We start from the raw sequence: 112,496 nt of genomic DNA on the forward strand, positions 1-112,496 counted from the left end.
CGCCCCGCCGCCCGCCGCCGCGCCTGCGCCGCAACCCGCGCCTCCGCCGCCGATGCCGGCGCCGGCTCCCTATGTGCAGCAGTCGGTCGGCCCGCCCATCGATCCGGAGCAGGCCCACTGGCGCGCGCCCACGGTCGTGGTGGATTTCGGCGCGGGGGCGCCGGTCGCGGCCGACGCCACCATCCAGCTCGCCCAGGCGGCGCCGGGCGCCGTGCCGGCCGGCGCGACGCCGTCGAACGATGTCCGCCAGTCCGCCGACGAGCGCTTTGCCGCCGGCATCACGCGCGGCCTGGGCGACACCGCCCGCGCCACCCAGATGCGCGACCTGGGCCGCGTGATCCCGCAGGGCTCGGTCATCCCCGCCGTCCTGGAGACCGCGATCGATTCCGACCTCCCCGGGTCGGTCCGCGCCGTCGTGAGCCGCGACGTCCGCAGCTTCGACGGCAGCCGGGTGCTGGTGCCCCGTGGTTCGCGACTGGTCGGCCAGTACAAGAGCGCCGCCGCCGTCGGCCAGACGCGCGCCTTCGTGGTGTGGTCGCGGATCATCACGCCCACCGGGATCACGATCGACGTGGGCTCGCCCGCGACCGACCGCCTGGGCCGTGGTGGTCTGGACGGCGAGGTGGACACCCACTTCTTCCGCCGGTTCGGCTCCTCGATCCTGCTGTCGGTGGTGAGCGCGGGAGCCCAGGCGCTCGCCAACAGCGCCAACAGCGGAGACAACACGACGCTGGTGATCGGGTCGCCGACCCAGGCGAACAATGTGGCCTCCATCGCGCTGCAGAAGCAGATCGAGATGCCCGACACGATCCGGGTGGCGCAGGGCGCGCCGGTCCAGGTGTCGGTGGCCCGCGACCTCGACTTCTCCGGCGTGGTGCGATGAAGGAGAACGTCTACCTCTCGGCCTATCTGGCGCCGCTGGCGCCCTGGCTCTCGCGTCCCGACGTCACCGACGTCCTGATCAACCGGCCGGGCGAGGTGTGGATCGAGACGGCGGGCGGAGCCATGTGCCGCGAGCCGGCGGACCAGCTCAACGAGATGGCTCTCCAGCGCCTGGCCCGCCAGATCGCCGCCACGAGCCACCAGGGCGTCAACCGCGAGCAGCCGCTGCTCTCGGCCACCCTCCCCGATGGGGCGCGGGTTCAGGTGGTGGCGCCGCCCGCGACGCGCGCGGGGCTGGCCATGGCGGTGCGCAAGCACCTGATCTCGGACCTCAGCGTCACGGACATGGCGCGCGACGGCCTGTTCGACGCGGCGCACCGCAGCGACCCCGACGCGGGCCGCGAGGCCGACGCCGAGCTCGAGGCGATCCTGGACAGCGGCGACCTGGAGACCTTCCTCAAGACCGCCGTGCGCCGCCGCAAGACGATCGTGATCTCCGGCGGCACCGGCAGCGGCAAGACCACCCTGCTGAACGCCCTGGTCAAGGAGATCAACCGCGACGAACGGCTCGTGGTGATCGAGGACGCCCCGGAAGTGCGGCTGGATCACCCGAACAGCGTTGGCCTCGTCGCGGTGCGTGGCGAGCTGGGCGAGGCCAAGGTGGACGCCGACGCCCTGTTGGCTGCGTCCCTGCGCCTGCGGCCGGATCGGATACTGCTGGGCGAGCTTCGTGGCCGGGAGGCCTTCGCCTTCCTGCGGGCCGTGAACAGCGGCCACCCCGGATCCTTGACCACCATCCACGCCGACAGCCCCGCCGGCGCCCTGGACCAGATCGCCCTGCTGGCGCTGACGTCCGGCGTCGATCTCGGTTGGGAGAAGGTGCAGACCTACGTCAGCCGCGTCATCGACGTGGTGGTCCAGCTGGATCGCGTCAACGGCGTGCGCCGGGTGAGCGAGGTCTATTTCCGCGGGCGCAGCTAGGCCGCCCGGAACGTGGGGCCGCGGCCCCGGCCACGTCGATCAGACGAAGCCGAGGTTGCGCCTGTTGAACGTCCGCAGGCGCGGGAACACCGTATCCAGGTCGGAATCGCTGACGCCGAACCAGCGGCCCAGGGTGGCGCCGTATTGATCCACCGAAGTGGTCGGCACCAATGCGCCGCCAACCGCGTCCGGGTTGGAGAAGCCATTGATGTCGACGCCGAGCGTCGGATACTGGCCGTACATATCGCCGCCGCGAACCGCGCCGCCCATGACGAAATGGTGCCCGCCCCAGGCGTGATCAGACCCGTCGCTGTTCGTCGTGAAGCTGCGCGAGAAGTCCGAGGCCGTGAAGGTGGTGACCTGGCTGCGGCGATCGATGCCGCCGATGTTCGACATCACGCTGTCGAAATAGGCCATCGCGTGCGCCAGCTTCGACAGCAGCACCGGCTGGGTTTCGTTCTGCGCGCCGTGGGTGTCGAAGCCGCCGAGGCTGACCATGAACACCTGGCGACGCAGGCCCAGGCTCGAACTCGCGGCGATCATGCGCGCGACCGACTGCAATTGGGTCGCAAGCGGGTTGACCTCGCCACGCTGGGTGAACGGGTTGATGTACTCCGGCGCCGCCGGAACCCCCGCCGCGATCGGCTCTGCGAACGCACTATTGAGCGTCGTGGCGGCGGACATCGAACGGTTGATCATCGAGGCGTAGTCGGCCGCGAAGTTACTGGGAAGGCTGGTGTCGGTCACCAGGTCGCGCACGGCGCGCGGGGCGAGGCTGGCGCCGAACAGCGAGCCGCCCTGGGCGCCGCCGAACAGCACCGCTGGCTGCGCCTTCGGGCCCAGCTGATATTGCAGCACCGATTGTCCCGATAAAAATACGGCCTTGGAGGCCGTCGAGATGGCCGTGAACATGGTGTTCTGGCCGTTCATGCTCGCGAGCATATCGGCCATCCGGCCGCCCCACCCGACCTTGGCGCCTTCCTGCGCGTTCGCCTGCCACGTCGACTGCTGGTCGTTGTGGGAGAACAGGTTCGACGGGATCGTCGGAGCCTTCGCCAAGTACTGCGCCTTCGTGGTCGGCTGCAGCAGCGTTCCCACGTTCGCGACGATGGCGAGGCGGCCCTGGTCGAACAGGGTCTTCATCGGCCCAAGGTGAGGGTGCAAGGCAAAGGTGCGAGTATCGGCCTTGGTGCCGGCGGGGATCGGTTGCGCCGTGCGCGGCGTGATCGGCAGGACGCCGCCCCATGCTTCCGGCGTGCTGACGCCGGCGGTGCGCTTGGTGATGGGATCCACTTGCCCGGCGGGCGTGGCATCCGCGCCCGGAGGCAGGAGCGCGATCGGATCGTCGCCCGTCCCGCGCGCCGAGACGTAGCGACCCCAGGAATCGCTGTCGGTCGCAAGGACAGTGTTGTTGGAGTCGTTGCCGCCGTACAGGAAGACGCAGACCAGCGCCTTGTAGTCGGGGGCGCTCTGCGCCGCGGCCGAGCTCGCGGCCGCCAGCTGAAGGGCGAAGGGCGCGGCGGTCCCGAGAGCCGAGAAGGCCCCGCCCAGCTTCAGCAGGTGGCGTCTATCGACGGAACTGGTCATCGCTGAGCAATGTACTCCGGTGAAACCATGGCCATGTAGATCGCGAGCTTCACGCGGTTCAGCATGCCCTTACTGACGGTCGCGGGATCACCCGAGACGTTGATCGTTTCGATCGCATCGGACATTCGCCTACGGAGGCTGCTCGACATCCGGCCGTTCAGCAGTAGTAGATCCATGCGGTTCACCAGCGCGTTAATATCGTTCGCGATGGCGAGCTCCGTCGCATAGCTCGAGCGGACGTCCCGGAGAGGCTGGCCAGCCGGAGCCACGCCGATGCCGCCGTCGATGACGATCTGCATCGTATTCGCATAGGTCGCGACGGTGACCTCGTCGACGATCTGGAACTCGGGGGCCAGCAGGTTCTGACCGCCGATCCGGGAATTCGGCGGCGAGTATCCGGGCCGGAAGAAGTTGAACACGGACGGCGACGCCAGCGCCAGCTGGCCGATGCTGTTCAAGGTCGCGTTCGTGGCGGGGATCATCCAATCGCCGGTCTGGGACTCGGCGCCGAACGCCCTGGCCCAGTTGGCCAGCCGCACGACCGGCTCGCGCAGCTTGCCGTAGTTCACGTCGGCCAAATTCAGTTCCCGGGCTTCCGGATCGAGGAGGATCGCCTTGACGACCGCGCCGAGATTCCCGCGCACCCCACTGGCGTCGTTGAACACCGAAGCCACCCGGTCGACATAGGCCGCGCTGGGGTTGCTGGTCACCAGGCGCTGGATCAGCTGGCGCGAAATGAACGGGCCCACGTTCGGGTGATTGAATAGGGTGTCGAGCGCGATCTTCACATCCCCGGCCGGATCTGGCTTCTTGGACGCTGGGATCGTCACGCCCAGGAACGACTTGCTGCTGGTGGAGTGGAAGTCCGGATAGGCGATCATCGGCTTGGTGACATTGGCCGAAGCCGAGCTGCCGCCCCGGAAGGTGGAGTTGGTGGGCTTCTCGGAAAACCAGCTGTAGCCGGTGAAGACCTTGGCGAGCCCCTGCACGTCGTCGGTGCTGTAGGTCGGGATCGGACGCCCCGCGCCGTCGAGCTTGGGCGTCCCATCACGGTTGAGCTGCACCAGGCCGATCGACATCAGCTGCATGATCTCGCGGGCGTAGTTCTCGTCCGGATGCCGCCCCGTGGCGGGGTCTTCCTTCTGATTGGCGATCCACGTCAGGTAGACGCCCATCATCGGATGGAACGTCACGTCTTCGAGCAGATCCCGGAAGTTGCCGAAGGCGTTGGCGCCCAGCATGTCGAAATAGTTGGCCGCGCCCAGGACCTCGGTGGGGGAATCCACCAGCGAGATCACGAAAATCTCGGAAAGCGCGAGCTTGACCCTCTCCCGTAGCTGGTCGGGCGCGCTGATCGCGTGCTTCCAGTACGACCACGAGAAGTCGCTGATGTTCATCCGACCGTAGGGGTTCGCCGCACGCACCGTGATCAGCCGCTTCTCGAGATCGGCCTGGTGAGAGCCGGAAACGGGCATGGCGATCTGCTGGTCGATCCAGGCGGCGTAGCCGCTGGCGGACACGGCGGCGATGGACTCGTCCGTCGCGCCATAGGTGGCTTGCGTCAGGAAACGGGCCGCGTCGGGGGCCGACACCGGCCCACCGCCCAGGACCGTCGGCGCAGCTCCGGACAGCGTGCTCGCCCCGTACGCAGCAATAGCGATAGGGGCTACGGCGCCCACAATGGCCATATTTTTTTCCATCAGTTGGCCCCTAGTCCGTAGCCGAATTATGCATCAATTCACTTGGCCGACCAAGTACGCGACCAATGACTAAATTGGATAGGTCGAAACAAGTCGCGCGACATTCTGTCCCAAAACTAGGCTTAGCCATACTCAGGGAATAGATAGACTTTCGCGCGTTAACCTAACGTTTAATTAAAGCAACAATCTTACTATTCTGTGACCGAGATGGCCGCGCGGGCCGGCGTTTCGTTGCGAACGACTTCTAAACCTCGAAGACATATCTTTTAGACATGTCCGAACACAGGGGCGCCAACATCGAACGTCGCGCCGAGCCCCGGGTCGCCACCCAGGCGCCGGGCCGTATCATGCATGGCGACAAGCTCAGCCTCTGGGCTGACTGCGTCATCCGCGATCTCAGCGCCAGTGGCGCGAAGATCGAACTCTCGCACCTTTACAAGCTGCCGCCGCGCTTCGTCCTGCTGCATTTCAGCGAGGCCGTAGCCTACGAAGTGGTGCTGAAGTGGCGGCGCGGCGACCTGGCCGGCATGGCGTTCGAGCACCGCCATCAGCTCGAGACGACCGCCGATGCGCGGCTTGCGCCCGCGCGGGACGCGTGGCTCGCCCTGCAGACAGGCTTTTCTCGCGGCCGCTGACGCGCGGCGCGGACTACGCCTTGGTCGCGGCGGTCGCCGGCGGGCTGATGTCCCGGATGAGTTGGGCTCGATCGGTGCCGATCAACACCTTGCGCATGTCGGGCCGGATCGCCGTGATCATCTGCACCACGAACCCCTCGATGAGCGTCCAGTCCTGCTCAGGCTCCTCGCCGGGGACCGAGAACCGCGAGAGCAGGCCATCGGGAATGATGCCCTGCATGGCGATCTCGAGCCTGGCCTTGCGCTGCTCGCTGCCGTCGCGCGGGATCATTTCGCCCATGCGAGACCAGTAGATGATGCTCTCGGCCCGCCCCTCGGCGGATGCCGCCAGGCGGCGCGCGGGCACCACGGCGGTCTTGCCGATCGCGAGATCCACCGGCTCGTTGCGCGTCAGGTTATAGCCGAACGCGGGGTAGCAGACCTCGGGCCGATGGAGTTGCAGCTCGTCGCTCTGCCGGCCGCCATAAGCGAAGAGGGCCATGACCTGCGCATCCCCGGCGGCGTTCACGTACCGTCGCGTGACGAGCTCGTTGTAGAGCTTGGCCGAGAGCGTGCCCTCCCCGTTCACGGCGTAGGGATCGCCCACCTCCTCCGAGGTCCAGCCGTCGAAGGTGGCCGGGATGACGTCGGCGAGCTTGCCGTTCTTCAGCAGCGGCGCTTCGTGGCGCGGCTTCAGCACAGCGGCGGCTCCGGCGGCCGCCACGCAGGCGCCGCCGATCAGCAGGTCGCGACGGTCGATCATGCGCTTTTGCCCTTCCAGCTCGCGGGCAGGATTTTCCAGAGGAACTGATCGAGCATGAACACCAGCAACAGGTCGATGGCGAAGAGGAAGATGCCCGACACCTCGTGCAGGAAGCCTTGGGCCACCTCGTCGCCGAAGAAATAGGTCAGAAGGATCAGCGTCATGATCCGCACGATGTTGCCCAAAACGGCGATCGGGATCGACGCCATGACCAGGAGCGCCGCGTAGCGCAGGTGCGATCCTCGCAGGAGGTAGATGTAGAGCAGGCTGACCGCCACAAGGCCGACCATGGAATTCATGCCCGAGCAGGCGTCCTCAACCAGCAGCCGATAGCCCGCGACGTAGATCGTGACCCCTTCGCGGGCGACCGGCACGCCGGCGCTGGAGAGAATGCTCATCGAGGCCCAGGACACGAACTGCTTCAGCGGCGCAGTCAGTTGGTCCATCACCCAGCCGGGGGGCGGCACCAGGAAGGCGAGGTACGCCACCGGAAACCACAGATGCACGAGCGCGCGCAGGCCGATGCGCGAGTACAGCATCGACACGGCCGCGCCATAGAGACCCGCGACCTCGAGACTGATGAAATCGAAGGCCCGACCGAAGACGTAAATCGCGAGCGAGGCGACGAGGACCACCAGGGTCAGCGCCACCGAGCCGCGCCGCATCAGATCCTTGGCGCCCGTCAGCTCCTGAAACAGCAGCCAGCCGCCAACCGCCAGCACGATCGGACCGTGGGCACCCGCCTCGGTGTTCCACACCTGCTGCCCCAGCGACACGATGGTCGGCACGGCGAGAATCGCCAGCGCGATCCAAAGCAGAAGGTCGGAGGTGGGTATCGGGAACTTGCCAGCTCGAAGGCCCGGACTCGTGGCCTCAGCCATGGTCGATCATCCCCTGGTCACGGGTCCTGGCTCCACCATACAGGGGAGAGCGCATACGCTCAGACGGAAGCATTCTGGATCCCGAACTCTAAACCTGCGATCAAGGCTAGGACCAACCTGTTGACGAAATACGACAACAATCCGTTGCGGTCGTAGCCCGGTATCGAGCCTGACCAAGACCCAGCACATTCCCACACGGTCCCGACGAACGCCAGCGCCCCCTTCCGCGAATTCCGGCCGCGTGGCGAAACAGACGCGTAACGATTTCCAATTTAGATCGCGCACTTGTATAATTCACACTCTGCGCTCGTGGCGTGGGGAGAGCGCGGATGAACGCTGCACGAGAAAACCTGTTGGTCCTGGGGCTGCTGGTGGCGTTCGCCACCGCAGGCGCCGTTGTGGTGGGCGCGCTGTCCAGCGAGACACTTCGGCAGCAAGGGCTTCGGCGGCTCATGAAGCGGTGGCTGGGACGCTGATCCCACCAGGCGGAAGCGCCGACCATCGCGCGCAGGTCCAATCGCTACGACGTGAAAACACACAAGAGGGCTGTGTCTTGGGGCGTTGCTTTGTGGGCTTCTTCGGCCTGAACCGGTCCCTTCGGTGGACCGCCCCGAGCGTTCGCCGGAACATTCTGGAACCGCTGCGCGCGAACGGCTTCGATCCGGTGCTGGCCGCCCACTTCAACCAGCCCGCCGTCATCAATCATCCCAGCAGCAACGAGCAGCGCGTCCGGATCCGCCGGGATCTGAAGATGAGCCTTCCGTTCGAGCTGCAGTGGATCGAGCCGCAGCGCGACGCGAACATCGCGGAACTCACCGAGGCGGTGCTGGCCGTTCCCTTCCGGGACTACGACGATCCCACGGGCGGGACGCGTCGAAACATCCTGTACCAACTCCATAGCCTGCGGCGGCTGCGGGGGATGCTCGGCCTGCTGGAACCCGCCGGCTTCGACGTCTTCCTGATGCTGCGCCCCGACATCGAATACATCGACCCTCTGGACGTCGAGGGTGTGAAGGCGGTGGCCAATGGCGAAGCCGACGTCGTCAGCCCGTCCTGGCACCAGTGGGGCGGGATGAACGATCGCTTCGCGTTCTGCAATCTGAAGGCCGCCGAGGCGTTCATGGGACGCTGGAACCACGTAGCGGAGCATTGCCGTACGCACGGCTACATTCACCCCGAGACGCTGCTGTCCGAGGCCATGCAAGCCGCAGGCGTCCGCGTCCGCATGACCGACCAGAGGGCCCTCAGGGTCCGCGCAACCGGCGAGACCTTCGCCGAGGGCTTCCAGCTCAGCAAGGTCACGCGGGCCGCACATCGCGCCCGCCCGCTCCTGAAGGCGCTGGGCGCGGCCTGATCAGGTCGTCGCGCTGGCCTTCTTGAAGCGCGTGGTCACGAAGCTCTCCAGCAGGCGATACGAGCGCGTGATGCTCTCGCGGGTGCGTGGGAAGGCGAAGCTGAACCCGAGCGCGATCCCATAGGCCAGCACGAGCGAGAGCCCGACGAGGACAGCGGGCTGGATCTCGGCGACCCGGCGAAGGCCCAGCAGGACGCCGATGCCGACACAGGCCCAGACCACGTGAGGCAGCAGGACCGACAGGACGTCCTTCAGGGTCACGGGGCCCTTGCGGGTGACGTACCAGTGGACGATCGGGGCCTTCACGAATTCCACCAGCGAATAGGCGATCGCGACCCCGACGGCCCCGTAAGGCAGGCTGAACCAGAACGTCAGGGCGCACGTCACGCCGGTGAAGACGCCCCACAAGGCGAACTCCCGCGTCCGCGCCTGGGTGATGAACAGCCAGCCGGTGGGATTGCTGGAACACTGGACGACGGCGATCAGCCCAAGGGCGAGGAAGATCGGCACCACCCCGGCCCAGCGTTCGCCCATCAGCCACGGGATGACGATGTCGGCCGTCGCGACCAGGGCGATCACCCCGGGAGCCGTGATCAGGATCACATTGTAGAAGACGTCGATGTAGACCCGCCGGTACGCCGCAGGGTCCGCCACGAGCCGCGAGAGGGTCGGGACCATGATCCGCGACAGAGGGTTCGTGACCTGCTGCAGCGGAAACAACAGCAGTTTGTAGGCCCGGTCGTAGAGACCGAGTTCGGCCGGCCCCCACCGCCAGCCGATCAGGACGTTGTCCAGGTTACGCGAGAAGAAGTTGGCCAGGTTGAAACCGGTGATCCCGCCGCCGAAGCCGAGCATCGCGCGCAGGTCAGGATCGCGCGTCGGCAGGGATGGCCGCCAGCCTGTGACGATCCAGAGGGCCGTCGACATGAAGGCTGCGCCCACGAGCGGCCCGATCACGAGCGCCCAATACCCCGCCCCAGCGATGGCGGCGATCGACGAGGCGGCGAGCGTCAGGACGGCGTTGCCGGTGTCCAGCATGGCCATCACGCCGAAGCTCATACGGCGGTTCAGCAGCGCGCCGTGCTGGGCGGCGGCGCTCGACATGAGCAGCGTCAGCCCGAGGGCCGCCGTGATCTGGCCCACCCGGGCGTCATGATAGAAGTGGTTCACCAGCGGCTGGGCCGCGACCAGCAGGGCGACGATGCCGATGCCCACGGCGACGTTGACCCAGAACAGGCTGGACGAATTGCGCTGGCTCAGCCTTTCCCGCTGCAGCGTGGCCTGCACGAGCCCCAGGTCCGCGAACATGGTCGCGAAGGTGAGGATCGGCGCGGCCATCGCGATGAGGCCGAAATCGCCGGGCGACAGCAGCCGCGACATGACGATGACGGCAGCGAACTGCACCACCATCTTCACGATCTGGGCGGCCCAGATGTAGGCCGTTCCGGTGACAAAGCGGTGCCCCCGGCTGCCGGTCGGTGGATCGAAATCGATCAATCGGTCCACGGCGCGGCTTTGCGGAGACTCCGTCACAGAAGAACCTCAAACTGCCCAAATAGGGTCGGCCGATGTGGACGCACCCACCCCGAAGCGCATGGGGCTTAAACCATTCTCTCGGACCGGAGGAGCCAGTTGCTCCCAAAGCAGTCAATTTAGGCTTACCGTTGGGTTCCGACGGTCCGCGTCGATGACGGCGGACGTGAGCCGTCCCCATCCGCCCCACGCGTCGCACTGGGAAGCGGCCGCTCGCGGCCTACAGGTGTTCCCGCCGCCAACCTTGACTCGACCGACCACCCACGTTTCGGTTCGTCGATCTGCCGTGGAGCGAATAGGTGTCGCACTCGGTACGTGATTTGATCCGGACTTGGGCAAGGCGCTCCAGAGGTCTGGAGATCCTGAAGATTCCTAACCTCGGGACCTTCCTCGATCACCGCCGGTGCGACCTCGTCATCGATGTCGGCGCCAACGTGGGGCAGTTCGGCGAGGGCCTTCGGAAGCTGGATTACCGCGGGCGCATCCTGTCCTTCGAACCGGTCGAGGACTGCTTCCGCCACCTCTCCGTCCGCGCCGCCCGCGACGGGGCCTGGGACGTGCGCAACGTCGCCCTGGGCGCGCATCCGCACCAGACGGAGATCAACGTCTCGAGCCAACCGGTATTCAGTTCTATCCGCGAGCTGTCTGCGGTCGGAACCCAGTTCGGCGAGGCGGCGCAGGTGGTGCGCAAGCAGGTGATCCAGGTGTCGACGCTGGATATCGAAATCAAGGACGTCGCCACCGAACGGCCGTTCCTCAAGATCGACACGCAAGGCTTCGAGAAGGAGGTTCTTCGCGGCGCAGAGGAGACCTTGAAGAAGTGCGTCGGGGTGCAGCTCGAACTGCCCGTGGACAATCTCTACGTCGACGTCTGGTCCTTCTCGGAATCCATCTGCTTCATGGAGAAGCTGGGCTTCACGCCGGCGCAGATGTTGCCCGTCGGCCAGCGCTGGGCGCTGAAGGACCCGGTTTCGGCCGTGGAGTTCGACTGCGTGTTCCGGCGCATCGAGTAGGCCAGCGGCCGCCTCGGAAGTCCCAAGGCGCCGACGATGCGGGCGGTAGTCTGGCTTTCTAAGCCCTAGTAGCCGTTCAGCACGGTGCCGATCACCGTCGCGGATTCCTTGATGAGTTCATCCGCCAGGGTGTGCACGTCCGACACGAGCGTCTTGTCCTTCCGCGCCACGACGAGGCTGAAGCCCACGACGGTGCTGATGCGGCGGCTATCCGCAGACCCGTTGGCCGGCGGGGTGTCGACGATGGTCATCGCGTAGTCGCGCAGACAGCTGTTGATCACATCGGGGAACCGGTCCGACGCGAGATACTCCTGCGCCAGGTCATCCGCCCCGCCGGCCGGCAGGATGTCCAGATCGGGCATCACCTGCTGGAGGCTGAAGTCGGCGGCGTCCGCGTCCGGGCTCGAGAGACAGGCGCGCAATCCGCCCCCCGCCTCGAACCCGGGAAAGTACGACATCACCGTCGGCTCGCGCAGGTCGGCCTCCACGAGCAGGGTCTTGACCCCGATCTGGGCCAGCGCGACCGCCAGGTTCACGGCGATGAAGGTGGCGCCGACTTCCGGGGTCGGACCACACACCGCCAGGGCGCGCCTCCCCTTCTGGACGTGCTGCGACTGAATGCGGGTGCGCAGCGCCCGGATCGCCTCCGCGGCCGCCCCCTTGGGGTCGCTGACCATGACGATCGGCGTCGGCCGTTCCATCAGGGACGGGCCCGGCGCCTGGGGCGCCGGTTGCTTCTTGGTCGCCACTCGCGCCACCTACGCCATCGCGCCTACGGCGGGCCGCTGCCGGCGCGACCTGCCAAAACCGAGCCGGCGCCTGGGCGTCGCCGAGTTCACCACCGCGAGGCAGTGCAGGTTGTCGTCGCCGGAGAGGTCTTCGACACCGCGCACGCGGCGGTTCAGAAGTTCCACCAGGATCGCCAGGACCAGGCCCATCGCGATCCCCAGGCCCGCCGAACCGATGAAGATCAGGCGCTTGTTGGGGAATGCGGGCTCCGACGGCGTCACGACCACGCCGATCGACGTCATGCCGGCGTCGGCGACGCCCGCCTCGAGCGTGAGCTCCGCCGCGCGCTCGGCGGTCTTCTTGTACTGCTCGCGGCGGAGATCCACCTCGGACTGCAGCTGGCGCAGGTGCTCGATCTTGTCGCGCTGGCCGATAACGCGCGCCTTTTGTTCCTGAAGCGCCTTCGACACCGCAGCGAGAGCCGCCGTGTTGCTCGGGCCGGCGCGTGCCGCCGCCTGTTCCTGGGCGACCACGTTGGCGACCAGGGCGCGCTGGGCGCGCATCTGCTTCATCTGCGGGTGGTTCGGACCGAGCTTGTCGGCGTTCTGCGCGATGGCGGCGTCGATCTGGGCCAATTGCAGGCTCGACGTGGAGGACATGGCAAGCGGCGCGCTCATGGCCGCGGCCGGCGCGGCGGCCGCCTGGCCGACCAGCGCCGCGAGACGCGCGCTATCCACGTCCTGCTGGCTGCCGGCCTGATCGCCCTGCATCACGATCCCGTTGTCGCGCTCGTACTTGGCCTTCGCGAGCTGGGCCTGCTCGGCCAGATTGCGCGCCACGTCGGCTTGTTGCGAATACCACTGGGCGTTCTTCGCGGCGTCCTGCCGGCGGGAGGCCAGGCTGTTGTCGACGAACGACCGTCGCAGGGTCTCGGCGGCAACGCGCGCTTCCTCGGGGTTGTTCGAGGAGAACGAGATCTCGAAGATCGTGCCCGAGACCAGCTTGGCGTTGGTGCGGTCGGCCACCTGCTGGCTCAACCAGCGCCGGAAGTCGCGGGTGTCGGTGGCCGGGCGGCTTTGATACTCGGCGATCTTCCGCGGGTCGGAGAGCCACCCGAGCTCATCGACCACCGGCCCGGTGACCCGGTAGTCCTTGAGCAGCTCGCGCTGGGTGTCGATGTAGGCCCCGAGGTTCCTCAGATTCCTGTCGTCGCCCGTCACCACGTCCGGCTTGAGGATGTTGAGCATGACCCGGGAGGTCGCCTCGTAGCGCGGCGCGACCACGAGGGTGACCGCGAAGCCGCCCAGGAACGTGAAGATCGCGCAGGCGAGCGTCACGACCCGGCGGGCCCAAAGAATTCTGAGGAACTGGATGATGCTCATGGGATGCTCCGGCCGCGCCTAGAAGAGGCGCTCGCCGATGGTGATGATGTCGCCCGGCTGAACGAGGTCGTCGAGTTTGACCTTCTTGAGCTTCTCGCCTTTGCGCACGACCTTCAGCTTCTTCTCGCTGCCATTTTCGCCGACGCCGCCACCCTTGGCGATGGCCATTCGGAACGTGAGGCCAGAGGTGACCGGGAACGAACCAGGCGTGTTCACCTGGCCGGAAATGTAGAACACCTCATTCTCGATCGAAGGAATGAAGATCTTGTCTCCGCTGGCGACCACCGGATCCTGATCGGCGCCGCCCGATGCGAGGCCGGTGATCGGCAGGCGCAGCGACTCGCCGCCCGCGGCGCGCGTCAGCAGCACATAGTCGGCGCCGTTCGCAGAGCGCCCGCCCACCTTCGCCAGGACTTCGGACAGGCGATAGTTGCGATCCAGCGGCATCAGGCCGGGGCTGCCGACCGCGCCAAGCACGGTCACATAACGGCTCGCGACCCCGACCACGTCGGCGCGCACGACCGGGTCGGCGAAGAAGCCGCCCTTGATGAGGGCCTGGCGCACATCTTCGGCGAATTCGAGCACGGTGCGTCCCTCGGCTTTGATCTTGCCCACGTAGGGCAGCAGGATCATGCCGTCGGTGTTGACCCGAGCCCGCGAACCGAAGTCGCCGCGGCCGACGAGGCCGATGTCGACCACGTCGCCCGCGCCCAGGATGTAGGAGATATCGACCGGCGCCCCGCCCGGCGCGACGTTCGCGGGCGCCGACTCGGTAGGCTGCTGGGCGAGCGCGCTGCCGCCGACAGCAGCTGCCAGCATGGCTGCGAGCGCAACATCAAGCAGTTTTCGCATTTCATCCATCCTGACGTCAGAAGCGGTTCGATATACTTACGGAAGCGCGCGTGGAGTGCGTGTCGAACAGGTCCAGATCTGCGTCGCGCTCGGTATAGCCACCATCGACCCCGATCGTGATATTGCGACCTATCCTGTAGGAAAAGCCGCCGCCGGCCGTGAAGACCTTGTCCTCAGCCACCTGCAAGAGATTGGTCTGGCTGCCGCGGAAATCGTTGCGCGCCGCGCTCACGGAGGCCCGCGCGCTGAGGCGCGACGAGAGGCGGTACGATCCGGAGAGGTCCACCCGTTCGGTGAACTGGGAACTGGCGAACAGCGTGGCCGACGCCTGGTATCCGCGGAAATAGTTGAGGACGAGCCCGGTGCGCGATGAGAGGCGATAGTTGAGCGCGGCGCTCGCCGTCCAGCCTTCGCTGTCCCCGCCGGCGATGTCGGAGTCCAGCGTCGTATAGGAAACCGAGGCCGTCCCGTTCAGCCGGGAGCCGATGCGGCGCATGTAGCTGAGGCCGCCGCCCGTCTGCCGGAAGTTCCGAGCCACGGCCGGCGTCCCCAGGAGGCTGCTGTCGTCGTACGAACTGGTGGAGTAGGTGGCGAAGACGCTGATCGTGCCGAGTGTCTGGTTCGCGTAGCCGACCGACCCCGTGACGCCTTCGGTCCGGGAGTCGACGTACCCGGCCGAGTTCGCGTTGTTGTTCGTCTTGGTGATCTGGCCCGAAACCGTGCCGACGATGTTGCCAAAGCCACACATGCCTTGCAGCGAGGCGGTCTTCGTTTCCGCGACGTTCTTGGTCACGGCCACCACCGTCAGTTCGTCGGGCTGCGATTGCCGGCGCGAATAGCCGCCGGAGCCCGTGACAGCGCAGGCGGTGAACCTGCGGGTCGCCCCCGCCTGGATGGCGATGTTCTCGCCGTCGAGGCGCTTGTTCTTTTCATGCCGGTTCAGGTCGGCGGTGGCGGTCAGGAACAGGGTCTGGCGGCTGGAGGGCCGTTGCACCGCCATCGAGATGCCGGTCGTGTAGATCACATCCTCGGGCTGCAGCCCGCGAAGGTTCGCCAGCGTGTCGTCGCCGCCCGAGACGTTGCTTTCGTACGAGACGCGCCCGCGCACATCGAGGCTGAAGCGATCACCACCGGCGACCGGCGCGCCGCCGGCCCCCGCCGCCTGTGCGTGAGCGGCGCCCGCGCAGAGCGTGACGCCGCCGATGACCAGGAGACTGACCGGCCGACAAGCTTTAGTCATCGTTCAGGCAATCCTGTTCAGCCCCGCCGGCGCCCAGGCTTCGGAGCGCGCCGAGCCTGGGATCAAATCGCCGATTTGCACGCATCATGACCCGCAACAAGGGCGAATCTTAGCCTGGAGTCGCCGCGGCAGGCGCCGGAGCCGCCTTGGCGGGCGGCGCCGCCTTGCTGGCCGGAGCAGCGCCCTTCGCCGGCGGCTTCGGCGGCTCGTAGCCCTTGTTATATTGGACGTCCTTCCGCCCCGCGGCGACGACCGAACCGAACCGACGGCTGACCGCCTCGCGCACCCGCGTGGCGCGCAGGTAGTCGGTGGCGTGCTTGACGGCGATGCTGTTCTCAACCGGCGCCGTCTTGATCTCGCGAATGCGGCCCGCGAGAACCGCGTTGCCCTGAGGCACCACGAACACCTCGTTCGGCGGCATCTTCATCAGCTGATCGACGAAACGCGGATCGACGGTCAGCGCATCGATCTGTCCGGCGTCACGGCTGAACGGAATGTTCCGCTGGGTCAGCAGGGCGGCGACCTCCTCAAGCGTGTTCAGAGGCCGCAGAGCCTCCACGAGGCTGGGGTCGCGAGGCGTCGGGAAGCGCAGGCCGTCGATGCCGATCACCTTGCGCGCGGAATAGAGGTCCGGGTGCTCGCCGATGAACTTCTGCACCTCGTCGGCGCTGGGCGGCGGCACCGCCTTGACCAGATTTTCCTGCCAGCTGCGAACCAGCAGCACCTCGTTCATCCGCTCCTTCTGGCGGGCGAATTCAGGCGACTTGTCGATCTTTTCCTTCTTCGCCGCCTCGGCGAGGATCTTGCGCTGTATGATGTTGTTCAGCGCCTGTTGCTCGGCCGCCTTGCGCGCCTGAGCGTTCGGCGCCTGGAACCCGGCCATCTCGGACTGCAGGTCGAGGACGGTCACCTCGTCCTTGCCGACCTTCGCCACGACCTGGCCCTTGGGCGCTCCTTTGTCACCGCAGGATGCGAGCGCGAGGCAGGCCACCGACGCAAGGATCCAGCTAAGCCGCGAATTCATCCAACCCCTCCCGATTCACCGACCCCAGGCGGCCCCACGGGCGCCCACGAAGTCCTGAATATTCAGCACAGTTCTCGGCGACCATTTTGTCCAGATTCAGAGTGAAGGCCGCCGAAAATTTGACAAGCCGAAGGTCGCCCCTTTTTGGACGGCAAACACCCCGACACGCCTGCATATACTACGGTTTATTGCTAACTCCTTGCGTCCATTTGCCCTGTCGCTGAAGGCGCGGCGCAGGGAAACGGTTTCGCAACGAAGAGCAGAGAATGCAGAATGCGAACGCGGCCGTCCCGTCGAGTCGCACCCCGGTCGAGAGGCGCTAGATTGTCCGTACCGCCGCGCGTCAGCGTGATTGTGCCCCATTACCGCGATCTTCGCGGGCTTGATGCGTGCCTCACCGACCTCCTGGCCCAGAGCGTGCGGCCGTTCGAGATCGTCGTGGCCGACAACAATTCGCCCGAAGGTGAAGCCGCACTCCAAGCTGTCGTCCGCGACCGCGCAAAGCTGGTCATCGTCAAGGAGAAGGGCGCCGGACCGGCGCGCAACGGCGGGGTGGCCGTCGCCACGGGCGACATCCTGGCTTTCACCGATTCCGATTGCCGTCCCGCACGCGACTGGCTCGAGCAAGGCCTGGCGGCCCTCGAGCGTGACGACCTGGTCGGCGGCCGGGTGGATGTCTTCCCGGCTGACGCCCACCGCATCACGCCGGCCGAGGGGTTCGACATCGTCTTCGGTTTCGACAACCGGTCTTACGTCCTCGACAAGAAGTTCACCGTCACCGCCAACCTGTTCTGCCGGCGCGCGGTGTTCGACGCGGTCGGCGGGTTCCTCTCCACCGTCTCGGAAGACGTCGAGTGGTCGCACAGGGCCCAGGGCAAGGGGTACACGCTGGGCTACGCCGACGCCGCGATCGTCAACCATCCCGCCCGACAGACCTGGGACGACCTCGTCACGAAGTGGCGGCGGGTGAACGCCGAGACCTACAAGCTGCACGTCATGTATCGTCGCGGCGCCGCGCGGTGGCTCGCTCGGTGCGCGGCGCTCCCGCTTTCGGCGCTCGTGCATGCGCCGAAGATTCTGCTGGCCCCGCAGTTGCCGCCGGCGGCGCGCGGTCCGGCCGTGCTGATGCTGTTCCGGCTACGCTTCTGGCGCAGCCTGGACTGCCTGCGCCTGATGTCCGCGCGTGCCTAAGCAGCGCTTCGCCTTGAAGCCGTCACGGCGACCGGAGCATGGGAGGGCCGGATGACTATGCTTCGGCCCCGCCTTCCGCCCCCCAGGGACATCGCCGATGGCGCGAAGGACCTGGCTCAGCTGGTCCTCGCCAACCTGCGCTGGTCGCGGATCCGCAACTTCCTGCCGTGGGTCAACGAGCGGGCTGTCCACCGACGCCGCGCGATCGTGCTGGCGCCCTATCGCAGGGTGCACAGCCTGGGTCGCGAGCTGTTCCCGATCGTCGCGATCCCCCTGCTGAGCTTCTTCTGCCTGATCTACGGATTCTTCTTCGGCCTCACCGCGCCGTACCTGCTGATGCAGTTCATCGCGCCGGTGGCGCTCCTGGCCCTGCTGGTGATCTGGGCGCTGCCGAACCAGAAGCATGCCCCCACCTATGGGGTGGAGTTCTTCTTCGCCGCCTACTTCATCTCGCTGATCCTGTGGCCAGACTACCTGGCGCTCTATTTCCCGGGCATGCCCTGGATCACGTCGCTGCGCCTGACCGCCTTTCCCATGGTCGGACTGTTCCTCGTCTGCCTTTCGGTTTCCCGCGACTTCCGGGTCGCGGTTTCCAAGAGCGTCACGGCGATCAAGCCGCTCTGGTACTTCATACTCGGCGTGTTGTTCCTCGAGTTCGCCACGCTGGTGTTCTCGCCGACGCCGGTCTCTTCGCTACAGATCGCGATCCTGTTCGTGGTGCTCAACTTCAGCATCTTCGTGGTCAGCGCCACGATCTTCCGCCGCATCGATTTCATCGAGCGCTACTGGGCCCTGCTCTGCCTACTGGCGATCCCCATCTCCCTGGTGGTGATCCTCGAGGCGCGAGAGCAGCACCTGTTGTGGATGACCGAGATCCCGCGCTTCCTGCGCGTCCCGGACGAGACCGTCACCAAGATCCTCGAGCCGGAGTTCCGGCCCGGCATCAATCTCTATCGGGCCAAAGCCACCTTCCGAACGTCGCTGGTGCTGGCGGAATATCTCTCGCTCCTCACGCCGTTCCTGCTGCACTTCGCCTTCACGCCCCGGCCGATGTTCATCCGGGTGGGATCGCTGCTCATGATCCCACTGCTGTTCTACGCCATCCGCCTCACGGACTCGCGGCTGGGCCTGGTGGGGATGCTCATTTCGGTCCTGATGTTCGGCTGCTTCTGGAGCTTCATCCGCTGGCGGCGCGAGCCGCGCAACCTGCTGTCCGCGGCCATCCTCTTCGCCTATCCGGCCACCTTCTGCCTGGCGGTCGCGGCGGTGTTCTCGAGCACCCGCCTCAGCATGATGGTGTTTGGCGGGGGAGCCCAGGCCGGCAGTTCGGCGGCGCGCGCCACCCAGCTGGAGATGGCCATCCGTTCGGCGGCCAAGGCCCCCTGGGGTCACGGGGCGGGACAGTCGGGCGAGGCCCTAGGCTTCGCCGAGGGCCAGTTCAAGACCGTCGACAACTTCTTCATCGCGATGCTGATGGACATCGGCGTGGTGGGCCTCATCCTGTGGGCGGGGACCTTCGTCATCGCGATCCTGGCGGCCGTGCGCTACTGCCTGTCACGCGAGCTCGGAACCCGCCGCGAAGCGGCCTTGCTGGGTCCCCTGGCCATCGCGCTGTCCGCGTTCCTCGTCGTGAAGTGGGTGCACGGCCAGAGCGACCTCCACTCGATCCAGTACATGGAGGTCGGCATGGTCTCCGCGCTGGTCTATCGACTGCGCAAGCAGGAGCGCGAAGAGCGCCGGCAGCAGGCAGCCCGGATGGAACCGCCAAGGCGTTGGTGAGCCCCGCGTTCGCCCGCCGCCGGGACTGCAACCTGTTTGCCACACCCACGCGGCGACGGAATCGTAAGCTTTGTGTAGCCACAATTTTCGTGTGCTAAGGAGCGCTCTGCGCCAGCTGCGAGGTTTTGACATTGTCTTCCCGGTTCAAGTGGCCCTGGAAGCGATCCAAGCAGGATCGCAATAGGGAACCGGTTTCCGGTCCGCAGGCGGCTCTCTCCGCGCAACCGACGCTGGCGAACATCGCGGAGCGTCGCGCGGCGCAGCCTGAGCGCCGCACGGCGGCTCTGCCGCGGTTCCACACGACGGCGGCCGACCATCTGGGGCAGGACCAGCGCGATTCGTTCTCGCGCCAGCGGCTGCGTGTCCGCAACGCGTTCACCCCGGCCCAGCCCGTCGTGGATCCGCGGATGTTCGCGGGCCGCACGGCCCAGCTCGAGTCCATCATCCGACTGGTCGAGGACCAGAGGCTGCACGTCGTCATCTTCGGCGAACGGGGCGTCGGCAAGACCTCGCTGCTCCACATGATGACCATGGCCGCCCGCGAGGCGCGCTACATCGTGGTCTACGTTTCCTGCGGCGCGACCTCCGAGTTCGGCGAGACGTTCCGCACCGTCGCCGCCGAGGTGCCGCTGCTTTTCCACAGCGGCGTCTCGCCGGTCAGTTCGCTGTCCGAAGCGGGCAGCTCGCTCGCCGATCTGCTTCCCGACGGCAAGCTCTCGCCGCGCCAGTTCGGCGATGCAGCGGCCAAGCTCGTGGGCACCCGCGTGCTCATCGTGCTCGACGAGTTCGACCGGGCGGAATCGCCCGAGTTCCGGCGCGATATCGCCGAGCTGGTCAAGATCCTGTCCGACCTGTCGGCGCGCGTGCAGCTGGTCATCGCCGGCGTGGCCGGAGACCTCGCCGACCTGATCGGTTTCATCCCCTCCATCCGCCGAAGCCTGTCGGCGCTTCGCATCTCAGCCATGAGCGACGACGAGGTGCAGCAGCTCATCGCCAACGGCGAGCGGGCCAGCGGACTGACGTACGAGCGAGAAGCCGCGGCAATGGTGATTTCCGCCGTGCACGGCTCCCCATACCTCTCGGCCCTGATCTGCCACCTGGCGAGCATGCGGGCCGTCGAGGGCCGCCGCACGCATGTCACGGCCGTCGACGTTTCGGAGGCGCTCAACCAGGCGGTGGAAGATCTTCGCGGACGCCTGCCGTCGGATCTGCTGCCCCATCTCGACAAGTTCATCGCGTCGGGTGGCGCCGAGGGCGCTCCGGTGGCATCCGGTCGCGGCCAAAAGAACGCGGCCGCTGCTCCCAGTCGCGGCGCCTGGGCGCTGGAACAACTCCACAAGAACGGGCTGCTCGAGGCGACGGACCCGCGGTACGCGCTGATCGCCGACACCCTGACGCCCTACATCCAGCTGATGGAAGCGCTGCGCTACAAGGCGCCGGTCAAGCCCGAGCCCGTCCGGGCGGTCGAATAGGCGGCGTCGCGCCCCGGGCCTGGGTCTAGCGCGTGTTGGGGTCGTCCTCTTCCTCGAGGGCCGCGGTGCTCAGCGCCCGCCCGCCGCGCTTCCCGAGCCAATTGCGCGCCACGTAGATGATGGCGACGGCGATCAATAGGGCCAGCACAGGAAGTGCGAGAGCGTTCATGGCGTTCATGGGGGGAATCTAGGATGGGCGCGAACCTTGGTCAAAGCCGGGCGCGGACGGGGTTCGCAGGCCGCTCGCCGGACATCCTCGGAGCCTCGCGCGATGTCTGAAGCCGTCCCCTCGCGCCGCCTCAAGATCTGCCTGGCCGGTTCGGGCGGCGGCCACATTCGCCAGCTGCTGGACCTGGAGCCGGTCTGGTCCAAGCACGACTATTTCTTCGTCACTGAAGACCTGGCGCTCGGCCACACGGTGAGCGACCAGCACCGCAGCTATTTCCTCCCTCACTTCGCCTTCGGCCAACTGAAGCTGGGTGGGCCGTTGCGCCCGCTGTGGAACGCGGCTGTCAGCTTCTTGAAGTCCGCGGGCATCATCCTGAAGGAGCGTCCGCAGGTTCTGATCAGCGAGGGCGCCGGCGCGATGTACTTCACGGTGCTGTGGGCGCGGCTGCTCGGCGCGCGCATCATCATCCTGGAGTCGTTCGCCCGCTTCGAGGCGCCTTCGCTGTTCGGTCGGCTGGCGGCCCCGCTGGCGCACCACATCATCGCCTACGCCGAGCCTCTCCGGGCCTTCTATCCCAAGGCGAAGATCTTCGAACCGATGCGGGTCCTGGACGAGCGTCCGAAGCCGAAGCAGGACCTCGTGTTCGCGACGGTCGGGGCCACCCTGCCCTTCGATCGCCTCGTGAAGATGGTGGCGCAGGCCAAGAAGGACGGCGCCATGCCCGAGCGGCTGCTTATCCAGTGCGGCGTGGGCGGTGTGGCGCCGGAGGGGCTGGACGTCGTCGAGACGCTGCCGTTCGACGAGGTGCAGCGCGTGCTCGACGACGCGTCGATCGTCATCTGCCACGGCGGGACCGGATCTCTGGTCACCGCGCTCAGCAAGGGTTGCCATGTGATCGCGACGCCGCGGCTCGCGGCGCTCGGCGAGCACTACGACGACCACCAGGCCGAGATCACCGAGGCCTTCGAACGGCGCGGCTTCATCCAGGTGGCCAACGACGCCGACGAACTCCGCGCCGCGCTGGAAGCGGCGCGTACGCGGCCGCGGGTGGTCGCCACCAGCGACCCCAGCGAAATGATCCAGTTCATCGACGACTTGCTGGCGCAGATCCCCTCGCGGCGCAGGCCAGCGGCCTGACGCCCGCGGCTCTGCCCTATTTCGCGCCCAGCCCGGTCAGCTGGGCGAGAAGCAGCGATCCGAAGTACCTCACCGACTGAGGCCGCATCGACCAGGCCCGCGCCGCGTGGCCCACGGCCTCCTTCGGCCGGCCGTTGGAAGACAGGATGCGCGCCATGATGTGTTCGTGCTGCGCCCGCACCTCGGTGGTGAGGGCCGCATGCTGCTCCCACTTGGCCAGGATGCGCTGCCGGGCGGGAATGTCCTTCAGCGCGAAGCTGGTCAGGTTGCCCGGCGTGTCGAAGAGCACGACGGTCGGCGTATCGAGATAGGCCAGGTCCCAACGGCTGGCGATGCGCAGGACGAGGTCCCAGTCCTGGAACCGGGGCAACCCTTCATCGAATCCGCCGATCTCATCGATCACCTGGCGCCGGATGAGCAGCGACTGGGTGGTGATGAAGTTCTTCCGGATGAGCGACGAAAACAGCGTGTCACCCGAGCGCATGGCGGTCAGATGCGGGAGGTATTCCGCCGACTCCTTCGCCACGCGGATGAACGACGTGAAGTTCCCGGCGAAGGAGGTTTCACGGGCCGTCAGGTCGGCGACCTGCAGGGCCAGCTTGTCGGCCAGCCACTCGTCGTCGCTGTCCTGGAACGCGATGAACTCGCCCTTCGCAAGCTCGAGCCCACGGTTGCGCGCGGCGGCCCCACCCCCGCACGTCTCATTGCGAACGAGCCGAACGCGCTCGTCGGCCAACAGGTCTTCGATCACTCGCAGCGTGTTGTCGCTGGACGCATCGTCCACGACAATGAGTTCCAGGGTTATGCCCGCTTGAGACAGAACGCTGGTAATCGCCCGCCGGATTGTCCGCTCTCGATTGAAGGTCGGAAGGACAACGGACACAGTTGGGCTCAATACGAAGTCCTCCATGTGCCGAGCATAGTTATATTCGCCTCATCAGAATCATTCATCAATATCAGGCCGCCCAAGCCGGCTTGCCGCGCAGGTTTCGGATCCCGGCCCACCAGCCGCTAAGCCCAAAGCCCAGCTGCCGCCAAGCCCCGCGGCGACCAAACCGCAGGAATAGAAGACAGAAGGCGGCGACCACGGCCACTGGCAGGCACTCGGGAAACCGGTCGCGAGTCACCAGGATCTTGTTTCGCTCGTCCAGGTAGACCGACATCCGGCTTCGCCCGGCGACCTCCTGGATCGAGCCCGTCGAAGACCCCTTCAGGTGCAGGACGTTGGCGTCGACGGCAAGGCCCAGCCTCATACCCTTCTGCAGGCCGCGCAGGCACCACTCCACCTCCTCGACGTAGAGGAAGTACTCCTCCCGCATCGGTCCCACGGCCGTTAGGAATTCGCGGCCGACCAGCATGGACGCACCGTTCAGATAGCTGACCTGCGCCTCCAGCGCCGGGACGTCCACGGGGTCCTGCAGACGGCGGCTATGATCCAGGGAGACCGCCCGCGCCAGCCAGCGACGCCACGCGCCCCCGCGCGATTCAATCTCTCCGTCCGGATAATGCACCGTGCAGCCAACGGCCTGGCAGTCGCCCGCCTCCAGGCGTCGGCACAGATGCGCCAGGGCGGATGGGTCGGGAACCGTGTCGGGGTTCAGGACCCACCAGGCGTCGGCATCGGGCGCCATTGCGATGCAGCGGTTCACGCCCCCCGCGTAGCCGGGATTGTCGGGCGCGGAACTCACGCTGACCGTCTGCCCGCCCGGGAGCGCTTTGGGCAAGGTCTCCACCAGCGCGCGGAACGCGTCGTCGCCACCGTTCTCACAGATCACCACCTGGAAATCCCGATGCGTGGAGCGGCCGAGCGCTTCGAGACAGTCGCTTATGTCCCGCGCATTCCGAAACCCCACGATACAGACTGCGACGCGCACCATGTTCTCCCCGACGCCCATCCGTCAGTCCCGGGCAGGTCGCTTGTAAGGCAAAGCTGCTAAGCGCGCGTCACCATCGCCTCGTGCGACGGGCAGGCGCCCGCCGACTCCCGTCGGCGCGAGCACAACTATCACGGGATAGTGATCCGAGCCCAGCCGCGGCCCCCGTTCGACCGAGACCGTTCGCCACCCGGATCCGGCATAGACATGATCGATCGGCAGCAACGGCAGGTGGGTCGGCAAACGATTGTGACTGACGCGATCGGCGGGCCAGCTGAACAGCGCACGCGTGCGCCGGATCAGCCCCATGCTCTCGTCCTCACGCCGACGATCGAAGGACCAGGGCGTGGAGTTGAAGTCACCCGCCACGATGGCCGTCTCGGGGCCGAAGCTCCCGACCAGGCGCCGGAGATAGGCTTCCTGCCGGGCGACCTCGTCCACGTTCATGGGCCACGGACGGTGCACGCCGATCACGACGTATTCGCCGCGCCGGTCGGAAAAGGTGGCGAGGGTCACCGGCGACATGACGCGGGTCAGCGCCCACTCCATGGAATTACCGCCCGCGGGCGTGTCGCGGGCGAGGATCGTGACGGACAGGCTGCCTTGCAGCCGCTTGTAGTCGCCCTGCCGGGCGATCAGCCGCTCAAGCCCGCCCGCCTCTTCCAGGACGATCAGGTCGGGCTTCTGCTGGAGGATCCAGGCCGCCGCGCCTTCCTTCACCCGGTTCGAGGCCAGGGCGTTGAACTGAACGATCTTTAAATCCGACGGCCCCGCCGGCCTGGGAAGGTTTCGATCGACGGAGAGGAACTCCGGCGCCATCAGGACGCCGCTGGCCAATACGGCGACGAGCGACAGGCTACCGGCCACGAGCCTGCGCGCGCCGCCCAAGATCAGCGAAAGCAGCAGCCCGGCGACGCCTGCCGCCAGGTAGAGCGGGGCGAAATGGGTGAGGAGATCGAGGCGCGGGCTGAAGGCGCCGCCGAGCGCCGCCGTTGCGATGAGGGTCAAAAGGCCCAGCCCAAGGCAGCAGGCCCAGCCAAAGACACGCCAGAGACCAGTCATCGCCCCTCTTAGCAGGTGGCCGCGCCCGATTCGGCTAGGGCAGAATCACGAGAGAGGGTCCAGATCGGCGCCCGTCTTGCGAACAACGGTCGGAACCCTGCGCGCCGACCGAATTTGATGCTGCCCTGCCGAGCGCGTGATGATAGAGACGAAACATGCGTATATTGTACAGCTTCCCATACGCCCTGGGCGCACCCGGTGTAGGCACCACCGCTGCCCAGCAAGTACTAGGGCTAGCCAAGCGCGACCATAGTCTCACTGTTTTTTCGGGCAGTATTCATCCTAGCCTTTCAACTGTTGGAGTAACGCATCACACCACCATGATGATCGGTGGAGTGCGCGTGCCTCACCGGCTTATGGGCCTGGACCGCAGCATGGCCCTGCATGACTTCCGTGTTGCACAGCACCTCCGCAAGAACGCCAAGCAATACGATGTTGTGCACTGCTGGCCGGGCGTATCCCTCCATACGGCGCGCGCGGCCGCGGCCGTCGGACTGCCCTCACTGCGCGAGGTCCCGAATACGCACACCGCCAACGCGTACGAAGTCGTGGCAAAGCTGTGCGACGAACTGGGCGTGCACCTGCCTCGCGGGCACTCGCATCGCACGAACCCGGCCCGGCTGAAGCGCGAGGAGGCGGAATACGCCGCGTCGTCGGGCCTTCTGGTGCCCTCGGACCATGTTCGGTCCACCTTCCTCGATCGGGGTGTGCCGGCGGAGAAGCTTCTGCGCCATCGCTACGGGTTCGATCCCGCCGCCTTCCTCCCGGCCGTGACACGGGCGCCCGGCCCCTTCCATGCGGTCTTCCTGGGTACGATCGAGCCCCGCAAGGGTCTCCATGTTGCCCTGGACGCCTGGCGCCGCGCCGAGGCCTTCAAGACCGCGCGCTTCTCCGTCTATGGAAAGATCGTCGAGGGATACCGCAGCACGATCGAGAGCTATCTGCCGATGCCCGGCGTGACGGTTCACGACTTCACCGACGACGCGGCGGGCGTGCTGGCCTCCGCGGACGCCCTGATCCTCCCCTCTTTCGAGGAAGGCAGCGCGCTGGTGACCTACGAGGCCCAGGGCTGCGGAGCGATCCCGGTGGTGTCCGACGCCGCGGGCGCCCAGTGCATCCACGAGGTCACAGGCATGCTGCACGAGCCGGGCGATGTGGCGACGCTGGCCGGCCACATCTCGCGACTGATCGCCGAGCCGGAGCTCGTGGTCAGGATGCGCGGCGCGGTCCTGGGGCAGCGGGACGCCCTGACGTGGGACGCCGCCGCCAAGCAGTTGGAATCCTGCTACGAGCAAGCCAAGGCCGCGATCCGCTAGGCGCGGGGCGAGGCCCTCCGAGCGGCGCTAGCGCCGCGACGCCAGTTCGGTCAGATAGCGCCCGTACTCGCTCTTGCCCTGGGTCTGGGCCGATTTCATGAGCGCGTCGTGGTCGATCCACCCGTTCTCGAAGGCGATCTCCTCGAGGCAGCCGATGCGCAGGCCCTGGCGCTGTTCGAACACCCGGATTAGCTCGCTCGCCCCGATCAGGCTGTCGTGCGTGCCGGCGTCCTCCCAGGCGAAACCCCGGCCCAGCAGTTCGACGTGCAGCTTGCCTTCCTGAAGGTAGACATCGTTGAGCGCGGTGATCTCCAGCTCGCCTCGCGCGGAGCGCTCGAGCGTCTTGGCGATCTCGCTGGCCCGGCCGTCGTAGAAATACAGGCCCGTGACCGCGTAGTTCGACTTCGGCTTCGCGGGCTTCTCCTCGATGGAGATCGCCTTGTTGTCGGGCGACAGCTCCACCACGCCGTAGCGCTCGGGATCGTGCACCGGATAGCCGAACACGGTGGCGCCTTCGGTACGGGCGTCGGCCGACTTCAGCATCTGCACGAAGTTCTGCCCGAAGAAGATGTTGTCGCCGAGGATCAGGGTCGAAGGCTCGCCCCCGACGAATTCCTCGCCCAGCAGATAGGCCTCGGCGAGGCCGCCCGGCGTGGGCTGCACGACGTATTCGAACTTCACGCCGAACCGCGAACCATCGCCCAGCAGGCGCTTGAAGCCGGCCTGATCCTCGGCGGTGGTGATGATCAGGATCTCGCGGATGCCGGCCAGGAACAGCACGGACAGCGGATAGTAGATCATCGGTTTGTCGTAGACGGGCAGCAGCTGCTTGCTGACGGCGATGGTCAGCGGGTGCAGCCGGGTGCCGGCGCCGCCGGCCAGGACGATCCCGCGCCTCATGCCTTCACCAGGCCGAGGCGGTCGGAATGGAATCCGCGCTCACGAATGCGCTCCACCCAACCATAGTTGTCGACGTACCAGCGCACGGTGTCCTCCAGGCCCTCGTCCAGCGGCATGCGCGCCTTCCAGCCCAGCTCGCGTTCGATCTTCGAAGAGTCGATCGAGTAGCGGAAATCGTGCCCGGGCCGGTCGGTGACGAACGTGATCTTGTCGGCGTGGCTGGTGTTCGCCGGCGCCATCTTGTCGAGATGGGCGCAGATGATCTTCACCACCTCGAGGTTCCGCTTCGTGGCGTCGCCGCCGATGCAGTACGTCTCGCCCAGCTTGCCCCTCTGCAGGACGAGCAGCAGCGCGTCGGCGTGGTCGTCCACGTGCAGCCAGTCGCGCACCTGACGGCCGTCGCCGTAGATCGGGATCGACTTCCCCTCCAGGGCCCGCGTGATCACCGTCGGGATCAGCTTTTCCGGAAACTGGCAGGGGCCATAGTTGTTCGAGCAGTTCGTGATGACCACCGGGAAGCCGTAGGTGTGGCCCCAGGCGCGGACCAGGTGGTCGGACGAGGCCTTGGACGCCGAATACGGCGAGCGGGGGTCGTAAGGCGTCTCCTCGGTGAAGTCGCCATCCTCGCCCAGCGCCCCGAACACCTCGTCGGTCGAGATATGATGGAAGCGGAAGTCGGCCTTGCGGGCGCCTTCGAGCTTGTTCCAGTAGGCGCGCGCGACCTCCAGCAGGATCGCCGTACCCATGATGTTCGACTTCACGAAGTCCAGCGGGCCTTCGATCGCCCGGTCGTTGTGGCTCTCGGCGGCCAAGTGCATCACCGCGTCGGGCTGGTGGGCTTCGAACACCCGCTCCAGCGCCGCGCGGTCGCAGATGTCGACGTGCTCGAACGTGTAGTTCGCGCTCTTGGCTGCCTCCTCGACGTTCTCGAGGTTGGCCGAATAGGTCAGAGCGTCCAGGTTCACCACCTGATGGCCGTCAGCGATGGCTCGACGGACGACGGCGGACCCGATGAAGCCCGCTCCGCCAGTGATCACAATCTTCAAATACGCCCCCGGCGCTGCAAACGACGGCTTCCCTTACTATGAAAGGAGGCCTGTTCAAGGCGCTAGATTGTCGGTCGGCACACCCTAACGTCCCGTGACCAAGTCGGGATCAAGCTTTGCCGGCCCCTCCTGCAAGGGTCGGCCATGTCGTCGCTCGATGTCCTTCTGCAGGGCGCGGGCGGCGAAGGCGTGTCCCGTGAAGAGCGTGTCGATCGCCCAGCCGACCAGCGGCACGCCCGAGGCGACGCTGTCCAGCCCGAGGTAGGCGGCCATCCGGAGCAGTGTTGCGCGCGAGGCCCCCGCCTGTATGGCCTCGCTTAAAAGCAGCGCCGCGGCGCCCACCGAATATGCGGTGCCGGCCACCGGCACCCACGCCAGGACCCCGTCTACGCCCAGCCCCCAGGGGCCGAAGCCGACCACGCGGTCGGAGAGCTGCTTGATCCGCTCGGCTCTACGCCAGGCCTTGTGCGCACGGTCGCGGTGGTCATCCATTCCGTGTGAACGCCCTCCGGCGGCACTAGGGTTCCGACTAGATCATGTCGCCCGCGGCGGCGTCGAGCAGGAGGAAGACCCTCCCCCCTTCGGCGCCCAGCATGCTGGCCAGCAGCAGACCCGCCGGATCGCGCTCGATGGCGTCGTCGATCAGGGTCTTGTAACGGCGTACGTAGATCTCGGTCCGACGCTTGACGTCGTCGTCCGTGAACAGGCGCCGGGCGATGCGCCGCGTGGCCGCTGGCGCCAGCTTGCGCACGACCTCGCGCCCACCGTCCCGGTCACCGGTCTGGAACGCCGCGGCGATCTCCTCGATCCGCGCGCTCGGTAGCAGCTTGGCGGCGTCAACGCCCATGTTTGCCAACTCGGCCGCGAGCGCGTCCTCCAGGCGTTCGCCCTCCCCGTCGGCGCCGTCTAGCGAGGCGAGCAGGTCCTTCCAGGTCCAGGTTTCGCCGCCCTCGTCGCCCTCTTCACCGTCGCTGTTCGGCGAGGCGAGCGCCGGGGGGCCGCCGGCCGCCTCGAAAACCGCCGAGAATTCGCGATCGGTGGCGGTCGGCGTCAGGCGGATGCGGCTGCGCAAGCCGATGCGGTCGGCGAGCGCCGCGCCCGGGGGCTCGGCCGGCGTCGACAGCTCCAGGGTCTCGGGCTCGTCCTCGTCCTGCACGACCGGCGGCGGCGGCGGAGGAACCTTTGCTTTGCGGGTCGGCGGGGGCGGGGACGGGGCCGTCAGAGCCGCCGCAACTGGGGCCGGCGAGGCCACGGCTGCCACGCCCATCAGCTTAACCGCCTCGGACAACATCTCGAAATTTCGGCGGACCCGGTCCTGGAAGGCGGCGTCGATGGCTTGCGCCTCCTCGGCCGTGCGGCGGGCCTGGGCCATAAGCTCATCCATGCCGTCGGCGACGGCGGCGCGGACCCGGTCGGCTTGGCCCGCGGCGGCGGCCGGCAGCTTGGCGGCGCGCTGCTCGAGCTCGTCCATCATCGCCGCCAGCTCTTCCAGTGTGGCGCGGGCGGCCCTGGCGCCCTCCTCCAGCTTGCGGGCGGTGGCTGCGCCGGCCTCCTCCACCATCTTCGACGACTGGTCGACCAGCGCCCGCGCCTCTTCCAGACGGGCCTCGAAGACCTGGTTAGCCTTCTGGCCCGCCCCAAAGGCGGCCTCGGAAAGCTGGTCCACCTGTTCGCGCGCAGTGGTCGCATGGCGGGCAGCCGCGGCGCGGGTCTCCTCGGCCGCCTTGGCCAGGGCGTCGATGGCCGCGCGGGTCTGGGCCTCGAGCTGAGCGCGCTGCTCGGCGGCGGCTTCGGAGACCGCCTCCAGCGAATGCAGGGTCGACTGGCCGAACTCCTCGCGCTCGGCCTTCGCCGTCTCGGCGATGTCGCGGAACTGCAGCGTGGCGTCCGCCATCAGGCGGCGCAGCTGTTCGCCGCCGGTAACGGCCCGCTCGCTCAGCTCGGCGGACGACTTGCGCGCCTCGGCGATGAAGGTCCCCAGCGTGGCGGCGTGGGCTTCGGCGTTGGCGGCGAAGGTCTCGTGGTCGCCCTTCAGGGTCTGGCTCAGCGACACCAGCGCGACGCGCTGCTCGGTCAGCCCGGACTCCACCGCACGGACCTGGTCGGCGACCCCCTGTCCAGCGGTCTCCAAGCGGGCGATGTGGCGGGTGAGGTCTTCGCCGGCGGTGCGTGCGGCGTCGCTGGCTTCGCCCGCGGCGGCGGCGAGGTCGGCGGCCCGCGCCTGCAGCGCGCCTTCGGCTTCGCGGATCTGGGTCTCCGCCACGCCGGCGGCCTCGGTGATCATCCGAGCCTGCTGCGCGACGGCGTCGGTCACCCGGGTCGCCTGGCTGTCGAGGCTCTGCGCCAGTCCGGCCATTTCGGCGCGCTCGCGGCCGAGCGTGGTGGCCAGTTCCTGGGCGGTCCGCACGGACTGCGCCGTGGCGCCGGTCAGCTTGTCGGTCTCGAAGGCCAGGGCGTCGCGCATGGCGAGCAAGGTCTCGCGCGCCTCCTCGGCGGCGGCGGCGGCGCGGCCGATCTCCTCGCGAACGGCCTGGGTGACGTCGCCGGCGCGCGCGGCGGCGACGAGGGCCGGGGCCATCATCTCCTCGGCCATCGCCTTGGCGCGGCGGGTTTCGTAGCCCAGTCGCTGGGCCTGGCGGATCATGTAGGCGCAACCCAGCACGAAGATCGCCGGTCCGATGGCGAGCAGGGCGAAGACGATCAGGGCGAACGGATCGTCCTGCAGCGGCGCGACCTTGTTGCGATAACCGACTGCGAAGGCGATGGGCGCCAGGGCCCACAGGACCGCAACCGCGACGGCGATCAGCCAGGTCGCCCAGCCGGAGGGCGGCTGCGGGTCGGTCTCGAGCTCGGCATAGCGGTGCGGCTCGGCGCGTGGAGCGAGCGTTCGGCTGTCGTCGGCCATGTCCACGGCGTGCGCGTGGCGCACCGACGCGGCCGGCTGGAAGCCCGCCCCAGGCGCCTCGCCGTAGAGGTCCCCGGCCGCGTGAGCCTCCTCGTCCCGGCTGCCGAAATCCATCGGTCGCGACCGTTTGGAGAACCTCATCGACGCCCGTTCCTTCCCATTCCCGCGGCCAGCGCACGCTTGCCGGCCCGCGAGGGTGGCAGGCGTGCAGGATTACCCTCGGCGCGGGCGGACGCAAACAGGCGGGAAGCTGATTCGAGCCGCGGACGGCGGATTGTCGCGGAGCGTCAGGCCTTGACGATGCGCGCGCGCTGGGCGTCCGGGCAGTTGGCGCGCATCACCTTCTCCACGCGCTGCGCCTGGCGAGGCGAGCGGGCGATGGTGCGCTGGTCGGCGGCCGTGGCGGGCGCGCGAGGCTGCTCGATCTTGGGCGTGTCGATGGTGACGCCGAAATGCGAGAAGGCGGCAGCGGACGAATGCACGACCACCGCGGCGACCATTTCCGTCAATGTCGACATGGGAATGCCCCTGCGATTCCGCCTACCGTTGCTATACGGCAGAGCCGGGTCGGATACAGCGGGTATGCGAGCTTAAATTTTCGCAATGTTGCGGGCGGCCGCTGCAAGCGCCGGCCGCCCGTCCAGTCAGGCCGCGGCCTGGGGCCGGAAGCTTGCGCCCTCATGCTCCAGCAGCCACCGCTTTCGGTGAAGCCCGCCGCCGTAGCCGGTCAGGGAGCCATTCGTGCCGATCACCCGGTGACAGGGCACGACCACCGCCACGGGGTTCGAGCCGTTGGCCAGGCCCACGGCCCGCACGGCCGTGGGGCGACCGATCCGCCGGGCCAGTTCGGCGTAGCTGATCGTCTCGCCGGCCGGGATGGCGCACAGCGTCTCCCAGACCTTGCGCTGGAAGGCCGTGCCGGCGCCCTCCCACGCGATGTCGTCGAAGGCGTCGGTCTTCCCCGCGAAATAGGCGTCGAACCGGGCGCGCAACGGCCCCTGCCCTTCGACCAGCTTCGCCTTGGGATATCTGCGCCCGATCCACTTCAGCATGGCGGGCTCGTAGTCGGTCCAGTTGAAGGCGCGCAGCACCCCGGCCTCGTCGGTGACGACCAAGGCCGTGCCGATCGGCGTCGGCGTGCGGTCCAGGGTGAGGGTTTCAGGCGGCTTGGCGGTCATTGTCCTTGGTCCTTTTCGATGGGGCGCCCTTGGCGGGGGCGAAAGCCGGGTCGGCGGCCCAGAGATGCTGGGCGGCATAGGCCCGCCACGGCTTCCAGGCCTCGCTCCGGGCGAGGAGTTGATCGGCGGTAGGCCGAAGGCCCGTCTCGTCCGCCATGGCCCGCATCAGCCCGATGTCGGCCTGCGGGAAGGCGTCGGGCTCGCGCAGTTCGCGGAGCGCGATGTACTGGGCGGTCCACTCTCCCACGCCCGGCAGCGCCTTGAGCGCGGCGATGGCGCTCTCCAGATCGGCGCGGGGCGTGAAGATCGTCGGGTCGGCGGCAACGGTGCGGGCCAGAGCCTCCAGCGCCGCGCCGCGGGCCCGGGGCATCCCCAGGGCGGCTATGTCCTGGCCCACTAGCTTCTCGGGCGTGGGGAAGACGCAGGTGAGCCCCAGTTCGGCGGCGGCCGGATCGTCGATCGGCTGGCCGTACGCGGCCACCAGCTTGGCGGCCAGGCCCCGGGCGGCGCTGACGGTGATCTGCTGGCCGAGGATCGCCCGGACCGCCAGCTCGAAGCCGTCCCAGGCGCCGGGCGCCCGCAGGCCGGGCCGCGCGGCCACCAGCGGCGCGAGCGCCGGGTCCTGGCTGAGGTGGGCGCCGATCAGGGTCGGGTCGGCCGACAGGTCGAACACCCGGCGCACCCGCGCGATCACCGCCGGCAGCGACTTCAGCTTCGGGAAGCGGATCTCGGCCTGCAGCGCGCCATCCTTGCGGGGCGTGACGATCACCACGCCGGCGACGCCGTCGATAGAGAGCGTGCGTGCATAGCGCCGGGGCTCAACCCGTTCCACGCCCGGAATGGCGCGATCGGTCAGGAAGCGGATGATCGCGTCCCAGTCGTAGGGCGGCTTGTAGGGCAGCCGCACGATGATGCCGTCGGCCGCGGGCGTCTCGGCCTGCTTCGAACGGCGCAGTTCGCCCGGGGGGCGACCGAACAGCTGCTGGAAGGTCTCGTTGAACCGCCGGACACTGCCGAAGCCCGACGCCAGGGCCACCTCGCTCATGGGCAGGCGGGTTTCCTGGATAAGCTGCTTGGCCAACAGGACGCGACGGGTCTGGGCCACCGCCACGGGCGAGGCGCCCAGGTGCTGGCGGAACAGCCGGCGAAGCTGGCGCTCGCCCACGCCGAGCCGCGACGCCAAGGCATCGACGTCGCCGCCGTCCATCGCGCCGCCCTCGATCAGGGCCAGGGCTCGGGAGACGGTGTTGGAAGTTCCGCGCCAGGCCCCGAGGTCGGGCGACGCCTCGGGCCGGCAGCGCAGGCAGGGACGATAACCCGCTTCCTGGGCCGCTGCCGCCGTCGGGTAGAACGTCATGTTCTGAGGCTTGGGCGTGCGGGCGGGGCAGATCGGCCGGCAGTAGATGCCCGTCGTCTTCACGGCGCCGAAGATGCGCCCGTCGAACCGCGCATCGCGGGTCTGGAAGGCGCGCCGGCAGGCTTCGAAATCCATGTCCATGGCCGGGAACATGGGCGCTACATGGCATCAAGTCTCGCGGTTTTCGGACACAGAAGAGGGGCCGCTGGCGGTTTTCGGACAGCAATCCGGTGGCCCGCGCCGGAGAGCCGCTGCGGACGGCCCGAAGTTTGCTAAGGCTCGACGAGCATTGTGAGCCGGAGTCGCTGCGCCCATGTCCAATCAAGCTTCTCCCGCCGTCCTGGTCACGGGCGGCGCCGGCTATATCGGCGCGCATACAGCGAAGGCGCTCGGGGAGCGCGGATACCGGCCGATCATCTTCGACAACCTGAGCTCGGGGTTCAGCGAGGCCGTCAGGTGGGGCGAGCTCGTGCAGGGCGACATCCGCGATCCCGAGGCCCTGGCCCGCGCGTTCACCGCCCACGACGTTTCGGCGGTGATTCACTTCGCCGGCCTGATCGAGGTGGGCCGTTCCGTCTCGCAGCCGGACATCTTCTGGGACGTGAACGTCGCCGGCACGACCGCGCTGCTGACCTCGATGCGAGAGCATGGCGTGAAGCGCCTGGTGTTCTCGTCGAGCGCGGCCGTCTACGGCCAGGCCGGCCGGACGCCTCTCGAAGCGATCCCCGAGGACGCGGCGAAAGCGCCGTCCAGCCCCTACGGAGACACGAAGCTCGCCTGCGAATGGATGATCCGGGCGCAGTGCCAGGCCTATGGGCTGACGGGGGTGGCGCTCCGCTACTTCAACGCGGCCGGCGCCGACCCCTCCGGACTGATCGGCGAGGCGCATGAACCGGAGACACACCTGATCCCGCTCGCCATGGCGGCGGCGCTTGGCGACGGGCGGCCGCTGACCATCTTCGGCGCGGATTTCGAGACGCCCGACGGGACCTGCCTTCGCGACTACATCCATGTGAACGACTTGGCCGCGGCGCATGTGGCCGCGCTCGAGGTCGATCTCCCCGCCGGCGCGTTCGAGGCGGTGAACATCGGCACGGGCCAGGGCCATTCCGTGCGCGAGGTGGTCGACGCCGTGGCGCGCGCCTTGGGACGAGCCGTTCCGCACGCCGTCGGCGATCGCCGGGCCGGCGACCCGCCCAGCCTTGTCGCCGATCCCAGCCGGGCCAAGGCGCTCCTGGGCTGGGAGCCTGTGTGCTCGTCCCTGGACGAGATCGTTCGCGACGCCCTGCGGTGGGAGGGCCAGCCCCGCTACGGTGTCGGCGGCCGGGCCGCGCGCCAGACCTAGCCCAGCGCCGCCGCCAGCCGCTTGTCGCGGGCGATCGAGAACGAGGCGGCGATGTGAGCCGCCACCGTCAGGATCACGAACGGGATCACCGCGGCGTAGCCGTAGGCCAGCGCCTGCTCGCCGTGCGCCGGCTCCATCTTGTCGGCGACCCAGCCCACATAGACCGGACCCACGCCCAGTCCGACCAGGTTGAGCACGAAGAGCAGGATCGCGCCGGTCATGGTGCGTTGCGCCGGCGGCACGGCGTTCTGCGCGACCGTCAGGGCGGGCGCGAGGTAGGCCTGGTTCATCAGCATCGGCCCCAGCAGGAACAGCATGGCGATCTGCCAGGTCGGGGCCCAGAGGATGCCGAACCAGAAGGGGATCGACAGCGCGAACGCGATGGCCGGCACCCAGGCGAACCAGCGCCGGTCCTTGTGGCCCAGCTTGTCCACCAGCCAGCCGGCCACGATCGTGCCCACGATGCCGGTCGCGCCCAGCGCCAGGGCGTACCAGGTGGCCACGTCCGAGGCGGCCATGCCCTTCACGCCTTCGAGGAACTGCGGGTTCCAGACCAGGCCGGCGTAGCCGACGAAGGCGGACATCGCGCTGGAAATCGCGGTCATGACCAGGGTGCGGTTGCCGAAGAAGCCCCCGATCGCGGTCATGATCGGCGGCGCCGGCGGGTGCTCGGTAGCCCCGTCCACCAGGGCGTCCAGGCCGCCTCGCTTGGGCTCGCGCACCAGGACGAGCATCAGGATCGCCAGGATCACGCCCGGCGCGCCGACGACGAAGAACGCGGTGCGCCAGCCATAGGCCAGCGCCAGCTTGCCGCCCAGGAACGCGCCCAGCATCGAGCCGATCGGCACGCCCAGCGAATAGATCGCCAGCCCGACGCCGCGGCGCTCGGCGGGGAAGTAGTCGGAGATCAGCGAATAGGACGGCGGCGATCCGCCGGCTTCCCCGAAGCCCACGCCCATCCGGTAGAGGAGGATCTGCATGAAGTTCTGCGCGGTGCCGCACAGCGCGGTGAACAGGCTCCAGATGGCGCAGGCCAGGGCGATGATCCATTTGCGGCTGACCCGGTCGGCCAGATACGCCACGCCGATCCCGCAGGTCGTGTAGAGCAGGGCGAACGAGGTGCCGCCCAGCAGGCCGAACTGGGTTTTCGTCAGGTGCAGCTCGGCCGAGATGTCCTTGCCCAGGATCGAGACGATCTGCCGGTCCAGGAAGTTCAGGGTGTAGACGATCGCCAGGAACCAGACGACGAAGTAGCTGTAGCTTCCCGAAGCGGGGGCCGACTTCTGCGGCGACGCCGCCGTTTCCACGCTCATGCGAATGGCCCCCAGACCCCTGCCCGCCCGGCCGGTGTTCCGGCTCGAAAAACGGGTATGCGCTTCCGTCCCGCCGCTTGTGGCATGACGGGGCCGAAAGCGCCAAGCGGCATTGCGTTTCAGCGCTGCAAGCCGCCGGCTGGCGTCAACTCCGCTGTCGCCGCCTCAAGAATTCCTGGGGCGTCGTCGCCTTGCCTCGCTCCCACCCCACAGCTAACTCAACGGCCGGGGCCACCCCGCCCGCCTTCGCGCGCGGGTTCCGTTTCGCTATTGATGTAAGGTCCGCCCATGGACGCCGGCGTCCTGACCCGCCCAGAAAACCTCGAAGGCACGTTGACCTCCAAGACCCTGACCCACCTGCAGCGGCTGGAAGCCGAGAGCATCCACATCATGCGTGAGGTGGTGGCCGAGTGCGAGCGTCCGGTGATGCTCTACTCGATCGGCAAGGACTCGGCCGTGATGCTGCATCTGGCGGCCAAGGCCTTCTATCCGTCCAAGCCGCCCTTCCCGCTTCTGCACGTCGACACGACCTGGAAGTTCCGGGCGATGTACGAGATGCGCGAGCGCATGGCCAAGGAGCTGGGCTTCGAGTTGCTGGTCCACCAGAACCCGGACGCCATCGCCCAAAACATCAACCCGTTCGACCATGGCAGCGCCAAGCACACCGACATCTGGAAGACCGAGGGCCTGAAGCAGGCGCTGGACAAGTACGGCTTCGACGCGGCCTTCGGCGGCGCGCGCCGCGACGAGGAGAAGTCCCGCGCCAAGGAGCGCATCTTCTCGTTCCGCTCGGCCCAGCACCGCTGGGACCCCAAGAACCAGCGGCCGGAACTCTGGCGCATGTACAACGCCCGCAAGAATCCGGGCGAGAGCATCCGCGTCTTCCCCATCTCCAACTGGACCGAGCTGGACATCTGGCAATACATCCACCTGGAGCAGATCCCGATCGTGCCGCTCTACTTCTCGGACGTGCGGCCGGTGGTCGAGCGCGACGGCACGCTGATCATGGTCGACGACGACCGCATGCCGCTGCGCGATGGCGAGACCCCGATGATGAAGTCGGTGCGGTTCCGCACGCTGGGCTGCTATCCGCTGACCGGCGCCGTCGAGAGCACGGCGGCCACCCTGCCCGAGATCATCCAGGAGATGCTGCTCACGACCACCAGCGAGCGCCAGGGCCGGATGATCGACCACGACCAGGCCGCGTCCATGGAGAAGAAGAAGCAGGAGGGCTATTTCTGATGGCCCACCAGAGCGCCCTCATCGCCGAGGACATCCAGGCCTACCTGCACCAGCACGAGCACAAGTCGCTGCTGCGCTTCCTCACCTGCGGCTCCGTGGACGACGGCAAGTCCACCCTTATCGGTCGCCTACTCTATGACTCGAAGATGATCTTCGAGGATCAGCTTGCAGCCCTCGAAGCCGACAGCAAGCGGGTGGGCACCCAGGGCGGCGACATCGACTTCGCCCTGCTGGTCGACGGCCTGGCCGCCGAGCGCGAGCAAGGCATCACCATCGACGTGGCCTACCGCTTCTTCTCGACCGACAAGCGCAAATTCATCGTCGCCGACACGCCGGGCCACGAGCAATACACACGCAACATGGTCACCGGCGCCTCGACGGCGGACGCGGCCATCATCCTGATCGACGCGCGCAAGGGCGTCCTGACCCAGACGCGCCGCCACAGCTATCTGGTCAGCCTGCTGGGCATCCGCCACGTGGTGCTGGCGATCAACAAGATGGACCTGGTGGGCTGGAGCCAGGAGGTGTTCGACACCATCCTGGCCGAGTACCACGACTTCGCGGCCCAGATCGGCATCAAGGCCTTCACCGCCATCCCGATGTCGGCGCTGAAAGGCGACAACATCACCGAGCCGTCCGACAAGACGCCCTGGTATTCGGGCCCGCCCTTGATGCGCTGGCTCGAAGACGCGCCGATCGAGGACGACTTGCAGGCCAAGCCCTTCCGGATGCCCGTCCAGTGGGTCAACCGCCCCAACCTGGACTTCCGCGGCTTCTCCGGCCTCGTGGCCTCTGGCGTGATCAAGCCCGGCGACAAGGTAAAGGCCCTGCCCTCGGGCCGGGAGAGCACCGTCGACCGCATCGTCACCTTCCGCGGCGACCTGCCCGAGGCCGTGGCCGGCCAGTCGGTGACCATCACGCTCAAGGACGAGATCGACATCAGCCGCGGAGACGTGCTGTCGATCGCCGGCCAGCCGCCCGAAGTGGCCGACCAGTTCGAGAGCACCATCGTCTGGTTCGACGACGAACCCCTGCTCCCGGGCCGGCCCTACCTGCTGAAGCTGGGCACGCGCACGGTCTCGGCCCAGGTCGCCGAGCCGAAGCACAAGATCAACGTCAACGCCCTAGAGAAGCTGGCGGCCACGCGGCTGGAACTGAACGAGATCGGGGTTGCCAACCTCTCGCTCTCGGCGCCCATCGCCTTCGACGCCTATGCCGACAACAAGGACCTGGGCGGGTTCATCCTCATCGACCGCCTGTCGAACCGCACGGTCGGCGCGGGCATGCTGCACTTTGCCCTGCGCCGCAGCCAGAACATCCACTGGCAGGCCACCGACATCTCAAAGGCGGCCCGCGCCGCCGCCAAGGGGCAGAAGGCGCGCGTGGTCTGGTTCACCGGCCTGTCGGGCTCGGGCAAGTCGACCATCGCCAACCTGCTGGAAAAGCGCCTCGCCGCCGAAGGCCGTCACACCTACCTGCTGGACGGCGACAACGTCCGCCACGGACTGAACCGCGACCTGGGCTTCACAGACGAGGATCGGGTGGAGAACATCCGCCGGGTCGCCGAGGTCTCCAAGCTGATGGTCGACGCCGGCCTCATCGTCCTGGTCAGCTTCATCTCGCCCTTCCGCGCCGAGCGCCAGCTCGCCCGCGAGCTGCTGGGCGAAGGCGAGTTCGTGGAGGTGTTCGTCGACACGCCGCTGGCCGAGGCCGAGAAGCGGGACGTGAAGGGGCTCTACGCGAAGGCGCGCTCGGGCCAGCTCAAGAACTTCACGGGGATCGACAGTCCCTACGAGGCGCCGGAGAACCCGGAGATCCGCATCGACACCACGGCGATGGACGCGGAGGCGGCGGCCGAGAAGATCTTCGGCTGGCTGGAGGCGGGCTTCGACCCTGGGATCTAGCTGCCGCTCTGCTCGTCATGGCCGGGCTTGACCCGGCCATCCAGGCGGCCTCTCCGGACAGTCTCGTTGTATCCCCGGGTCAAGCCCGGGGATGACGAACGCCGAGGTCAGAACTCCAGCACGATTTTCCCGAAGTGCTCGCCCGCGCCCATGGAGGCGATGGCCGACTTCGCGTCGGTCCAGGGCACGACCTTGTCCACCACGGGCTTGATCTTCTGCAGGTCCATGGCCCGGCACATGGCCTCGAACATGTCGCGCGACCCCACGGACAGCCCCTGCAGCTTGGCGGAATTGCCGATCAGGGCCGCCGGGTTGAAGGGCTCGCCCGCCCCGGCGACGATGCCGATGATCGCGATGTGGCCGCCGACCTTGATGGCCTTCATGCTCTCCTGGATCGTGCCGCCGCCACCGACCTCCATGATGAAGTCGGCGCCCTTGCCGCCCGTCACCTCGCGCACGGCCTTCGACCATTCCGGCGTCGCCTTGTAGTTCACCACATGGTCGGCCCCGAGCGACTTGGCGCGCTCGAGCTTCGCGTCGGACGACGAGGTGATCAGGGTGCGATAGCCGGCGGCCTTGGCGAACTGCAGGCCGAAGATCGAAACCCCACCCGTCCCCTGCAGCACGACCGTGTCGCCGGGCTCCAGCCGCGCATCGACGAAGAGGCCGCGCCAAGCCGTCAGCGCGGCGCAGGGCAGTGTCGCGACTTCATGGTCGGTAAGATAGTCCGGGACCTTCGACAGGCCGTCCTGGCTGAACACCTGCAGTTCCGCCCCCGCGCCCGGGATCGGGAAGCCCAGCGCGGTCATCAGCTTTTCCAGCGTCGGCGGGCCAGACACCCAGTTCTGGAAGAACAGCGTCGACACGCGGTCGCCGGCCTTGAAGCGGGTCACGCCGGGCCCGATGGCCTCGACATAGCCGCACCCGTCCGAGAAGGGCGTGATCACGTCCGTCGCGCTGGCGGCCGCGCGCCCGTACATCCCGTGGATCATCAGGAAGTCGCGGTAGTTCAGCGAGCAGGCCTTCATCCGGACCAGCACCTGGCCGTGGCCGGGGGTGGGATCGGGTGCGTCCACGACCTTGATGGCGTCGGGGCCCCAGGGGGTGGTGACGTTCAGCGCGCGCATGGGTGTCCTCCAATTGGAGGCATCATCGACAGGCCCGGCCACTCCGCAACCGTGTCGCCACGTCAGCCGCCGCTACGTCAGGCCCTCGAGCCGGGCAGGACGGGTGTCGCGCCCCACTGCGCGGGGTCGTGGCCGTAGACCATGACCGTCTCTGGCTCGCGCAGCGCCAGCAGACCGTCGAGCGCCTGGTTCATGGCGACAGGGTCGGAATAGTCCGGGAACCGCCGGCTCTCCACCACGCCGCAGTGGTAGCAGGCGTCGCCGACCAGGATGTGGTCCCCCTGCCCGCTGCGCACCCGCAGGGACTGGTGGCCGGGCGTGTGGCCGTAGCTGGGGATGCAGACCGCCGAGCCGTCCCCGAACAGGTCGTGCTCGCCGTCGACCAGGGTGACAGCGTGGCCGAGGTCGAAGTAGCGCTTGCGCAGGCCGTACCGGTTCGAGGTCTCGCGCTCGAAGCCCGCCTCCCACTCCCGTCGCTGAACCACCACCGTGGCGTTCGGAAGCTCGCGCAGGCCGCCGGCGTGGTCGAAATGCAGGTGCGAAAGCACGGCCCACCGCACCCTGGCGGGGTCGATGTCGAGGCGCTGGAGGTGGGCGGTCAGCGTCTCCTCCGGTGTCAGGCTGACATCGAGCTCCTGGGTCTGCAGCGCCTGCAGGTAGCTCTCATCCCGGTCCAGCATCGAGGCCGGCAGGCCGCAATCGAACAGCGCCACGCCGCCGGGATGCTCCAGCACATAGAACGGGATCGGCACGCTGACCCGGTCGCCATCCATCCCCATATCCGCGCCGGGGCTGTGGAACTGGCCGCAGACGCAACCGAACAGGCGAAGGGTCATCCGGGCTTCCTCAAGCGGGATCCAGCTTGCGCACGCCGTACAGCCGGAACGCCCCGATTAGGCCCGCCACCGACATCGCCGTCATCAGGAAATAGCCCTGGGCGCCGAAGCGGTCGAACAGCGGCCCCGAGGCCATGGTGGCCAGGCCCATCAGCATCCCGGCCGACAGCGCCGAGTTCAGAGCCTGGGCCGCCGAGGCGTTCTGCGGGGTCGACAAGCGCTCGATGAGCTGCAGCGAGGCCAGGAAGGTCGCCGCATAGGTCAGCACGTGCAGCGTCTGCAGCGGGAAGATCACCCAGAGCGGGGGCGAGAAGGCCAGGACCGTCCACCGCACCAGCGCCGCCGCCCCGCCCAGCACCAGGAGGTTGCGCGGGCCGATCCGCCGCCGCCAGGGCTCCATGAACCACATGAACGCCACCTCGGCCGCCACGCCCACCGCCCAAAGGATGCCAGTCAGGCTCTCGGGCACGCCCTGCTGCTTCCAGACTAGGGTGGAGAAACCGTAGTAGAAAGCGTGCGCCGACTGGATCAGGCCGGCGGCGATGGCGGCGGTCATGAAGGCGGGGTCGCGCAGCAGTCCGCTCACGCCCGCGAACCGGTCCGCGGCCTTCGCGACGTGGTCCCCCTCGTGCACCGGGTCGGGCGGCAGGAGGAACCTGGCGGCCACGGCCGTCAGCGAGACCGCCGCCGTAATCCACACCAGCACGAGGTCCGGCGAGCCCCAGGTCAGGATAGCGCCCATCAGCACGTTCGTGATCATGAAGGCCACCGACCCGATTCCCCGCGGCCAGCCGTAGTTGAAGCCGTCGCGGCGCGCGCGGTTCAGCACGATCACGTCGGTCAGCGGCGAGATGGTCGAAAAGGCGGACGAGGCGGCGAACCAGACCACGGTCCAGCCCGCGAACCCCAAAGGCAGCGCCATCATGGCGTAGGCCAGGGCGACGCCCAGGCTCATGAAGCTGAGCGCGGTGCGGCGAAGCTTGAAACTGTCGGCCCAGACCGCCAGCAGCGGTGCGGTGAAGGCGCGCGCCAGCATGGGCAGCGACAGGATCAGCCCGATCTGCGCGCCCGACAGGCCGTGGTGCGCGAACCACACCGGCATGTAGGGCGACGCCGCGCCGGTCCCGACGAAGATCGCCGAGTAGAACAGGCCGAGGCGGACGGGCAGCGACATGGCTCCGACTTATACGGAGTCGGCGGCCTCAGTTCCGCCCTTCCAAGGAGACGATAGTTCGCCCTACTGTCCTTCTGAACAACGATAAGGGAGACGGGTCATGAGCCGGACCAACAGCCGCGATCGGGAGCTGCGGGAGCGCGCCGCGGCCGTGATCCCCGGCGGAATGTACGGCCACCAGTCGGTGGGCCTGCTGCCGGACGACTACCCGCAATTCTTCGAGCGCGGCGAAGGCGCCCATATCTGGGACGCCGACGGGAACCGCTACCTCGACTACATGTGCGCCTACGGGCCGAACCTGTTCGGCTATGCCCACCCCGAGATCGACGCAGCCTATGTGCGCCAGCTCGAAAAGGGCGACACGCTCACCGGCCCCACCGGGCTGATGGTCGAGCTGGCCGAGGCGCTGACGCGCATGGTCACCCATGCGGACTGGGCGATCTTCTGCAAGAACGGGACGGACGCCACGACCATGGCGCTGACCACCGCGCGGGCGCACGCCAAACGTCGGGTCGTGATCCGGGCCAAGGGCGCGTACCACGGCGCGATCCCGTGGTGCACCCCTCGGCCGGCGGGCGTGATCGACAGCGACCGGGCCCACCAAATCTTCTGCGATTACAACGACGTGGCCAGCCTGGAAGCCGCCGTGGCGCAGGCGGGCGACGACCTCGCGGCCATCTTCGCCGCGCCGTTCAAGCACGACGCCTTCATCGATCAGGCCGAGCCCGACCCGGCCTACGCCCGCCGCGCCCGCGAACTGGCCGACCAGACCGGCGCCCTGTTGATCGTCGACGAGGTGCGGGCGGGCTTCCGCCTGTCGCGGGACTGCTCCTGGAGCCGGATCGGCGTGCAGCCTGACCTCTCCACCTGGGGCAAGTGCGTCGCCAATGGCCACCCCCTGTCGGTGATGCTGGGGAACGACAAGGCCAAGACGGCCGCCGCTTCGATCTATGTGACCGGCTCGTTCTGGTTCCAGGCGGCGACCATGGCCGCGGCCCTGGAGACCCTGCGCCTGATCCGCGACACCGACTACCTGGAGCGCATCACCGGCCTGGGCGACACCCTGCGCGCCGGCCTGGCCGAGCGCGCCAAGGCCGCGGGTTTCGGCTTCCGCCAGACCGGTCCCGGCGTGATGCCGCTGTTCCTTTTCGACGACGACCCGGACCTCCGCAAGGGCTTCTGCTGGTCATCCGAGATGCTGAGCCGCGGCGTCTATGTGCACCCCTGGCACAACATGTTCCTTTGCGCGGCCATGACCGACAGCGACATCGCCCAGACCCTCGACGCGGCCGAAGCCTCCTTCGCCGCCCTGAAGGCCCAGGTCCGCGACCTGTCGCCGGTCGAGAAACTCGCCTTCCTTTCCGCCGGAGCCCGCTGATGGACGACTATTCCGAGTACGACGGCCTGGGCCTCGCGGCGCTGGTCGCGAAGAAGCAGGTCACGCCGGCCGAGCTGGTCGAGGCGGCGATCGACCGCATCGAGCGGCACAATCCGGCCCTGAACGCGGTGGTCTACAAGGGCTACGACGACGCGCGGAAGTGGGCGGCCGGCGACCTGCCGGATGGTCCGTTCAAGGGCGTGCCGTTCCTGATCAAGGACCTGGGCGCACAGGTCAAAGGCTGGCCCCGTAGCTCGGGCAGCAACTTCGCGCAGGTCGCGGCCGACGCCGAGGACAGCGAGCTGGTCAAGCGCTACCGCGCCGCCGGCGTGGTCATGCTGGGCAAGAGCAACACGCCCGAGTTCGGCATCCCCGGCGTCACGAACTCCGAACGGCTGGGCTTCTGCCGCAACCCCTGGAACACCGAGCACATCTCCGGCGGCTCTTCCGGGGGCGCCGCGTCGGCGACGGCGGCGGGCATCGTGCCCCTCGCCCACGCCAGCGACGGCCTGGGATCGATCCGCATCCCCGCCGCCTGCTGCGGCCTGGTGGGCATGAAGATCACCCGCGACCGGACGCCGATTTGCGAGGTGTCGGACGGCGCGCTGGGCTTCTCGGTGCACCACGTGGTCAGCCGGACGGTCCGCGATAGCGCCGCGATGCTGGACGCCACCGGCTACGCCCAGCCGGGCGACCCGTTCCAGGCGCCGGCAAAGAACGGCCCCTATCTCGCCGAGATCGAGAAGAGCCCGGGCAAGCTGCGCATAGCCTGGTCGGCCGAGACGCCCAGCGGCCGGCCGATCCCCGACGAGATGCGCCAGGCGCTGGAGCGCACCGCCGAACTGCTGAAGGGCCTGGGCCACGAGGTGTTCGAGCGGGGGCTGGGCATCGATTACCGCCTGCTCTACCGGGCCCAAGGCCTGGCCAGCGCCTCGAATTTCTCGGCCAATGTGAAGCGCTGGGTCGAACTGCTCGGGCGCGAGCCCGAGCCCGGCGAACTGGGCCCGCTGGCCCAGCGCGCCTACGAAGCCGGCCAGCGGCTCAGCGGCCAGCAGGCCTTTTGGGGCTTCCAGCAGCTGCGGCTGCTCAATCGCCAGATCCTCGCGGCCTACGAGGACTTCGACGTCTTCCTGACGCCGGTGATGGCCACGCCGGCGCCCCGCTGCGACTGGCTGAACCCGCTGACCGACGATCTCAAGGAGTTCGACCGCCGCCAGGCCGCCACCTACGGCACCACGCCGCCCGCCAACTTCACGGGCCAGCCCTCGCTGTCGCTGCCCCTGTGGGAATCCGCCGATGGCCTGCCGGTCGGCATGATGTTCACCGGCCGCTTCGCCGATGAAGCCACGCTCTATCGCCTGGCCGGCCAGCTCGAGAAAGAAGCCCCGTGGAAGGATCGCCGGCCTGCTGTATGGGGATGATCCTCACGTAGCGGGGCGAGGCTGATGGGTTTCTGGACGCGGCGGAACTGGATGACCCTGGCCGCCCTCGGGGGCTTCGTGGCGGTGGCGGTCGGCGCCTTCGCCGCGCACGGCGTCGCCGATCCGAAGGCACAGGAATGGCTGCGCACCGGCGCCACCTACGGCTTCATGCACACCATGGCGACCTTCGCTTGCGCCACCTTCATGAACATCGGCGCCAAGCGGGCGCGGTTCGCGCCGGGCTTCTTCCTGAGCGGGACGGTGATCTTCTCCGGCTCGCTGTACGCCATGGCCCTCGGCGCTCCCCGCTGGTTCGGGGCGATCACGCCGATCGGGGGGACGCTGTTCCTGATCGGCTGGGGCGTGCTGGCCTGGGCGGCCCGCGGCGTCGATCCTCAGGCCTGAGCCGAGCGCGGCAGGGCCAGGAGCCGCAACGTCGCGGCCGAACCCAGCAGGCAGGCCAGCATCACCAGGGCCATCGGCCGCGCGGTGCCGTCGTGGAAGGCTCCGGCCAAGCTGGACGCAAGAGCGCCGGCCGCGAACGAGGCCGCGCCAAGCAGGGCCGAGGTGGCGCCCGAACGCAGCGGATCGATGCTGAGGGCCCCCGCCGTGGTGTTGCCGGCCATGAACCCGTAGCTGCCGAGCAGCAGGAACAGCAGGGGCGCGACGGTCCACAGTCCGCCCACGCCGGTCACCGCCGCCAGGGCCAGCAGGGCGCCGACGCCCAGCGACACCGTGCTGGCGCGTGCGAGCACCTGGTCGGTCGTGGCGTTCCGCAGCGCCAGGCGATTCAGCTGGCTGGAGCCGATCACCGCCACCGCGTTCGCGGCGAAGAGGAACGGGAAGACCGCCACGGGCACATGATAGGTCCCCATCATCACGTCCGGCGACGAGGCGATATAGGTGAACAGGGTCGCGCCGTTCAGCGCGCCGCACAGGGCATAGCCGATGAGCCGCCTCTGCCTCAGCACCGCCAGGTAGGACTGGAACGGGTTTTCCTTGCCCGCCTGGACGGCGGTCGCCTCCGAGCGGGACTCCTTCAGCCGCAAGAAGGCGGCCAGGCCGATGGCGGCGCCGACCAGCGCCATGAACCAGAAGTTCCAGGACCAGTCGCCCAGCCCCAGCAGCACCCCACCCAGCATGGGCGCGAGGATCGGCGCCAGGCCCATGATCAGCATCATCAGGCTCAGGATGCGGGCGGTGTCGGTGTGGCCGAACTGGTCGCGCACCACGGCGCGCACCACCACACCGCCGGCGCAGGCCCCCAGCGCCTGGACGAAGCGGCCGACCAGAAGCTGATCGACCGTCTGGGACAACGCGCAGCCGATCGAAGCCAGGACGAAGACCGCCACCCCGAACAGGATCGGACCGCGGCGGCCCAGGCGGTCGGACGCCGGGCCGTAGATCAGTTGCCCGATCGCCATCCCGGCCAGGAAGGCGGCCACGGTGGCCTGCGTCTTGCCGGCGTCGGCCTCCAGCGCCGCGCCGATGGCGGGCAGGCTGGGCAGGTACATGTCGATCGCCAGCGGCCCCATGGCCGTGAGCGAGCCCAGGAGGACGACGAGGCCCCAGGGCGTCGGTGCGGGCGGCGATGTGGGAGAGTCGTTGGCGGACGTCACGGCGCCTATGCCCTACTGGCCAACAGGGTTTGAGGGAAACTCGAATTGCGGCCAAGGTCGCGATCAGCACCGGGGAGGACCAGATGTCGGCGCTTGAGACCATGATGCCGCCTGTGAAGCGCGCGGCGGTGAACGGCGTCGAAATCGCCTACTACGAGGCGGGGCCGCGCGAGGGCGTTCCCATCGTCCTGTGCCACGGCTTTCCCGAGCTGGCCTTCTCGTGGCGCCATCAGATCAAGGCGTTCGCCGACGCCGGCCGCTGGGTGATCGCCCCGGACCAGCGGGGATACGGCCTTTCATCCAAGCCCACCGACGTCGCCGACTACGACATCGACCACCTGACGGGCGACATGATCGCGTTGCTGGATCACCTGGGCGTCGAGAAAGCCATCTTCGTCGGACACGACTGGGGCGGCATCGTGGTGTGGCAGATGCCGTTGCTGCACCCGACACGCGTCGCCGCCGTGATCGGCCTGAACACGCCCTTCCTGCCCCGCGCGCCGGCCGATCCGATCCTGATCATGCGCAACCGCTTCGGCCCCGACATGTACATCGTCTGGTTCCAGAAGCCCGAGGAGCCCGAGGCGGTCCTGGGCGAGGACACGGCCAAGACCATGCGCTTCTTCATGCGCAAGCCGGCCGCCCTGCAGGCCGCGGCGGCACAGCCCAATGAGTCGGGCTCGACCTTCGCGTTCAAGGATCTGCTGAAGCAATGGGACGGCAAGACGGGCGGCGAGCAATTGCTCACCCCGGACGAGCTGGCCGTGTTCGCCGACGCCTTCCGGGAGGGCGGCTTCTTCGGTCCGGTGAGTTGGTATCGGAACTTCACCCGCAACTGGGAGCGCGCCGAAAAGTTGACTCAGCGGATCGACGGCACCCCGTGCCTGATGATCACCGCCGAACTGGACGCCGTGCTGACGCCCGAGATGGCCGAGCCCATGCCGCATTTCGTCGGCGACCTGGAAACCCACATGGTCAAGGGCTCGGGCCACTGGACACAGCAGGAGAAACCGGAGGAAGTGAACCGCCTGATGCTGGACTGGCTGGACAGGCGTTTCCCGAAGTAGAAGGGCGCATGGAAAGAAATACCCCGGCCCCAGGCGTCGCCGCGATCGACCACCGGCGCGGCCTCTTCGCCGACAACGAGCCGTTCGCCAGCGGCTGGCTGTCGACCGGCGGCCCGCACGAGATCTTCTACGAGGAGTGCGGCAACCCCACCGGCAAGCCCTGCGTCATCCTGCACGGCGGCCCGGGCGGAGCGATCAACCCGACCATGCGCCGGTTCTTCGACCCCACGAAGTGGCACATGGCCCTGTTCGACCAGCGCGGCTGTGGCAAAAGCCGCCCCAACGCCAGCCTCGACGACAACACCACCTGGTCGCTGATCGAGGACATCGAGCGGCTGCGCGAGCACCTCGGCGTGGAGAAATGGTGCGTGTTCGGCGGCTCGTGGGGTTCCACCCTCGCCCTCGCCTACGCGATCAAGCACCCCGAGCGGGTCGAGAGCCTGGTCCTGCGGGGCGTCTTCCTGCTGACCGAGCGCGAGCTGCGCTGGTTCTATCAGGACGGGGCCTCGATGATGTTCCCCGACGCCTGGGCCCGCTTCTGCGCGCCCATTCCGCCCGAGGAACGCGGGGACATGATGGCCGCCTACCACAAGCGACTGACCCACCCGGACCGCAGGGTGCAGGCCGAGGCGGCGGCCGCCTGGAGCCAGTGGGAAGGCGACACCATCTCGATCCGAGGGCCCGAGGCGCGGCCGTCGAAGTTCAACGAGATCGACTTCGCCATCGCCTTCGCCCGCATCGAATGCCATTTCTTCGTCAACGGCGGCTTCTTCCCGGAGGCGGACTGGCTCATCAAAAACGCCTCGGTGCTGAAGAACATCCCCGGCTGGATCGTCCAGGGCCGGTTCGACGTGGTGACCCCCATGGAAAGCGCCTGGCGGCTGAAAACCGCCTGGCCCGCCGCGCGGTTCGAAGTGGTCTGGGATGCGGGCCATGCCTCGACCGAACCCGGCATCGTCGACGCCCTGGTCCGGGCCACCGACCAGGCGCTGAAGGTCTGATCCTGAGCAGTCGCGCCGATATCGTCCGGGCCTATCTCAAGGCCATCGAAGAGCGCCGCGACTCGCTCGCGTTCTTCACTGAGGATGCGATTCAGGAGGAATTCCCGAACGCCCTAGTCCCAACCGGCGCGCGCAGGACCATGGACGAACTGCGCGAGGCGAACGCTCGCGGGCGCAACGTCATGACCTCCGAGACCTACGAGATCGTCAACCTGATCGAGGACGGCGACCGTGTGGCCTGCGAAGTGTTGTGGCGAGGCGTCCTGGCGGTGCCGCTTCGCTCTCTGAAGCCCGGCGACGCGATGAAGGCCCGCTTCGGCGTCTTCTTCGAGTTCCAGGGCGACAAGATCCGTCGCCAGCACAACTACGACTGCTTCGACGCCTTTTGAGCCGGCGGCGCGGGCCGCACGCCAAGGACTTCGAGCAGCAGGTCCGAAAGACGGGCGCTGACGATCTCGGTCCCGCTGGCGTTGAAATGGCTCCAATCCCGGTACAGCTCGTTCCGGTTGGTCAGGTCGGAGTTGTCCAGCACCGGGCCCAGGCGCTCATATCGCGCCCAGTCATGCGGCTTTCCGGCCCGGTTGAAGGCCGGCAGATAGATGAACACCAACTTCGCGCCATGCGCCTTGGAAGCGGCCGCGATCTTCTCCAGATAGACTTGATCGTCCTCGTCGGTGACCGCGCGCACCGACGCCGGCAGTCGCGACTTGCGGTCGAACTCCCACGCGTGCGCCTTGGCCTCGGCCAGGAGTTCGTCGCGAGTCATCTGCTTGGGCGCCGTCCCGCTGCGCTTCCAGCGCGCCATCCAGGCCGTGTACCGCCGTTGATAGTCCTTGGCGTCGAACTCGCCGTCGATCCCGATCAGGTCCGGCGCCACAGCCGCGAAGGACAGCTTCATCTGGCGGAACGGCAGATACATGAGGTTCTTGCGCAGATCGTAGAGGCCGTATGACGCCTCGGCCCAGACCTCGCCGGCGGGGGCGAGGTAGCGGAAACTGTCATGGCCCCAGGGGTACGGGCGCTCGTTGATCGCCACAACCACCACCTTGGGCCTCTTCGCCTCCAGCGTCTGTTGCAGCAGGACCCACTGTGTGTTCCGACCATCGCCCGGCAGCGACATGTTCACGACCTGGCCCGGTGCGCCGGCGGCGGCGAGCTTCTCCTCCACCCAGGGCGCGCTCAGGCCCAGACCGGTCCGCGAGTTCCCCAGGACCACCACGTCGATCGGCCGAGGGTCGAAGTGAGCGCGCTCGTACGAAAGGCGCGCCCCGGCATAGATGGTGTCGTCCAGCAGCTGGTAGCGATGATAGGCCCGATCGGGCAGCAGGGTCGCCGCAGCAGCGAACGCCGCCGCCAGGGCGACGATGAAGACGCAGGAAAGGATCAGTCGGGTCCGGCTCATTCTGCCCAACTAGAAATTGAAGTAGACGAACACGCTCGTCCCACTCTGGATGAATTCGATCCCCATGAAGAGCAGGAAGGCGATGTAGATCAGCACCGGCAGCACGGGCCGCCACTGCCAGCTCAGGATCGGCTTGCCGACCGCCTTCCACGTCGCGAAGTTCGCCGCCGGGCGGTACTTGCGCATGATCTGCTGGGTGTTCGGCAGGAAGACCACGATCAGCGCCGCGATCACCAGGAGCAGCAGGAAGCCGGGTTGGGCGAAGCCGCTGAGCGCCGGATTCAGCTCAAAGCCGTTCAACCCCCACATGCCGCGGAAGATCGCCACGCCGTCGTGCAGGGACTCCGCGCGGAAGAACATGTTGCCGGTGAGCACGCAGGCCAGCGTTAGGACATGGTAGCCGGCGCGGCGCAGCACGCCCTCCTTCGGCGCGGGCTTGCCCTCGCGCTTCAGCCGACGGCGATGGCGCCGCTTGAGCTCGCGATAAGCCTCGTTGATGGAGACATAGGCCCCGTTCAGCAGGCCGTAGACTACATAACCCCACCCCGCGCCGTGCCACACCCCCAGCAGGAAGAAGGTGATGAAGGACGGGGCCACGACCGTGACCGCGAACGCGCTCCAGTTCTTCAGCCCCAACCGCGCCGAAAGGCGGTTCAGCGGCAACGCCAGGGGCTGGAAGACGTACGACAGGATGAAGCGCTGGAGCGACATGTGCCAGCGACGCCAGTAGTCGATGACGCTTGCCGCCCGCAGCGGCGAGTGGAAGTTCAGCGGCAATCGCACGCCGAACATCCGAGCCAGACCGATCGCCATGTCGGAGTAGCCGGAGAAGTCGAAATAGACCTGCAGGGTCCAGCCGACGGCGATCAGCCAACCGGTGGTCGGGTCGACCGCCCCGCTCTCGGTGGCGGCCTTGTACATCGGGATGAAGTAGGCCGCGATGCTGTCAGCGATGACGGTCTTCTTGAAGAGGCCGATCGAGAAGATCGAGAGGCCGACCAGGATGTTCGACCACTGCAGGACGCCGAACAGCTTGTCGCGGAACTGCGGGATGATCTCCTTGTGGTGGACGATCGGACCCGAGATCAGCTGGGGGAAGAACGCCGCAAAGAGCGCGAACTCGCCGACGGTGGTTTTCTTCGCCTCGCCCCGCGCGCAGTCGACGAGGTAGGCGATCTTCTGGAATGTGAAGAACGAAATTCCGAGCGGCAGGATGATGTGGGGAACGACGAAGTCGGCCCCAGCAAATCGGTTCAGATTGTGAACCGCAAACATCGTGTATTTGAAGTAGAGCAGCGCCGCGAGGTCGATGGTCAGGCCGGAATAGAGGATAGCCTGCGCAATGCGTGGCTTAATCTCTCGATAGTGCTGGATGTAATGGCCGAGGACGAAATTCAGGACGATCGAGACCAGCAACACCCAGGTCTGCGAAGGCATCCACCAAGCATAAAAGCCGAGCGAAGCCACCGTCAGAACCCACATGGAGGTCAGGCGGCCGAAGCGCCTCAGCAGATAGAACGCGGCCAGCGCAACCGGCAGGAACGCGAAGATGAAGATGAAGGAATTGAACAGCATCCAGGCTGGACCTATTCCCTCTCGATCGTCATCGGCAGCTCCGGCGCGACATAGGTCGCCAGATCCAGAGCCCAGGTCGTGTGGCCGTCAGCGTCCGACAGCTGCTCGAAGCCCAGCTTCTTGTAGTGGCCGGAGACCATCTTGTTCTTCGCGGTCGGAATGTATTCGCCGACCAGTCGGCGAGCGCCTGTCTCGCGCGCGGCGCGGACCACCTCGGCCAGCACGGCCTCCTCGACGCGACGGCCCAGCACGCGGCAGCTCATGAGCCAGGTGTCGTTGACCCAATCCTCGCCCTGCTGGCGGAAGATGATGACCGAGATCATCCCGGAATCGCCGAACCGGTCGGCGAGGCGGACCTGCAGAGTGAAGGCGCCGGGGTCGTCCTGGGCGGCGGCGATCTGCGGCTCGGTATAGCGGCGGGTGGTCAGGTTGAACTGGTTCGACTTGTTGACCAACTGAGTGATCCGCGCCCGGTTGACCGCGTCGAACGGCTTCAGCGTGCAGATCATCTCCAGCGACTGGAGGTAGCCGGCGACGTCGCTGGTGCTCGCCAGTTCACGGCGCTTGGCCTGGGCGCGATAGTCGTCGGCGCGCTTGGCGTCTTCTTCCACAAAGGAGATCGCCTCGAACCAGCCACCGGCCGTCAGCGTCCGCGGATAGAGCGCCGGATCCTCCGGCACTTCGGGAACCGCCACCATCGGCAGCTCGCGGCGAACCTGCGCGCGCTCGGCCGGGTTGTCGTCCAGGAAGACCAGCGCATCGAGGCCGATCTCAAGCGTCTCGGCGATGGCGCGGAGGTTCGCCGCCTTGTCGGTCCAGTTGGCGTGGAAGACCGCGATGTCATCTTCGAGCAGCACCATCTCGGGGTGTTCCCGGAACGGCTTGATCGCCGCGTCGTGCTCGTTCTTGGAACAGACGGCCAGGATGACGCCGCGCTGTCGCAGCCGCTTGGCGAGGCGCTGGATCTCAAGGAAGGCTTCGCCGCTAGCGCTGCCCTGCCCCAGCGCGATGCCCTCGACCCCGTCATCGCCGATGACGCCGCCCCAGAGCGTGTTGTCAAGGTCGAGCACCAGGCACTTGCGCGCCTTGCCCGCGATGGACGCCAGCACCCGGCAGACCACATCCGCATAGAATGGAACGATCGTCAGCGCCTGGGGCAGCTTCGCCATGTGCCAGCGCGCCGGATCCTCCCAGTTCGCTAGCCCGACCCACGCCGCGGCGCGAGCCACGTCGACCACCACCACGTCACTGGCGCGCGCCCACTCGGCGATCCGCGCGTTGAGCGCGCCCACCATGGCGTAGCCGCTCTGAGGTTGGACGAGATCCAGGCTGCCGAACAGCGGCTCCATGGGCGGCACGACGGTCTGCATCAGCACCCCGCCGCGCACCCAGCCCTTCAGTCCGTCGACGATCCGCCGCAGCGAGGCCGCCGCGAACTCGACCTTGCTCTCGGCCTCTTCGGGGCCGACGACGCTCGTATTCAGGTCCAGCGTACGATAGTCGCTGGACACCAGCACGAAGTCGGGATCCTGGGCGCGGAAGTCGCTGTCCGGATCGCAGGCGCCCTGCAGCGCCGAGCCGTAGTCGCCGACGATCACCTCCACGAGGAGGTTGTGGCGCAGAGCCGTGCCGACCACGGCGGACCCGATCACGTCCTGGGTGCCGTCGCCCAGCAGCCCCAAGCGGATTCGGCGAAGCTCACCGCCAATCGACGCCTTGGCGTAGAGCCCAGCGGTGCGCGCGAGCTGCTCGAGCTGGCTGAGGTTCAGCCCGAAGTTGGCGAGCGCGACGAGTTCCTTCTCGACGCCCTCCAGTCGCCCTTCACCGACGGCGGCGCGCAGCGCTCTCACGCGGTCGCGGAAGTCCGCCGGCGGCGGTAGCAGCCATTCCAAGTTCTCCAGCATGTCGGACGCCCCCTGGGGAACTCAGTTCTTCTGCAGCTTTTGCTCGATGGCGCTCACCATGTCGCCGACGTTCGTAAAGCGCTCGATCTCGCCCGTGGAGAACTTGACGTGGAAGCCCTGCTCGATGGCGACTACCAGCCGGATGTGGCTAAGGCTGTCCCAGCCTTCGACGTCCTTGGCCGTGGTTGCATCTGTGATCGTCAGCTCGTCCAGGTCCAGCACGTCGATCATGATGTCCTGAATCTTTGCGGTGATCTCAGCCCTATCCACAGCCACCCAATCCCTCTGTCTACAACTGGCGCCCCCGCCCGCGCGCCGCGCTTGTGCAAGCACGGTACGCCGCCGCCCGTTTCGCACGCCAGCGGAGGTCAAGCGAGACCGATAAGCGGGAATCGTAAATCTTTCTATTGCGCTGTGCGGCCCCACTCACGCGGAAAGCCACGTCGCCCTCTAGACGAACGAACCCTTGCCGCTCGTGACCTCCGCGTAGCGATGGACGCGGACCGACTGGACCAGGCCGAACCCGATCATCACGGTCAGCATCACGGTGCCCCCGTAGCTGAGCATCGGCATGGGCACGCCCACCACGGGGGCCAGGCCCATGACCATGGCGCCGTTGATCATCACGTAGAGCGTGAACGTCGCCGTGACGCCCGCCGCCGCCAGCCGGCCGAAATGGCTGTGACTGAGATAGGAGGTGCGCAGCGCCATGAAGATCGCCGCCGCGTACAGCACCAGCACCGACACGCAGCCCACGAAGCCGAATTCCTCCGCCAGGGTGGCGAAGATGAAGTCGGTCTGCTTCTCCGGCAGGAAGTTGAGTTGGCTCTGCGAGCCCAGGCCGTAGCCCTTGCCCAGCAGGCCGCCCGAGCCCAGGGCGATCATCGACTGCAGGATGTGGTAGCCCGAGCCCGACGGGTCGCTTTCCGGGTCCAGGAAGGTGAGCACCCGCTGGCGCTGGTAGTCGTGCATCACGAACATCACGAAGGGCGGGATCACCGCCAGCGCCGCCGCGACGCCGGCGCCGATGGTCTTCCACGACAGCCCCGCCAGCACCACGATCGCCCCGCCCGTCATGGCGATCAGCATGGCGGTGCCGAGGTCGGGTTGGTGGGCCACGAGCAATACGGGCAGCGCGATCATGGTCGCCGGGATCAAAAGCCACCACGACAGCCGGGCCCGTTCGGCCGAGACCCCGTGGTAGAGCCGCGCGAGCGCGAGGACGATGCCCAGCTTCATGACCTCGGACGGCTGGAAACTGAAGCTGCCGATGGAAAGCCACCTCTGGGCGCCCAGTCGCACGTCACCCACCGCCTCCACCGCGACCAGGAGCAGCAGGCCGAGGCCGTAGATCGGATAGGCCAGGGCGAACCAAACCCGGATGTCGATCATCGCCAGCGCGATCATCATCAGGAGGCACATTCCGAAGCGCGCGACGTGGGCTGCGGCCCACGGCGTCCACGACGATCCCGCGATGGAGAACAGCATCAGGCCGCCGGCGCCTGCGATCAGGCTCAGGACGAGGACGAACACCCAGTCGATTTCCGACAGTTTGACGACCAGCCGGTCGCGTTCGCCGGGACGGGTGAGCGCGGACACGGTCATGCTTGGGTTCCGGGCGCTGGGCTAGTGGCGTGGGTCTGATCCGGGGCCGTTTCGTCGGGCGCGGCCGGCATGGGCGTGACCGTCTGCACCCGGCTCATCACCTCGGCGTCCTTCAGCAGGACCGTCCGCATGATCTCACGCGCCCGAGGCGCGGCGGCGCTGGCGCCGAAGCCCCCGTGCTCGACCAGCACGCTGATGGCGTAGCGGGGATCGTCGTAGGGCGCGAAGGCCACGAACCAGGCGTGGTCACGCAGTTTCCAGGCGCCGGCCGTGCCGTGGACGCCGCGGCCGCTGCCATAGGAATAGGCCTGGGCCGTCCCCGTCTTGCCGGCCATCTTGATCGGGCCGAGGCCCAGGTCGGCCACGCGCGCGGCGGTCCCGACGGTGGTCACCGCCGCCATGGCTTCGCGCACGAAGTGCAGGTGCTCCTTGTCCACTGGCAGGTCGCCCCAGGCCGCGCCCGACTTCTGCTCGACCCCGCCGATCGAGCGGATCAGCCGTGGGTGCAGCGCCTTCTGGCCGTTGGCGATGCGGGAGGTCATCACGCAGAGCTGCAGCGGGTTCAGGTTGGTGTAGCCCTGGCCGATGCCCATGCTGGGCGTCTCGCCCGGATGCCACTTGGGATCGCGCGGAAAGCGGCGGCGCTTGTACTCGGTGTCAGGCACCAGGCCCTTCTTCTGGCCGGGAATGCCGATGTCGAAGATCTCGCCCAATCCGAACTTGCGGGCCGTGTCCGCGATCTTGTCGGGACCGATCGCCAGGGCGGTCTGGTAGAAATAGATGTCGCACGAGGTGGCGATAGCGCTGTGCATGTCCTGCGCGCCGTGGACCTGGTCGCACTTCCACGTCCGGCCGAAGAACCAGTGGCCCGTGCACACATGCACGGTCTTGGGGTCGTAGCCGTTCTCCAGCGCCGACAGCGCCACCATGGTCTTGAACGTCGAGCCCGGCGGATAGGTCGCCGTCAGCGCCTTGTTGAACAGCGGCTTGTGGTCGTACTGCGCCAGACCGCGATACTCGGCCCCAGTCAGCCCGCGCACGAACTTGTTCGCATCGAAGCTTGGGCCCGAGAACATGCAGAGGATGTCGCCGTTCCGGCAGTCCATCACCACCGCGGCCCCGCTCTCTGCGCCGAACACCTCTTCGGCGCGAAGCTGCACATCGACGTCCAGGGTGAGCTGGATCTCCTTGCCGGGCGTGGCGGGGATGTCGCCGTTAGGGTCCTCGCGGACCTGCCGGCCGTTGGCGTCCACCTCGACCTTCTCAGCTCCGGGCCTGCCGCGCAGATCCATGTCGAAGGCCTTCTCCACCCCCTGCTTGCCGATCCGGAAGCCCGGATGAAGCATGATCGGGTCGGGGTTGGGCGTCTTGTCGATGTCTTCCTTGTTCACCTTGGCGACGTAGCCGATCACGTGCGCGAAGGCGCCGCCGTAGGGGTAGACCCGCACTTCCCCCATGTCGGCGGTCACACCGGGCAGCTCGGGCTCACGCACGCTGATGGCGCTGAACTGCTCCCAGCTCATGTCTTCCATGACCTGGATGGGCGCGCGCTTCGGCGCGGCGTTGATGTCCCGCAGCAGGCGGCGCTGGCGGGCCTCGTCCAGCGGCACGAACTCGGCCAGCGTGTGCAGCGTCGCCTCGGGGTCCATGCCCTTGTCGCGGGCGACCATCAGCCGGAAGTTCGGACGGTTTGCCGCCAGCACTGCCCCGTTGCGGTCGACGATCAGGCCGCGCGGGGCCGGCAGAAGCTTGAAGTTGAACTGGTTCGAGGTCGCCAGCTTCTCATAGCGCTGGGTCTCGAAGAGCTGGAGATAGGCCAGGCGCGAGCACAGCGCGCCCACGCCCAGGCCGGCGAAGGCGCCCAGGATGATCGTGCGCCGGTGGAACACGCCCTGGCGCTCGTTGACTTCCTCGAAAAAGATGGCGGGTTCGGTCATCGCCGGCGCCTCAGGCCGTCCTCTCCACATTCGAGACCGCGGGCACGGTGTCGAGTTCCCGGTCGGGCACGATCTCGGGCATCGGCAGCGGCTTCTGCACCCGCGAGATCAGCTCCGGATCCTTCAGCAACGCGGTGCGCATGATCTCACGGGCCCGCGGGGCCGCCGCCGTCGATCCGCCCATGCCGTGCTGCACGATCACCGCCAGCGCATAGCGCGGCGCGTCGATCGGCGCGAATGCGACAAAGAGACCGTGGTCGCGCAGGCCCCAGGTCCCGCCCTTCCCCCGCGACCCGCCGCTGTCGTAGTTGCGCACCTGCGCGGTGCCGGTCTTGCCGGCCATCAGGATGTCGCCAAGGCCAAGCTGGCTGGCGCGGTAGCCGGTGCCGCCCACGTCGGTCACCGCCGCCATGCCGGCGCGTACGCGGTCGATGTGGTCGCGCGGGAACGGCAGGTCCGGGGCGTCGGACCCCCGCGGTCGCTCACGGCCCCCCACCGACTTGATCAGCCGCGGATTCAACGCCTTGTAGTCGGCGTTCGCCAATCGCGCCGTCATCACCGCGAGTTGCAGGCAGTTCACCTGCAGGTAGCCCTGGCCGATGGCGTAAGAGAGGTTCTCACCGGGCCACCAAGGCTGCTGGGCCTCGTTCTTCGAGAAGTAGCGCTTCTTCCAGGCCGGATCGGGCACGATCCCCTTCTTCTGGCCGGGGATGCCGATGTCGAAGGTCTGGCCCAGGCCAAAGGCGCGCGCCGCCTGGGCGATCCGGTCGGGTCCGACCCGCAGCGACATCGAATAGAAATAGGTGTCGCAGGAGTTCTTCAGCGCGTCGTTGAGGTTCTGCGATCCGTGGCCGCCGCGCTTGTGGCAGTGGAAGTAGCGACCGCCGAAATGCATGCCGCCGCCGCAGCCCACCCGTTCCTCGGGGCTGATCCCGGCCATCAGGATCGCCAACGCGGTCATGGTCTTGAAGGTGGAGCCGGGCGGGTAGAGGCCCGACAGGCACTTATCCAGCAGGGGCTTGCGCTCGTAGGCGGCCAGCGCGCGATACTCGGCGCCGGTCAGGCCGCGGACGAAGCGGTTGGCGTCGAACGACGGGGCCGAGGTCATGCAGAGGATGTCGCCGGTCCGGCAGTCGATCATCACCGCCCCGCCGCTCTCCTCGCCGAACACCTCGAGGGCTCGGTTCTGGATGTCGACGTCCAGGGTGAGCTGCACCTCCTGACCGGGGACGGCCGGGATATCGCCATCCTTGTCGTGGCCCACCTCGCGGCCGTTGGCGTCCACCTCGACCTTATGCGCGCCAGCGCGGCCGCGAAGCTCGGCGTCCAGCGCCTTCTCCACGCCCTGCTTGCCGATCCGGAAGCCCGGATGGAGCATGATCGGGTCGGGGTTGCCTCCGGCCTCGTTGATGGCGTCGATGTCGTCCTTGTTCACCTTGGCCACGTAGCCGATCACGTGTGCGAAGGCGCCGCCGTGCGGATAGACCCGCACCTCGCCGACGTCCGCGCTGACGCCCGGGAGTTCCGGCGCGCGGACGTTGATGGCTGAGAACTGCTCCCAGCTCATGTCCTCCATCACCGACACCGGCGCGCGCTTGGGGGCGCTGTTGATGTCCCGCAGCAGCCGGCGCTGGCGGCCCTCGTCGAGCGGCACATAGTTGGCGAGCGTCTTGAGCGTCGCCTCGGTGTCGAACCCCTTGTCGCGGGCGACCATCAGCCGGAAGTTCGGCCGGTTCGCCGCCAGCACGGCGCCGTTTCGGTCGACGATCACCCCGCGCGGCGCCGGCGCGAGCTTGAAGTTGAACTGGTTGGAGGTCGCCAGCTTCTCATAGCGCTGGGTCTCGAAGAGCTGGAGGTAGGCTAGCCTCGCCCCCAGGGCGCTGATCCCCACGCCAGCAAACGCGCCAAGCAGGATTGCGCGGCGGTGGAACAGGCCCTGCCGCTCGTTGACCTCCGCGAAGAAGATGGCCGGTTGGGTCATCCTGCTTCGCTCCTGACGGAGCTACGGAGGACCGGGTTGAACCCTGCGAAGCCTTGGCGAAGGAGGGTCATGGCCTAGCGGAACCTCACGTCGGCGTCTTCGAACCGGTCGATGAGCCGATCAGCGAACGGATAGAGGACTACGGTCGCCAGGAATTGCCAACCCACGGAAATGGGATCCGGCGCGTTCTGGGTGTCGAGCATCGTGAACAGGTAGCCGGCCCCAAGGGTCAGGCCGGTGGCCAGGCCGTACCAAAGCCACATCATCACCTGGCTCTGGCCCGCCAGGATGCTGCGCGCGCCCAGCACGATGCCGTAGGGCAGCAACAGGCACACCGCCCAGAAGCCGGTCGGCGCCCCCCACAGGAAGTCCAGGAAGATGCCCATGGTCATCACGCCCAGCGGGCCCAGCATCGAGGGGCGAATGACGGCCCAGGCGAAAGCCACCGGAAGGGCGAAGACCGGCTCGGGCAGACCCAGGCCCCAGAACCGGATCGGCAGCGCGAACAGCAGGCTGAGCGCCATCACCTGAAGCATGGGCACCCCCAGCCAGCGCCAGGGCGCGAGCGGACGGGCGCCGCTGCTGCTCACGTGGGGCCCCCGGCGGGCTGGGTGGCCTTGGGCGTCGGCGCCTTGGGCGCGGGCGTCTTCGCCGCTGGGGTCGCCGTGGTCTTCGCCGGCGGCGTGGCCGCCTTGGCCGGAGGCGTCGCCGACTTCGCAGCCGGCTGCGCAGGCGTCGTCGACTTGGGGGCCGGCGTCGCCGCCTTGCCAGCGGGCTGGGCCGGCGGAACACCCTTCGGCGCCGGAGTCGCGGCGGGCGACGCCGCGGTCCGCGGCGCGGCGGCCGGCAAGGCGGAGGCCGGAGCGGTCGCCTGCGGCGCCGGCGGCGGCAGGGTGGTCGCGCCCGGCGTCGGCGGCGGCGCGACGCCATGTTCCAGCTTCTTCGCGTCGGCGACCTGGGTGAAGTCCTCGAAGAGCAGGATGCGCACCAAGTCGACCGCGGCCTTGTCCGAGGCGAGCACCACCCGCCAGCGACCGTCGAGCCCCTTCACGGCGACGCCCACAGGAAGGCCGCGCGGAAACACGCCGCCGTCGCCGGAGGTCAGGATGCGGTCGCCGCTTTTCACCGGGTCCTGACCGCGCAGGTATTCCAGCTTGGGGTTCGGACCGCCGTCACCGGTCAGGATGGCACGCGAGTTGGTGCGGTCGACCATCACCGGCGTACGCGAGGCCGCGTCGGTGAGCAGGAGCACCCGGCTCACGCCCTCGGTCACGCCGACGATCCGTCCGACCAGGCCGTTCTCGCTCATCACCGGATTGCCGGGCTTGATCCCCTTCTCGCTGCCGGCGTTGGCCAGGCGTGAGTTCGCGAAGGGGCCGCGGCTGTCGGTGACGATTCGCGCAGTGGCCATCGGGATCGGCGGGTCGGTCTTCAGGCCCAGAACGGTGCGGTAGCGCTCGTTCGTGTCGCGCAGGGCGATCGCCACATCGCGCCACTGGCGCATGTTCTCAAGCTCGGCGCGCAGCCGACGGTTCTCGGACACGGCGAAGAAGTAGCCGCGGATTCCGTCGACCCCCTGCCCCGTCAGCCGCCCGGGCGTCGACAGCGCGTCGCCCACCGGCGCCAGAACCTTGTCGGTCATGGTGCGGGGATTGCCATAGGCGTCGGTGTCGAACGCCTCGCGGCGGTCCGACAGCAGGATCGCCACCGAAGCGATCAGGACGACGATGAACACGATGCCCGCCGTCCAGGTCAGCGGGACCTTCAATTCGCCGAGCGGGTTGTCCCTCAAGGACATCTAGGCTTCGCCCCTACCCCCTCCGGGTGGTTTCTTAGGCCAGGGTGGATTCCAGCACGCCCTTCATCCACTTGGGATGCTCGAGCACCTTGCCGCAGCCCAGGGCCACGCACGACAGCGGATCATCGGCCACGGTCACCGGCAGGCCGGTGTGGTCGCGGATCTCGGCGTCCAGGCCGCGCAGCAGCGCGCCGCCGCCCGTCAGCATGATGCCCTTGTCGGCGATGTCCGAGGCGAGCTCGGGCGGCGTCGCTTCCAGCGCCATCTTCACCGCGTCGACGATCTGGCCGACCGGCTCCGACAGGGCGTCCGACGCCTGCTTTTCCGAGATGCGCACTTCGCGCGGCACGCCCTGCATCAGGTCGCGGCCCTTGACCTCGATCGAGAGGCCCTCGCCGTCAGCCGGCGCGCGGGCGGTGCCGATCTCCTTCTTGATGCGCTCGGCCGTGGTCTCGCCGATCAGCAGGTTATGGTTGCGGCGCATGTAGCTGATGATCGCCTCGTCCATCTTGTCGCCGCCGACGCGGACCGAGCGCGAATAGACGATGCCCGAGAGCGAGAGCACCGCCACCTCGGTGGTGCCGCCGCCGATATCGACCACCATCGAGCCGGTGGGCTCGTGGATCGGCAGGCCAGCCCCTATGGCCGCGGCCATGGGCTCGTCGATCAGGCCCACGCGGCGCCCGCCAGCGTTCAGGCACGAATCGTTGATCGCGCGGCGTTCGACGGCGGTGGCGCCCGACGGCACACACACGATCACCTTGGGGTTCACGAAGCCCTTTCGGTTGTGAACCTTGCGGATGAAGTACTTGATCATCTCCTCGGCGACTTCGAAGTCGGCGATGACCCCGTCGCGCATGGGACGGATGGCTTCCATGTGGCCCGGCGTGCGGCCCAGCATCTGCTTGGCCTCGATGCCCACGGCGTGGACCACCTTGCGGCCGCCCACGTTGCGGAGCGCCACCACCGAGGGCTCGTTCAGAACGATGCCCTTGCCTTTCATGTAGATCAGCGTGTTGGCGGTGCCGAGGTCGATGGCGATGTCGTTCGAGATGGCGCCGAAGAGAGACGAGATCATGCAGGGCCCTAGGGGGAAAGGGGCGAAAGAGGCGAACCGACAGAGGGTTTCAAATGCGAACCGACTGACACACGAAGATGCGTCGAGTCGCTACGCTTTGTCTGGCGGGCTTTACGTCCCTCTGCCCTGACGAATTAGCCATTTCAAGGCTTAATGAGACGTATGCGCTTTCGCGTCGCGCGCGAAAACCCCAGTGGCGCATCGCCGCGGAATCGCCCTTTTTCCGAAGCAGCCGGCAAAACATGGGTCTACCGCTCGTTGAGCGGGGGCACGGAGACACGTCGCTCCAGCCGCAGAAGGGTCAGTACGACCGCGAAGCCGAAGGCCGCCAGCAGCGCCGCCATGGCGTGCGCGCGATCCCATTCGAGCGCCTCGACCGCCTTGAAGATCTCGATCGAAAGCACGTTGGTGGTTCCCGGGATGCCGCCGCCGATCATCAACACCACGCCGAATTCGCCGATCGTGTGGGCGAAGGTGAGGATCGCGGCCACCACATAGCCGGGAATCGAGAGCGGCAGGGCCACGCGCCAGAAGGCCTGCCAGGTCGTGGCGCCCAGGGTGGCCGCGGCGTCGAGGTTGTCGTCGCCCACCTCGCGGAACGCGTTGCGCAGCGGCTGCACGGCGAACGGCAGCGAATAGATCACCGAACCGATCACCAGACCCTCGAAGGTGAAGGCCAGCGTGCGCACGCCCAGCGCCTGCAGCGGCGCCATCAGCACGCTGTTCGGGCCCAGGGCGATCAGAAGGTAGAAGCCAAGCACGGTCGGGGGCAGCACGATGGGCAGCGCCACCAGCGCGCCGACCACCTCGGCCTTCCAGCCGCGGGAGCGCGCCAGCCACCAGGCCAGCGGCGTCGAGAGCGCGAGCAGGATCAGGGTGGTGACGCCCGCCAGCTTGAGCGTCAGCCAGACGATGTCGAGGAAGCCGGTCAAGGAACCTCGTAGCCGTACTTGCGGACGATCGCCTTCGCCTCGGAGCCCTTGAGGAAGGCCATGAACGCCTTGGCCGCGGGGGCGTTCGCACCGGTCTTCAGCAGCACCGCCTGCTGGTCGATGGGGGTGTGGTCGGCCGCCGGCACGATCCAGCGCGAGCCGCCCTTCACCGCGACCACCTGCGAGAGCGCCACGAAACCCAACTCGGCCGCGCCGGTGTCGACGAACTGATAGGCCTGGGTGATCGAAGTCCCCTTCACCAGCTTGGGCGCGAGCGCCTCGTAGACGCCGAGCTTCTTCAGGGTCTCCACCGCGGCCAACCCGTAGGGCGCCGTCTTGGGATCGGCGATGGCGATCTTCGCGAACCGGCCGCCTTTCAGCACCGCGCCGCGGGGGTCCACCAAGCCTGGCGTCTTCGAATAGAGCACCAGCCGCCCGACGGCGTAGGTGAAGCGGCTGCCCACCACGCCCAGGCCTTCAGCCTCGGCCTTCTCTGGCCGCTCCCGGTCCGCCGACAGGAAGACCTCGAACGGCGCTCCATTGGCGATCTGGGCGTAGAACTGGCCGGACGAGCCGAAGCTCAGCACGGCGTCGTGGCCAGTCCGGACCTTGAACCGCCCGGCGATCTCCTTGGCCGGCTCGGTGAAGTTCGCGGCCACCGCCACCTTCACCTCCGCAGCGAAGGCGGAGGTTGCCACCGATGCGGCCACGAGGATCAGGGAAAGGAATGTTGCGAGACGCATGTGGCGTTATGTACTCATACTACATAACGGAGTGAAGCATGCTCAGCGCCAACGTCACGTTAGAGCGGCCGGGCCTTCCCCGGGTGGCGCTCGCCCGCGCGGCATTGCTGGAAGCCATCGGCCAATTCGGCTCGATAAGCGCCGCCGCCCGCACGGTCGGCCTCTCCTACAAGGCGGCATGGGATGCCGTTCAGGCCCTCAACAACCTCTTCGACCGGCCGTTGATCCTGGCGGCGCCGGGCGGAAGGGCGGGCGGCGCTGCGCAACTCACCGAAGAGGGCCGAACAGCGCTTTTGGCGTTCCAGCGGCTCCAGGCCGAAATGGACGCGGCGCTCGCGCGTCTGGATCAGGACCTCGCCACCGACATGTTCTGGAGCCTCGGCATGAAGACCAGCGCCCGCAACGCGCTCCTCGGAAGAGTCGTCGCGATTACGGCCGGAGCGGTCAACACCGAGGTGACCTTGCGCCTGGGCGACGGCCTCGAGCTCGTCGCGGTCGTCACGGCTCAAAGCGTCGATGACCTTGGATTGGCCGTCGGCAAGCCGGCAATCGCCCTGATCCAGTCAAGCTTCGTCATCCTGGCCAAGGGCGAAGGCTTGCGGACATCGGCGCGCAACCAGATCGCAGGCGTCGTGCAAGCGCGCGAAGACGGCGCGGTCAACAGCGAGGTTCGCCTCGACATCGCCAGCGGCAAGACCCTGGTCGCAACCGTGACCCTCGAGAGCGCCAACGCGCTGGACCTCGCGCCGGGGGACCGGGTCACGGCCCTCATCAAGGCCCCCCACGTCATCCTTGCCGTGGAGTAGCCCGATGCTGCGCACCCTGCTGATCTCGTCGGCGATGGCTGCTGCGCCCCTCGCCGTCCAGGCGCAGACGCTCGCGCTCAAGGGCCCATCCGGCCAGACCGCCACGCTGACCGCCGCCGACGTCGCCAAGCTGCCGCGCGTGAGCTTCCTGTTCGAGGCGCACGGGCAGAAGCACACCTACGAGGGGCCGCTGCTGATCGCGGTGCTGGCCAAGGCGGGCGTTCCAACCGGCAAGGACCTGCGCGGCCACGCGCTGGCCAACGCCGTGGTTGTGCGGGCTTCGGACGGCTATGCGGTGGTCTACGGTCTCGCGGAGTTGGATCCCGGCACCCGGCCCAACCGCGTCATCCTGGCCGACAAGGCCGACGGTGCTGCGCTCAGCGACAAGGACGGGCCGTTCAAGGTGGTTGCCGAGGGCGACCTGCGTCCGGCGCGCGGCGCACGATGGGTCACGTCCATCGAGGTGGTGAACCTCGGCGGAGGCGGCGGCGCGCAGCATTCTCACTAGCCGCTGGCCCCGCGCCGGCGAACCCTCTAATCCCGCCCGCGACAACGGCGGGGAGGACGGCATGAGCGGCGACGACGACTTTGTCTATGACGAGGCCACGGGCGAATGGATCAGCGCCGCCGAGGCGGCCGAGCGGGCGCGGGCGGCAGGCGTGGTCGAGGTGCGGGACGCGGTCGGCAAACTGCTGGCCGACGGGGACAGCGTCACCCTGGTCAAGGACCTCAAGGTCAAGGGCGCGGGCGGCCAGACCCTGAAGCGCGGCACGGTGATCCGTTCGATCCGCCTGACCGGCGACGCCCAGGAGATCGATTGTCGGCACGAGACCATCAAGGGCCTCGTCCTGCGCGCCGAGTTCGTGAAGAAGAACTAGCCCAGGGCGCAGAGCAGCAGGCCCGCCGCGGTCAGTCCGCCCCCGACCCACTGGCGCAGGTGGAGCTTCTCCCGGAACAGCTTGCGGCCCACCGCGGCGGCGATGGGCCCCTCGATCAGGCCCACCGCGCGCACCGGCGCGGCCGGCGCCAAGGCCAGGGCGCCGAACCAGCAGGCTGAGGCGGCCGAGCCGAAGAAGCCCGCGGCCAGCGACGAGCGCCAGGCGCCGGTCACCGCCTTGAGCGCCTGAGGCCGGGTGGCCGCCAGGATTGTCGTCAGCGTGAGCGACTGCATCGCCTGGGCCACCACCAGCGCCGCGGTCGCGGAGAAGATCGGATGGGCGGGATCCAAGGCGCGGCCGGCCTCGCGGAAGCCGTTGAACGCCACCGCGAACGCCGCGCCGGACGCCAGGCCCAGCAGCGCGCCGGCGAGGTCGGCCTTGCCGTGGCCATGCCGCGGCCACGACAGCACGATCAGGCCCGCGGTCGCCACGCCGACGCCAAGCCAGACGCCGGGGCTGAGGGCGTCGCCAAGCACCAGCCAGCCCATGATCGCCGCCAGTGGCAGGGACGACTGCTGCAGCATGGTGGCGACGGCGAAGCCCGCGCGGCTCATGGCCATGAGCAGGATGGCGGTGGCTGACACCTGGGCGATCGCCCCGATGACCGCGCCCGCCCAGAAGGTGGAGGTCCAGTGCGGCTGCGCGGCGGGCGTCACCATGAACACCGCCGCGAAGATGGCGATGGAGAACGGCAGGCCGAACAGGAAGCGGACCAGGGTCGCGCCCCACGGGCCGGCGTCGGCCACCAGCCCGCGCTGCATCGCGTTGCGAGCCACCTGCAGCGGCGCCGCCACGATGGTCAGGAGGATCCAGAGCATTTGGTAAAATCCGTCATCCCGGCCAACGGAGCGGCGAAGCCGCGCAGGCCGAGCCGGGACCCACGCGGCCGGACGGCTCGCGCGAGGTCGCGACGATCAGGTGCTGATGGATGGCCGGGTCAAGCCCGGCCATGACGACTCGATGCTTGGATCAGAACCCGCTGGCGACCTTGCCCGGCGCGCTCTTTTCCTTCCTCGCGAAGAGGTTGTTGAGCGCGTTGACATAGGCCTTGGCCGACGCCGTCAGGGTGTCGGTGTCCGCCGCCGAGCCGGTGGCGATGCGGCCGTCGTCCTCGAGACGGACCGAGACCTGGGCCTGGGCGTCGGTGCCCTCGGTCACCGCGTGCACCTGGAACAGGCGCAGGATCGCATCATGCGGCACCACGGCGTGGATGGCGTTGAACACCGCGTCCACCGGGCCGTCGCCGGTGGCGTTGGCCGACTTCTCGTCGCCATCGATGGTGACGGTCAGGAAGGCTTCCTGCGGCCCCTCGGTGCCGGCGATCACCCGCAGGTGCTTGACCTGGACCTTGTCGGCGCTGCTGGCCAGGGCGTCGTCCACGAGGGCGATGATGTCGTCGTCGAAGACGTGCTTCTTCTTGTCGGCCAGGTCCTTGAAACGCTGGAAAGCCTCGTTCAGCGCGTTCTGGCCCAGCTCGTAGCCCAGGTCCTTCAGCTTCTCGCGGAAGGCGTGGCGGCCCGAGTGCTTACCCATGACCAGGTTCGACTGGGCCTGGCCCACCGATTCCGGCGTCATGATCTCGTAGGTGCCGCGGTCCTTCAGCATCCCGTCCTGGTGGATGCCGCTCTCGTGGGCGAAGGCGTTCTTGCCGACGATCGCCTTGTTGAACTGCACCGGGAAGCCGGTGATCGCAGAGACGTAGCGGCTGGCGCGGGTGATGTGCTGGGTCTCCACGCCCGTGTAGTAGGGCAGAGTGTCGCCGCGCACGCGCAGGGCCATGACGATCTCTTCCAGCGCCGCATTGCCCGCCCGCTCGCCGATGCCGTTGACGGCCACCTCCACCTGACGCGCGCCGCCCTGGACGCCGGCCAGGCTGTTGGCCACGGCAAGGCCCAGGTCGTTGTGGCAGTGGGTCGAGAAGATCACCCGGTCGGCGCCGTCAACGTTCTGGATGATGTCGCGGAACATGTCGGCGTATTCGCTGGGATAGCTGTAGCCCACGGTGTCCGGCAGGTTGATCGTGGTGGCCCCCGCCTTGATCGCGGCGTCGACGCAGCGGCGCAGGAAGTCCTGCTCGGTGCGCGTGGCGTCCTGGGCCGACCACTCCACGTCGCCGCACAGGTTGCGGGCGTGGGTCACCGACTTGGTGATCATCTCCAGGATGTCTTCCTGGCTGGCGTGCAGGATGTGGTCGCGGTGCGACGGGCTCGTCGACAGGAACGTGTGGATCCGGCCGCGCTTGGCCTTTCGGACCGCCTCGGCGCAGCGTTCGATGTCGGCCATGCCGGCGCGGGCCAGGCCGCAGACGACGCTCTCGGTAACGATCTCGGAGATGGCGCGGACGGCTTCGAAGTCGCCGTTCGAAGCGATTGGGAAGCCCGCCTCGATCACATCGACCTTCATGTCCTCGAGGATCTTGGCCAGCTCCAGCTTTTCCTCGTGCGACATGGATGCGCCGGGCGATTGCTCGCCATCGCGCATGGTGGTGTCGAATACGATGACGCGGTCGCGGCCGGCGGTGTCGGCGTTCGCGGGGACGGGGTTGGTCATGTTCGGTCTCTTCGCGGTGTTTTCGTTGGGGACGGAGGTGTCAGACCCCTGGTCGCCCGGCCGCGAAGATGCGCGTGCCTAGAGAGGCGCCCAGGGGCGGCTAAGCCCCAGCGAGAGAAGAAGCAGGCTGTCGAGCCGCGTGCGCATGGCGGCGTCTCTAGCGAAACGGGCGCTTCGGGGCAAGCATCTTGCGCGCGGCGCGGCCTTACGCCGCCTCTTCGGCAAGAACCTTGCTGACAGACGGTCGCACCCGGATCCGCTCACGATGCGCATAAACCTTGGGAAATTGCCGGGGATCGACGCCGTCGCCCTCCAGCCAGTCGGCGATGGTGAAGAGGTAGCCGTCACAGATGGAGAAGGCCTCGCCCAGCACGAACGGGCCCTTGAGGAACTCGTCCTCGATCAGCTGGAAACAGGCCGTCATCGTCTGCGGGACCTTGCGGCGCATGTCCTCGAACGAACTCTCCTCGTCCGCCCAGCGGTAGCCGCGGTGGCGGTGGGCGTGGGCCACATGGACCGTGGAGGCCAGATAGCTGTTGAACGCCTGAGCCTGCGCGAAGGACCACGGATCGGCCGGAGCCAGCGCGGCGTCGGGAAACACCTGCGCGACCCAGGCCAGGATCGCAACGGTCTCGGTCAGGACGCCCTGGTCGGTCACCAGGGCCGGCACGCGCCCCTTGGGGTTGATCGCCAGGTACTCGGGCGTGAGGTTGGCCTTCTCGCGCACGTTCGTGCGGACGGCCTCGTACGTGGCCCCGGCCTCTTCCAGCGCGATGTGCGAGGCCAGCGAGCACGAGCCCAGCGAATAGAACAGGCGGATCATCCCTCACCCTTTCCGCGCCGCTGCAACCAGCGCCGCGCGAACCAGCCGATAGCCAGCCATATGGCCGCGACGAGGGCCAGTTCCAGCCAGTGGCCGGAGATCTCGCCCTTCATGAGCTGCACGATCGAGGCGCCGGCATAGGCGGTCAGCACGATCTTGGGCACGATGCCGATCCCGGTCCCGGCGATGAAATGCAGGGCGCGCATCGGCGTGACCCCGGCCGCCATGTTGACCACGATGAACGGCGCCGACGGCACGAGCCGCACGATCAGGCTGGCCAGGAAGCCGTTCTCGCCCACCAGCCGCATGAACCGCTGCACCGCGGGCCCGGAAAAGCGATCCAGGGTCTTCGCCCCCGCCGAGCGCCCGAGGTAGAAGCCCACCAGCGCCGAAACCATGGTGCCGATCCAGCTGTAGAGCGCGCCCGTCTGCGGCCCGAAGGCCACCACCGCCGCGGCGATCAGCACGATCTGCGGCGTGCCGACGAACGCCAGGGCCGCGAACGCCGCCACCGCCACCGGCAGCGACCACGGCCCCCTCGCCGCCCCCAGCCAGCCCTCCAGCGTTCGTTCCCCGTCGAACCCCAGGAGTTGGGCGCCGAAGAAGAACACCACCCCGACGCCGCCGAACAGCACGAACGAGACCAGCAGCGTCCGCCAGGCCTGGGCGTCGAGGTTGGACAGGAAGGCGAAGAAGCGGCGCATTCCGCGCGAGGGGTCGCGTGTTCGTGTGTCACGGTCAAGGCGCGCTCGCCTTGCGTTTTTGCAAGTTGCGTTTTTACGCAACATGGTTAAGGTCACGCTCCCGCCGAGCGACCTGGAGACCGCGCTTGCTCGAATACGCGTTCGATACGATCACCGCCGCGCAGGCGCTCGCGATCAAGGCCGGCGACACCTTGACCTTCAACGGCGGTCCCGGCCGGACGGTGAGCGTGGTCTACCAGTCGTACGACCCGCTGGCGCTGACGCCCGAGGTCCCGCGGATCTTCGTGACCTACGAGGGGCGCACGGTGGCGTTCTCGACCGACCTGGTCCAGCTCTCCAAGACCGGCGGGCTGGTGATGGCGGACGGCTCCAGGCTCTACATCGGCGACGCGGCCGAGGACCGCGCGACAGGCTCGGCAGGCGACGACGGCCTCTACGGCGGCCCGGGCGCCGACAGCCTCGAGGGCGGCGCGGGCCGCGACGTGCTGCAGGGCAATGCCGGGAACGACACCCTGGCGGGCGGCGAAGGCGGGGACAGCGTCTACGGCGGCCAGGGCGACGACACGATCCACACCGGCCGCGGCGTCGCAGGCGAGGCCGGCGACTGGGCCAACGGCAACCTCGGCAACGACGACATCGTCGGCGGCGCGGGCGACGACACCCTGCTGGGCGGCCAGGGGAACGACTTCATCGGCGGCAGCGACGGGAACGACTACCTGTCGGGCGACCTCGGCGACGACGAACTGTTCGGCGGCATGGGCTGGGACACCCTGGTGGGCGGCGCCGGGAACGACACGTTGAGCGGCGGGTTCGACCCCAACATCCTGGTCGGCGGCGACGGCGAGGACCAACTCGTCAGCCAGGGCGCGATCGCCGCGACCATGGATGGCGGTGCGGGCGCGGACACCATCGTGGCCGGCAGCTCGGCCAAGGACCTGATGTTCGGCGGAGAGGGCAAGGACCGCTTCGAGATCGTCGCCAAGGCCGACCCTCGCGAGATCGTCGACGGCGAGATCCGCGACTGGGAAGCCGGCGACCAGCTCCACTTCGCGGCGGTCAGCATCCTGACCGACAGCTCGATCCTGCCACGCAGCTATTCCGAGTTCGTGGCCAGCGACTACGCCACGGCCCTGTCGATCGCCAACGAGCACATCTCGGCGGCCGGCGCGGTCTATGTGGCGGCCCAGGTGGGGAACGACGTCTATGTCTTCGCCGACACCGGCGACCCGGCCGACGGGGCCGACGTCTCGATCCTGCTGACGGGCCGCAGCCTCGCCGACATCGGCCTGACAAACTTCGTCTGAGGCGGGGTCCTGCTCGGACAGACTGGCTCTGGAGAGAGAGGCTCTCGGCGGGTTTGAATGCGGCGCAGCATGGGTTAAACCCGCGCCGTTCCGAAAACCTCAGCCGGGAGCCTACTCCACATGTCCCTGGAATCCGCCGCGCTTGTTCGCGTGAAGCCGTCCGCCACCCTGGCGGCCGACGCCAAAGCCCGCGAGCTGAAGGCCCAGGGGAAAAACGTGATCGGCCTGGCCGCTGGCGAGCCCGACTTCGACACGCCCGACAACATCAAGGAAGCGGCCATCAAGGCCATCCGAGAGGGCAAGACGAAGTACACCAACGTCGACGGCATCCCCGAGCTGAAGGAAGCCATCGTCGCCAAGTTCCAGCGCGAGAACGGCCTCAGCTACAAGACCACGCAGGTGAACGTGTCGCCGGGCGGCAAGCCGGTGATCTGGAACGCCATGATCGCCACCCTGAACCCCGGCGATGAAGTCGTCGTGCCGACCCCCTACTGGGTCAGCTACTGGGACATCGTGCTGTTGGCGGGGGGCGTGCCCGTGGCCGCGCCGACCAGCGCCGAGACCGGTTTCAAGCTGCAGCCGGCCGACCTGGAAAAGGCGATCACGCCGAAGACCAAGTGGATCCTGCTGAATTCGCCCTCGAACCCTTCCGGCGCTGCCTACACCCGCGCCGAGCTCAAGGCCCTGGCCGAGGTGCTGCTGCGCCATCCCCATGTCTGGATCCTGACCGACGACATGTACGAGCACCTCGTGTTCGGCGACTTCGAGTTCTCGACCATCGCCCAGGTGGAGCCGGCGCTCTACGACCGCACCCTGACCATGAACGGCGTCAGTAAGGCCTACGCCATGACCGGCTGGCGGATCGGCTACGCCGCCGGCCCCGAGCCCCTGATCAAGGCCATGGCCAAGGTCATGAGCCAGACCACGTCCAACCCCGCCTCCATCTCGCAATGGGCGGCGGTCGAGGCGTTGAACGGCACTCAGGCATTCATCAAGCCGAACGCCAAGCTGTTCGAGGAACGGCGCGACCTGGTCGTGTCGATGCTGAACCAAGCCAACGGGATCCAGTGCCCGACGCCGGAAGGCGCGTTCTACGTCTACCCGTCGTGCGCCGGGCTCCTGGGCAAGACCGCGCCGTCGGGCAAGGTCATCCAGTCCGACGCGGATTTCGCGGTCGAGCTCCTGGAGACCGAAGGCGTGGCGGTGGTGCACGGCGCGGCGTTCGGCCTCTCCCCGCATTTCCGCATCAGCTACGCCACGGCGAACAGCGTGCTGGAAGACGCCTGCGCGCGCATCCAGCGCTTCTGCGCCAACTTGAAGTAGGAAATCTCCGTCCCCCTAATGGGGAGGGTGGCGAGCGCAGCGAGACGGGTGGGGAAGCCACGACCGGACCCTGAGCCTGCTCGACTATCCCCCACCCTGCTCGCTCCGCGATCTGTCCCTCCCCATTAAGGGAGGGACTTAGGGCTTCATCCCAGCATTCCACTCGGGCCGGAAGTCGCTGTTCAGCAGCCACCGCACCGGCGCCACCATCGACTGGATCACCTGGGTCATGAACGGCAGGTCGATGTGGGCCAGGTCGTCCGTCGCGTCGTGATAGGTCGGCGGCGTGGGCCAGGCGCTGACGGTCTGGGCGACCACGCCTTTCAGGGCGAGCTGGTAGTTGTCGGAGCGCTGGAAGAAGTTCTGCTCCGGGTAGAGGTCGGGCCCGATGTCCGCGCCTTGCGCCTGCAGCGTCGGCCCGAGGTTCGAACGCTCCCAGCCGGTCAGCATCAAGGTCTTGGGGCGCTGCGGGTCCGGCAAGCCGATCATCTCGAACTCCAGGTTCGCGGCGATGTCGCTCAGCGGCAGAGGCGGGTGGGCCAGGAAGTATGCGGCCCCGTGGCCCCCAGCCTCCTCGCAACCGAACAGCGCGAATTGGGCCGTGCGCTTCGAAGGCCTCTGTTTGGCCAGCACGCGGGCCAGCTCGAGCACGGCGGCCGTACCCGAGGCGTCGTCGTTGGCGCCCCGATAGATCTTTCCGTCGCGCACGCCGACATGGTCGTAGTGAGCGGTCAGCAGGATGGCGTGAGCCCCGGCGTCGGCGGCTTTGCCGGGGATTACGCCCAGGACATTGTAGGTGGTCCTGGTCACGGGCTCGCCGCGCGGCGCGGCGACCGTGGCCGTTTGGCCTGCCGCCCCGCGCAAGGCCGCGTAGGCCTCCGGCCTGGCGAACACCACCGTGCGGGACGGTGTCGCCGTCTCGGCGCCGACGAGCGCCGCGCCAGGGGGCGGGCGGTCGGCCAATTCACCCCAGGCGGCGGCGATGGAGTCGGGCGCCAGCGCGACCACGGCGCGGGCGCCGGCCTTGAACAGCGGTCCGGCGACACGCGGATCGAAGGCGGCGTCAAGCACCACCACCTTCCCGGCCGCCGCGGGCGGGTCGGCGGTCACGCCCATCACCACGATCTCGCCTGACACCTCGGGCGCGGGCGTCATGATGACGATCCCTTCGCCCTGGGCGAGCCGCATCGCCCCCACCGTCAGCGTCGGGCGCGCGGCGTAGGTGGGCACGCGGAAATCGACCCGCTGCAGCAGGCCGCCGTCGGCCGCCGCGCCCTTCACGCCATAGGATTTCAGCTTGCCGGCCACGAACCGCGCCGCGGCGTTCTCTTCCTCGGTCCCGCAGGCGCGGCCGCGCAGGGCGTCGCCGGTCAGGACCTCCATATTCGCCTTCACGCAATCGGCGCAGACCTTGGGCGCGGCAGACGAGGCGAATGGCGCGGCGGCGAGGCACGCCGCCACCGCGAGCGAGACAACAGACTTCAACGGAAACCCCCGGCTGTGAGCGCCGAGGGTTCCGATGGGGCGATCAGCCTGTCAAGGCAGACGCGCCGACCGCTAGTGCTTCTCGCGCCAGCCGGCCTTGGCTGCGTCCTTGGTCAGGTTCAAACGGACCTTGTCGTCGTCGACCATTTCCACCCAGGTGAGCGGGATCATATGGTGCTTGAGGCCCGAACCGAGGTCCAGCTTGGCCAGTTCGATCTCGTCGCCCATCACATGGTCGACCTTGCCGACATGGCCGCCATCGGACCCGACGACTTCCATATGCTCGCGAATTTGAGAGGCCTGGATCATACTCGTCTCCTCGTCATCAGTGGGACGGGTAACGAGTGTCGCGCGCCGGGGTTTCTATGGCCGAGCTGATCAACCTGAACAAAGCCCGCAAGGCCAAGGCCCGCGCCGACGGCAGGGCGCAAGCGACGGAGAACCGCGCGAAGTTCGGTCAGACCAAGGGGCAGAAGGCCATCGCCCGGCTGGACGCCGAGCGAGCCCGCCGCGAGCTGGACGGCAAGAAGCGCGAGGACTAGGCGGCCTTGGGCACGGCGCCGTCGCGAACCTCGGCGGGGATCGAATCGTAGATGGTGGGCGGCGTGATGCCGAGGCGCTTGCGGGCGGCCTCCAGCGGCTCGCGCATCACGCGCTCGTAGTCCTCGCCCAGCAGCCAGCTGGCGGCCTTGCCGCGCTTGTAGCCCTGCCAGATCGCCTTCACGTAGGGCTGGCTCTTGTCCTTGCGCGAGCGGCTGGCGGCCCCAAGCGCGATCAGCGCCCAGCCGAGGCCCTTGGTCTGAGCGTACGAGAAGGCCACGAGGCAGGCCTCGCCCAGCGCGTCGCGGTGGTAGCCCGACAGGATGTGCCAGATGTCGTGGACGTCGCGCGTGCGGCGGCCGAACCAGGCGTAAGGGTGCGGCTCGTCGATGTCGTTGCGGCCCTCTCGGCTGACGTCCGCCAGGCCTTCAGCCGAAAGGTTCTCGGAGCGGATGAAGCTGCGGTAGGCTGCGCCGACGCTGCCCTCTGGCAGGCCGTCGAGCCAGGCGTCGTCCATGAGCCTGTCGGCGAATTCCTTGCGCTCGTAAGCCATCCGGCCGCCGTCGACGGTGGTCAGCAGCTTCTGGTAGCCCTTGGCCGTGGAAGAGCCATTCAGCGCCCGCATGATTTCGAAAACTTGGCGGGTGTCTTCCTTGTCGGCCAGCAGGCGCTGCAGCGACTTCAGCGCATGACCCCATTCGAGCTTGGTGGAAATCATCCGCGTCTCGGGGCGGAAATCGGCGGTGTCGGCGGTCATGGCCATAGGGAGGGGAAATCCTGTCGAAGCCTACAGCTTCAAAAATGACGCCCCCGTCATCTTTTGACAAGAGGCTGGTTGAACATGGCGTCAACTTTATAAAGATACCGCTATGGCCAGCCTGAAAAAGCGCTCCTTCCTTCTATCGGGGCACGCGACATCCATCGCGCTCGAACCGGAATTCTGGGCCGTGCTTGACGAGATGGCGAACGTGCGCGGCTCCAGCCTGGCAGGGCTGATCGTCAGCATCGACCGGGGCCGCGAGGGTCGGCCCCTTGCCTCGGCCTGCCGCATCGCGGCCCTCAGCTACGCTAGCGGGGCTCCAGGGTCGCCCTGAGCCAGGGCGGCATGTCGACCAGTCGCGCCTCGCCTTTCAAGCCCTCCTTGAACGCGCCCAGGTTCCGATAACTGGCCAGCACCAGAATCCGCTTGCCGGGGTTAGCGGCGATGGCCTCCCGCGCGCGGGCCACCATGTAGGCGTCCCACTCGGCCTGGCTGGCGTCGAACTGCGGCCCGCCCAGATAGGCCTGGGCCAGGCCTTGGGCGCGAACGAGGTCGATCGTCACCGTGTCGTGGGCGTCGGCCGGATGGCGCCAGTGGTCCTGCAACGCCGTGGAAAGCGAGCGCCCCAGGCTGGCCATATAGGCGTCGGCCTGTGGCTTCTCCTTCTCGAACGCCCCGAACATGGCGCCAGCGGCGCCGGTCATGTTCTTGAAGGCCTCGCCGCCCGGCTCCATCGGCAGGGCGATCACGGGATGGGCGGCAAGCCAGGGCCAGACGACGGCGGGATATTCGGGCCGCCCCTGGGTCTCCTTCCGCTCTGCCAGTTCGTCGGGGCGGACCTCCAGAACCAGGACGTCGGGCTTCACCACGTAGATGATCCGGCGCAGGTCATCGAAGGTGAACGAGGGCTCAGTGGCGTGCAGACGCTGGATCGCGCCGACGACATAGACGCCGTCTGCCGGCGCCGTGGCGGCGTGAAGCTCGCCGGTCAAGCCGGCGGCGAAGGCGAGTGCGAGGAAGGAAAGGCGGAGCTGTTTCATGTCCGCCGGGATGGCCCGCGAGAGGCGGCTCCGGAAGGCCCCTATCCGCGACCGGGACCGCCGGCGTGACGAGCGGGTCAGCGCCGGTTCAGCAGGGCCGAGAGGGCGTCGCGATAGCGGCGACTGAGCCGCAGCCCCTGCCCCGAGCGCAGCAGCACCTCGGCGTCGCCGCGCCCCAGGCTGCGCACCTCGGCGATGCGATCGAGGCTGACGATGGCGCCCCGATGGATACGGGCGAACCGGTCGCGGGGCAGGCGCTGCGCCAGCGAGGCCAGGGATTCGTCCAGCAGCACAGGACCGCCTGCCGTATGCGCCTCTGCATAGTTCCCCGCGGCCTGGATCCACTCCACATCAGCCAGCGGCACGATCCGTACCGCGCCGCGGCTGCGGGCGCGCAGGACGTCGGGGGCCGAAGACTGGACCGATCGCGCGCGGCGCACGGCGAGAAAGCCCAGCGCGACGATGGCGGCATAGAAGACCACATTGGTCCCGAGGTTGCGGACGAACATCCGCTCCCCCATCGCCCAGCGCGTCGGGATGCGGCCGCTGTCGTTGTAGAGGGGCCAGAACACCAGGACGAACAGGCCCACATGCAGGGCCGACACCAACAGAACGCCGGAGCCGTAGGCGCCGGCCCGCCAGGGCAGGCTCCACGGCGAGCCTTCGATTCTCCGCACGGCGGCGAGGATCGGCCCGGTCAGCACCGCCCAGATCGAGAAGATCGCGAACGAATAGCCCAGCGACGGCCACCACGGCTGCTTCCGGTCGCTGGTGAGATACCCTTGCGTCGCCAGCAGGACGGCCACGATGGACCACCCCAGCACGATCGCAGCCGCGAGGCGCGCGGCGCGGTCGCCGACGATCGGCGGGGGAACGGCGGGCGAGGTCATGGGCGCCTTCTAGCGCGCGCCGGCCCGCTTGGTCATTTCGGAACCGGCACGGGCGCGTCAGGCAGGCGCGGCGCATCCGGCAGCTTGGGCGGCGCCAGCGCGGGCACGGCGTCGGCCGCCTTCACCGCCGCCTCGGCCACCTTGCCCACGTCGTCACGGCCCCGCCAGGCGTACCAGAGCAGCAGGACGGCCAGCATCGCCACGGCGCCCGCGGCGAAGGCGATCCAGGGATTGGGACGGCGCTCGGCCATCTGCGCGAAACGGATCGTCGCCCGCGCCGTTCCACCCCCTTAAGCCGGCAAGCCTTTGTGCTACATATGTTCCGATGTCCTCTTTCGAATCTTCCGACCTGCCCGCCACCCGCATCAGCGACCTCGCCCGCGTCGACGCCAGGCCGGCCGACTATCTCGACGGCCTGAACCCCGAACAGCGCGCCGCCGTGGAGGCGGTTGACGGCCCGGTGCTGGTCCTGGCGGGCGCGGGCACGGGCAAGACCAAGGTGCTGACCACGCGCCTGGCGCACATCCTGGCCAGCGGCCGGGCCAAGCCGTGGGAGTTGCTGGCCGTCACCTTCACGAACAAGGCGGCGCGCGAGATGCGCGAGCGGATCGCCCACATCATCGGCCCGTCGGCCGAAGGTCTGCGCTGGCTGGGGACGTTCCACTCGGTGGCGGCACAGATCCTGCGCCGCCACGCAGAGCTGGTGGGCCTGAAATCGAACTACACCATCCTCGACACCGACGATCAGGAGCGGCTGATCAAGCAGGTCCTGGAGGCCGAGAACATCGACACCAAGCGCTGGACGCCCAAGGCGCTGGCCGGCCTGATCGATCACTGGAAGAACCGCGGCTGGCGGCCCGACCAGCTTCCGCCGGCCGAGGCCCAGGCCTTCGCCAACGGAAAGGGCCAGGCGCTGTACCGGCTCTACCAGGAGCGGATGCGCATCCTGAACGCCTGCGACTTCGGCGACCTGCTGCTGCACAACCTGACGATCTTCGTCAGCCAGCCGGACGTCCTGGCCGAATACCACAACCGTTTCAAATACCTGCTGGTCGACGAGTACCAGGACACCAACGTGGCCCAGTACCTGTGGCTGCGGCTGCTGGCGCAGAAGAGCCAGAACCTCTGCTGCGTGGGCGACGACGACCAGTCGATCTACGGGTGGCGCGGCGCCGAGGTGGACAACATCCTGCGCTTCGAGCGGGACTTCCCGGGCGCCAAGGTCGTGCGGCTGGAGCGCAACTACCGCTCCACCAGCCACATCCTGGCCGCGGCCTCTGGCCTGATCGCCACCAACAAGGGCCGGCTGGGCAAGACCCTGTGGACCGAGAGCGAGGGCGGCGAGAAGGTCGTGGTCCGCGGCATCTGGGACGGCGAGGCCGAGAGCCGCCTGATCGCCGACGAGATCGAGCGCGCCAAGCGGGGCACGACCGACAAGCCGGCGCGCAAGTACCGCGACATCGCCATCCTGGTCCGCGCCTCGTTCCAGATGCGGGCCTTCGAAGAGCGGTTCGTGATGCTGCAGATCCCCTATGTGGTGATCGGCGGCCCGCGGTTCTTCGAGCGGGCCGAGATCCGCGACGCCATCGCCTACCTGCGGCTGATCCAGTCCGAGGACGACGACCTGGCCTTCGAGCGCATCGTCAACACGCCCAAGCGCGGCATCGGCGACACTACGGTCCAGAAGCTGCTGCAGATCGCGCGGCTGAACGGCGTCCCCGCAAGCACGGCCGCGCGCCAACTTGTGCTGACCGATGAACTGGCGGCCAAGACCCGCACCTCGCTCGCCAACTTCCTGCGCGACCTCGACCGCTGGCGCGGCCAGGCCGAGCACATCCATCACGCCCGCCTGATGGAGGCGGTGCTGGAGGAGAGCGGCTACACCGACATGCTGAAGCTGGACCGTTCTCCGCAGGCGCAGGGGCGACTGGAGAACCTCAAGGAACTGGTCCAGTCGATGGGCGGCTACGAGAACCTCCAGGCCTATCTGGAGCACGTCTCGCTGGTCATGGACCTGGAACGCGGCCCCCAGGCCGACAGCGTGCAGATCATGACCCTGCACCAGGCCAAGGGGCTGGAGTTCCCGCTGGTCTTCCTGCCGGGCTGGGAGGAAGGCGTCTTCCCGTCTCAGCGCAGCATGGACGAGAAGGGCGAGAAGGGCCTCGAGGAGGAGCGCAGGCTGGCCTACGTCGGCATCACCCGCGCCCGCGAGGAGGCGCGCATCTCCTTCGCCGCCAACCGCCAGGTCTACGGCCGCTGGACCAGCCAGCTTCCCAGCCGCTTCGTCGACGAGTTGCCCCCGGCCAATGTCGAGGCCAGTTCCGAGACCGGCTACTACGGCGGCGGTCCCGGCATGCAGCAGCACGGCAGCCGCTGGGACGAGGATCCGAAGTTCGGCAACGGCTACGACAGCCCCGGCTGGCGCCGCGCCCAGGCCAACCAGTACCGCGGCAGCCACCCAGGCCGGCAACAGGTCATCGAAGGCGACGGCCGTCTGGTCGCCGTCTCGGAAAGCTCCGCCGCCAGCGCCTACAAGCGCGGCGACCGCGTCTTCCACCTGAAGTTCGGCTACGGCTCGGTCCGCGGCGTCGAAGGCAACAAGCTGACCGTCAACTTCGACAAGGCCGGCGAGAAAAAGGTCATCGACAGCTTCGTGGAGAAGGGGTGAGGGCGTTGCGCGACGCTTGCCTTTGACGTCTCATCCCGTCGAGGGAGCGTCGCATGGGCATCGCCGCCGCCAGGGTCTATTCGGACGGCCACCGGCTGCGCTCGCTGTGGCTGGACGATCCGCACGACCGGCCGGTGCAGGCGCACCAGTTCGCCTGGATCGGGCTGGTCGATCCCACCGCCGCCGAACTCGAGGCGCTCAAGACCCGCTTCAACCTGCACCCGCTGGCGATCGAGGACGCGCTCTGCGAGCACCCGATCCCCAAGGTCAGCGTCTACGGCGACCAGATTTTCGTGGCGGCGCGAACGGCGCGGCTGGACGGCGAGGCCATCGTCTACGGCGAGACCTGCGCCTTCGTCTGCCAGAACTACATCATCACCGTGCGCAAGGGTTCGGATAAGTCCTACACGGCGCTCCGTCGCGACCTCGAGGACGCCCCTACCCTGCTGCGGCACGGCATCGCCTACGTGCTCTATGCCCTGCTGGACTTCATCGTCGACAGCTACCAGCCCATCGTCGAGGACATCGAGGAGGAAGTGCTGGCCGTGGAGCGCCGCGCGCTGGACGCCTTCCTCAGCCGCGACGACGTCACCCACCTCTTCAACCTGCGCCAGGAACTGATGCGGTTCCGGCGGATGCTGGGACCGATGGAGGAGGTCTGCGCGCGGCTGGAGCACGTGCACCTGCCGTTCGTGGACGCTCACGTCCGCCCCTATTTCCGCGACGTTGGGGACCATGTGCGGCGGGTGGCCAGCTCGGCCGACGGGCTGCGCGACGTGCTGTCGTCGGTGTTCGAGGTGTCGAACCTGTTCGAGCAGCAGCGGCAGAGCGAGATCACGCGCCGGCTCGCCGCCTGGGCCGGCATCCTGGCCGTGCCGACAGCCATCGCCGGGTTCTACGGCATGAACTTCGAGTTCATGCCCGAGCTGCACTGGAAGTACGGATACTTCGTGGTGATGGGCGTCATCGCGGCCACCTGCACGGCGCTGTTCTTCGCCTTCCGCCGCGCGCGCTGGCTCTGACATTCGGCAACCTTTCGGCGCGTCGGACGTATCTGCCGACATGCGGACCCTGATCCTCAACCGAGACCTCAAGACGCTGTTTGGCGGCGTCGCCGTCGCAGCAGCCAGCGGCCTTCTGATGGGCGCTGCGCTGTATCCGAACCTCGACGAAGACAAGATCGAGGGGCCGCAGATCGTGATGACTGGCGGCGGGCCGCGCAGCGCGCCGCAGCCGGGCGAGGTGAGCCTTGCCAGCTACTCCGGCCACGTCCCCGACTATGTGGTCGGGACCGACTCGCTGCGGCCGCCGCAATATGTGGCGCTGGCCTACGAAGAGCGCGCCGAACCCGAGCAGGCGGAAACCGGCGACACGGGAGACGTCATGGCCTACGAGGCGCCGATCGAGGCGCAGCCGGCGAACTGGCGCGAAGAACCGCGCGAGGAGCCCCGGTACCCGTCGCAGGCCGGCAACATCGCCTACGAGGCCAACCTGCCGGCGCCGCCGGAGCCGCCCGCCCCCGGCGAGGAGCCGCTGGAGGGCTGATCCCCCTCGCCTTTCGGGCCATCTGTCGCTAGAGCCTCCGCCCCATGAGCGAAGAGGCCGTCCAGATCATCGCCCGCGGCCCCCGCGCGGAAGCGGAAGCCGCCGCCGAGGCGCTAGAAGCCCACCCCCTGACCGAGGCGGTCACGTTCTCCATCCTCGAGGAGGACGAGGACAAGGATGTCTGGCGCATCGACGCCTTCCCGAACGAAGCGGAAGAACAGGCGGCGATCGTCGAGGTGCTGAAGGGCTTCGGCAAGCTGCGCACCGTCGTCGAGAAGCTGGCAGACGCCGACTGGCTGGCCATGGCGCTGTCGGGGCTGCCGCCCGTACGCGCCGGCCGCTTCTTCGTCTACGGCGCCCACGACAAGGGCTTGGCCCCGGCCAGCACCGTCAACCTGCGCATCGAGGCAGGGGCGGCCTTCGGCACGGGTCACCACGGCACCACGGTGGGATGCCTGCAGGCGTTCCACGACCTGCTGAAGGCGCAGGGCTTCGAACGCGTTCTCGACGTGGGCTGCGGCACCGGCGTGCTGGCGATCGCCGCCGCCCGCACGGGCTCTCGGATCGCCGTCGGCACCGACATCGACGCGCCCTCGGTCCGCATCGCCAACGAGAATGCCGCCCTCAACCGCTGCAGCGCCCGCTTCGTCCACGCTTCCGGCCTGAACGATCAGAAGGTGCGCGCCGAAGGGCCCTATGACCTGGTGTTCGCCAACATCCTGGCTCCGCCGCTGGTGGCCCTTTCGCAGGACATCAAGCTGGCGCTGAAGCCGGGTGGCATCGCGATCCTGTCGGGCCTGCTCCGCACCCAGGAGCGGCGCGTCCTGGCCGCCTACATGTCCAAGGGCTTCCGCCTGGTCCGCCGGATCCACCGGGACGCCTGGGCCACACTCGTCCTGCGGCGGAGCTAGCCGGGCGGAACCTCAACGGCGCCGCTTACGTTCTTCGGCCATCGTCCAAGCGGGGCCTTGAACGGAAGCACGCGAACATGTCCGAACAACAGTACGAACGCACCACCGTGACCCGCGAACCGGAACGCGTGGTGATCCGCGAACGCAGCAGCAGCGCCGGCTGGTGGGCCGCCGCGGTCGTGGCCATCATCGCCCTCGTGGCGGTGTTCTTCTTCGTCAGCAACTCCGGCACGACGACGGACGACCTGCAGGCCGCTCGCGAACAAGGCGCGGCCGAAGCGTCCCTGGCCGCCGCAAACCAGAGTGCTCAGCAGGCCGCGACAACCGCCGCCCAGTCGGCTCAGCAGGCGGCCGCGAACGCCGCCTCTGCGACCGAGAGCGCCGCCAGCGCCGCCGCCGCGCGCACCGATCAGGTGATCGACGACGCGTCCAAGGCGGCCGAGGACGCCGTCACGATCGAACCGGAGCGCTAACCCACGGCCTTCTTCGCGCCGAGCGCCGCCAGCCAGTGGCGTTCCCGCGCCTTGATGAGATCGGCGAGGCCGAGGGGCGTGAGTTCCTCGGCCTCGATGTTTTCCAGCACCTCGAAGCTGACGCCACCCTCGCCGCCATGCGCGTTCCACGCCGCCTGCATGGCCTTGTTCATGTGGCCGCCCATCCGCAGGCTGAACCAATGGCGGGTCTTCTGGTTCGCGACGTTGGTTGCGCCGGCGACCCACGCCTCTCCGCTCGCCGGGCAGCGAACGGCGTAGACCGCAGCCTGGGCCTTCTTCTCCTTGTAGTCGCGGATGGCCTCGCGGCGGCTCTGCTTATCCATGGCGCGCTCCTACAGCACCCAACGCTTGCCGTCAATTTTACCCGGGTTAAATAACGAAACTTCCACCCCCTTGGCCCCGGCCGGACGAACGGCTTACATGCCGCCCATGCGCCAGACTTTCGACGAAAGCACCGATCCTTCCTTCGGCCCCAGGCATGTGCCGCTGATCCGCCAGGCGATGGCCAGCCAGGGTCTGGACGGCTTCCTGGTCCCGCACGAAGACGAGCACCAGAACGAGTACCTCCCCGCCGCCAATGACCGCTTGGCCTGGGCCACCGGCTTCACCGGCTCGGCCGGCGCCGCGGTGATCCTCAAGGATCGCGCGGCCGTGTTCGTGGACGGCCGTTACACCCTGCAGGTCCGCGACCAGGTCGACGCCAAGCTGTTCGAGATCCGCGACCTCGTCGAGGGTGGCGTCCCCGCCTACATCGAGTCCGCCACCGGCCGGGGCCAGAAGATCGGCTACGATCCGCGCCTGCACAGCCCCGACGCGCTGGGGCATCTCAAGGCGGCTGCCGCGAAGGTCGGCGCCGAGTTGGTCGCGGTGAACGACAACCCGCTGGACCAGGCCTGGGGCCAGGCTCGTCCGCCGCAGCCGACCGCGCCTGTCGTGCCGCATCCCGCCGAGTATTCGGGCGAGGACTCCAGCGCCAAGCGTGCGCGGGTCGGCGCCCTCGTGGCGGCCAAGGGGGGCGACGCCGCCGTGCTGACGGCGCCGAGCTCCATCGCCTGGCTGTTCAACGTGCGCGGCGGCGACGTCATCCGCTCGCCCTTGCCCCTAGGCCAGGCCATCCTCAACAAGGACGGCACGGCGCGACTCTTCCTGGATCCCGCGAAGGTCACCGAGGATCTTCCCGCGTGGCTCGGCAACCAGGTCCGCCTGGAGACGCCCGATGACCTGCCCGGCGCCTTGGCCGAGCTGAAGGGTCAGAGCGTCGTGGTCGACCCGGCCCAATCCTCGGCCTGGTATTTCGACACCCTGCAGCAGGCCGGCGCCAGCGTGATCCGCGCCGAGGATCCCTGCGCCCTGCCCCGCGCCCAGAAGAACGCGGTGGAGATCCAGGGCACGCGAAACGCCCACGCTCGCGATGGGGCCGCCCTGACGCGATTCCTTCACTGGATGGCGACCGAGGGTCAGACCAACCCGCCGGATGAGGTGGAGGCGGTCAGCAAGCTGGAAGCCTTCCGTGAGGCCACGGGCCAGTTGAGGGATCTCAGCTTCGACACGATCGCCGGCGCGGCCTCGAACGGGGCCATCGTCCACTACCGGCCGACCGAGCGGCTCAACAAGCGCTCGGAGCAGGGTTCGCTGTTCCTGATCGACTCCGGCGCCCAGTACCTCGATGGCACCACCGACGTGACCCGCACCGTCGCCATCGGCGAGCCGACCCAGGAGATGCGCCAGCGCTTCACCCTGGTGCTGAAGGGCCACCTGGCCCTGGCGGCGATCCGCTTCCCGGCCGGCACGACGGGCTCGGCCCTCGACGTCCTGGCGCGCCACGCCCTGTGGATGCACGGCCTCGACTACGACCACGGCACGGGCCATGGGGTCGGTAGCTACCTGGGGGTTCACGAGGGGCCGCAGCGGATTTCCAAAGCGCCGAACTCCGTGGCGCTGAAACCCGGCATGATCCTCTCCAACGAACCCGGCTACTACAAGGAGGGCGGCTACGGCATCCGGATCGAGAACCTGCAGGTGGTGACGCCGGCGGCGCCGATCCCGGGCGGCGAGCGGCCGATGCTGGGCTTCGAGACCCTGACGCTGGCGCCGATCGACCGCCGGCTGATCGACCGCGACCTGCTGAGCCCAGACGAGCGGGCGCAGCTCGACGCCTACCACGCCCGCGTGCGAGAGGTGGTGGGGCCCTTGGTCGAGCCTGAGGTACGCAGCTGGCTGACCGACGTCACGGCGCCGATCTGATGACCGAGCCGAACGCCCAGCAGGCGACCTATTGGAACGAGAGCGCCGGCCCCACCTGGGCCGAGCTCCAGGCGCCGCTCGATCGCCAGCTCGCGCCCCTGGGCCAGCGGGCCATGTCCGAGCTGGACCTGGGCGCCGGCCGCCGGGTGCTCGATATCGGCTGTGGGGCTGGTGAGACGACGCTGGCGCTGTCGGCCGCGGGCGCGGAGGCGCTGGGCGTGGATATCTCCGAAACCCTGCTCGAGGTCGCACGGCGGCGTTCGGCCGGGGAAGCGCGCGTGGCCTTCCTCGCCGCCGACGCCCAGACGCATCCGTTCGAGCCGGCCAGCTTCGACGCGGCGTTCTCGCGCTTCGGCGTGATGTTCTTCGCCGACCCGCCGGCGGCCTTCGCCAACATCCGCCGGGCGATGAAGCCGGGCGGGCGGCTGTCGTTCGTCTGCTGGCGCACGCCGGGCGAGAATCCGATCATGAGCCTGCCGATGCAGGCAGCCCTCGCCCACGTCCAGGCGCCGTCCCCACCGTCGGAGCCCGGCGCGCCCGGCCCCTTCGCCTTCGCGGATCCCGAGCGGGTGAAAGCGATCTTGGGCGCCGCCGGCTTCCGCGACATCGCCGTCACGCCGCATGAGGCGGCCATCGGTCCCGGCGATCTGGAGACGACGCTGGCGCTCGCCCTGCGCGTCGGCCCCCTGGGCGCCCTGCTGCGCGAGAATCCCGACAAGCGCGAGGCGGTGATCGAGGCTGTGCGCGCGGCCCTCGCGCCGCACGACGGGCCCGACGGCGTGAAGCTGGGCTCCGCCACCTGGATCGTCACGGCCACGGCCTGAGGAAGAAGAGCATGCGCCCCATCGCACCCTTGTGCGCCGCCCTGGCCGTGGCCTCGCCGGCCGCGGCGGCCACGCCGGACGAGACGGCGGCCCTAGCCTCCGTGCAGAGGTTCTTCGACGCCATGGCCGCGAGCGACGGCGCGGCGGTCGCGGCGGTCACCCTGCCCGGCACGGTCCTCACCTCGATCCGCCCCGCCCCGGGCGGCGCCACGAAGATCGGCCGCACCTCGGTCGAGGACTTCATCAAGAATCTCCGGCCCGGCCTGCATGAGGCGATGTGGGCGCCGCAGGTGACCGTGCGCGCCGGCATGATGGCGACCGTGATTGCCCCTTATGAGTTCAAGCTGGAGGGCAAGACCACTCACTGCGGCATAGACGTCTTCGATCTCGCCAAGGTCGAGGGGCAGTGGAAGGTCGCGGCCCTCACCTGGACGGCGGAGCCCGACGCCTGCCCCGAGCTCAAGTCCGGGACGTCGGCGCCGCGAGGCTAGGGGGCGACGGCGTACCCGTCGGTCGGCGAGACCCAGCGCACCTTCTGGTCCAGCCCCGGCATGCGCTTGCCGCCGACCGTGACCTGGGCGTTCATCAGATCACCGGCCGGCAGATAGGTCGTGCAGATCTCGCGGTCCAGCAGCGGCGCGTAGCCGGGCCGCACCACGTTGCGCAGCGCGTCGGCGTTGGGTTCGTCCGCGGGCTGGCCCGCGATCGTGAACTCCGCCCCGGCTAGGTCGCGCTCGGTCACGGTTCCACAGATCGCGTTGCGCTTCACTGCAACCGGGGCGGTCGTGCGCATGACGATGAGTGGTTCGGGACGAAGGAGGACCGTCGCGGTGTTCTGGATCGTCCCAGTGGGATCCTTCGCATAGGCCCCGATTGAACGGCACGTCCTGCGCGCCGCGTCGGGCTGGTAGCATTGGACCTTGCCGGACCACGCCGGGGCGATGGGGTCGAGCGGAGCCGCGGCGGCGGCGGCGAGCCAGAACGCGTACACAAGCATGGAGAACTCTCGAAGCGACGGCCAGCCGCCGTCCGGGCACAGGTAGCAGCCCTTGCCGCTCTGCGCGACGCACGCCCTGTACACCCCAGGTGACCGCCGCCATCTCGATGGCGAGCGCGGCGCGCGCCTGCCGAAGCGGTTGGGCCTAGGCCCGGAGCACCGCGCCCTGACTCCCGCGGGCGATCAACGCGCCGATGGCGTTGAACAGGGCCGTCATCGAGACCGGCTTCAACAGCAGGCCGTCGGCGCCGGCGGCCTTGCAGTCGGCCTCGATGCTGGAGCCGGCGTCGGCGGTGATGACGATGATCGGCGCCTTGGCCTTCGCGTCGGCGCGCGCGCGGATGTGGCGGATGGCGGTCAGGCCGTCCATGCCCGGCATCCGCAGGTCCATGAGGATCAGGTCGTAGTCGTGCTCGTCGACCATCCGCAGGCCGGTCTCGCCGTCCTCGGCCTCGGCCATCTCGAACTCGCCCGCCCGCAGCATCTCGCCGACGACGCGACGGTTGACCTCGTTATCCTCGACAAACAACACCCGCATGCGGGTAGGCTCCAGGCGGACGCCGGCGTGGCCGACAGTAAGCATCTAGGGGCTTAGGGCTGAAATGGCCATGGACCAGGCCGCCGACGCGCCGCGACGCTCGGACGCGCCCCGGCGTCGGTGAGCCATCGACGAGACCGACCTAGCGACCCACCATCTCGAGCCACTCGTCCTCGGTCATCACCCGGATGCCGAGTTCGCTGGCGGTCTTCAGCTTCGAACCCGCGCCTGGGCCCGCGACGACGATATCCGTCTTCTTGGAAACCGAGCCCGAGACCTTGGCGCCCAGCCCCTCGGCCTGCGCCTTCGCCTCGTCGCGGGTCATCTTCTCCAGCGCGCCGGTGAAGACGATCGTCTTGCCGGCGACGGCGGTGTCGGTCTTCGGCCGCTCGGCCGGGATGATGGTCAACTCGGACAGCAGGTCGTCGACCAGACCCCGGTTGTGATCCTCGCCGAAAAACTCGGCGATCATCCGCGCAGCAACCACGCCCACGGCGTCCACCGACGCGACCTCCAGGAAGGCGTCGCCGGGCGTCTCGTTCGCGGCCTGGCGCGCCGCCGCTTCGAAGGCCGTCCAGTCGCCGAACCGCGCCTCCAGCGCCGCCCGGGCCTTCGAATTCAGCTTGGGGATGGCCAGCCTCAGATGGCCGTCCAGCGAGAGCTCGGGCGGCGCTAGAATCCCCTGCCCCGCGCGCGCGAACTCCAGCACCGCCGACACCGCCGTGGGGCCAAGCCCATCCAGGTCCGACAACTCGGCATAGAGGGGCCCGGCCATCTGTGCGGCGGCGAGCTTGGAGGTTTCGACGAAGCGTTCGGCGGTCTCGAAGTGGCGCGCGAGAGCCAGCGAAGTGGTCTCCCCGATGTGACGGATGCCCAGGCCATAGATGAAGCGGTCGAGCGCGATGTTGCGCCGCTCCTCGATGCTGGCCAGCAGGTTGCCGACGCTCGTCTCCCCGAACCGCTCGGTCTCCAGCAGTTCGGCGCGCTTCTCGCGCAGGCGGAAGATGTCGGCGGGAGAGCTCAGCCAGCCGCGCTCGGTGAAGAGCGTCAGCTGCTTCTCCCCCAATCCCTCGATGTCGAACGCGCGGCGCGACACGAAATGGCGCAGGTGGGCGATCTTCTGGAAGGGACAGGCGAACTCGCCCGAACAGCGGCGGACCACGGTCTCGGACCCCGACGCGGTCGTCTCGCGCACCAATTCGGTGCGCAGCGGACACGGGCAGTGGGTGGGGAATTCGAAGGGCGTCGAATCCGCGGGCCGCTCTTCAGGCACGACGGCGACGATCTGCGGAATGACGTCCCCCGCCCGCTGCAGGATCACCGTGTCGCCGACCCGCACGTCCTTGCGGGCGATCTCATCGGCGTTGTGCAGCGTCGCGTTGACCACCACCACGCCGCCGACGGTGACCGGCTGGAGCCGCGCCACGGGCGTGATAGCCCCGGTGCGGCCCACCTGGATGTCGATAGCCTCCAGGATCGTGCGCGCCTGCTGCGCGGGAAATTTCCGGGCGATGCCCCACCGCGGGGCGCGGCTCACGAAGCCCAGCCGCTGCTGCCAGTCCAGGCGGTCGACCTTGTAGACCACGCCGTCGATGTCGAAGGCCAGCTTCGGGCGCCTGGCCTCCATGTGAGTGTAGGCGTCCAGCAGGCCGGCGGCGTTCTCGACGCGTCGGCTGTCGGCGGTGATCTGGAAGCCCCACGACTTCAGCTTCTGCAGCGCCTCCCACTGGGTGCCTGCGAACGGACTGGAGTGGAAGCCCCAGGCGTAAGCAAAGAAACGCAATGGCCGCGCGGCCGTGACCCTGGCGTCGATCTGGCGCAATGATCCGGCGGCCGCGTTGCGCGGATTGGCATAGGTCTTCTGCCCCGCCGCAGCCGCGGCCTCGTTCAACGCCGCGAACTCTTCGTGGCCCAGGTAGACCTCGCCGCGAACCTCGATCTCGTCCGGCCAGCCGTCGCCCGCCAGCCTGTGGGGAATCTCGGCGATCGTGCGGACGTTGGCGGTCACATCCTCGCCGACACGGCCGTCGCCGCGCGTCGCCGCGCGCACCATCTCGCCATTTCGATAGAGGATCGAGCAGGAGAGGCCGTCGATCTTCGGCTCGGCCGTATAGCCCACCGTCTCGTCCGCCGAGAGGCGCAGGAAACGCCGTATGCGCGCGTCGAAGTCGATCGCCTCTTCGTCGGCGAAGGCGTTGTCGAGGCTGAGCATCGGCACGCCATGCTCGACCGCCTTGAACTTCTCCGAACGGGCGGCGCCCACCCTCAGCGAGGGCGAGTTCTCGCGCACGAGATGCGGAAAGCGAGCCTCGATGTCCTCGTTGCGTCGTTTCAGCGCATCGTAATCGGCGTCCGAGATCACCGGCTCGTCGTGCTGATGGTAGGCGATGTCGTGCCGGGCGATCTCGTCGGCGAGGCGGGTCAACTCCTCGACGGCTTCGGCTTCGGTCAGGGCTTCGACTGGGGTCGGGGAATCCATGGCGAAAACCTGTACCCCGCGGCGCGTCAGAGGCGGAAGGCCCAGCGCAGCACTAGGCGTCCATCAGCGCGCGAGCGGCGGCCCGCGCGGCGTCGGTGATCTGGGCGCCGGCGAGCATGCGCGCGATCTCCTCCTCGCGGTCGGCGGGAGAGAGCACCTCGACCGCGGTCCGGAGCCGCTCGGCGTCGCCGGCCTTGGCGATGCGCCAGTGGGCCTCGGCGCGGGCCGCCACCTGTGGGCTGTGGGTGACGACCAGCACCTGGGCCGCCTGGGCCAGACGTTTCAGCCGCAGGCCCACCGCGTCGGCCACCGCGCCGCCGACGCCTTGGTCCACCTCATCGAAGATCATCAGCGGCTGCGCGCCTGCCGCTCGGCCCGCCAACGCCGCCTTCAGCGCCAGGGCGAACCTGGCCAGCTCACCACCGGAGGCGATGGCGCCCAGGTCGCCGAACGGCGCGCCGGGGTTCGTGGCGATCTCGAACGCCACGCGGTCCAGGCCCGTCGCGCCCGCCCGCTCCTCGCCCAGCGGCTCGACGGCCACCCGGAACCGGGCCTTCTCCAGCTTCAGCGGCGCGAGCTCAGCCATCACCGCCTCGGCCAGTCGCTCGCCGGCCGCACGGCGCGCGGCGGACAGCGCCTGCGCAGCGTCCATATAGGCGGCGCGCGCGGCGGCCTGGGCCGCCTCGGCGGCTTTAAGCCCTTCGCGCGACGACTCGACTGCCCTCAGGCGTTCGGCGAAGCGCACGCGCAGCGCCGGCAACTCCTCCACGGCCACGTTCAGCTTGCGGGCCAGGCCCCGCAGGTCGAACAGCCGTTCCTCCGTCTTCTCCAGTAGGTCGGGTTCGAAGTCGAAGGCGGCGGCGGCGCTGTCGATGGCCGCCTCGGCCTCGCCGGCCTCCACAAGCACCCGGTCGAGCGCCTCGGACGCGGCGGCCAGGCGCGAGACGGCCGGCCCTTCGGCGGCCGCGCCGGCGGTCACCGCACGCTCGCGCGCGCGTTCCAGCGCCCGAATGGCGCCCGCCACCTTGCCGCCCAGCCCGTCGAAGGTCTCACGGGCCACCGCAATGTCGGCCAAGGCCTTCTCGGCCGCGCCCAGGACGGCCCGCTGTTCGGCCAGTTCGGTCTCCTCGCCGTCGCGAGGGTCGAGCCGGTCCAACTCGGACAGGCGGAACGTCAGCTCCTCTATCTCAGCGGCCGAGCGTTCGACCTCGGCGCGCAGGGCCTCGACCCGATCGCGGGCCTCGCGCCAGGTCTTCCACGCCGCGCCCACACCGCGGCCCTTTGTTTCCAGCGCGCCATAGGCGTCGAGCAACGGGCGATGTGTGCGCGCGTCGAGCAGGCCGACCGTCTCGTGCTGGCCGTGAACCTCCAGCAGCGCCTCGCCCAGCTCCTTGAGCACGCCCACCCCGGTCGCCTGGTCGTTCACGAAGGCGCGGCTGCGGCCGTCGGCGCTCAGCGTGCGCCGCAGGACCAGGTCTTCGTCCTTGGCATAAGCCAGGCCCTTGTCTTCCAGGAGGTCCCAGACCGGGTGGTCGGGAGTCGGCGCGAAGGCGGCCGTCGCGACCGCCTGGGCCGCGCCGCGCCGCACGAGGCCCGCGTCGCCGCGCGCGCCGGTGGCTAGGCCCAGAGCGTCCAGGATGATGGATTTCCCTGCGCCGGTTTCGCCAGTGAGCGCGGTCAGGCCTGGGCCGATGGACAGGTCCAGGGCCTCGATCAGCACCACGTCGCGGATCTGCAATCCGATCAGCATCGCTGCGGAAGATCGTATGGAATCGGGCGGGAAAGAAGGGGCTGGACGGCTTTTGTTCCGCTCTCGGCTACTTCGGCTCCGGCGAGGCCTCGACGGGCGGCAGCTTTTCTTCCTTCTTGCCGAGCGGAAGCAAGAAGATCTTCCGCTGGTCGGACGCCTTGCTCGCCTGCACCGCCGCGTTCGGGTCGGTGGCGGCCGGCGGCTGGATCGTCTTGGACTTGTTTCGCGTGAAGGGCAGCCGGATCAGACCGCGGCCTCCCGCCTTCGGCTCGACGGCCGGCCGCAGACCCTTGGAGGTCAGCAGCTTGTAGGCGTCGCCGTACCAGGGATCGCCCGGATAGTTGAAGCCGAGCACCGCGCCGTTGCGCTTGGCCTCCTCGACGAGGCCCAGCGTTAGGTAGCTCTCGACCAGGCGGTACAGCGCCTCGGGCGTGTGGCTGGTGGTCTGGTAGCGGTCGACCACGGTCTTGAACCGGTTGGCGGCGGCCAGGGTGTCGCCCTGGCGCAGATACCAGCGGCCGATGGTCATTTCCTTGCCGGCGAGCTGGTCGTTGACCATGTCGATCTTCAGCCGGGCGTCGGCGGCGTATTCGGTGCGCGGATAGCGTTGGACCACGTCGCGCAGCGCATCCAGCGCCTGCCCGGTGGCGGCCTGGTCGCGGTTCACGTCGACGATCTGCTCGAAGTAGCAGATGGCCTTGATGTAGTGGGCGTAGGCTGCGGTCTGATTGCCCGGATAGAGCTGTATGAAGCGGTCGGCGTCGCCGACGGCCTCGGCATAGTCGTTGCCCTGATAGTGGGCGTAGGCCTGCATCAGGATCGCGCGGCGCGACCACTCCGAGTACGGATGCTGGCGTTCGACTTCCTGGAAGTAGTTGACCGCCTGGTTCCACTGCCGACGGTCGAGACGGTCGGCGCCGGTGGCGTAGAGCAGCTCGACGGGCCGCTCTTCATAGGCCAGCCGCGGCTTGTTCTTCTTGTTGCCGGCGCAGGCGGACAGGGCGAGAGCGCAGGCGGTGACGACCAGCACCGCACGGGTGGAATTTCGAACCGAAGACACCTTCACCTCAAGTCAGCGCGCGCGCCCCCGCACGGAGAGTCGCTTCTACACTACGACTTGTGGCGAGCAAACGGCGCCGGGACCCCGCTAGAGCGTTTGCCGCAGGCCTTCGGCTTCCTGCGCGTGGGTCACCTGCGGCTTGGCCATGCCGACTTGCTCCATGACCATTTCCGACAGGGTCGGAAGGCTGGCGCGGTCGATCCTATGGCTGTCGCCCCAGAGATCGGCGCGCAGGCAGTGCAGGTAGGCCTCGCGCACCTCGATGCTGAGCAGCGTCTTGGGGACCTTGCCGAACTCCTCGAACCCTTCGGCCAGCGCATCGTCGACCAGAAGCTTCGCCGGGCCGTTCACCCGATAGATGTCATCGACGCCGGGGATCATGAACATCAGGCCCACCTCGCCCGAGCCCTCGGCGATGTTGCGCAGGGTGTCGAGACGGTTGTTCCCGGGCCGGTCGGGCATCAACAGACGCCGTCCGTCGTCGGAGACCCGGATGAAGCCCGGTCCGCCGCCGCGCGGCGAGACGTCGACATTACCGTTCGGCCCGACCGTCGCGATCGCCGCGAAGGGCGAAAGCGCGATGAACCGGCGGCCGTGGGGATCGACGTGATCCAGGCACTTGGCGACCGTGACGGGATGAGGCGCTTTGTAGAGCGCATCCAGCTGGGCGGTGGCGTCGTCAGGCATCGGCAGGCCTCCCTGCCGGCATTAGGCCCTAGTTGCGAATTGCTCGCAACCTAAACGGCCTCGCGCAGGTCCTCGACCAGGGTGCGGATGCGCCAAGCCGACGGCCGAGCCAGCAGGGCGCGGACCACGGCGTTGTTCAGGCCATGACCGGCCAGCACGCCCTCGAACCGGCCCAGCAGCGGACCGCCCAGGACATAGAGGTCGCCGATAGCGTCGAGGGCCTTGTGCCGCACGAATTCGTCCGGCCGGCGCAGGCCTTCCGGGTTCAGGACGCGGTCGCCGTCGAGGACGACGCAGTTCTCCATCGAGCCGCCGCGGGCCAGGCCCATGGCGCGCAGAGCCTCGACCTCGCGCAGGAAGCCGAAGGTGCGGCAGTCGGCAAGTTCCTGGCGGAACGCCTGTTCGTCCATCACGAAGTCGATCGCCTGGCGGCCGATGGCGGCCGAGTCGAACGCGATCTCGAACGCCACTTCGAAGCCGTCGGCGGGCTTGAGCGTGGCGCGCTTGTCGCCCTCGACGACCTCGACCGTTTCCAGGATCTCGATGTAGCCGCGGGCCGCTTCCTGCGGGCGCAGACCGGCGCGATCCAGGATCCGCACGAACGGCAGCGACGAGCCGTCCATGATCGGCATCTCGGGCCCATCGACCTCGACGACCGCGTTGTCGACGCCCAGCATGGCGAAAGCGGCCATGAGGTGCTCGATGGTTGCGACGGTGACACCGGCGTCGTTGCCGATCACGGTGCCCAGCTGGGTTTTGCAGACCGCCTCGCCGCTGACCGGCACGACATTGTCGCGGTCCCGCACGTCGGTCCGCACGAACACGATGCCGCTGTTGGCGGCGGCGGGCCGGACCGAGACGCGCGTATAGGCGCCGGTGTGCACGCCCACGCCGGCGAAGAGCGCCGGAGACCTGACGGTGTGTTGGAACGCGGCCAAGGTGGACCTTCCTGCAACGAAACTCGGTGCGACGACCGAACCTTTGCCCCAACGTGCTGGCTAAGCTGCTTGATGCAGCGCAGCAAAGCACTTCGTGTTTCGCAATGTTTCGCTTCAGGATTGGTTAACGGACGCGGTCAACCCAGCACTGTTTTTGCTCGGTTTTATAGGCGCGAGGGTGAATCTAGACCGCCGGGTAAAGCTGCGTCCCGACGAGGTTCCTGGCGCGGTCCAGGATACGCACCTGCACGGCCCGGCCCAGCTTGGCGAGGCAGGCCGCCAGGCGTTTGGCCTGCGCCTCGGCGCGCGCGCCCGAGCGGAAGACCAGCGGCTCGATCCCCGCGCAAAGCACGGCCCAGCCATCGGCCAGCGGAGAGACGAGGATGATGCGGTTGGCGCTCATGGGAAACCTCCCGGAGTTGCCCCCGGGAGGTTCTAGCAGTCCCCGCCCTTAACCGGCGTGACGTTTTCGTGGAATTTTCCCGGCACTCGTGTTGCGCCCGGAAACAGATCTAGTTCGCGAGGCGACGCAGGAACGACGGGATTTCCAGATCCTCGTTCTGGTCGGCGTCCTCGACGTGCTGGGCGGCCTCGAGCGGCTGGGCGCCGCCGCGCGACGGGGCCGGAGCCGGGCGCGGCGCGGGGGCCGACGCCTGGGGCTGGGCCGGCGCCTGCGGGGCGTCGTAGCGCGGACGGCCACCGAAGATGCTGAGGAATCCGCCCCGCGGCCGGCGCGGCTCGTAGGCCGGCTCGGCGAACAGCGGCTCTTCGTGGACGTCGCCGGGCTCGGCGGCCTGCGGATCGACGATGCGGGTCACCGGCTGGACGACGGCGGCCTCGGCCGCCGCGGGCGCGACTTCGGCGGCGGCCGGGGCGAAGATGTCCGGCTGCTCCTCTTCACGGCCTTCCATAGCCAGTTCGGGCTCGGCGGCCGCGGCCATCACCGGCTCGGCGGCCGGCTCCGGCGCCCGCGGCGTCACCGTGGCGCGCAGCGGCTCGGCCTGCAGCGAGCGGCGCTCGATCTTGGGCTCGATGGCGGCGATGGATGCGCCGTCCATGCCGGTGGCCACGACCGAGACGCGGATCATCCCTTCCAGGGTCGGGTCGAAGGCCGCGCCGAAGATGATGTTCGCTTCCGGATCGACCTGTTCCGAGATCGCGTTGGCCGCCTCGTCGACTTCCAGCAGGGTCATGTCGAGGCCGCCGGTGACGTTCACCAGCACGGCCTTGGCGCCCTTCAGCGAGACTTCGTCCAGCAGCGGGTTCTGGATGGCGTTCTGAGCGGCCATCAGGGCGCGGTCCTCGCCGGTCGCCTCACCAGTGCCCATCATCGCCTTGCCCATCTCGGTCATGACCGTGCGGACGTCGGCGAAATCGAGATTGATCAGGCCCGGCAGCACCATCAGGTCGGTGATCGAGCGCACGCCCGAGTGCAGGACCTGGTCGGCCATGCCGAAGGCTTCCGCGAAGGTGGTCCGTTCGTTGGCGACCCGGAACAGGTTCTGGTTCGGGATTACGATCAGCGTGTCGACGTAGCGCTGCAGCTCGCTGATGCCGGCGTCGGCCAGGCGCATCCGGTGACGGCCTTCGAAGTGGAAGGGCTTGGTCACCACGCCGACGGTCAGGATGCCGCGCTCGCGGGCGCACTTGGCGATGATCGGGGCGGCGCCGGTGCCGGTGCCGCCGCCCATGCCGGCGGTGATGAAGACCATGTGGGCGCCGTCCAGGTGCTCACCGATCTCCGGAATGCTCTCCTCGGCCGCGCTCATGCCCACCTCGGGATGAGCGCCCGCGCCTAGGCCTTGAGTGACCTGCACGCCGAGCTGGATGCGCCGCTCGGTCTTGGCGAACTGAAGCTGCTGCGCGTCGGTGTTGCCGACCACGAACTCAACACCTTCGAGGCCCGCCTCGATCATGTTGTTCACGGCGTTGCCACCTGCGCCGCCGATGCCGAACACGACGATCCGGGGCTTCAGTTCGGTGGCGCGAGGCGCGGAAAGCGAAATGGCCATGGGACGTCCTGTCCTTCCCCAACTTTGCGGTCTGGCGCGCGCGACACCCCATCGCCGACGCACCTGAGTAACGATGCGTTAAGTACGCGCCGACACTCTTAATCGAGTGTTAACCGCATACTCTGAGTCGGAAGGCCGTCGAGCTTGGCCGAACGTGTTTTTCCCTCTTGCCTCCAAGTGGAAGCGAGACGAATCAACAGTAACGCTGCGGCATTGGGACTCACGGTTTGGCCGGCCGGGGTCAAGACGGCGCAGGCACGCGGCGCGCCGGGAGAGGCGCTCAGGCCGCGATAACTTGTGGACGACGCTCGATCGGCCGGATCAGCGCGCGACGTCGCGCCGCTGAAGTTCGTCGGCCACCGCAACGGACACGGCCGACGCTATCGCCGCGGTCGCGGCCGCGCTCACCCGAACGGACACCTCGGCCTCCCGTGTCGCCGCCTCGACGGCGATCCGTGCCTGCTCGGCGGCCTGCCGGCTGACCTCCTCCCGGAGGCGCGCCTGCTCGACGGCCCACACCGTCTGTTCGGCCTGCGCGGCCCGGGCGTCGGCGGACCGCTGGGCGCGGTCGGCCACGTCACGCTCTGCGTCGAGCCGGGCGCGCTGGATCTCCAGGGCGTCCCGCTGGCGCTCTGCGACGCGGCGCTGGGCGTCAGCCTGCCGTTGAGCGCGGTCCGCCGCGATCCGCCCGAGCTCGGCCTGGGCCTGGGCCGTCTCGGCGCGGGCGCGCGCCGCCTCCAGGCCGGCGGGCGCAGGGCCGGTGCGCGTGACAACCACCGTGTCGATCCGCGCAGGCTGCGCAGCCCAGGCGACGACGCCGACGCCCAGGCTCAGGCCGCCCACCAGGGCGAGGCCGGCCAGCCGCCGCGGCGTATCGGGCAGCGTCGCCTTCAGCATGGCGATCCGATGCTTCATCGGGTGCGCGGAACGCGCTGGCCAGTAGCAGGCGAGCGGCGCGGCCATGGGCGCGAGCTGGGTCTTCAGCATCGCCTCGGCGTATCGCTTCCGCGCGCCGGGGAAGCGGGCGATCACCGCGGCGTCGCACGCCAGTTCCTGGTCCAGCCGAACGTAGTGCGCCGCCACGTGGACCAGGGGGTTCAGCCAGAAGAGACATTGCCCCAGTGCGAGCACGCCGTTCGCGAGCGGATCGCCACGGCGGAAGTGGGTCTCCTCGTGCGCCAGCACCACCTCGCGTTCTTCGGGCGCGAAACGGGCTTCGAAGTCGGCGGGCACCACGATCCGCGGCCGCAGCGCGCCAATCACCGCCGGCCCGACCCCGACCGCTTCGGCGCGGTACACGCCGGCCTCGCGGCGCAGCTTCCCCAGCGCTCGACCGAAGTTGCGCTGCCGCCATGCCAGCAATCCCAGCCAGGCCAGGGCGCCGACGGCCCAGGCCGCCACCAGCCACGGGACCGGGTCGAACAGCGGCGCCGCCAGGGCCACCGCCTGAGGAACCAGCGCAGGCGCCGGCAGCCCCGCGGCATGGGCCTCCGCGATGCGGCTCGCCATCGATCCGGCTTCGACGACCACCCGTCGCGCGGGCGCCAGGCTCGCCAGCACGGCCAGGGGCGCGAGGCCCCAAAGCGCGTAAGCCACCCGCGCTCCATAGCGGCGGGTCATGAACGGCCGAAGCGTCAGGATCAGCGCGACGGCGACCGCGAGCACCAGGTTGGCGCGCACCACCAGGAGGAGAAGGTCACTGGCTGTCATCGTCGAGCTCCGCAATCAGGCGCTTGAGGTCGGCCACGTCCTGCGGCGTCAGCCGCTGGCGTTCGGAAAAATGGCTGACGAGCGGGGCCAGGCGCCCATCGAACAGCCGGTCCAGCAGCCCCTGGCTCTCCGCCTCGACGTAGTCGGCCCGGGCCACCAGCGGCCGGTAAAGATAGCGCCGCCCGTCCTTCTCGGCCGAGACCGCGTCCTTCTTGAGCAGTCGGCTCAGCAGGGTCTTGAGCGTTGGCTCGGCCCAGCCCTGGCCCTGGCCGACCTCGGCGAAGATCTCTTCCGCCGTCAGGGGCTGCCGCCGCCACAGCGCTTCCATGACGAGGCTTTCCGCCGCGCTGATCCGCATCGTCTACACCCGTAATCGTTGGGCGAATGACTACACTCGTAATCGTTTGCGTCAAGCCGCCGAACGTTAAGGTTCGGCAATGTGCGGCCGGTCCTGGAGGCCCAGGGCCTTCTTCACCTCGCGCCAGTCTATCAGCTTGAAGTTCTGCTTCGCACCCTGGGCGCCCTGGTCCTCGTCGTCCTGCACGACCACCAGACCCTCGGGGAACGCCCCCACCGGTCCGCCCAGGGCCGCGACGCCGTCCGTGCCGGTGACGGCGTCGACGCCGCCGGCGGCCATCACGCTGAAGCGGCCCCGGTACTGCGGCGCCGACCCGTCCACCCGCCACACCGCGAACGCCGAGTCGCCCTGGCTGGAGGCGATCAGCCAGGTGACCGGCCCCTCGCGCAGCAGCGTCAGCCCCTCGACGTCAGGCCTCAACATCTCGGACGGCGCGGCGGCGATGATCTCGCCCTTGGCGGGGCCGGCGGTCAGGTCGAAGCGCCAGATGCCCGCGCCCTCCTCGCCCAGGTAGAGGCGGCCGGCCACGTCGTCGGCCACGCAGCCCTCCGGCTGGGTCGGCACTGAGAAGCGGCGCTCCTCCCTCACCACCGGCTTGCCGTCCGCGCCCTCGGAAACCACGTGCTGGCGGACCTGGCCATCCGTGCCGTTGACGATCATCAGGAACGCCTCGCCCCGCCGGGCCAGGCACAGGCCATAGGGCTCCGTCAGGTCGATGGGGACCGCCGCCCAGAACGTGAGCTGCAGGGTCGCCGGGTCCAGCAGGAACAGCGCCGCGCCGGCGCCGGGACGGCCACGGTCGGACGCCGCCACCAGCACCCGCTCGCCCGCCGCCGTCCGGAAGCCGCCGCGCAGGTCCACGTTGTTCGGCTCACCGCCTGGCAGGTACTGAAGCTGCCTGCCGGCCAGATCGTAGACGTAGAGCCCGGCCTTCTTGTCCGTGCCGATGATCACGCCGCGCGTGGGATCCTTGGGATCGACCCAGATTTCCGGATCATCGGCGGCGTCCTTCGCGTCGGTGCCGACCGAGGGGGTTTCGGCCGCCGCCGGCACGGGCTTGCCCACGCCGACGGCCATGCCGCGCGAGTCCGACTGCGCCTCCGGATCCTGTTTCGCGCAGGAACTCACAAGTAACGCGAGCGCCGCAGCCGTCATAAAACTGACGCTCAACTGCCGACGAAACATCACTGGCCCCCCACAATCCGTGAAACTAAGTGCTCCCCTCGAATAGGCGCGGCCATCTTCTTTCGTCAACGGCCGTAGATGGGGGATAGACCAGATGAAAAAGGCGATGCTTTTCGCCGTGGCCGCTGCTGCGCCGCTGTTTGCCGCCCTGCCCGCCTGGGCTGCTGACGCCGCCGCCGACGAGGCCGAACGCACCAAGACGGTCGAAGAGCTGGTGGTCACTGGCGAGATTGCCTTCCGCAACCGCGTCGAGGGGCCCGAGCCGGTGCTCTCCTACGACCTGGAATACTTCCAGCGCTTCGAGCCGCTGACCGCCGGCGACGCCCTGAAGCGCGTGCCCAGCGTGGCCTTCCTCTCCGACGTCCTGGAGAGCGACGGCGCGCGCCTGCGCGGCCTCGACCCGGGCTACACCCAGATCCTGATCAACGGCGAGCGGGTGCCGGGCGCCGGCGTCGACCGCTCATTCTTCGTCGACCGGATCCCCGCCGAGCTGATCGAGCGGGTCGAGGTGGTGCGTTCGTCGTCCGCCAACCGCAGCGGCGACGCCGTGGCGGGCGCGCTCAACATCGTGCTGCGTGACGGCTACTCGCTAGATGGCGGCTACGTCCGCGCCGGCGGCATCATGCTGGACGACAAGCGCGTGAAGGGCACGGTGGGCGGCGTCTTTTCGGGCGAGGTCGGCCCCGGACGCCTGCTGGTGGGCGCCAACGTCCAGGGCCGCCGCAATCCCAAGCTCAAGACCAGCCAGCGCTATTCCCGGCCGGGTGGCGCGCTCGACGACATCGAACTGCAGACGGACACCCGCGACGGGACCGACTACTCCCTGAACGGCAGCTATGACGTGAAGACCGAGACCGGCGCTCTGAAGATCACGGGCTTCTTCGTCCGTACGAAGCGCCTCCAGGACGAGGACTCGATCGAGTATGCCGGCGGCCGTGTGGGTCCCGCTGATCTGCTGACGCTCAACGACAACGACGTCCACATCAAGACCGACAACTGGTCGCTGGGCGCGCGCTACGACCAGCAGATGCTGGGCGGGACGACGCGTTTCAAGGTCGCCTATGCGGAGCTTAAGGACCGACAGGACGAGATCGAGGAGGAATACGAATACCTCCGCGACACGCGGCCCTTCCCGGAGGATGACCGCTTCACCGGCGACCTCACGTTCACGCGCCTGAAGGACCGCGAACTCTCGGGCGAGATCTCGCACAAGCGAGACCTGGGTTCGGCCAGGATCGAGTTCGGCGTCCAGTACGTCGACAAGGACCGCGACACCGACATCACGACCGACCGCAACCGGGTGACCATCCCCAACCCGCCCGCCGCCCGCCCGGACCTGCCGGGCGCCTACGGCCCCTTCCTGCCCGAGGCCGGCGGCCTCAACACCATCGAAGAGCGGCGCATCGACCCGTTCATCATGGCGTCGGGCGAGATGGAAGCGATCTCCTGGGAAGCGGGCGTCCGCTGGGAGACCACCAAGACCACCATCGAGGACGCGACGGCGCCGGCCGCGAGCCGCAAAGTCAAGAACGACTACAATCTCCTGCTGCCCTCGGCGCACCTGCGCTGGAACCTGTCGACCAACGACCGCATCAACCTGTCGGCCTCGCGCACCGTGCGCCGGCCGAACTTCGACTTCCTGTCGCCGGCGACGCTGCTGGCGGAGCTGGGCGACAACGACTTCTTCGGCAATCCGAACCTGAAGCCCGAAACCGCCTGGGGCGTCGACCTTGGCTTCGAGCGGCGGATCGGCACGCGCGGCGTGGCGGGCGTCAACGCCTTCTATCGCGACGTGAAGGACCTGATCGAAGTGGCCTCCACCGGCCGCGTGGGCAGCGAGGGGCCAGGCACGTTCGTGCTGTCGCCGCGCAATACCGGCGACGGCCAGGTCTGGGGGATCGAATTCGATCTCTCCACGCCGCTCACGGCGTTCGGCCTCGAGAATACCGGCGTGTTTCTAAACTACTCCTGGCTGGACAGCGACGTGGACGACGAATTCGGTTCGCGCCGCTTCAACGACCAGGCCAAGTTCGTCCTGAACGCCGGCTTCATCCACGACCTGCCCGAATGGGGCGCGGCCTTCGGCGCCACCTACCGCAAGCAGGGCGACGCCTTTGGCCGCGTGATCGGCGAGGAGGTCACCACGAAATACGGCGCCGACCTGGAGATCTTCGCGGAGAAGCGCTTCGGCGACCGCCTCGTGGTCCGCCTCACCGCCTCCAACCTGCTGGACGGCAAGAAGCGCGAGGCCTTCAACAAGTTCACGACGATCGAGGATCAGCTCGACCGCAGCTTCGACGAGTACGAACTGGAGGCGGAACAGGCCGGGCCGGTGTTCCAGCTCGTGGCCCGGGCCACCTTCTAGCTTGGCGACGGTCTAGAGGTTTTCCCGCAGCCACTGGGCCGCCTTGGCCACCGGGTTCGCCCGGGGGTCGAGCGGCTCGCGGCGCAGTTTCGACGACGACAGCTGCTTGGTCGACACGGCCTCGCGCGGCCCGAAGGCGGCGCGGTGCAGGATGCCGGCGGCGGCGGTGAAGGCCGGACCCGAGGCGGCGTCGGCCAGATGCGGCACGCGCCGCGGACGGCCCAGGCGCACGGGGCGGTCGAACACGCGAACGGCCACTTCGCGCACGCCGGCGAGCTGGCTGGCGCCGCCGGTCAGCACCAGGCCCGCGCCCGGCTCGATCGGCGCCCCGGCCGCCTTCAGGCGGTCGCGCAGCAGTTCCAGGGTCTCTTCGACGCGCGGGGCGATGATGCCCTTCAGCAGGCTGCGCGGCGCCACGACCGGGCCCGCGCCCGGGTCATCCCCGCGAGGGGGAGCTTCGATCATCTCGCGATCTTCGTTGGCCGAGGCGATGGCCGAGCCGTGCAGGGTCTTGATCCGCTCGGCGCCGGCGATGGAGGTCGACAGGCCGCGGGCGATGTCCTGGGTCACGTGGTGGCCGCCCACGGGCACGGTCTCGACGTGGACCAGCGAACCGCCACGGAACACCGAGGCCGAGGTCGAGCCGCCCCCCATGTCGATGCAGACGCTGCCCAGGTCCATCTCGTCCTCTTCCAGCGCGGCCAGGGCCGAGACAAAGGGCGCGGCGACCACGCCTTCGAGCTGGAGATGGGCGCGTTCGACGCAGGCGCCCAGGGTGTTGAAGACGGTCTCAGCCACCGAGACGACCAGCAGCTCGACGCCCAGCGTCTTGCCGAACATGGCGCGCGGGTCGCGCACGCCGCCCTGGCCGTCGACGGCCCAGGCCACCGGCAGGATGTGGATGGCGCGGCGGCCCGGCAGTTTGATCTGGGCCAGCGCGTTCTGGATCGCGCGGACGAGGTCGTTGTCCCCGATGGGGCGGGCGCCGACCGAGACGCGGCCCTGCACCCGCGAAGAGCTGAGCTGGCCGCCGGCGGTGGCGATGGTCACGCCTTGGACATTCACGCCGGCCACGTTCTCGGCGCGCTCCACGGCCTGGGCGATGGCCTCCGAGGCCTCATCCAGGTTGACGATCGCCCCGCCCCGCACGCCGCGCGACTGAACGTAGCCGACGCCGCACGTGGTGAGGGTCCGATCGCCGCGGCGGACGCCGTCGGGCTTCATGATGAAGCAGGCCACCTTGGCCGCGCCCAGGTCCACAGCCGCCACGATCTTCGGTGGGGCCAGCGCGGCCTTTAGCCCGTCACGCCCCGTCCTGGCGTCGGCTTTCCTGGGCTCGGCCTTCTTGGCGGCTTGGGCGTCGGGGCGGTCGGCGGTCTTCAGCATGGCACTCGGTCTCGTTACACGCCCTCGGAGGGCGCGGTGACGGCGGCGGTCTTGGCGGTGAGATCGGGCGTGGCCTGCGGGGCGCGCGGGCGTACGGCGATGGTGTCGGGGTTGCGCAGGTCGATGCGCTCGAAGCCCAGCTCCAGGATGCGCGAGCGCAGGTCCAGCTGCTCGAGCTGCATCAGCGCCTGTTCCTCGTCGACGGCCGGAAGCTGGATCAGCGCGCCATCCTTCATGCGCAGGTCCCAGCGCCGATCGTCGACGCGCACCAGGGCCTCCATGTGGGCCATCAGCTTCGGGCGCTGCACAAGTGTCGGCAGGATCTCGCCCGCGTGCTGGGCTCCGCCCGCCCCCACGACGAGCGGCAGGGAGCTGAACTTGCCGGGATCGGCCTCGGGGATCGGCTCCCCCTTGTCGTCGATCACGACGCTGCGGCCACCGTGCTGCCAGACGGCGAGCTGGCGCCGCTCCTTCACGGCGATCATGAGGGTGTCGGGCAGCAGGCGAACGACGCGCGCCTCCTTCACCCAGCCCACCTTCTCCACCCGCTCGCGCAGCGCGTTCAGGTCCATGCCCAGCAGCGGGTCGTCCTTGTGCACGCCCGCGGCGCGGATGATGTCGGCCGTCGCCATCGCCGAGGCGCCCTGGACATGAACGGTGTGCAGGCGGAAGCCCGCTTCGCCGAACTTGCCGTCGACGCCTGCGCCGATCGCATTAGCAATCTGCTCGCCCCGGCCGCCCGTGGCCAGGGTCACGCCCAGCACCAGGGTCAGGACCCCGCCGGCGATCATCAGGATATGTTTGGGGGTCAGGCGCCGGGCGGTTCCGCCGCCCTCCGCCTTCGCCGTTGGGCGTTTGGCCTGAGGACTAGCGGGCGTCTTGGCCCGAGGTTTCGCCGCGACTCGCGATCCCCCCCGCACCGCTGCGGGCATAAGCGTCCTCCGTGATCCACAACACCAACCGGTCGAAATCCACCCCGCCCGCCGCGGCCTGCTCTGGAACGAGCGACGTAGGCGTCATCCCCGGCTGGGTGTTCACCTCCAAGAGGACCAAAACATCGTTAATGTCGTCATAACGGAGGTCGGACCTGGTAACGCCTCGGCAACCCAGGGCGGCGTGCGCCATCTCCGAGAGTTTCTTCGCCTTTTCCGCGACCTTGGGAGGAATCCTCGCGGGCACGACGTGCTCGGAGCCCCCTTCTCCGTACTTGGCCTCGTAATCATAGAAGGCCGTCTTGGGGACGATTTCGGTAACGGTCATGGCCTTGCCGTCCATGACGCCCACCGCCAGCTCCATCCCGCGGATGTAGGGCTCGACCATCACCTCCTCGCCGAAGGTCCAGGACGGCGCCACGACCTCCTGAGGCGGGCGATTCGCGCCGTCGTGGACGATGAACACACCCACGGACGAGCCCTCGGCGTTCGGCTTCACCACATAGGGCGGGGGGATCACATGGCCGGCGGCCACGGCGAAGCGGTTGAAGAGCCCGCCGCCCGGCACCGTGACGCCTGCCGCCGCCAGCACCGCCTTTGCCTTGGCCTTGTCCATCGCCAGCGCCGAGGCCAGCACGCCGCAATGGGTATAGGGGATGGCCAGGGTCTCCAGGACACCCTGGACCGCGCCGTCCTCGCCCCACTCGCCGTGCAGGGCGTTGAAGCAGACGTCGGGCTTCAGCGTCGTCAGAACCTCGGCGATGTCGCGACCGGCGTCGACCCGGCTCACCCGGGCGCCCAGGCGCTCCAGGGCGTCGGCGCACGCACGGCCCGACACCAGGCTGACCTCGCGTTCCGAGGAGAGGCCGCCCATCAGGACGGCGACGTGGTGGCCAGAGAGAGGAGCGGTCATGGCGACTCGAAGCAGCGACGGAAGACCCCCGCCGGGTGACCCGTGGGGGGCTTCGGGTCAAGTCAGGTTTCGGTGCAGCCGCGCCGCGGCGGGCGATCAGCGCGGGAAGTGCGCCGCCGCGAGTTCGCGCAACACCTCGTCCGGGGCGTCCGATCGCGTTGCGGCCGCCCAGAGTTCGTAGTGATCGAGCCGCCGCCGCACGATCACCTTGCCGAACCCGGCCTGGCGCAGGGACAGCGAGAGCGTCGCGCTGGTGAAGGCGGTGCGGTGGGCCATGTAGTGGTTGCCGCGCGCGAGAGCCGATCGCAGTCCGTAGAGAGTATCGATCGGCGCGATCGGGCCCGCGGGAGAGTGGTAGAGCGGCTCCAGCAGCTTGCCCTCGGCCACCACCGCGGCCACCGCCTGGACGTCGGGACAGGTGATCACCACGAACCCATCGGGCGCGAGCACGCGGCGGAACTCGCGAAGCGCCGGAACGACCTCCGGTTCGTACAGGTGCTCGATGTTGTGGCTCGAATACAAGGCATCCATCGAGCCGTCGGCGACCGGCACCATGTCGGTCATCGAGGCGACGACATCGGGATCGGCCTCGGGATCGATGTCGAGCCGAACCTCCTCCCACTCCGGGCCGGCGAAGCCCCGTGTGGTGCGGTCTTTGCGCTTCTGGCCGCAGCCGACGTGCAGGAACCTGGGCATGGACAGACCTCTTAGCGCGCCGGCGCCGCCTTGGCCCGGAAATCCACATCGGAATTGGCCACGGTGTAGATGAAGGCGGCCCAGACCGCCACGTTCTGCGCGAGCTCCTTGGGATCGATCTTGTCCAGCGTGTCGTCGGCCGAGTGGTGCAGGTCGAAATAGCGGCTCATGTCCTGGTTGAAGTCCACGAAGGGGACGCCGGCCGCCATGATTCCCGAGATGTCCGCGCCGCCTTCGGCCGGCGCCGCGCGGCTCACGGCCACGTTCAGCTTCGGCAGCACCGCCTTGAAGGCCGTCATCGCCGGGTGGTCCGCGCCGGTCTTCGGCAGGGCAACGCTCCAGATCCGCCCGGCGCCGCCGTCGCTTTCGCCCGCCACCACCATCTGGCCGACCGCATCCTTGTGGGCGGCGGCGAAGGCGCCCGATGAACCACCCTGCTCTTCGGAGCCCCACATCACCACGCGGATCGTCCGGCGAGGCTTGCCCGGCTGCGCGGCCAGCTTGGCCGCGGCGGTCATGATGCCGATGCCGGCCGCGTCGTCGATCGCGCCCGTGCCGGGATCCCAGCTGTCCAGGTGGCCGCCGACCACGATCACCTCGTCGGGCTTTTCCCTGCCGCGAATGTCGCCGGAGATATTCCAGGCCGGGGCGGCGGGATTGCTGGCCGACTGCATGTCCAGCTTCACCAGCACCGGCTTGCCGCGCGCCGCCAGCCGCTCCAGCAGCTCGGCGTCGGGGGTGGAAAGCGCGGCCGCGGGGATGCCGCCCGACGCTCCGCCGCCCGTGTGCGGCAGGCGCGTGTCGTCGGTCGAGATCGAGCGGATCAGATACCCGACCGCGCCGCGCTTGGCCGCCTCAACCGCGCCGGCCCGTCGCTGCACGCCCACGGCGCCATAGCTGGACCCGTCCTGGGTGCGGCCCATGGACTGGGTCACGACGGCGATCTTGCCGCTGAGCGCGCCCGGCGCCTGGTCCAGCATCGCCTGGTAGCTCCGGAAGACCACGATCGGCGCGGTCAGCCCGCCAGCCGGCGTCGGCGCCGAATTGCCCAGGCCCAGGATCGACAGCTTGTGGGGCCAAGGCCCGACCACCTCGGCCGACTCCGCGCCGCGCGACCACGCCGGCGTCGTGAAGGCCTCGACCTTGATGTTCTCGAAGCCAAGCTCCTTGAGCTTGGCGACGCCCCAGTCACGCGCCCGTTCCATGGCCGGCGAACCCACCATCCGCGCGCCCACTTCCGACGTCAGGGACTCGGTCACGTCCCACGCCATCGTGTCGGCCAGCGCCTTGTCGCGCACGGCGGCCGCGCCGACGGCGAGGTCGTCTGCGGCGAAGGCAGGGGAAACGGCGGCCAGGGCCGCGGCGAAGGCGAGCGGGGAAAGGATGCGCATGCTCCGCCGGTCCCATCCGCGGAGATTCCAGTCAAGTGCTCCTGCCGCCACCATGGTGTCAGCAGGATGGCCGCAGGATGCCGGGCGAAAAGGAGATCTCATGCCCGTTCCGACCGCCCTCGACGGCCTCCCGCGCCCGCCGTGCGCCGAATTGCTGGGCTGGGAGTTGGTGGAGGCCCGCCCGGCCGATGGCTGGATCCGGATGCGCTTCGAGGGCCGGCCCGAGTTCACGAATCCGGCAGGCTTCATCCAGGGCGGTTTCCTCGCGGCCATGCTGGACGACACCATGGGTCCGGCGATGTTCGTCTATTCCGAGGGCCGCCTGTTCACGCCCACCATCGAGATGCATGTGAGCTTCCTGGCCCCGGCCCGCCCTGGGCCGCTCTATGGCGAGGGCCAGGTGGTCCAGGCCGGGAAAAGCATCGCCTTCCTGGAGGGCAAGCTGATGGATCTGTCTGGCGCGCTTATCGCTCGCGCGACGGCCAGCGCCCGCCTGGTGCCCAGCGAAAAGGCGCTGGCGGCCTAGAGCCGCTCGATCAGCTTTCCCTCGGCGTCGAACACGAAGGCGTCTGGCGTGCGAAGGCTGCGCCAAAGATCATGGGCGTCGCAGTCCGCCAGCTTGGCGACGTAGTAGCTCAACACCGTTCCGTGGGTGACCGCCACCAGCGGCCGGGTCTTGTGTCGCGCCAGCGCCGCGGCCAGCCGCTCACAGGCCTGCTCGGCGCTCTCGCCGCCGGGGGCGGGCGCATGCGGGTGGGCGAAGATGTTGGCGATGTTGGCGTGGAATTCCGCCTCGGTGCCGAACGAGGCCTGGGGCCGCTTGTGTTCGCCCAGCCCGTGCTCGACTTCCACGGCCAAGCCCAGTCGCTGGCCGATGATCTCGGCGGTCTGCAGCGCCTTGGGCTCCGGGCTGGAGATCGCCGCCTTGATCCCGAACGGGATCAGCTTCTCGGCCAAAGCCGCCACCGCGTCGCGCCCCTCCGGGCACAGGCCCCACTGCGGCGGCGGGATGTCGGGATTGATCACCGGCCGACCATGGCGCACCAGGATGAGGGCCGCGGCGGTCATGCGGGCCTCCCGATCCGCTTGATCTCCCACTGCAGGTCGATGCCGGTCTTCGCCTTCACATCCGCCCGGACCGCTTCACCGAGCCCCTCCAGGTCGGCGGCGGTCGCCTCGCCCGTATTGATCATGAAGTTCGAGTGCAGGGTCGAGAACATCGCCCCACCATACGGCTTTCCGCGCCATCCCGCGTCATCGACGAGTTTCCACGAGGAGTGGCCAGGCGGATTCTTGAACGTCGAGCCACCGGTCTTCTCGCGGATCGGCTGGGTCGTCTCGCGCCGGGCGGTGATCTCGTCGATGCGGGCCTGCACGGCCGCCGGATCGTCCGGACGCCCCTGGTAGGCCGCCTCGACCCAGATGATCTCGGCCGGCGCCTCGGAGTGGCGATAGGTGTAACCGAAGTCCGCCAAGGCGAGCTCCCTGCGCGTCCCGGAGCGGTCGTAGCCCCACGCCGAGAGCAGCACATCCTTGGTTTCGGAACCGTAGCAGCCGGCGTTCATGGTCAGCGCGCCGCCGATCGAGCCAGGGATGCCGGCGTAGAATTCAAGGCCCGCGATCCCAGCCTTGGCCGCCGCCCGCGCCACGGCGGCGTCCAGCGCGGCCGCGCCGGCGACGATCCGCTGCGTGGCCCCGTCCGCCTCGACACTGCCGAATGCGCGGCCCGCCAGCCGGATCACCACGCCTTCGACGCCGCCGTCGCGGACGATGACGTTGGAGCCGACTCCCAACACCGTCACCGGGACGCTGGCCGGCAGCCCCTTCAGGAAATCGCGCAAGTCCTCGTGGTCGGCGGGCAGGAACAGCACCTCCGCCGCGCCGCCCACCCGAAACCAGGTGAACGGCCCCAACGGCTCGTCCCGCAGCAGCTTGCCGCGGACGGCGGGTAGGTCGTCGCGCCAGTCCTCGCTCACTGCGACAGCGCTTCCAGCTCGCCGGGCAGCGCATAGGCCCAGCTGGTGATGTCGCCGGCGCCCAGCAGGACCACAAGGTCGCCCGGCGCGGTCTCCGCCTTCACGAGGCCGGCCAGTTCGGCGGGCGACCCCAGCGGCAGCGCCCGACGGTGGCCGTAGCGGCGCAAGCCATCGACAAGGCTGTCGCGACTGACGCCCTCGATCGGCGTCTCGCCCGCGGCATAGACGTCGGCCACCAGCACGACGTCGGCGTCGGCGAAGCAGGCGCTGAACTCGTCGAACAGGTCGCGCAGCCGCGTGTAGCGGTGCGGCTGCACCACGGCGACGACCTTGCCCTGGGTCACGGCACGCGCGGCCTTCAGCACCGAGGCGATCTCGACCGGATGGTGGCCGTAGTCGTCCACGACGCGCACGCCGTTCGCCACGCCCGTGGTGGTGAAGCGCCGCTTCACGCCCCCGAACTCGGCCAAGCCCTTGCGGATCGCCGCCTCGTCCAGGCCCAGCTCACGCGCCACGGCCACGGCGGCCAGCGAATTCAGCACATTGTGATGGCCGGCCATCGGCAGATGCAGGCCTTCGAAACGCATCGGCGGTCCGTCATGCGGCCGGATTACCGCGTCGTAGCGGGCGCCATCGGGGCCCATGGTGATGTTCTCGGCCCGCACCTCGGCCTGGGGATTGACGCCATAGGTGACCAGCCGGCGGTTCTCGACCCGCGCCGCCAGCGCCTGGACCTCGGCATGGTCGGTGCAGATGGCGGCGAAGCCGTAGAACGGGATGTTCTCCACGAAGTCGCGGAACGCCTTCTTCACGGCCTCGAATTCCCCGTAGTGGTCGAGATGCTCGGGGTCGATGTTCGTGACCACCGCGCAAGTGGACTTCAGCTTCAGGAAGGTGCCGTCGCTCTCATCGGCCTCGACGACGATCCAGTCGCCGGCGCCGACCTTCGCATTGGTGCCGTAGGCATTGATGATCCCGCCGTTGACGACGGTCGGGTCCAGGCCGCCCGCGTCCAGCAGCGAGGCGATCATCGAGGTGGTGGTGGTCTTGCCGTGCGTTCCGCCCACCGCCACGGAGAACTGCAGCCGCATCAGCTCGGCCAGCATTTCCGCGCGGCGGACCAGCGGCAGGCGCCGCTCGCGCGCGGCGACCATCTCGGGGTTGTCGGCCTTCACGGCCGTCGAATAGACGACGGCATAGGCGCCCTCGACGTTCGCCGGATCCTGGCCGATGAAGATCTTCGCGCCCAGCTTCTCGAGCCGTTCGGTATTGGCGCTGGCCTTGGCGTCCGAGCCCTGAACCGTGTAGCCGGTCCGCATCATAATCTCGGCGATGCCGCTCATGCCGATGCCGCCGATGCCGATGAAGTGCACCGGGCCGATTTCGAAGGGAACTGGGCGTCGCGTCATCCGACGGTGCTAGCGCAATCGCGCGCATCGCGGAATATCCGACGGATCAGGCGCCCGCGCGACCGCGTCTGGCCAGCAGGCCGCCTGCCCGGCCCAGCACGTATCGAACCGAGCCGATCGCCGTGTCGGGAAGGTGCTGGGCGTACACCCGCAGTCCCGTCGCCGCGCGCCGCCACTGTCGCCGGACCAAGCTCTTGATCACCTCGATGGGGATGTACTGGCCGTAGTACACGCGCCAGTGGCGACGCCCCTGGGACCAGACGACCTCGCGTTGGACTTCGGCCGGAAAGGTGGTCCGGAACGCCTCGACCACGCCAAGCATGCTGGCGAGGGAGCGGGTGGGCTGTTTCGTCGCCTGGAGGTCATGGCGCCGATAGTCGGCGATGGTCTCGCCGTGGCAGTAGCCCGCGTGCGCCTTGGTGAGCCGCATGTAGAGGTCGAAGTCCTCGCCCAGGCTGACTCCGCGGTTGAAGGCCCCCACCGCCTCCAGGGCGTCCCGCCGGAACATCGACTGCGACGGCGTGGGCGTCACCCCGAACAGAACCTCGCGCCAGGAAAATCGCCGGGCCGGTTGCGGGTTCATGCCGATGACCGCGCCGTGGGAATCGATGATCCGGTTGCCGCCGTAGACCATCGAGATCTCGTCGCCCGTGGCGAAGCCGCGCAGATGGGCTGCGATCGCACCCGGCAGCAGGCGGTCATCGGCGTCGAGGAAGAGGATATATTGGCCCCTGGCCCGCGCCAGGCCGGCGTTCCGCGCCGCCGACACGCCTGCGTTGGCCTGGGGGATGGCGATCACGCGCTCGAAACTCCTGGCGATCTCCAGGCTGCGGTCCGACGACCCGTCGTCCACGACGATCACTTCCATCCTCGGGTGATCCTGGTCGAGCGCGCTGGAAATGGCTTCGGCGAGATAGGCTTCGCCGTTCCAGCAGGGAATGACGACGCTTACGAGCGGCTCGGTCTCGATGTTGCCTTCAGCGTCCGAACTCACCACCGCTCCCCCTCACGCCCACAAGAAGATCGTAAAGGCGGTTGCGTTCCGCGAACAGCGGTCAAACGATCCGCCGTCGCAACAGGCCTCGATCCGGCGCCAGCTATGTCCGCGCCGCGCCTTCCACCACGTCGGCCAGCCGCTCCGCCGCGTCCGGGATCGCGACCGAGCGCGAGGCGGCCGCCATGCGCGCCAGGCGGTCGGGGTTGTTGAGCAGCTTGGTGAGCGCGCCCGACAAGGATTCCACCGTGAGCTGGCTCTCGCGCGCCACCTCGGCGCCGCCGGCGTCGGCCAGCAGCTTGGCGTTCTGGCCCTGGTCGTCGTCGATGGCGATGGCGAGCGGCACCAGGATCGCCGGTTTGCCGGCCACCGCGAACTCGCAGACCGTGCCGGCGCCCGAGCGCCCGATCACCAGGTGGGCGTCACGCAACCGGCTGGCGATGTCGCGGAAGAACGGGGCGATCTCGGCGTCGACCAGGGCGTCGCGATAGGCGCGGCGCGCGGTGTTCATGCTCTCGGCGCGGGTCTGCTGCTGGATGATCAGCCGCTTGCGCAGGTCTTCCGGCAA

107 protein-coding genes and 1 pseudogene (1 of these 108 running past the window's edge) are annotated in these 112,496 nt (G+C 68.5%); 37 read left to right on the top strand and 71 right to left on the bottom strand.

Annotated elements, in window-relative coordinates; translation table 11 throughout:
• Both virB10 and virB11 read left to right on the top strand, forming a co-directional pair.
• On the top strand, nt 1-883 hold an 883-nt coding region (virB10, locus tag ACODSY_RS05375), incomplete at its 5' end, for a type IV secretion system protein VirB10 (protein ID WP_488950633.1).
• On the top strand, nt 880-1,863 hold the full coding sequence (virB11, locus tag ACODSY_RS05380) for a P-type DNA transfer ATPase VirB11 (protein WP_488950634.1): 984 nt from the start codon (nt 880-882) through the stop codon (nt 1,861-1,863). The genes virB10 and virB11, both read left to right, overlap by 4 nt.
• 39 nt (nt 1,864-1,902) lie before the next feature.
• Here virB11 and ACODSY_RS05385 read toward each other — a convergent pair whose 3' ends face one another.
• Nucleotides 1,903-3,450 carry a DUF1501 domain-containing protein gene (locus tag ACODSY_RS05385; RefSeq protein ID WP_488950635.1) on the bottom strand — a complete coding sequence of 516 codons (1,548 nt, stop codon included), beginning with the start codon at nt 3,448-3,450 and terminating at the stop codon, nt 1,903-1,905.
• A complete protein-coding gene (locus ACODSY_RS05390) occupies nt 3,447-5,150 on the bottom strand; it encodes a DUF1800 domain-containing protein (protein ID WP_488950636.1) in 1,704 nt (567 codons plus the stop codon). Before ACODSY_RS05390 ends, ACODSY_RS05385 begins: the two co-directional genes overlap by 4 nt.
• A gap of 272 nt (nt 5,151-5,422) precedes the next feature.
• On the opposite strand from ACODSY_RS05390, the gene ACODSY_RS05395 reads away from it, so the two are divergent.
• Nucleotides 5,423-5,785, top strand: coding sequence for a PilZ domain-containing protein (locus tag ACODSY_RS05395; RefSeq protein WP_488950637.1), 363 nt, complete (start codon nt 5,423-5,425; stop codon nt 5,783-5,785).
• A gap of 13 nt (nt 5,786-5,798) precedes the next feature.
• Here ACODSY_RS05395 and epsI read toward each other — a convergent pair whose 3' ends face one another.
• Together epsI and xrtV are read right to left on the bottom strand one after the other, a co-directional pair.
• A complete protein-coding gene (gene epsI / locus ACODSY_RS05400) occupies nt 5,799-6,527 on the bottom strand; it encodes an exosortase-associated protein EpsI, V-type (protein ID WP_488950638.1) in 729 nt (242 codons plus the stop codon).
• Complete coding sequence (xrtV, locus tag ACODSY_RS05405) at nt 6,524-7,408, bottom strand: exosortase V (protein ID WP_488950639.1); 885 nt, start codon at nt 7,406-7,408, stop codon at nt 6,524-6,526. Before xrtV ends, epsI begins: the two co-directional genes overlap by 4 nt.
• A 329-nt stretch (nt 7,409-7,737) precedes the next feature.
• Here xrtV and ACODSY_RS05410 point away from each other — a divergent pair, with 329 nt between their 5' ends.
• Both ACODSY_RS05410 and ACODSY_RS05415 read left to right on the top strand, forming a co-directional pair.
• A complete protein-coding gene (locus tag ACODSY_RS05410; protein ID WP_488950640.1) occupies nt 7,738-7,884 on the top strand; it encodes a hypothetical protein in 147 nt (48 codons plus the stop codon).
• A 77-nt stretch (nt 7,885-7,961) separates the two neighbouring features.
• A complete protein-coding gene (locus ACODSY_RS05415) occupies nt 7,962-8,762 on the top strand; it encodes a hypothetical protein (protein ID WP_488950641.1) in 801 nt (266 codons plus the stop codon).
• On the opposite strand, the gene ACODSY_RS05420 is transcribed toward ACODSY_RS05415, so the two are convergent.
• Entirely contained in the window at nt 8,763-10,268 is a 1,506-nt protein-coding gene (locus tag ACODSY_RS05420; protein WP_488950642.1) for a lipopolysaccharide biosynthesis protein, read from the bottom strand. It lies immediately after the preceding gene.
• Between the two features lie 347 nt (nt 10,269-10,615).
• On the opposite strand from ACODSY_RS05420, the gene ACODSY_RS05425 reads away from it, so the two are divergent.
• Nucleotides 10,616-11,308, top strand: coding sequence for an FkbM family methyltransferase (locus ACODSY_RS05425; protein WP_488950643.1), 693 nt, complete (start codon nt 10,616-10,618; stop codon nt 11,306-11,308).
• Between the two features lie 65 nt (nt 11,309-11,373).
• Here ACODSY_RS05425 and ACODSY_RS05430 read toward each other — a convergent pair whose 3' ends face one another.
• The 5 genes from ACODSY_RS05430 to ACODSY_RS05450 form a co-directional block, all read right to left on the bottom strand.
• Nucleotides 11,374-12,057, bottom strand: coding sequence for a CpsD/CapB family tyrosine-protein kinase (locus tag ACODSY_RS05430; protein WP_488950644.1), 684 nt, complete (start codon nt 12,055-12,057; stop codon nt 11,374-11,376).
• A gap of 9 nt (nt 12,058-12,066) precedes the next feature.
• Nucleotides 12,067-13,419, bottom strand: a complete 1,353-nt coding sequence (locus tag ACODSY_RS05435; RefSeq protein ID WP_488950645.1) for a GumC family protein — start codon at nt 13,417-13,419, stop codon at nt 12,067-12,069.
• An 18-nt stretch (nt 13,420-13,437) separates the two neighbouring features.
• The gene (locus tag ACODSY_RS05440; protein ID WP_488950646.1) at nt 13,438-14,271 is read right to left on the bottom strand and encodes an SLBB domain-containing protein; all 834 of its coding nucleotides are present in this window, start codon (nt 14,269-14,271) and stop codon (nt 13,438-13,440) included.
• 16 nt (nt 14,272-14,287) lie between these two features.
• Complete coding sequence (locus tag ACODSY_RS05445) at nt 14,288-15,511, bottom strand: outer membrane beta-barrel protein (RefSeq protein WP_488950647.1); 1,224 nt, start codon at nt 15,509-15,511, stop codon at nt 14,288-14,290.
• 109 nt (nt 15,512-15,620) lie between these two features.
• The gene (locus tag ACODSY_RS05450) at nt 15,621-16,535 is read right to left on the bottom strand and encodes a SurA N-terminal domain-containing protein (protein ID WP_488950648.1); all 915 of its coding nucleotides are present in this window, start codon (nt 16,533-16,535) and stop codon (nt 15,621-15,623) included.
• 348 nt (nt 16,536-16,883) lie between these two features.
• On the opposite strand from ACODSY_RS05450, the gene ACODSY_RS05455 reads away from it, so the two are divergent.
• From ACODSY_RS05455 to ACODSY_RS05465, 3 genes are all read left to right on the top strand, one after another.
• Nucleotides 16,884-17,726, top strand: coding sequence for a glycosyltransferase family 2 protein (locus ACODSY_RS05455; protein ID WP_488950649.1), 843 nt, complete (start codon nt 16,884-16,886; stop codon nt 17,724-17,726).
• Between the two features lie 51 nt (nt 17,727-17,777).
• Complete coding sequence (locus tag ACODSY_RS05460) at nt 17,778-19,505, top strand: O-antigen ligase family protein (RefSeq protein WP_488950650.1); 1,728 nt, start codon at nt 17,778-17,780, stop codon at nt 19,503-19,505.
• A gap of 131 nt (nt 19,506-19,636) precedes the next feature.
• Nucleotides 19,637-20,977: an ATP-binding protein gene (locus ACODSY_RS05465; protein ID WP_488950651.1), complete on the top strand. Its 1,341-nt coding sequence runs from the start codon at nt 19,637-19,639 to the stop codon at nt 20,975-20,977.
• Nucleotides 20,978-21,002: 25 nt separating this feature from the next.
• Here the strand turns inward: ACODSY_RS05465 and ACODSY_RS05470 are convergent, their stop codons facing one another.
• On the bottom strand, nt 21,003-21,155 hold the full coding sequence (locus tag ACODSY_RS05470) for a hypothetical protein (RefSeq protein WP_488950652.1): 153 nt from the start codon (nt 21,153-21,155) through the stop codon (nt 21,003-21,005).
• Between the two features lie 93 nt (nt 21,156-21,248).
• On the opposite strand from ACODSY_RS05470, the gene welK reads away from it, so the two are divergent.
• Nucleotides 21,249-22,283 (top strand): beta-1,4-glucuronosyltransferase WelK, encoded by a 1,035-nt coding sequence (gene welK / locus ACODSY_RS05475; protein WP_488950653.1) that lies wholly within the window; start codon nt 21,249-21,251, stop codon nt 22,281-22,283.
• A 16-nt stretch (nt 22,284-22,299) separates the two neighbouring features.
• Here the strand turns inward: welK and ACODSY_RS05480 are convergent, their stop codons facing one another.
• Genes ACODSY_RS05480 through ACODSY_RS05490 form a run of 3 tightly spaced genes read right to left on the bottom strand, consistent with a single transcriptional unit; the run spans nt 22,300 to nt 25,165 of the window.
• Nucleotides 22,300-23,193: a glycosyltransferase family 2 protein gene (locus tag ACODSY_RS05480; protein WP_488950654.1), complete on the bottom strand. Its 894-nt coding sequence runs from the start codon at nt 23,191-23,193 to the stop codon at nt 22,300-22,302.
• A gap of 46 nt (nt 23,194-23,239) precedes the next feature.
• Nucleotides 23,240-24,178 carry a glycosyltransferase family 2 protein gene (locus tag ACODSY_RS05485; protein WP_488950655.1) on the bottom strand — a complete coding sequence of 313 codons (939 nt, stop codon included), beginning with the start codon at nt 24,176-24,178 and terminating at the stop codon, nt 23,240-23,242.
• A gap of 3 nt (nt 24,179-24,181) precedes the next feature.
• Nucleotides 24,182-25,165, bottom strand: a complete 984-nt coding sequence (locus ACODSY_RS05490; RefSeq protein ID WP_488950656.1) for an endonuclease/exonuclease/phosphatase family protein — start codon at nt 25,163-25,165, stop codon at nt 24,182-24,184.
• 209 nt (nt 25,166-25,374) lie between these two features.
• On the opposite strand from ACODSY_RS05490, the gene ACODSY_RS05495 reads away from it, so the two are divergent.
• The gene (locus ACODSY_RS05495; protein ID WP_488950657.1) at nt 25,375-26,535 is read left to right on the top strand and encodes a glycosyltransferase family 4 protein; all 1,161 of its coding nucleotides are present in this window, start codon (nt 25,375-25,377) and stop codon (nt 26,533-26,535) included.
• Nucleotides 26,536-26,562: 27 nt separating this feature from the next.
• Here the strand turns inward: ACODSY_RS05495 and rfbA are convergent, their stop codons facing one another.
• From rfbA to ACODSY_RS05530, 7 genes are all read right to left on the bottom strand, one after another.
• On the bottom strand, nt 26,563-27,435 hold the full coding sequence (gene rfbA / locus ACODSY_RS05500) for a glucose-1-phosphate thymidylyltransferase RfbA (RefSeq protein ID WP_488950658.1): 873 nt from the start codon (nt 27,433-27,435) through the stop codon (nt 26,563-26,565).
• The gene (gene rfbB, locus ACODSY_RS05505; protein WP_488950659.1) at nt 27,432-28,481 is read right to left on the bottom strand and encodes a dTDP-glucose 4,6-dehydratase; all 1,050 of its coding nucleotides are present in this window, start codon (nt 28,479-28,481) and stop codon (nt 27,432-27,434) included. Before rfbB ends, rfbA begins: the two co-directional genes overlap by 4 nt.
• Nucleotides 28,482-28,565: 84 nt before the next feature.
• Nucleotides 28,566-28,973, bottom strand: a complete 408-nt coding sequence (locus ACODSY_RS05510; protein ID WP_488950660.1) for a DUF4112 domain-containing protein — start codon at nt 28,971-28,973, stop codon at nt 28,566-28,568.
• A gap of 37 nt (nt 28,974-29,010) precedes the next feature.
• Complete coding sequence (locus tag ACODSY_RS05515; protein WP_488950661.1) at nt 29,011-31,527, bottom strand: coiled-coil domain-containing protein; 2,517 nt, start codon at nt 31,525-31,527, stop codon at nt 29,011-29,013.
• A 146-nt stretch (nt 31,528-31,673) separates the two neighbouring features.
• Nucleotides 31,674-31,904 (bottom strand): hypothetical protein, encoded by a 231-nt coding sequence (locus ACODSY_RS05520; protein ID WP_488950662.1) that lies wholly within the window; start codon nt 31,902-31,904, stop codon nt 31,674-31,676.
• 126 nt (nt 31,905-32,030) lie between these two features.
• Nucleotides 32,031-32,564, bottom strand: coding sequence for a methylated-DNA--[protein]-cysteine S-methyltransferase (locus tag ACODSY_RS05525; RefSeq protein ID WP_488950663.1), 534 nt, complete (start codon nt 32,562-32,564; stop codon nt 32,031-32,033).
• Complete coding sequence (locus tag ACODSY_RS05530) at nt 32,545-34,074, bottom strand: AlkA N-terminal domain-containing protein (RefSeq protein WP_488950664.1); 1,530 nt, start codon at nt 34,072-34,074, stop codon at nt 32,545-32,547. The genes ACODSY_RS05525 and ACODSY_RS05530 overlap by 20 nt, the downstream gene beginning before the upstream one ends.
• Before the next feature lie 160 nt (nt 34,075-34,234).
• Here ACODSY_RS05530 and galE point away from each other — a divergent pair, with 160 nt between their 5' ends.
• The gene (gene galE / locus ACODSY_RS05535) at nt 34,235-35,266 is read left to right on the top strand and encodes a UDP-glucose 4-epimerase GalE (protein ID WP_488950665.1); all 1,032 of its coding nucleotides are present in this window, start codon (nt 34,235-34,237) and stop codon (nt 35,264-35,266) included.
• Here the strand turns inward: galE and ACODSY_RS05540 are convergent.
• On the bottom strand, nt 35,263-36,579 hold the full coding sequence (locus ACODSY_RS05540) for a spinster family MFS transporter (RefSeq protein ID WP_488950666.1): 1,317 nt from the start codon (nt 36,577-36,579) through the stop codon (nt 35,263-35,265). The genes galE and ACODSY_RS05540 overlap by 4 nt on opposite strands.
• 288 nt (nt 36,580-36,867) lie before the next feature.
• On the opposite strand from ACODSY_RS05540, the gene cysD reads away from it, so the two are divergent.
• Both cysD and cysN read left to right on the top strand, forming a co-directional pair.
• Nucleotides 36,868-37,821 (top strand): sulfate adenylyltransferase subunit CysD, encoded by a 954-nt coding sequence (cysD, locus tag ACODSY_RS05545; RefSeq protein ID WP_488950667.1) that lies wholly within the window; start codon nt 36,868-36,870, stop codon nt 37,819-37,821.
• The gene (cysN, locus tag ACODSY_RS05550; protein WP_488950668.1) at nt 37,821-39,725 is read left to right on the top strand and encodes a sulfate adenylyltransferase subunit CysN; all 1,905 of its coding nucleotides are present in this window, start codon (nt 37,821-37,823) and stop codon (nt 39,723-39,725) included. Before cysD ends, cysN begins: the two co-directional genes overlap by 1 nt.
• 107 nt (nt 39,726-39,832) lie before the next feature.
• Here cysN and ACODSY_RS05555 read toward each other — a convergent pair whose 3' ends face one another.
• The 3 genes from ACODSY_RS05555 to ACODSY_RS05565 form a co-directional block, all read right to left on the bottom strand.
• Nucleotides 39,833-40,852, bottom strand: coding sequence for a zinc-dependent alcohol dehydrogenase family protein (locus tag ACODSY_RS05555; protein WP_488950669.1), 1,020 nt, complete (start codon nt 40,850-40,852; stop codon nt 39,833-39,835).
• A gap of 77 nt (nt 40,853-40,929) precedes the next feature.
• Nucleotides 40,930-41,688 carry an N-acyl homoserine lactonase family protein gene (locus tag ACODSY_RS05560; RefSeq protein WP_488950670.1) on the bottom strand — a complete coding sequence of 253 codons (759 nt, stop codon included), beginning with the start codon at nt 41,686-41,688 and terminating at the stop codon, nt 40,930-40,932.
• Nucleotides 41,689-41,698: 10 nt separating this feature from the next.
• Complete coding sequence (locus ACODSY_RS05565; protein ID WP_488950671.1) at nt 41,699-42,862, bottom strand: MFS transporter; 1,164 nt, start codon at nt 42,860-42,862, stop codon at nt 41,699-41,701.
• A 100-nt stretch (nt 42,863-42,962) separates the two neighbouring features.
• Between ACODSY_RS05565 and ACODSY_RS05570 the strand changes: the two genes are divergently transcribed.
• From ACODSY_RS05570 to ACODSY_RS05580, 3 genes are read left to right on the top strand one after another with little or no spacing between them, the layout of a single operon-like run.
• Nucleotides 42,963-44,240, top strand: coding sequence for an aminotransferase class III-fold pyridoxal phosphate-dependent enzyme (locus tag ACODSY_RS05570; RefSeq protein ID WP_488950672.1), 1,278 nt, complete (start codon nt 42,963-42,965; stop codon nt 44,238-44,240).
• The gene (locus ACODSY_RS05575; protein WP_488950673.1) at nt 44,240-45,661 is read left to right on the top strand and encodes an amidase; all 1,422 of its coding nucleotides are present in this window, start codon (nt 44,240-44,242) and stop codon (nt 45,659-45,661) included. Before ACODSY_RS05570 ends, ACODSY_RS05575 begins: the two co-directional genes overlap by 1 nt.
• 24 nt (nt 45,662-45,685) lie before the next feature.
• The gene (locus ACODSY_RS05580; RefSeq protein ID WP_488950674.1) at nt 45,686-46,066 is read left to right on the top strand and encodes a DUF423 domain-containing protein; all 381 of its coding nucleotides are present in this window, start codon (nt 45,686-45,688) and stop codon (nt 46,064-46,066) included.
• Here the strand turns inward: ACODSY_RS05580 and ACODSY_RS05585 are convergent.
• Complete coding sequence (locus ACODSY_RS05585) at nt 46,057-47,280, bottom strand: multidrug effflux MFS transporter (protein ID WP_488950675.1); 1,224 nt, start codon at nt 47,278-47,280, stop codon at nt 46,057-46,059. The genes ACODSY_RS05580 and ACODSY_RS05585 overlap by 10 nt on opposite strands.
• Nucleotides 47,281-47,363: 83 nt before the next feature.
• Here ACODSY_RS05585 and ACODSY_RS05590 point away from each other — a divergent pair, with 83 nt between their 5' ends.
• The 3 genes from ACODSY_RS05590 to ACODSY_RS05600 are packed head-to-tail and all read left to right on the top strand — an operon-like array spanning nt 47,364 to nt 49,737.
• Nucleotides 47,364-48,347 (top strand): alpha/beta fold hydrolase, encoded by a 984-nt coding sequence (locus ACODSY_RS05590; protein ID WP_488950676.1) that lies wholly within the window; start codon nt 47,364-47,366, stop codon nt 48,345-48,347.
• 8 nt (nt 48,348-48,355) lie between these two features.
• Complete coding sequence (pip, locus tag ACODSY_RS05595; RefSeq protein WP_488950677.1) at nt 48,356-49,348, top strand: prolyl aminopeptidase; 993 nt, start codon at nt 48,356-48,358, stop codon at nt 49,346-49,348.
• Between the two features lie 20 nt (nt 49,349-49,368).
• Entirely contained in the window at nt 49,369-49,737 is a 369-nt protein-coding gene (locus tag ACODSY_RS05600; RefSeq protein WP_488951082.1) for a nuclear transport factor 2 family protein, read from the top strand.
• Here ACODSY_RS05600 and ACODSY_RS05605 read toward each other — a convergent pair.
• From ACODSY_RS05605 to modA, 12 genes and pseudogenes are all read right to left on the bottom strand, one after another.
• Nucleotides 49,713-50,750, bottom strand: coding sequence for an SGNH/GDSL hydrolase family protein (locus ACODSY_RS05605; protein WP_488950678.1), 1,038 nt, complete (start codon nt 50,748-50,750; stop codon nt 49,713-49,715). The two genes, ACODSY_RS05600 and ACODSY_RS05605, sit on opposite strands and share 25 nt — an antisense overlap.
• Before the next feature lie 9 nt (nt 50,751-50,759).
• Nucleotides 50,760-52,325: an MBOAT family O-acyltransferase gene (locus ACODSY_RS05610; protein WP_488950679.1), complete on the bottom strand. Its 1,566-nt coding sequence runs from the start codon at nt 52,323-52,325 to the stop codon at nt 50,760-50,762.
• Between the two features lie 11 nt (nt 52,326-52,336).
• A complete protein-coding gene (locus tag ACODSY_RS05615; protein WP_488950680.1) occupies nt 52,337-54,229 on the bottom strand; it encodes an HAD-IIIC family phosphatase in 1,893 nt (630 codons plus the stop codon).
• A 21-nt stretch (nt 54,230-54,250) separates the two neighbouring features.
• A complete protein-coding gene (locus tag ACODSY_RS05620; protein WP_488950681.1) occupies nt 54,251-54,505 on the bottom strand; it encodes an acyl carrier protein in 255 nt (84 codons plus the stop codon).
• A gap of 174 nt (nt 54,506-54,679) precedes the next feature.
• Nucleotides 54,680-55,834, bottom strand: a complete 1,155-nt coding sequence (rodA, locus tag ACODSY_RS05625; protein ID WP_488950682.1) for a rod shape-determining protein RodA — start codon at nt 55,832-55,834, stop codon at nt 54,680-54,682.
• Nucleotides 55,831-57,771 (bottom strand): penicillin-binding protein 2, encoded by a 1,941-nt coding sequence (gene mrdA / locus ACODSY_RS05630; protein ID WP_488950683.1) that lies wholly within the window; start codon nt 57,769-57,771, stop codon nt 55,831-55,833. The genes rodA and mrdA (ACODSY_RS05630) overlap by 4 nt, the downstream gene beginning before the upstream one ends.
• 10 nt (nt 57,772-57,781) lie before the next feature.
• On the bottom strand, nt 57,782-59,752 hold the full coding sequence (gene mrdA, locus ACODSY_RS05635; RefSeq protein ID WP_488950684.1) for a penicillin-binding protein 2: 1,971 nt from the start codon (nt 59,750-59,752) through the stop codon (nt 57,782-57,784).
• Nucleotides 59,753-59,826: 74 nt separating this feature from the next.
• Nucleotides 59,827-60,342, bottom strand: coding sequence for a hypothetical protein (locus ACODSY_RS05640; protein WP_488950685.1), 516 nt, complete (start codon nt 60,340-60,342; stop codon nt 59,827-59,829).
• A gap of 161 nt (nt 60,343-60,503) precedes the next feature.
• Nucleotides 60,504-61,550: pseudogene (mreC, locus tag ACODSY_RS05645) on the bottom strand (rod shape-determining protein MreC); the annotation flags it as partial.
• A 34-nt stretch (nt 61,551-61,584) separates the two neighbouring features.
• Nucleotides 61,585-62,628, bottom strand: a complete 1,044-nt coding sequence (locus ACODSY_RS05650; RefSeq protein WP_012522835.1) for a rod shape-determining protein — start codon at nt 62,626-62,628, stop codon at nt 61,585-61,587.
• Nucleotides 62,629-62,876: 248 nt separating this feature from the next.
• Nucleotides 62,877-63,560, bottom strand: coding sequence for a molybdate ABC transporter permease subunit (gene modB, locus ACODSY_RS05655; RefSeq protein WP_488950686.1), 684 nt, complete (start codon nt 63,558-63,560; stop codon nt 62,877-62,879).
• Nucleotides 63,557-64,303, bottom strand: coding sequence for a molybdate ABC transporter substrate-binding protein (gene modA, locus ACODSY_RS05660; protein ID WP_488950687.1), 747 nt, complete (start codon nt 64,301-64,303; stop codon nt 63,557-63,559). The genes modB and modA overlap by 4 nt, the downstream gene beginning before the upstream one ends.
• A 38-nt stretch (nt 64,304-64,341) precedes the next feature.
• Between modA and ACODSY_RS05665 the strand changes: the two genes are divergently transcribed.
• From ACODSY_RS05665 to ACODSY_RS05675, 3 genes are all read left to right on the top strand, one after another.
• Nucleotides 64,342-65,109, top strand: a complete 768-nt coding sequence (locus ACODSY_RS05665; RefSeq protein ID WP_488950688.1) for a TOBE domain-containing protein — start codon at nt 64,342-64,344, stop codon at nt 65,107-65,109.
• A gap of 4 nt (nt 65,110-65,113) precedes the next feature.
• Nucleotides 65,114-65,617, top strand: a complete 504-nt coding sequence (locus tag ACODSY_RS05670) for a molybdopterin-binding protein (protein WP_488950689.1) — start codon at nt 65,114-65,116, stop codon at nt 65,615-65,617.
• Nucleotides 65,618-65,768: 151 nt separating this feature from the next.
• Nucleotides 65,769-65,987, top strand: coding sequence for an alkylphosphonate utilization protein (locus ACODSY_RS05675; protein ID WP_488951083.1), 219 nt, complete (start codon nt 65,769-65,771; stop codon nt 65,985-65,987).
• Here the strand turns inward: ACODSY_RS05675 and ACODSY_RS05680 are convergent.
• The 4 genes from ACODSY_RS05680 to ACODSY_RS05695 form a co-directional block, all read right to left on the bottom strand.
• On the bottom strand, nt 65,984-66,865 hold the full coding sequence (locus ACODSY_RS05680; RefSeq protein ID WP_488950690.1) for a DMT family transporter: 882 nt from the start codon (nt 66,863-66,865) through the stop codon (nt 65,984-65,986). The two genes, ACODSY_RS05675 and ACODSY_RS05680, sit on opposite strands and share 4 nt — an antisense overlap.
• A gap of 151 nt (nt 66,866-67,016) precedes the next feature.
• Complete coding sequence (locus tag ACODSY_RS05685) at nt 67,017-68,597, bottom strand: 2-isopropylmalate synthase (protein ID WP_488950691.1); 1,581 nt, start codon at nt 68,595-68,597, stop codon at nt 67,017-67,019.
• Nucleotides 68,598-68,802: 205 nt separating this feature from the next.
• Nucleotides 68,803-69,420: a glutathione S-transferase family protein gene (locus ACODSY_RS05690; protein ID WP_488950692.1), complete on the bottom strand. Its 618-nt coding sequence runs from the start codon at nt 69,418-69,420 to the stop codon at nt 68,803-68,805.
• Nucleotides 69,417-70,124, bottom strand: coding sequence for a TVP38/TMEM64 family protein (locus ACODSY_RS05695; RefSeq protein WP_488950693.1), 708 nt, complete (start codon nt 70,122-70,124; stop codon nt 69,417-69,419). Before ACODSY_RS05695 ends, ACODSY_RS05690 begins: the two co-directional genes overlap by 4 nt.
• A 125-nt stretch (nt 70,125-70,249) precedes the next feature.
• Between ACODSY_RS05695 and ACODSY_RS05700 the strand changes: the two genes are divergently transcribed.
• Together ACODSY_RS05700 and ACODSY_RS05705 are read left to right on the top strand one after the other, a co-directional pair.
• Nucleotides 70,250-71,428 (top strand): calcium-binding protein, encoded by a 1,179-nt coding sequence (locus tag ACODSY_RS05700; RefSeq protein WP_488950694.1) that lies wholly within the window; start codon nt 70,250-70,252, stop codon nt 71,426-71,428.
• A 120-nt stretch (nt 71,429-71,548) separates the two neighbouring features.
• Nucleotides 71,549-72,751, top strand: a complete 1,203-nt coding sequence (locus ACODSY_RS05705; RefSeq protein WP_488950695.1) for a pyridoxal phosphate-dependent aminotransferase — start codon at nt 71,549-71,551, stop codon at nt 72,749-72,751.
• 138 nt (nt 72,752-72,889) lie between these two features.
• Here the strand turns inward: ACODSY_RS05705 and ACODSY_RS05710 are convergent, their stop codons facing one another.
• Together ACODSY_RS05710 and ACODSY_RS05715 are read right to left on the bottom strand one after the other, a co-directional pair.
• Nucleotides 72,890-74,236: a M28 family metallopeptidase gene (locus ACODSY_RS05710; RefSeq protein WP_488950696.1), complete on the bottom strand. Its 1,347-nt coding sequence runs from the start codon at nt 74,234-74,236 to the stop codon at nt 72,890-72,892.
• A gap of 72 nt (nt 74,237-74,308) precedes the next feature.
• Entirely contained in the window at nt 74,309-74,545 is a 237-nt protein-coding gene (locus tag ACODSY_RS05715; protein WP_488950697.1) for a DUF2171 domain-containing protein, read from the bottom strand.
• Between the two features lie 56 nt (nt 74,546-74,601).
• Here ACODSY_RS05715 and ACODSY_RS05720 point away from each other — a divergent pair, with 56 nt between their 5' ends.
• Nucleotides 74,602-74,778: a DUF4169 family protein gene (locus ACODSY_RS05720; protein WP_488950698.1), complete on the top strand. Its 177-nt coding sequence runs from the start codon at nt 74,602-74,604 to the stop codon at nt 74,776-74,778.
• On the opposite strand, the gene ACODSY_RS05725 is transcribed toward ACODSY_RS05720, so the two are convergent.
• A complete protein-coding gene (locus tag ACODSY_RS05725; protein ID WP_488950699.1) occupies nt 74,775-75,533 on the bottom strand; it encodes a Coq4 family protein in 759 nt (252 codons plus the stop codon). The genes ACODSY_RS05720 and ACODSY_RS05725 overlap by 4 nt on opposite strands.
• 112 nt (nt 75,534-75,645) lie before the next feature.
• Here ACODSY_RS05725 and ACODSY_RS05730 point away from each other — a divergent pair, with 112 nt between their 5' ends.
• Entirely contained in the window at nt 75,646-75,870 is a 225-nt protein-coding gene (locus tag ACODSY_RS05730) for a ribbon-helix-helix domain-containing protein (RefSeq protein WP_488950700.1), read from the top strand.
• On the opposite strand, the gene ACODSY_RS05735 is transcribed toward ACODSY_RS05730, so the two are convergent.
• The 3 genes from ACODSY_RS05735 to ACODSY_RS05745 all read right to left on the bottom strand — a co-directional run bounded on the left by ACODSY_RS05735 (nt 75,845) and on the right by ACODSY_RS05745 (nt 77,717).
• Nucleotides 75,845-76,576, bottom strand: a complete 732-nt coding sequence (locus ACODSY_RS05735; RefSeq protein WP_488950701.1) for a hypothetical protein — start codon at nt 76,574-76,576, stop codon at nt 75,845-75,847. The genes ACODSY_RS05730 and ACODSY_RS05735 overlap by 26 nt on opposite strands.
• Before the next feature lie 77 nt (nt 76,577-76,653).
• On the bottom strand, nt 76,654-77,466 hold the full coding sequence (locus ACODSY_RS05740) for a LytR/AlgR family response regulator transcription factor (RefSeq protein WP_488950702.1): 813 nt from the start codon (nt 77,464-77,466) through the stop codon (nt 76,654-76,656).
• 32 nt (nt 77,467-77,498) lie between these two features.
• A complete protein-coding gene (locus ACODSY_RS05745; protein WP_488950703.1) occupies nt 77,499-77,717 on the bottom strand; it encodes a hypothetical protein in 219 nt (72 codons plus the stop codon).
• 74 nt (nt 77,718-77,791) lie between these two features.
• Here ACODSY_RS05745 and ACODSY_RS05750 point away from each other — a divergent pair, with 74 nt between their 5' ends.
• The 5 genes from ACODSY_RS05750 to ACODSY_RS05770 all read left to right on the top strand — a co-directional run bounded on the left by ACODSY_RS05750 (nt 77,792) and on the right by ACODSY_RS05770 (nt 83,063).
• Nucleotides 77,792-80,134: a UvrD-helicase domain-containing protein gene (locus tag ACODSY_RS05750; protein ID WP_488950704.1), complete on the top strand. Its 2,343-nt coding sequence runs from the start codon at nt 77,792-77,794 to the stop codon at nt 80,132-80,134.
• A 53-nt stretch (nt 80,135-80,187) separates the two neighbouring features.
• On the top strand, nt 80,188-81,156 hold the full coding sequence (locus ACODSY_RS05755) for a magnesium and cobalt transport protein CorA (RefSeq protein WP_488950705.1): 969 nt from the start codon (nt 80,188-80,190) through the stop codon (nt 81,154-81,156).
• Nucleotides 81,157-81,196: 40 nt separating this feature from the next.
• Complete coding sequence (locus tag ACODSY_RS05760; protein ID WP_488950706.1) at nt 81,197-81,679, top strand: hypothetical protein; 483 nt, start codon at nt 81,197-81,199, stop codon at nt 81,677-81,679.
• 44 nt (nt 81,680-81,723) lie between these two features.
• Complete coding sequence (locus ACODSY_RS05765; protein ID WP_488950707.1) at nt 81,724-82,590, top strand: 50S ribosomal protein L11 methyltransferase; 867 nt, start codon at nt 81,724-81,726, stop codon at nt 82,588-82,590.
• A 77-nt stretch (nt 82,591-82,667) separates the two neighbouring features.
• Nucleotides 82,668-83,063: a hypothetical protein gene (locus ACODSY_RS05770; protein ID WP_488950708.1), complete on the top strand. Its 396-nt coding sequence runs from the start codon at nt 82,668-82,670 to the stop codon at nt 83,061-83,063.
• Here ACODSY_RS05770 and ACODSY_RS05775 read toward each other — a convergent pair.
• Nucleotides 83,060-83,407, bottom strand: a complete 348-nt coding sequence (locus ACODSY_RS05775) for a GIY-YIG nuclease family protein (RefSeq protein WP_488950709.1) — start codon at nt 83,405-83,407, stop codon at nt 83,060-83,062. The two genes, ACODSY_RS05770 and ACODSY_RS05775, sit on opposite strands and share 4 nt — an antisense overlap.
• A 106-nt stretch (nt 83,408-83,513) precedes the next feature.
• Here ACODSY_RS05775 and ACODSY_RS05780 point away from each other — a divergent pair, with 106 nt between their 5' ends.
• Genes ACODSY_RS05780 through ACODSY_RS05790 form a run of 3 tightly spaced genes read left to right on the top strand, consistent with a single transcriptional unit; the run spans nt 83,514 to nt 86,643 of the window.
• Complete coding sequence (locus ACODSY_RS05780) at nt 83,514-85,328, top strand: aminopeptidase P family protein (protein ID WP_488950710.1); 1,815 nt, start codon at nt 83,514-83,516, stop codon at nt 85,326-85,328.
• Nucleotides 85,328-86,152, top strand: a complete 825-nt coding sequence (locus tag ACODSY_RS05785) for a class I SAM-dependent methyltransferase (RefSeq protein WP_488950711.1) — start codon at nt 85,328-85,330, stop codon at nt 86,150-86,152. Before ACODSY_RS05780 ends, ACODSY_RS05785 begins: the two co-directional genes overlap by 1 nt.
• Nucleotides 86,153-86,163: 11 nt before the next feature.
• The gene (locus ACODSY_RS05790) at nt 86,164-86,643 is read left to right on the top strand and encodes a hypothetical protein (protein ID WP_488950712.1); all 480 of its coding nucleotides are present in this window, start codon (nt 86,164-86,166) and stop codon (nt 86,641-86,643) included.
• Here the strand turns inward: ACODSY_RS05790 and ACODSY_RS05795 are convergent.
• The 12 genes from ACODSY_RS05795 to ACODSY_RS05850 all read right to left on the bottom strand — a co-directional run bounded on the left by ACODSY_RS05795 (nt 86,640) and on the right by ACODSY_RS05850 (nt 99,866).
• Nucleotides 86,640-87,149 (bottom strand): hypothetical protein, encoded by a 510-nt coding sequence (locus tag ACODSY_RS05795; RefSeq protein WP_488950713.1) that lies wholly within the window; start codon nt 87,147-87,149, stop codon nt 86,640-86,642. The genes ACODSY_RS05790 and ACODSY_RS05795 overlap by 4 nt on opposite strands.
• Before the next feature lie 145 nt (nt 87,150-87,294).
• Nucleotides 87,295-87,732, bottom strand: coding sequence for a response regulator (locus ACODSY_RS05800; protein ID WP_488950714.1), 438 nt, complete (start codon nt 87,730-87,732; stop codon nt 87,295-87,297).
• Between the two features lie 97 nt (nt 87,733-87,829).
• On the bottom strand, nt 87,830-90,166 hold the full coding sequence (ligA, locus tag ACODSY_RS05805) for an NAD-dependent DNA ligase LigA (protein WP_488950715.1): 2,337 nt from the start codon (nt 90,164-90,166) through the stop codon (nt 87,830-87,832).
• A gap of 52 nt (nt 90,167-90,218) precedes the next feature.
• The gene (gene recN, locus ACODSY_RS05810) at nt 90,219-91,916 is read right to left on the bottom strand and encodes a DNA repair protein RecN (protein WP_488950716.1); all 1,698 of its coding nucleotides are present in this window, start codon (nt 91,914-91,916) and stop codon (nt 90,219-90,221) included.
• A 67-nt stretch (nt 91,917-91,983) separates the two neighbouring features.
• Nucleotides 91,984-92,976: an outer membrane protein assembly factor BamD gene (locus ACODSY_RS05815; RefSeq protein ID WP_488950717.1), complete on the bottom strand. Its 993-nt coding sequence runs from the start codon at nt 92,974-92,976 to the stop codon at nt 91,984-91,986.
• 87 nt (nt 92,977-93,063) lie between these two features.
• The gene (locus tag ACODSY_RS05820; RefSeq protein WP_488950718.1) at nt 93,064-93,663 is read right to left on the bottom strand and encodes an MSMEG_1061 family FMN-dependent PPOX-type flavoprotein; all 600 of its coding nucleotides are present in this window, start codon (nt 93,661-93,663) and stop codon (nt 93,064-93,066) included.
• 50 nt (nt 93,664-93,713) lie between these two features.
• Nucleotides 93,714-94,601, bottom strand: a complete 888-nt coding sequence (lpxC, locus tag ACODSY_RS05825) for a UDP-3-O-acyl-N-acetylglucosamine deacetylase (RefSeq protein WP_488950719.1) — start codon at nt 94,599-94,601, stop codon at nt 93,714-93,716.
• A 184-nt stretch (nt 94,602-94,785) separates the two neighbouring features.
• A complete protein-coding gene (locus ACODSY_RS05830) occupies nt 94,786-95,004 on the bottom strand; it encodes a hypothetical protein (RefSeq protein ID WP_488950720.1) in 219 nt (72 codons plus the stop codon).
• A gap of 109 nt (nt 95,005-95,113) precedes the next feature.
• Nucleotides 95,114-96,613, bottom strand: coding sequence for a cell division protein FtsZ (ftsZ, locus tag ACODSY_RS05835; RefSeq protein ID WP_488950721.1), 1,500 nt, complete (start codon nt 96,611-96,613; stop codon nt 95,114-95,116).
• Between the two features lie 321 nt (nt 96,614-96,934).
• Nucleotides 96,935-98,323, bottom strand: coding sequence for a M56 family metallopeptidase (locus ACODSY_RS05840; protein WP_488950722.1), 1,389 nt, complete (start codon nt 98,321-98,323; stop codon nt 96,935-96,937).
• Complete coding sequence (locus ACODSY_RS05845) at nt 98,310-98,681, bottom strand: BlaI/MecI/CopY family transcriptional regulator (RefSeq protein WP_488950723.1); 372 nt, start codon at nt 98,679-98,681, stop codon at nt 98,310-98,312. Before ACODSY_RS05845 ends, ACODSY_RS05840 begins: the two co-directional genes overlap by 14 nt.
• 66 nt (nt 98,682-98,747) lie before the next feature.
• The gene (locus tag ACODSY_RS05850; RefSeq protein ID WP_488950724.1) at nt 98,748-99,866 is read right to left on the bottom strand and encodes a phytase; all 1,119 of its coding nucleotides are present in this window, start codon (nt 99,864-99,866) and stop codon (nt 98,748-98,750) included.
• Between the two features lie 94 nt (nt 99,867-99,960).
• On the opposite strand from ACODSY_RS05850, the gene ACODSY_RS05855 reads away from it, so the two are divergent.
• Nucleotides 99,961-102,231, top strand: a complete 2,271-nt coding sequence (locus tag ACODSY_RS05855; protein WP_488950725.1) for a TonB-dependent receptor plug domain-containing protein — start codon at nt 99,961-99,963, stop codon at nt 102,229-102,231.
• Nucleotides 102,232-102,243: 12 nt separating this feature from the next.
• On the opposite strand, the gene ftsA is transcribed toward ACODSY_RS05855, so the two are convergent.
• From ftsA to ACODSY_RS05880, 5 genes are all read right to left on the bottom strand, one after another.
• Complete coding sequence (gene ftsA / locus ACODSY_RS05860) at nt 102,244-103,617, bottom strand: cell division protein FtsA (protein ID WP_488950726.1); 1,374 nt, start codon at nt 103,615-103,617, stop codon at nt 102,244-102,246.
• A gap of 14 nt (nt 103,618-103,631) precedes the next feature.
• Nucleotides 103,632-104,549: a cell division protein FtsQ/DivIB gene (locus ACODSY_RS05865; protein ID WP_488950727.1), complete on the bottom strand. Its 918-nt coding sequence runs from the start codon at nt 104,547-104,549 to the stop codon at nt 103,632-103,634.
• Nucleotides 104,485-105,462 (bottom strand): D-alanine--D-alanine ligase, encoded by a 978-nt coding sequence (locus ACODSY_RS05870; RefSeq protein ID WP_488950728.1) that lies wholly within the window; start codon nt 105,460-105,462, stop codon nt 104,485-104,487. Before ACODSY_RS05870 ends, ACODSY_RS05865 begins: the two co-directional genes overlap by 65 nt.
• 96 nt (nt 105,463-105,558) lie before the next feature.
• A complete protein-coding gene (locus ACODSY_RS05875; protein ID WP_488950729.1) occupies nt 105,559-106,158 on the bottom strand; it encodes a class I SAM-dependent methyltransferase in 600 nt (199 codons plus the stop codon).
• Between the two features lie 11 nt (nt 106,159-106,169).
• On the bottom strand, nt 106,170-107,549 hold the full coding sequence (locus ACODSY_RS05880) for a M20/M25/M40 family metallo-hydrolase (RefSeq protein WP_488950730.1): 1,380 nt from the start codon (nt 107,547-107,549) through the stop codon (nt 106,170-106,172).
• Nucleotides 107,550-107,649: 100 nt separating this feature from the next.
• On the opposite strand from ACODSY_RS05880, the gene ACODSY_RS05885 reads away from it, so the two are divergent.
• A complete protein-coding gene (locus ACODSY_RS05885) occupies nt 107,650-108,075 on the top strand; it encodes a PaaI family thioesterase (RefSeq protein ID WP_488950731.1) in 426 nt (141 codons plus the stop codon).
• Here the strand turns inward: ACODSY_RS05885 and ACODSY_RS05890 are convergent.
• The 5 genes from ACODSY_RS05890 to murG all read right to left on the bottom strand — a co-directional run.
• Nucleotides 108,072-108,617, bottom strand: a complete 546-nt coding sequence (locus tag ACODSY_RS05890) for a histidine phosphatase family protein (protein WP_488950732.1) — start codon at nt 108,615-108,617, stop codon at nt 108,072-108,074. The two genes, ACODSY_RS05885 and ACODSY_RS05890, sit on opposite strands and share 4 nt — an antisense overlap.
• Nucleotides 108,614-109,525 carry a UDP-N-acetylmuramate dehydrogenase gene (murB, locus tag ACODSY_RS05895; RefSeq protein ID WP_488950733.1) on the bottom strand — a complete coding sequence of 304 codons (912 nt, stop codon included), beginning with the start codon at nt 109,523-109,525 and terminating at the stop codon, nt 108,614-108,616. Before murB ends, ACODSY_RS05890 begins: the two co-directional genes overlap by 4 nt.
• Complete coding sequence (gene murC, locus ACODSY_RS05900) at nt 109,522-110,934, bottom strand: UDP-N-acetylmuramate--L-alanine ligase (RefSeq protein ID WP_488950734.1); 1,413 nt, start codon at nt 110,932-110,934, stop codon at nt 109,522-109,524. Before murC ends, murB begins: the two co-directional genes overlap by 4 nt.
• A 46-nt stretch (nt 110,935-110,980) precedes the next feature.
• Nucleotides 110,981-111,928, bottom strand: coding sequence for a glycosyltransferase (locus tag ACODSY_RS05905; RefSeq protein WP_488950735.1), 948 nt, complete (start codon nt 111,926-111,928; stop codon nt 110,981-110,983).
• A gap of 103 nt (nt 111,929-112,031) precedes the next feature.
• Nucleotides 112,032-112,496: the end of an undecaprenyldiphospho-muramoylpentapeptide beta-N-acetylglucosaminyltransferase gene (murG, locus tag ACODSY_RS05910; RefSeq protein WP_488950736.1), read on the bottom strand. Its footprint extends 630 nt past the window's final position; only the last 465 of its 1,095 coding nucleotides appear in the window; its start codon lies beyond the right edge, outside the window; its stop codon occupies nt 112,032-112,034.

This window comes from Phenylobacterium sp. FG114, assembly GCF_057809855.1.

Bases quoted from the DNA above. Each gene is read 5' to 3' on its own strand.
- virB11 (WP_488950634.1), top strand. From the start codon at position 880: ATGAAGGAGAACGTCTACCTCTCGGCCTATCTGGCGCCGCTGGCGCCC.
- ACODSY_RS05385 (WP_488950635.1), bottom strand. From the start codon at position 3,450: ATGACCAGTTCCGTCGATAGACGCCACCTGCTGAAGCTGGGCGGGGCC.
- ACODSY_RS05390 (WP_488950636.1), bottom strand. From the start codon at position 5,150: ATGGAAAAAAATATGGCCATTGTGGGCGCCGTAGCCCCTATCGCTATT.
- ACODSY_RS05395 (WP_488950637.1), top strand. From the start codon at position 5,423: ATGTCCGAACACAGGGGCGCCAACATCGAACGTCGCGCCGAGCCCCGG.
- epsI (WP_488950638.1), bottom strand. From the start codon at position 6,527: ATGATCGACCGTCGCGACCTGCTGATCGGCGGCGCCTGCGTGGCGGCC.
- xrtV (WP_488950639.1), bottom strand. From the start codon at position 7,408: ATGGCTGAGGCCACGAGTCCGGGCCTTCGAGCTGGCAAGTTCCCGATA.
- ACODSY_RS05410 (WP_488950640.1), top strand. From the start codon at position 7,738: ATGAACGCTGCACGAGAAAACCTGTTGGTCCTGGGGCTGCTGGTGGCG.
- ACODSY_RS05435 (WP_488950645.1), bottom strand. From the start codon at position 13,419: ATGAGCATCATCCAGTTCCTCAGAATTCTTTGGGCCCGCCGGGTCGTG.
- ACODSY_RS05440 (WP_488950646.1), bottom strand. From the start codon at position 14,271: ATGCGAAAACTGCTTGATGTTGCGCTCGCAGCCATGCTGGCAGCTGCT.
- ACODSY_RS05445 (WP_488950647.1), bottom strand. From the start codon at position 15,511: ATGACTAAAGCTTGTCGGCCGGTCAGTCTCCTGGTCATCGGCGGCGTC.
- ACODSY_RS05450 (WP_488950648.1), bottom strand. From the start codon at position 16,535: ATGAATTCGCGGCTTAGCTGGATCCTTGCGTCGGTGGCCTGCCTCGCG.
- ACODSY_RS05460 (WP_488950650.1), top strand. From the start codon at position 17,778: ATGACTATGCTTCGGCCCCGCCTTCCGCCCCCCAGGGACATCGCCGAT.
- ACODSY_RS05470 (WP_488950652.1), bottom strand. From the start codon at position 21,155: ATGAACGCCATGAACGCTCTCGCACTTCCTGTGCTGGCCCTATTGATC.
- welK (WP_488950653.1), top strand. From the start codon at position 21,249: ATGTCTGAAGCCGTCCCCTCGCGCCGCCTCAAGATCTGCCTGGCCGGT.
- ACODSY_RS05480 (WP_488950654.1), bottom strand. From the start codon at position 23,193: ATGGAGGACTTCGTATTGAGCCCAACTGTGTCCGTTGTCCTTCCGACC.
- ACODSY_RS05485 (WP_488950655.1), bottom strand. From the start codon at position 24,178: ATGGGCGTCGGGGAGAACATGGTGCGCGTCGCAGTCTGTATCGTGGGG.
- ACODSY_RS05495 (WP_488950657.1), top strand. From the start codon at position 25,375: ATGCGTATATTGTACAGCTTCCCATACGCCCTGGGCGCACCCGGTGTA.
- rfbA (WP_488950658.1), bottom strand. From the start codon at position 27,435: ATGAGGCGCGGGATCGTCCTGGCCGGCGGCGCCGGCACCCGGCTGCAC.
- ACODSY_RS05510 (WP_488950660.1), bottom strand. From the start codon at position 28,973: ATGGATGACCACCGCGACCGTGCGCACAAGGCCTGGCGTAGAGCCGAG.
- ACODSY_RS05515 (WP_488950661.1), bottom strand. From the start codon at position 31,527: ATGAGGTTCTCCAAACGGTCGCGACCGATGGATTTCGGCAGCCGGGAC.
- ACODSY_RS05520 (WP_488950662.1), bottom strand. From the start codon at position 31,904: ATGTCGACATTGACGGAAATGGTCGCCGCGGTGGTCGTGCATTCGTCC.
- ACODSY_RS05525 (WP_488950663.1), bottom strand. From the start codon at position 32,564: ATGACCGCCAAGCCGCCTGAAACCCTCACCCTGGACCGCACGCCGACG.
- ACODSY_RS05530 (WP_488950664.1), bottom strand. From the start codon at position 34,074: ATGTTCCCGGCCATGGACATGGATTTCGAAGCCTGCCGGCGCGCCTTC.
- galE (WP_488950665.1), top strand. From the start codon at position 34,235: ATGTCCAATCAAGCTTCTCCCGCCGTCCTGGTCACGGGCGGCGCCGGC.
- ACODSY_RS05540 (WP_488950666.1), bottom strand. From the start codon at position 36,579: ATGAGCGTGGAAACGGCGGCGTCGCCGCAGAAGTCGGCCCCCGCTTCG.
- cysD (WP_488950667.1), top strand. From the start codon at position 36,868: ATGGACGCCGGCGTCCTGACCCGCCCAGAAAACCTCGAAGGCACGTTG.
- cysN (WP_488950668.1), top strand. From the start codon at position 37,821: ATGGCCCACCAGAGCGCCCTCATCGCCGAGGACATCCAGGCCTACCTG.
- ACODSY_RS05555 (WP_488950669.1), bottom strand. From the start codon at position 40,852: ATGCGCGCGCTGAACGTCACCACCCCCTGGGGCCCCGACGCCATCAAG.
- ACODSY_RS05560 (WP_488950670.1), bottom strand. From the start codon at position 41,688: ATGACCCTTCGCCTGTTCGGTTGCGTCTGCGGCCAGTTCCACAGCCCC.
- ACODSY_RS05565 (WP_488950671.1), bottom strand. From the start codon at position 42,862: ATGTCGCTGCCCGTCCGCCTCGGCCTGTTCTACTCGGCGATCTTCGTC.
- ACODSY_RS05570 (WP_488950672.1), top strand. From the start codon at position 42,963: ATGAGCCGGACCAACAGCCGCGATCGGGAGCTGCGGGAGCGCGCCGCG.
- ACODSY_RS05575 (WP_488950673.1), top strand. From the start codon at position 44,240: ATGGACGACTATTCCGAGTACGACGGCCTGGGCCTCGCGGCGCTGGTC.
- ACODSY_RS05580 (WP_488950674.1), top strand. From the start codon at position 45,686: ATGGGTTTCTGGACGCGGCGGAACTGGATGACCCTGGCCGCCCTCGGG.
- ACODSY_RS05590 (WP_488950676.1), top strand. From the start codon at position 47,364: ATGTCGGCGCTTGAGACCATGATGCCGCCTGTGAAGCGCGCGGCGGTG.
- pip (WP_488950677.1), top strand. From the start codon at position 48,356: ATGGAAAGAAATACCCCGGCCCCAGGCGTCGCCGCGATCGACCACCGG.
- ACODSY_RS05605 (WP_488950678.1), bottom strand. From the start codon at position 50,750: ATGAGCCGGACCCGACTGATCCTTTCCTGCGTCTTCATCGTCGCCCTG.
- ACODSY_RS05610 (WP_488950679.1), bottom strand. From the start codon at position 52,325: ATGCTGTTCAATTCCTTCATCTTCATCTTCGCGTTCCTGCCGGTTGCG.
- ACODSY_RS05615 (WP_488950680.1), bottom strand. From the start codon at position 54,229: ATGCTGGAGAACTTGGAATGGCTGCTACCGCCGCCGGCGGACTTCCGC.
- rodA (WP_488950682.1), bottom strand. From the start codon at position 55,834: ATGACCGTGTCCGCGCTCACCCGTCCCGGCGAACGCGACCGGCTGGTC.
- mrdA (WP_488950683.1), bottom strand. From the start codon at position 57,771: ATGACCGAACCCGCCATCTTTTTCGAGGAAGTCAACGAGCGCCAGGGC.
- mrdA (WP_488950684.1), bottom strand. From the start codon at position 59,752: ATGACCCAACCGGCCATCTTCTTCGCGGAGGTCAACGAGCGGCAGGGC.
- ACODSY_RS05650 (WP_012522835.1), bottom strand. From the start codon at position 62,628: ATGATCTCGTCTCTCTTCGGCGCCATCTCGAACGACATCGCCATCGAC.
- modA (WP_488950687.1), bottom strand. From the start codon at position 64,303: ATGCGTCTCGCAACATTCCTTTCCCTGATCCTCGTGGCCGCATCGGTG.
- ACODSY_RS05665 (WP_488950688.1), top strand. From the start codon at position 64,342: ATGCTCAGCGCCAACGTCACGTTAGAGCGGCCGGGCCTTCCCCGGGTG.
- ACODSY_RS05670 (WP_488950689.1), top strand. From the start codon at position 65,114: ATGCTGCGCACCCTGCTGATCTCGTCGGCGATGGCTGCTGCGCCCCTC.
- ACODSY_RS05680 (WP_488950690.1), bottom strand. From the start codon at position 66,865: ATGCTCTGGATCCTCCTGACCATCGTGGCGGCGCCGCTGCAGGTGGCT.
- ACODSY_RS05685 (WP_488950691.1), bottom strand. From the start codon at position 68,597: ATGACCAACCCCGTCCCCGCGAACGCCGACACCGCCGGCCGCGACCGC.
- ACODSY_RS05690 (WP_488950692.1), bottom strand. From the start codon at position 69,420: ATGATCCGCCTGTTCTATTCGCTGGGCTCGTGCTCGCTGGCCTCGCAC.
- ACODSY_RS05695 (WP_488950693.1), bottom strand. From the start codon at position 70,124: ATGCGCCGCTTCTTCGCCTTCCTGTCCAACCTCGACGCCCAGGCCTGG.
- ACODSY_RS05705 (WP_488950695.1), top strand. From the start codon at position 71,549: ATGTCCCTGGAATCCGCCGCGCTTGTTCGCGTGAAGCCGTCCGCCACC.
- ACODSY_RS05715 (WP_488950697.1), bottom strand. From the start codon at position 74,545: ATGATCCAGGCCTCTCAAATTCGCGAGCATATGGAAGTCGTCGGGTCC.
- ACODSY_RS05720 (WP_488950698.1), top strand. From the start codon at position 74,602: ATGGCCGAGCTGATCAACCTGAACAAAGCCCGCAAGGCCAAGGCCCGC.
- ACODSY_RS05725 (WP_488950699.1), bottom strand. From the start codon at position 75,533: ATGACCGCCGACACCGCCGATTTCCGCCCCGAGACGCGGATGATTTCC.
- ACODSY_RS05730 (WP_488950700.1), top strand. From the start codon at position 75,646: ATGGCCAGCCTGAAAAAGCGCTCCTTCCTTCTATCGGGGCACGCGACA.
- ACODSY_RS05735 (WP_488950701.1), bottom strand. From the start codon at position 76,576: ATGAAACAGCTCCGCCTTTCCTTCCTCGCACTCGCCTTCGCCGCCGGC.
- ACODSY_RS05740 (WP_488950702.1), bottom strand. From the start codon at position 77,466: ATGACCTCGCCCGCCGTTCCCCCGCCGATCGTCGGCGACCGCGCCGCG.
- ACODSY_RS05745 (WP_488950703.1), bottom strand. From the start codon at position 77,717: ATGGCCGAGCGCCGTCCCAATCCCTGGATCGCCTTCGCCGCGGGCGCC.
- ACODSY_RS05750 (WP_488950704.1), top strand. From the start codon at position 77,792: ATGTCCTCTTTCGAATCTTCCGACCTGCCCGCCACCCGCATCAGCGAC.
- ACODSY_RS05755 (WP_488950705.1), top strand. From the start codon at position 80,188: ATGGGCATCGCCGCCGCCAGGGTCTATTCGGACGGCCACCGGCTGCGC.
- ACODSY_RS05760 (WP_488950706.1), top strand. From the start codon at position 81,197: ATGCGGACCCTGATCCTCAACCGAGACCTCAAGACGCTGTTTGGCGGC.
- ACODSY_RS05765 (WP_488950707.1), top strand. From the start codon at position 81,724: ATGAGCGAAGAGGCCGTCCAGATCATCGCCCGCGGCCCCCGCGCGGAA.
- ACODSY_RS05770 (WP_488950708.1), top strand. From the start codon at position 82,668: ATGTCCGAACAACAGTACGAACGCACCACCGTGACCCGCGAACCGGAA.
- ACODSY_RS05775 (WP_488950709.1), bottom strand. From the start codon at position 83,407: ATGGATAAGCAGAGCCGCCGCGAGGCCATCCGCGACTACAAGGAGAAG.
- ACODSY_RS05780 (WP_488950710.1), top strand. From the start codon at position 83,514: ATGCGCCAGACTTTCGACGAAAGCACCGATCCTTCCTTCGGCCCCAGG.
- ACODSY_RS05785 (WP_488950711.1), top strand. From the start codon at position 85,328: ATGACCGAGCCGAACGCCCAGCAGGCGACCTATTGGAACGAGAGCGCC.
- ACODSY_RS05790 (WP_488950712.1), top strand. From the start codon at position 86,164: ATGCGCCCCATCGCACCCTTGTGCGCCGCCCTGGCCGTGGCCTCGCCG.
- ACODSY_RS05795 (WP_488950713.1), bottom strand. From the start codon at position 87,149: ATGCTTGTGTACGCGTTCTGGCTCGCCGCCGCCGCCGCGGCTCCGCTC.
- ACODSY_RS05800 (WP_488950714.1), bottom strand. From the start codon at position 87,732: ATGCTTACTGTCGGCCACGCCGGCGTCCGCCTGGAGCCTACCCGCATG.
- ligA (WP_488950715.1), bottom strand. From the start codon at position 90,166: ATGGATTCCCCGACCCCAGTCGAAGCCCTGACCGAAGCCGAAGCCGTC.
- recN (WP_488950716.1), bottom strand. From the start codon at position 91,916: ATGCTGATCGGATTGCAGATCCGCGACGTGGTGCTGATCGAGGCCCTG.
- ACODSY_RS05820 (WP_488950718.1), bottom strand. From the start codon at position 93,663: ATGCCTGACGACGCCACCGCCCAGCTGGATGCGCTCTACAAAGCGCCT.
- ACODSY_RS05830 (WP_488950720.1), bottom strand. From the start codon at position 95,004: ATGAGCGCCAACCGCATCATCCTCGTCTCTCCGCTGGCCGATGGCTGG.
- ftsZ (WP_488950721.1), bottom strand. From the start codon at position 96,613: ATGGCCATTTCGCTTTCCGCGCCTCGCGCCACCGAACTGAAGCCCCGG.
- ACODSY_RS05840 (WP_488950722.1), bottom strand. From the start codon at position 98,323: ATGACAGCCAGTGACCTTCTCCTCCTGGTGGTGCGCGCCAACCTGGTG.
- ACODSY_RS05845 (WP_488950723.1), bottom strand. From the start codon at position 98,681: ATGCGGATCAGCGCGGCGGAAAGCCTCGTCATGGAAGCGCTGTGGCGG.
- ACODSY_RS05850 (WP_488950724.1), bottom strand. From the start codon at position 99,866: ATGTTTCGTCGGCAGTTGAGCGTCAGTTTTATGACGGCTGCGGCGCTC.
- ACODSY_RS05855 (WP_488950725.1), top strand. From the start codon at position 99,961: ATGAAAAAGGCGATGCTTTTCGCCGTGGCCGCTGCTGCGCCGCTGTTT.
- ftsA (WP_488950726.1), bottom strand. From the start codon at position 103,617: ATGCTGAAGACCGCCGACCGCCCCGACGCCCAAGCCGCCAAGAAGGCC.
- ACODSY_RS05865 (WP_488950727.1), bottom strand. From the start codon at position 104,549: ATGCCCGCAGCGGTGCGGGGGGGATCGCGAGTCGCGGCGAAACCTCGG.
- ACODSY_RS05870 (WP_488950728.1), bottom strand. From the start codon at position 105,462: ATGACCGCTCCTCTCTCTGGCCACCACGTCGCCGTCCTGATGGGCGGC.
- ACODSY_RS05875 (WP_488950729.1), bottom strand. From the start codon at position 106,158: ATGCCCAGGTTCCTGCACGTCGGCTGCGGCCAGAAGCGCAAAGACCGC.
- ACODSY_RS05880 (WP_488950730.1), bottom strand. From the start codon at position 107,549: ATGCGCATCCTTTCCCCGCTCGCCTTCGCCGCGGCCCTGGCCGCCGTT.
- ACODSY_RS05885 (WP_488950731.1), top strand. From the start codon at position 107,650: ATGCCCGTTCCGACCGCCCTCGACGGCCTCCCGCGCCCGCCGTGCGCC.
- ACODSY_RS05890 (WP_488950732.1), bottom strand. From the start codon at position 108,617: ATGACCGCCGCGGCCCTCATCCTGGTGCGCCATGGTCGGCCGGTGATC.
- murC (WP_488950734.1), bottom strand. From the start codon at position 110,934: ATGACGCGACGCCCAGTTCCCTTCGAAATCGGCCCGGTGCACTTCATC.